Annotated in this window: 133 protein-coding genes and 1 tRNA gene (1 of these 134 only partly in view); 24 read left to right on the forward strand and 110 right to left on the reverse strand. The window is 45.8% G+C overall.

The features are described 5' to 3' along the window. Window positions 1–274 precede the first annotated feature (274 nt). Entirely contained in the window at window positions 275–1,489 is a 1,215-nt protein-coding gene (locus tag CHI14_RS08980) for a hypothetical protein (protein WP_095288102.1), read from the forward strand. A 634-nt stretch (window positions 1,490–2,123) separates the two neighbouring features. On the opposite strand, the gene CHI14_RS08985 is transcribed toward CHI14_RS08980, so the two are convergent. After that, a complete protein-coding gene (locus tag CHI14_RS08985) occupies window positions 2,124–2,594 on the reverse strand; it encodes an NUDIX domain-containing protein (protein ID WP_170948064.1) in 471 nt (156 codons plus the stop codon). A 13-nt stretch (window positions 2,595–2,607) separates the two neighbouring features. Then, entirely contained in the window at window positions 2,608–3,453 is an 846-nt protein-coding gene (locus CHI14_RS08990) for an AraC family transcriptional regulator (protein ID WP_095288104.1), read from the reverse strand. A 241-nt stretch (window positions 3,454–3,694) separates the two neighbouring features. On the opposite strand from CHI14_RS08990, the gene CHI14_RS29920 reads away from it, so the two are divergent. Continuing rightward, the gene (locus tag CHI14_RS29920; protein ID WP_170948065.1) at window positions 3,695–5,863 is read left to right on the forward strand and encodes a sigma-70 family RNA polymerase sigma factor; all 2,169 of its coding nucleotides are present in this window, start codon (window positions 3,695–3,697) and stop codon (window positions 5,861–5,863) included. 184 nt (window positions 5,864–6,047) lie between these two features. On the opposite strand, the gene CHI14_RS09000 is transcribed toward CHI14_RS29920, so the two are convergent. From CHI14_RS09000 to nrdR, 5 genes are all read right to left on the reverse strand, one after another. Beyond that, entirely contained in the window at window positions 6,048–7,406 is a 1,359-nt protein-coding gene (locus CHI14_RS09000; RefSeq protein ID WP_095288425.1) for an FAD-binding oxidoreductase, read from the reverse strand. Window positions 7,407–7,688: 282 nt separating this feature from the next. Further along, on the reverse strand, window positions 7,689–8,210 hold the full coding sequence (locus CHI14_RS09005) for a MarR family winged helix-turn-helix transcriptional regulator (protein WP_095288105.1): 522 nt from the start codon (window positions 8,208–8,210) through the stop codon (window positions 7,689–7,691). A gap of 48 nt (window positions 8,211–8,258) precedes the next feature. Beyond that, window positions 8,259–9,068, reverse strand: coding sequence for an alpha/beta hydrolase (locus CHI14_RS09010; RefSeq protein WP_095288106.1), 810 nt, complete (start codon window positions 9,066–9,068; stop codon window positions 8,259–8,261). A 392-nt stretch (window positions 9,069–9,460) separates the two neighbouring features. Next, a tRNA-Ala gene (locus CHI14_RS09015) sits at window positions 9,461–9,533 on the reverse strand. 187 nt (window positions 9,534–9,720) lie between these two features. Continuing rightward, a complete protein-coding gene (gene nrdR, locus CHI14_RS09020) occupies window positions 9,721–10,188 on the reverse strand; it encodes a transcriptional regulator NrdR (RefSeq protein WP_095288107.1) in 468 nt (155 codons plus the stop codon). 113 nt (window positions 10,189–10,301) lie between these two features. Between nrdR and CHI14_RS09025 the strand changes: the two genes are divergently transcribed. Then, the gene (locus CHI14_RS09025; RefSeq protein ID WP_095288108.1) at window positions 10,302–10,526 is read left to right on the forward strand and encodes an alpha/beta-type small acid-soluble spore protein; all 225 of its coding nucleotides are present in this window, start codon (window positions 10,302–10,304) and stop codon (window positions 10,524–10,526) included. Window positions 10,527–10,677: 151 nt separating this feature from the next. On the opposite strand, the gene CHI14_RS09030 is transcribed toward CHI14_RS09025, so the two are convergent. The 12 genes from CHI14_RS09030 to CHI14_RS09085 all read right to left on the reverse strand — a co-directional run bounded on the left by CHI14_RS09030 (window position 10,678) and on the right by CHI14_RS09085 (window position 23,864). Further along, entirely contained in the window at window positions 10,678–11,241 is a 564-nt protein-coding gene (locus CHI14_RS09030) for a lytic transglycosylase domain-containing protein (protein WP_095288109.1), read from the reverse strand. Then, on the reverse strand, window positions 11,238–11,834 hold the full coding sequence (gene coaE / locus CHI14_RS09035) for a dephospho-CoA kinase (RefSeq protein WP_095288110.1): 597 nt from the start codon (window positions 11,832–11,834) through the stop codon (window positions 11,238–11,240). Before coaE ends, CHI14_RS09030 begins: the two co-directional genes overlap by 4 nt. Before the next feature lie 9 nt (window positions 11,835–11,843). After that, entirely contained in the window at window positions 11,844–12,599 is a 756-nt protein-coding gene (locus tag CHI14_RS09040; protein WP_095288111.1) for a manganese efflux pump, read from the reverse strand. A gap of 192 nt (window positions 12,600–12,791) precedes the next feature. Next, window positions 12,792–13,622, reverse strand: a complete 831-nt coding sequence (mutM, locus tag CHI14_RS09045; RefSeq protein WP_095288112.1) for a DNA-formamidopyrimidine glycosylase — start codon at window positions 13,620–13,622, stop codon at window positions 12,792–12,794. A 113-nt stretch (window positions 13,623–13,735) separates the two neighbouring features. Continuing rightward, window positions 13,736–16,390 (reverse strand): DNA polymerase I, encoded by a 2,655-nt coding sequence (polA, locus tag CHI14_RS09050; protein WP_095288113.1) that lies wholly within the window; start codon window positions 16,388–16,390, stop codon window positions 13,736–13,738. A 222-nt stretch (window positions 16,391–16,612) separates the two neighbouring features. Then, window positions 16,613–17,272 carry a phosphate signaling complex protein PhoU gene (gene phoU / locus CHI14_RS09055; RefSeq protein WP_095288114.1) on the reverse strand — a complete coding sequence of 220 codons (660 nt, stop codon included), beginning with the start codon at window positions 17,270–17,272 and terminating at the stop codon, window positions 16,613–16,615. A gap of 64 nt (window positions 17,273–17,336) precedes the next feature. Beyond that, a complete protein-coding gene (gene pstB, locus CHI14_RS09060) occupies window positions 17,337–18,092 on the reverse strand; it encodes a phosphate ABC transporter ATP-binding protein PstB (protein ID WP_095288115.1) in 756 nt (251 codons plus the stop codon). A gap of 222 nt (window positions 18,093–18,314) precedes the next feature. Next, complete coding sequence (locus tag CHI14_RS09065; protein WP_095288116.1) at window positions 18,315–19,499, reverse strand: methyl-accepting chemotaxis protein; 1,185 nt, start codon at window positions 19,497–19,499, stop codon at window positions 18,315–18,317. A 149-nt stretch (window positions 19,500–19,648) separates the two neighbouring features. Beyond that, window positions 19,649–20,380 carry a response regulator transcription factor gene (locus tag CHI14_RS09070; RefSeq protein ID WP_095288117.1) on the reverse strand — a complete coding sequence of 244 codons (732 nt, stop codon included), beginning with the start codon at window positions 20,378–20,380 and terminating at the stop codon, window positions 19,649–19,651. 117 nt (window positions 20,381–20,497) lie between these two features. Next, window positions 20,498–22,327 (reverse strand): two-component system histidine kinase PnpS, encoded by a 1,830-nt coding sequence (pnpS, locus tag CHI14_RS09075; protein ID WP_095288118.1) that lies wholly within the window; start codon window positions 22,325–22,327, stop codon window positions 20,498–20,500. Between the two features lie 40 nt (window positions 22,328–22,367). Continuing rightward, window positions 22,368–22,703 carry a cupin domain-containing protein gene (locus tag CHI14_RS09080; RefSeq protein ID WP_095288119.1) on the reverse strand — a complete coding sequence of 112 codons (336 nt, stop codon included), beginning with the start codon at window positions 22,701–22,703 and terminating at the stop codon, window positions 22,368–22,370. Between the two features lie 291 nt (window positions 22,704–22,994). Then, window positions 22,995–23,864, reverse strand: a complete 870-nt coding sequence (locus CHI14_RS09085) for an SDR family oxidoreductase (RefSeq protein WP_170948066.1) — start codon at window positions 23,862–23,864, stop codon at window positions 22,995–22,997. A 363-nt stretch (window positions 23,865–24,227) separates the two neighbouring features. Here CHI14_RS09085 and CHI14_RS09090 point away from each other — a divergent pair, with 363 nt between their 5' ends. Continuing rightward, the gene (locus CHI14_RS09090; RefSeq protein ID WP_095288120.1) at window positions 24,228–25,787 is read left to right on the forward strand and encodes a histidine kinase N-terminal 7TM domain-containing protein; all 1,560 of its coding nucleotides are present in this window, start codon (window positions 24,228–24,230) and stop codon (window positions 25,785–25,787) included. Between the two features lie 158 nt (window positions 25,788–25,945). On the opposite strand, the gene CHI14_RS09095 is transcribed toward CHI14_RS09090, so the two are convergent. The 4 genes from CHI14_RS09095 to citZ all read right to left on the reverse strand — a co-directional run bounded on the left by CHI14_RS09095 (window position 25,946) and on the right by citZ (window position 30,017). Then, complete coding sequence (locus CHI14_RS09095; RefSeq protein WP_095288121.1) at window positions 25,946–26,371, reverse strand: hypothetical protein; 426 nt, start codon at window positions 26,369–26,371, stop codon at window positions 25,946–25,948. 133 nt (window positions 26,372–26,504) lie between these two features. After that, a complete protein-coding gene (mdh, locus tag CHI14_RS09100) occupies window positions 26,505–27,446 on the reverse strand; it encodes a malate dehydrogenase (protein WP_095288122.1) in 942 nt (313 codons plus the stop codon). A gap of 15 nt (window positions 27,447–27,461) precedes the next feature. Further along, window positions 27,462–28,754, reverse strand: coding sequence for an NADP-dependent isocitrate dehydrogenase (icd, locus tag CHI14_RS09105; RefSeq protein ID WP_095288123.1), 1,293 nt, complete (start codon window positions 28,752–28,754; stop codon window positions 27,462–27,464). A 150-nt stretch (window positions 28,755–28,904) separates the two neighbouring features. Further along, complete coding sequence (citZ, locus tag CHI14_RS09110; protein WP_095288124.1) at window positions 28,905–30,017, reverse strand: citrate synthase; 1,113 nt, start codon at window positions 30,015–30,017, stop codon at window positions 28,905–28,907. 468 nt (window positions 30,018–30,485) lie between these two features. Between citZ and ytvI the strand changes: the two genes are divergently transcribed. Beyond that, window positions 30,486–31,604 carry a sporulation integral membrane protein YtvI gene (ytvI, locus tag CHI14_RS09115; RefSeq protein WP_095288125.1) on the forward strand — a complete coding sequence of 373 codons (1,119 nt, stop codon included), beginning with the start codon at window positions 30,486–30,488 and terminating at the stop codon, window positions 31,602–31,604. 89 nt (window positions 31,605–31,693) lie between these two features. On the opposite strand, the gene CHI14_RS09120 is transcribed toward ytvI, so the two are convergent. The 7 genes from CHI14_RS09120 to CHI14_RS09150 form a co-directional block, all read right to left on the reverse strand. Next, on the reverse strand, window positions 31,694–32,089 hold the full coding sequence (locus CHI14_RS09120) for an FxsA family protein (RefSeq protein ID WP_095288126.1): 396 nt from the start codon (window positions 32,087–32,089) through the stop codon (window positions 31,694–31,696). 6 nt (window positions 32,090–32,095) lie between these two features. Then, entirely contained in the window at window positions 32,096–32,602 is a 507-nt protein-coding gene (locus tag CHI14_RS09125; RefSeq protein WP_095288127.1) for an acyl-CoA thioesterase, read from the reverse strand. 135 nt (window positions 32,603–32,737) lie between these two features. Further along, entirely contained in the window at window positions 32,738–34,165 is a 1,428-nt protein-coding gene (pyk, locus tag CHI14_RS09130) for a pyruvate kinase (protein ID WP_095288128.1), read from the reverse strand. Between the two features lie 107 nt (window positions 34,166–34,272). Continuing rightward, on the reverse strand, window positions 34,273–35,313 hold the full coding sequence (locus tag CHI14_RS09135; RefSeq protein ID WP_095288129.1) for an acetyl-CoA carboxylase carboxyltransferase subunit alpha: 1,041 nt from the start codon (window positions 35,311–35,313) through the stop codon (window positions 34,273–34,275). Next, on the reverse strand, window positions 35,314–36,207 hold the full coding sequence (gene accD, locus CHI14_RS09140) for an acetyl-CoA carboxylase, carboxyltransferase subunit beta (RefSeq protein WP_095288130.1): 894 nt from the start codon (window positions 36,205–36,207) through the stop codon (window positions 35,314–35,316). Between the two features lie 409 nt (window positions 36,208–36,616). Next, window positions 36,617–36,805, reverse strand: coding sequence for a hypothetical protein (locus CHI14_RS09145; protein WP_017689496.1), 189 nt, complete (start codon window positions 36,803–36,805; stop codon window positions 36,617–36,619). Window positions 36,806–37,056: 251 nt separating this feature from the next. Then, window positions 37,057–37,545, reverse strand: coding sequence for a phosphatidylglycerophosphatase A family protein (locus tag CHI14_RS09150; RefSeq protein ID WP_095288131.1), 489 nt, complete (start codon window positions 37,543–37,545; stop codon window positions 37,057–37,059). On the opposite strand from CHI14_RS09150, the gene CHI14_RS29925 reads away from it, so the two are divergent. Continuing rightward, window positions 37,539–37,778 carry a hypothetical protein gene (locus CHI14_RS29925; RefSeq protein WP_170948067.1) on the forward strand — a complete coding sequence of 80 codons (240 nt, stop codon included), beginning with the start codon at window positions 37,539–37,541 and terminating at the stop codon, window positions 37,776–37,778. The genes CHI14_RS09150 and CHI14_RS29925 overlap by 7 nt on opposite strands. Here the strand turns inward: CHI14_RS29925 and CHI14_RS09155 are convergent. After that, window positions 37,771–41,760 carry a DNA polymerase III subunit alpha gene (locus tag CHI14_RS09155; RefSeq protein ID WP_095288132.1) on the reverse strand — a complete coding sequence of 1,330 codons (3,990 nt, stop codon included), beginning with the start codon at window positions 41,758–41,760 and terminating at the stop codon, window positions 37,771–37,773. The two genes, CHI14_RS29925 and CHI14_RS09155, sit on opposite strands and share 8 nt — an antisense overlap. A gap of 243 nt (window positions 41,761–42,003) precedes the next feature. Here CHI14_RS09155 and CHI14_RS09160 point away from each other — a divergent pair, with 243 nt between their 5' ends. The 3 genes from CHI14_RS09160 (at window position 42,004) to CHI14_RS09170 (ending at window position 43,280) form a co-directional block, all read left to right on the forward strand. Next, a complete protein-coding gene (locus CHI14_RS09160; RefSeq protein WP_095288133.1) occupies window positions 42,004–42,333 on the forward strand; it encodes a YtrH family sporulation protein in 330 nt (109 codons plus the stop codon). A gap of 21 nt (window positions 42,334–42,354) precedes the next feature. Further along, a complete protein-coding gene (locus tag CHI14_RS09165; protein WP_095288134.1) occupies window positions 42,355–42,843 on the forward strand; it encodes a sporulation membrane protein YtrI in 489 nt (162 codons plus the stop codon). Between the two features lie 95 nt (window positions 42,844–42,938). Next, the gene (locus CHI14_RS09170) at window positions 42,939–43,280 is read left to right on the forward strand and encodes a YtpI family protein (protein ID WP_095288135.1); all 342 of its coding nucleotides are present in this window, start codon (window positions 42,939–42,941) and stop codon (window positions 43,278–43,280) included. A 154-nt stretch (window positions 43,281–43,434) separates the two neighbouring features. Here CHI14_RS09170 and CHI14_RS09175 read toward each other — a convergent pair whose 3' ends face one another. The 3 genes from CHI14_RS09175 to CHI14_RS09185 all read right to left on the reverse strand — a co-directional run bounded on the left by CHI14_RS09175 (window position 43,435) and on the right by CHI14_RS09185 (window position 45,672). Then, the gene (locus CHI14_RS09175; RefSeq protein WP_095288136.1) at window positions 43,435–44,769 is read right to left on the reverse strand and encodes a DRTGG domain-containing protein; all 1,335 of its coding nucleotides are present in this window, start codon (window positions 44,767–44,769) and stop codon (window positions 43,435–43,437) included. Window positions 44,770–44,940: 171 nt separating this feature from the next. Beyond that, a complete protein-coding gene (locus tag CHI14_RS09180) occupies window positions 44,941–45,228 on the reverse strand; it encodes a hypothetical protein (protein WP_076289792.1) in 288 nt (95 codons plus the stop codon). Between the two features lie 96 nt (window positions 45,229–45,324). After that, a complete protein-coding gene (locus CHI14_RS09185) occupies window positions 45,325–45,672 on the reverse strand; it encodes a YlbF/YmcA family competence regulator (protein WP_095288137.1) in 348 nt (115 codons plus the stop codon). A gap of 279 nt (window positions 45,673–45,951) precedes the next feature. Between CHI14_RS09185 and CHI14_RS09195 the strand changes: the two genes are divergently transcribed. The 5 genes from CHI14_RS09195 to CHI14_RS09215 are packed head-to-tail and all read left to right on the forward strand — an operon-like array spanning window position 45,952 to window position 52,300. Beyond that, the gene (locus tag CHI14_RS09195; protein ID WP_095288139.1) at window positions 45,952–47,319 is read left to right on the forward strand and encodes a YheC/YheD family endospore coat-associated protein; all 1,368 of its coding nucleotides are present in this window, start codon (window positions 45,952–45,954) and stop codon (window positions 47,317–47,319) included. A 30-nt stretch (window positions 47,320–47,349) separates the two neighbouring features. After that, complete coding sequence (locus CHI14_RS09200) at window positions 47,350–48,540, forward strand: YheC/YheD family endospore coat-associated protein (protein ID WP_095288140.1); 1,191 nt, start codon at window positions 47,350–47,352, stop codon at window positions 48,538–48,540. A gap of 60 nt (window positions 48,541–48,600) precedes the next feature. Further along, window positions 48,601–49,974 carry a YheC/YheD family endospore coat-associated protein gene (locus tag CHI14_RS09205; protein WP_095288141.1) on the forward strand — a complete coding sequence of 458 codons (1,374 nt, stop codon included), beginning with the start codon at window positions 48,601–48,603 and terminating at the stop codon, window positions 49,972–49,974. After that, on the forward strand, window positions 49,974–51,080 hold the full coding sequence (locus CHI14_RS09210; RefSeq protein ID WP_095288142.1) for a YheC/YheD family endospore coat-associated protein: 1,107 nt from the start codon (window positions 49,974–49,976) through the stop codon (window positions 51,078–51,080). Before CHI14_RS09205 ends, CHI14_RS09210 begins: the two co-directional genes overlap by 1 nt. A 35-nt stretch (window positions 51,081–51,115) precedes the next feature. Further along, complete coding sequence (locus CHI14_RS09215; RefSeq protein ID WP_095288143.1) at window positions 51,116–52,300, forward strand: YheC/YheD family endospore coat-associated protein; 1,185 nt, start codon at window positions 51,116–51,118, stop codon at window positions 52,298–52,300. 157 nt (window positions 52,301–52,457) lie between these two features. Here the strand turns inward: CHI14_RS09215 and CHI14_RS09220 are convergent, their stop codons facing one another. Next, window positions 52,458–53,144: an HAD hydrolase-like protein gene (locus CHI14_RS09220; RefSeq protein WP_095288144.1), complete on the reverse strand. Its 687-nt coding sequence runs from the start codon at window positions 53,142–53,144 to the stop codon at window positions 52,458–52,460. 293 nt (window positions 53,145–53,437) lie between these two features. On the opposite strand from CHI14_RS09220, the gene CHI14_RS09225 reads away from it, so the two are divergent. Then, window positions 53,438–55,156 (forward strand): methyl-accepting chemotaxis protein, encoded by a 1,719-nt coding sequence (locus tag CHI14_RS09225; RefSeq protein ID WP_095288145.1) that lies wholly within the window; start codon window positions 53,438–53,440, stop codon window positions 55,154–55,156. 144 nt (window positions 55,157–55,300) lie between these two features. Here the strand turns inward: CHI14_RS09225 and CHI14_RS09230 are convergent, their stop codons facing one another. Then, on the reverse strand, window positions 55,301–56,290 hold the full coding sequence (locus CHI14_RS09230) for a Gfo/Idh/MocA family protein (RefSeq protein WP_095288146.1): 990 nt from the start codon (window positions 56,288–56,290) through the stop codon (window positions 55,301–55,303). 414 nt (window positions 56,291–56,704) lie between these two features. Here CHI14_RS09230 and CHI14_RS09235 point away from each other — a divergent pair, with 414 nt between their 5' ends. From CHI14_RS09235 to CHI14_RS09250, 4 genes are all read left to right on the forward strand, one after another. Continuing rightward, window positions 56,705–58,336 (forward strand): thiamine pyrophosphate-binding protein, encoded by a 1,632-nt coding sequence (locus CHI14_RS09235; protein ID WP_095288147.1) that lies wholly within the window; start codon window positions 56,705–56,707, stop codon window positions 58,334–58,336. Between the two features lie 11 nt (window positions 58,337–58,347). Next, window positions 58,348–58,716, forward strand: coding sequence for a carboxymuconolactone decarboxylase family protein (locus tag CHI14_RS09240; protein ID WP_095288148.1), 369 nt, complete (start codon window positions 58,348–58,350; stop codon window positions 58,714–58,716). A gap of 184 nt (window positions 58,717–58,900) precedes the next feature. After that, window positions 58,901–59,251 (forward strand): hypothetical protein, encoded by a 351-nt coding sequence (locus CHI14_RS09245; protein WP_095288149.1) that lies wholly within the window; start codon window positions 58,901–58,903, stop codon window positions 59,249–59,251. A gap of 54 nt (window positions 59,252–59,305) precedes the next feature. After that, complete coding sequence (locus tag CHI14_RS09250) at window positions 59,306–60,298, forward strand: 3-oxoacyl-[acyl-carrier-protein] synthase III C-terminal domain-containing protein (protein ID WP_095288150.1); 993 nt, start codon at window positions 59,306–59,308, stop codon at window positions 60,296–60,298. 84 nt (window positions 60,299–60,382) lie between these two features. Here CHI14_RS09250 and CHI14_RS09255 read toward each other — a convergent pair whose 3' ends face one another. The 7 genes from CHI14_RS09255 to CHI14_RS09285 form a co-directional block, all read right to left on the reverse strand. Further along, window positions 60,383–60,952, reverse strand: coding sequence for a manganese catalase family protein (locus CHI14_RS09255; protein ID WP_095288151.1), 570 nt, complete (start codon window positions 60,950–60,952; stop codon window positions 60,383–60,385). A 141-nt stretch (window positions 60,953–61,093) separates the two neighbouring features. After that, window positions 61,094–61,369: a spore coat protein CotJB gene (locus CHI14_RS09260; protein ID WP_095288152.1), complete on the reverse strand. Its 276-nt coding sequence runs from the start codon at window positions 61,367–61,369 to the stop codon at window positions 61,094–61,096. Continuing rightward, window positions 61,359–61,598, reverse strand: a complete 240-nt coding sequence (locus CHI14_RS09265) for a spore coat associated protein CotJA (protein WP_095288153.1) — start codon at window positions 61,596–61,598, stop codon at window positions 61,359–61,361. The genes CHI14_RS09260 and CHI14_RS09265 overlap by 11 nt, the downstream gene beginning before the upstream one ends. A 231-nt stretch (window positions 61,599–61,829) precedes the next feature. Next, window positions 61,830–63,206, reverse strand: coding sequence for a hemolysin family protein (locus tag CHI14_RS09270; RefSeq protein WP_095288154.1), 1,377 nt, complete (start codon window positions 63,204–63,206; stop codon window positions 61,830–61,832). A gap of 58 nt (window positions 63,207–63,264) precedes the next feature. Then, on the reverse strand, window positions 63,265–64,401 hold the full coding sequence (gene yfkAB, locus CHI14_RS09275) for a radical SAM/CxCxxxxC motif protein YfkAB (protein ID WP_095288155.1): 1,137 nt from the start codon (window positions 64,399–64,401) through the stop codon (window positions 63,265–63,267). 222 nt (window positions 64,402–64,623) lie between these two features. Then, entirely contained in the window at window positions 64,624–65,706 is a 1,083-nt protein-coding gene (locus tag CHI14_RS09280; RefSeq protein WP_095288428.1) for an HD-GYP domain-containing protein, read from the reverse strand. 105 nt (window positions 65,707–65,811) lie between these two features. Further along, window positions 65,812–67,245 (reverse strand): bifunctional metallophosphatase/5'-nucleotidase, encoded by a 1,434-nt coding sequence (locus tag CHI14_RS09285; protein WP_095288156.1) that lies wholly within the window; start codon window positions 67,243–67,245, stop codon window positions 65,812–65,814. Between the two features lie 120 nt (window positions 67,246–67,365). Here CHI14_RS09285 and CHI14_RS09290 point away from each other — a divergent pair, with 120 nt between their 5' ends. Both CHI14_RS09290 and CHI14_RS09295 read left to right on the forward strand, forming a co-directional pair. After that, the gene (locus CHI14_RS09290; RefSeq protein ID WP_095288157.1) at window positions 67,366–68,115 is read left to right on the forward strand and encodes a molybdenum cofactor biosynthesis protein; all 750 of its coding nucleotides are present in this window, start codon (window positions 67,366–67,368) and stop codon (window positions 68,113–68,115) included. A 120-nt stretch (window positions 68,116–68,235) separates the two neighbouring features. Next, on the forward strand, window positions 68,236–69,285 hold the full coding sequence (locus tag CHI14_RS09295) for an HD-GYP domain-containing protein (protein ID WP_095288158.1): 1,050 nt from the start codon (window positions 68,236–68,238) through the stop codon (window positions 69,283–69,285). A 136-nt stretch (window positions 69,286–69,421) separates the two neighbouring features. Here CHI14_RS09295 and CHI14_RS30295 read toward each other — a convergent pair whose 3' ends face one another. From CHI14_RS30295 to CHI14_RS09305, 3 genes are all read right to left on the reverse strand, one after another. Beyond that, window positions 69,422–69,553, reverse strand: a complete 132-nt coding sequence (locus CHI14_RS30295) for a YjcZ family sporulation protein (RefSeq protein WP_212676985.1) — start codon at window positions 69,551–69,553, stop codon at window positions 69,422–69,424. Window positions 69,554–69,688: 135 nt separating this feature from the next. Then, window positions 69,689–70,411: a M23 family metallopeptidase gene (locus CHI14_RS09300; RefSeq protein WP_095288159.1), complete on the reverse strand. Its 723-nt coding sequence runs from the start codon at window positions 70,409–70,411 to the stop codon at window positions 69,689–69,691. Window positions 70,412–70,790: 379 nt separating this feature from the next. After that, window positions 70,791–70,970, reverse strand: coding sequence for a helix-turn-helix domain-containing protein (locus CHI14_RS09305; protein WP_170948068.1), 180 nt, complete (start codon window positions 70,968–70,970; stop codon window positions 70,791–70,793). Between the two features lie 86 nt (window positions 70,971–71,056). On the opposite strand from CHI14_RS09305, the gene CHI14_RS30805 reads away from it, so the two are divergent. Next, window positions 71,057–71,263 carry a helix-turn-helix domain-containing protein gene (locus CHI14_RS30805; RefSeq protein WP_481856396.1) on the forward strand — a complete coding sequence of 69 codons (207 nt, stop codon included), beginning with the start codon at window positions 71,057–71,059 and terminating at the stop codon, window positions 71,261–71,263. A gap of 231 nt (window positions 71,264–71,494) precedes the next feature. On the opposite strand, the gene CHI14_RS30810 is transcribed toward CHI14_RS30805, so the two are convergent. The 64 genes from CHI14_RS30810 to CHI14_RS30745 all read right to left on the reverse strand — a co-directional run bounded on the left by CHI14_RS30810 (window position 71,495) and on the right by CHI14_RS30745 (window position 111,370). Beyond that, window positions 71,495–71,869 (reverse strand): LytTR family transcriptional regulator DNA-binding domain-containing protein, encoded by a 375-nt coding sequence (locus tag CHI14_RS30810; protein ID WP_095288162.1) that lies wholly within the window; start codon window positions 71,867–71,869, stop codon window positions 71,495–71,497. Between the two features lie 142 nt (window positions 71,870–72,011). Beyond that, window positions 72,012–72,545 (reverse strand): accessory gene regulator B family protein, encoded by a 534-nt coding sequence (locus CHI14_RS09325; protein ID WP_170948070.1) that lies wholly within the window; start codon window positions 72,543–72,545, stop codon window positions 72,012–72,014. After that, entirely contained in the window at window positions 72,542–73,165 is a 624-nt protein-coding gene (locus tag CHI14_RS09330) for a hypothetical protein (RefSeq protein WP_095288165.1), read from the reverse strand. Before CHI14_RS09330 ends, CHI14_RS09325 begins: the two co-directional genes overlap by 4 nt. Before the next feature lie 86 nt (window positions 73,166–73,251). Continuing rightward, window positions 73,252–73,584, reverse strand: a complete 333-nt coding sequence (locus CHI14_RS09335) for a YolD-like family protein (protein WP_095288166.1) — start codon at window positions 73,582–73,584, stop codon at window positions 73,252–73,254. Window positions 73,585–73,597: 13 nt separating this feature from the next. Beyond that, on the reverse strand, window positions 73,598–73,792 hold the full coding sequence (locus CHI14_RS09340) for a hypothetical protein (RefSeq protein WP_095288167.1): 195 nt from the start codon (window positions 73,790–73,792) through the stop codon (window positions 73,598–73,600). Window positions 73,793–73,929: 137 nt separating this feature from the next. After that, window positions 73,930–74,553, reverse strand: coding sequence for a lysozyme (locus CHI14_RS09345; protein WP_095288168.1), 624 nt, complete (start codon window positions 74,551–74,553; stop codon window positions 73,930–73,932). Then, window positions 74,540–74,818 carry a phage holin family protein gene (locus tag CHI14_RS09350; protein ID WP_095288169.1) on the reverse strand — a complete coding sequence of 93 codons (279 nt, stop codon included), beginning with the start codon at window positions 74,816–74,818 and terminating at the stop codon, window positions 74,540–74,542. Before CHI14_RS09350 ends, CHI14_RS09345 begins: the two co-directional genes overlap by 14 nt. Beyond that, the gene (locus tag CHI14_RS09355; protein WP_095288170.1) at window positions 74,818–75,219 is read right to left on the reverse strand and encodes a hypothetical protein; all 402 of its coding nucleotides are present in this window, start codon (window positions 75,217–75,219) and stop codon (window positions 74,818–74,820) included. Before CHI14_RS09355 ends, CHI14_RS09350 begins: the two co-directional genes overlap by 1 nt. Before the next feature lie 127 nt (window positions 75,220–75,346). Further along, window positions 75,347–75,520, reverse strand: coding sequence for a hypothetical protein (locus CHI14_RS29935; RefSeq protein ID WP_170948071.1), 174 nt, complete (start codon window positions 75,518–75,520; stop codon window positions 75,347–75,349). Between the two features lie 44 nt (window positions 75,521–75,564). Continuing rightward, on the reverse strand, window positions 75,565–76,125 hold the full coding sequence (locus CHI14_RS09360) for a 2,' 3'-cyclic nucleotide 2'-phosphodiesterase (protein WP_095288171.1): 561 nt from the start codon (window positions 76,123–76,125) through the stop codon (window positions 75,565–75,567). Window positions 76,126–76,193: 68 nt separating this feature from the next. Continuing rightward, entirely contained in the window at window positions 76,194–77,663 is a 1,470-nt protein-coding gene (locus tag CHI14_RS09365) for a prophage endopeptidase tail family protein (RefSeq protein WP_249281063.1), read from the reverse strand. A gap of 109 nt (window positions 77,664–77,772) precedes the next feature. Further along, on the reverse strand, window positions 77,773–78,780 hold the full coding sequence (locus CHI14_RS09370; RefSeq protein ID WP_170948072.1) for an acyltransferase family protein: 1,008 nt from the start codon (window positions 78,778–78,780) through the stop codon (window positions 77,773–77,775). A gap of 90 nt (window positions 78,781–78,870) precedes the next feature. Beyond that, on the reverse strand, window positions 78,871–80,667 hold the full coding sequence (locus CHI14_RS09375; RefSeq protein WP_095288174.1) for a right-handed parallel beta-helix repeat-containing protein: 1,797 nt from the start codon (window positions 80,665–80,667) through the stop codon (window positions 78,871–78,873). 13 nt (window positions 80,668–80,680) lie between these two features. After that, entirely contained in the window at window positions 80,681–81,493 is an 813-nt protein-coding gene (locus CHI14_RS09380) for a distal tail protein Dit (RefSeq protein ID WP_095288175.1), read from the reverse strand. Then, window positions 81,494–85,927, reverse strand: a complete 4,434-nt coding sequence (locus CHI14_RS09385) for a phage tail tape measure protein (protein ID WP_095288176.1) — start codon at window positions 85,925–85,927, stop codon at window positions 81,494–81,496. Window positions 85,928–85,967: 40 nt separating this feature from the next. After that, window positions 85,968–86,111: a Com family DNA-binding transcriptional regulator gene (locus CHI14_RS30815; protein ID WP_095288177.1), complete on the reverse strand. Its 144-nt coding sequence runs from the start codon at window positions 86,109–86,111 to the stop codon at window positions 85,968–85,970. Window positions 86,112–86,139: 28 nt separating this feature from the next. Next, a complete protein-coding gene (locus tag CHI14_RS09395; RefSeq protein WP_095288178.1) occupies window positions 86,140–86,460 on the reverse strand; it encodes a hypothetical protein in 321 nt (106 codons plus the stop codon). 199 nt (window positions 86,461–86,659) lie between these two features. Then, window positions 86,660–87,130 (reverse strand): hypothetical protein, encoded by a 471-nt coding sequence (locus CHI14_RS09405; protein ID WP_170948073.1) that lies wholly within the window; start codon window positions 87,128–87,130, stop codon window positions 86,660–86,662. Between the two features lie 60 nt (window positions 87,131–87,190). Beyond that, window positions 87,191–87,775, reverse strand: coding sequence for a major tail protein (locus CHI14_RS09410; protein ID WP_095288181.1), 585 nt, complete (start codon window positions 87,773–87,775; stop codon window positions 87,191–87,193). A gap of 5 nt (window positions 87,776–87,780) precedes the next feature. After that, window positions 87,781–88,101, reverse strand: a complete 321-nt coding sequence (locus tag CHI14_RS09415; RefSeq protein ID WP_095288429.1) for a hypothetical protein — start codon at window positions 88,099–88,101, stop codon at window positions 87,781–87,783. Window positions 88,102–88,106: 5 nt separating this feature from the next. Continuing rightward, window positions 88,107–88,484, reverse strand: coding sequence for an HK97 gp10 family phage protein (locus CHI14_RS09420; RefSeq protein WP_249281053.1), 378 nt, complete (start codon window positions 88,482–88,484; stop codon window positions 88,107–88,109). A gap of 1 nt (window position 88,485) precedes the next feature. After that, window positions 88,486–88,866 (reverse strand): phage head closure protein, encoded by a 381-nt coding sequence (locus tag CHI14_RS09425; protein WP_095288183.1) that lies wholly within the window; start codon window positions 88,864–88,866, stop codon window positions 88,486–88,488. Further along, complete coding sequence (locus CHI14_RS09430; protein ID WP_095288184.1) at window positions 88,859–89,146, reverse strand: hypothetical protein; 288 nt, start codon at window positions 89,144–89,146, stop codon at window positions 88,859–88,861. The genes CHI14_RS09425 and CHI14_RS09430 overlap by 8 nt, the downstream gene beginning before the upstream one ends. Window positions 89,147–89,151: 5 nt before the next feature. Beyond that, window positions 89,152–89,514: a hypothetical protein gene (locus CHI14_RS09435; protein ID WP_095288185.1), complete on the reverse strand. Its 363-nt coding sequence runs from the start codon at window positions 89,512–89,514 to the stop codon at window positions 89,152–89,154. 37 nt (window positions 89,515–89,551) lie between these two features. Next, entirely contained in the window at window positions 89,552–90,712 is a 1,161-nt protein-coding gene (locus CHI14_RS09440; RefSeq protein ID WP_095288186.1) for a phage major capsid family protein, read from the reverse strand. A gap of 18 nt (window positions 90,713–90,730) precedes the next feature. Next, window positions 90,731–91,483 carry a head maturation protease, ClpP-related gene (locus CHI14_RS09445; RefSeq protein ID WP_095288187.1) on the reverse strand — a complete coding sequence of 251 codons (753 nt, stop codon included), beginning with the start codon at window positions 91,481–91,483 and terminating at the stop codon, window positions 90,731–90,733. After that, window positions 91,476–92,621, reverse strand: coding sequence for a phage portal protein (locus CHI14_RS09450; RefSeq protein ID WP_095288188.1), 1,146 nt, complete (start codon window positions 92,619–92,621; stop codon window positions 91,476–91,478). The genes CHI14_RS09445 and CHI14_RS09450 overlap by 8 nt, the downstream gene beginning before the upstream one ends. 15 nt (window positions 92,622–92,636) lie before the next feature. Then, window positions 92,637–94,313, reverse strand: a complete 1,677-nt coding sequence (locus tag CHI14_RS09455; protein WP_095288189.1) for a terminase TerL endonuclease subunit — start codon at window positions 94,311–94,313, stop codon at window positions 92,637–92,639. Further along, window positions 94,310–94,594 (reverse strand): hypothetical protein, encoded by a 285-nt coding sequence (locus tag CHI14_RS09460; protein ID WP_095288430.1) that lies wholly within the window; start codon window positions 94,592–94,594, stop codon window positions 94,310–94,312. Before CHI14_RS09460 ends, CHI14_RS09455 begins: the two co-directional genes overlap by 4 nt. Before the next feature lie 186 nt (window positions 94,595–94,780). Further along, window positions 94,781–95,044 (reverse strand): hypothetical protein, encoded by a 264-nt coding sequence (locus CHI14_RS09465; RefSeq protein ID WP_095288190.1) that lies wholly within the window; start codon window positions 95,042–95,044, stop codon window positions 94,781–94,783. A 16-nt stretch (window positions 95,045–95,060) separates the two neighbouring features. After that, window positions 95,061–95,321, reverse strand: coding sequence for a hypothetical protein (locus CHI14_RS09470; protein ID WP_095288191.1), 261 nt, complete (start codon window positions 95,319–95,321; stop codon window positions 95,061–95,063). Continuing rightward, window positions 95,318–95,653 carry an HNH endonuclease gene (locus CHI14_RS09475; RefSeq protein WP_095288192.1) on the reverse strand — a complete coding sequence of 112 codons (336 nt, stop codon included), beginning with the start codon at window positions 95,651–95,653 and terminating at the stop codon, window positions 95,318–95,320. Before CHI14_RS09475 ends, CHI14_RS09470 begins: the two co-directional genes overlap by 4 nt. 16 nt (window positions 95,654–95,669) lie before the next feature. Further along, window positions 95,670–95,939: a hypothetical protein gene (locus tag CHI14_RS09480; protein WP_095288193.1), complete on the reverse strand. Its 270-nt coding sequence runs from the start codon at window positions 95,937–95,939 to the stop codon at window positions 95,670–95,672. 253 nt (window positions 95,940–96,192) lie between these two features. After that, window positions 96,193–96,735 carry a site-specific integrase gene (locus tag CHI14_RS09485; RefSeq protein ID WP_095288194.1) on the reverse strand — a complete coding sequence of 181 codons (543 nt, stop codon included), beginning with the start codon at window positions 96,733–96,735 and terminating at the stop codon, window positions 96,193–96,195. A gap of 70 nt (window positions 96,736–96,805) precedes the next feature. Further along, window positions 96,806–97,981 (reverse strand): SGNH/GDSL hydrolase family protein, encoded by a 1,176-nt coding sequence (locus CHI14_RS09490; RefSeq protein ID WP_095288195.1) that lies wholly within the window; start codon window positions 97,979–97,981, stop codon window positions 96,806–96,808. A gap of 117 nt (window positions 97,982–98,098) precedes the next feature. Continuing rightward, window positions 98,099–99,412, reverse strand: a complete 1,314-nt coding sequence (locus CHI14_RS09495) for a PIN domain-containing protein (RefSeq protein ID WP_095288196.1) — start codon at window positions 99,410–99,412, stop codon at window positions 98,099–98,101. A gap of 439 nt (window positions 99,413–99,851) precedes the next feature. Beyond that, entirely contained in the window at window positions 99,852–100,136 is a 285-nt protein-coding gene (locus tag CHI14_RS09500) for a hypothetical protein (protein WP_170948075.1), read from the reverse strand. A 107-nt stretch (window positions 100,137–100,243) separates the two neighbouring features. Beyond that, window positions 100,244–100,447: a hypothetical protein gene (locus tag CHI14_RS09505; protein WP_095288198.1), complete on the reverse strand. Its 204-nt coding sequence runs from the start codon at window positions 100,445–100,447 to the stop codon at window positions 100,244–100,246. Then, window positions 100,444–100,677, reverse strand: coding sequence for a hypothetical protein (locus CHI14_RS09510; protein ID WP_095288199.1), 234 nt, complete (start codon window positions 100,675–100,677; stop codon window positions 100,444–100,446). The genes CHI14_RS09505 and CHI14_RS09510 overlap by 4 nt, the downstream gene beginning before the upstream one ends. Next, window positions 100,674–100,913 carry a hypothetical protein gene (locus CHI14_RS09515; RefSeq protein WP_095288200.1) on the reverse strand — a complete coding sequence of 80 codons (240 nt, stop codon included), beginning with the start codon at window positions 100,911–100,913 and terminating at the stop codon, window positions 100,674–100,676. The genes CHI14_RS09510 and CHI14_RS09515 overlap by 4 nt, the downstream gene beginning before the upstream one ends. A 15-nt stretch (window positions 100,914–100,928) precedes the next feature. Continuing rightward, entirely contained in the window at window positions 100,929–101,315 is a 387-nt protein-coding gene (locus tag CHI14_RS09520; protein ID WP_095288201.1) for a beta-sandwich lipoprotein, read from the reverse strand. Continuing rightward, window positions 101,302–101,598 (reverse strand): hypothetical protein, encoded by a 297-nt coding sequence (locus CHI14_RS09525; RefSeq protein WP_095288202.1) that lies wholly within the window; start codon window positions 101,596–101,598, stop codon window positions 101,302–101,304. Before CHI14_RS09525 ends, CHI14_RS09520 begins: the two co-directional genes overlap by 14 nt. Continuing rightward, window positions 101,588–101,791, reverse strand: a complete 204-nt coding sequence (locus tag CHI14_RS29940; RefSeq protein ID WP_095288203.1) for a hypothetical protein — start codon at window positions 101,789–101,791, stop codon at window positions 101,588–101,590. Before CHI14_RS29940 ends, CHI14_RS09525 begins: the two co-directional genes overlap by 11 nt. Then, the gene (locus tag CHI14_RS09535) at window positions 101,788–102,042 is read right to left on the reverse strand and encodes a hypothetical protein (protein WP_095288204.1); all 255 of its coding nucleotides are present in this window, start codon (window positions 102,040–102,042) and stop codon (window positions 101,788–101,790) included. Before CHI14_RS09535 ends, CHI14_RS29940 begins: the two co-directional genes overlap by 4 nt. Next, complete coding sequence (locus CHI14_RS09540) at window positions 102,035–102,442, reverse strand: YopX family protein (RefSeq protein ID WP_095288205.1); 408 nt, start codon at window positions 102,440–102,442, stop codon at window positions 102,035–102,037. Before CHI14_RS09540 ends, CHI14_RS09535 begins: the two co-directional genes overlap by 8 nt. Window positions 102,443–102,500: 58 nt before the next feature. Next, window positions 102,501–102,764 carry a hypothetical protein gene (locus CHI14_RS09545; RefSeq protein ID WP_095288206.1) on the reverse strand — a complete coding sequence of 88 codons (264 nt, stop codon included), beginning with the start codon at window positions 102,762–102,764 and terminating at the stop codon, window positions 102,501–102,503. A 12-nt stretch (window positions 102,765–102,776) separates the two neighbouring features. Further along, window positions 102,777–103,154: a BC1872 family protein gene (locus tag CHI14_RS09550; RefSeq protein ID WP_095288207.1), complete on the reverse strand. Its 378-nt coding sequence runs from the start codon at window positions 103,152–103,154 to the stop codon at window positions 102,777–102,779. Between the two features lie 39 nt (window positions 103,155–103,193). Continuing rightward, window positions 103,194–103,352: a hypothetical protein gene (locus CHI14_RS29945; protein WP_170948076.1), complete on the reverse strand. Its 159-nt coding sequence runs from the start codon at window positions 103,350–103,352 to the stop codon at window positions 103,194–103,196. Beyond that, a complete protein-coding gene (locus tag CHI14_RS09555) occupies window positions 103,349–103,792 on the reverse strand; it encodes a hypothetical protein (protein ID WP_095288208.1) in 444 nt (147 codons plus the stop codon). The genes CHI14_RS29945 and CHI14_RS09555 overlap by 4 nt, the downstream gene beginning before the upstream one ends. A 290-nt stretch (window positions 103,793–104,082) precedes the next feature. Next, the gene (locus CHI14_RS09565) at window positions 104,083–104,505 is read right to left on the reverse strand and encodes a hypothetical protein (protein ID WP_095288210.1); all 423 of its coding nucleotides are present in this window, start codon (window positions 104,503–104,505) and stop codon (window positions 104,083–104,085) included. 42 nt (window positions 104,506–104,547) lie between these two features. Next, window positions 104,548–105,303 (reverse strand): DNA cytosine methyltransferase, encoded by a 756-nt coding sequence (locus CHI14_RS09570; RefSeq protein ID WP_095288211.1) that lies wholly within the window; start codon window positions 105,301–105,303, stop codon window positions 104,548–104,550. Window positions 105,304–105,336: 33 nt separating this feature from the next. After that, on the reverse strand, window positions 105,337–106,251 hold the full coding sequence (locus CHI14_RS09575; protein WP_095288212.1) for a hypothetical protein: 915 nt from the start codon (window positions 106,249–106,251) through the stop codon (window positions 105,337–105,339). Between the two features lie 23 nt (window positions 106,252–106,274). After that, a complete protein-coding gene (locus tag CHI14_RS09580) occupies window positions 106,275–106,601 on the reverse strand; it encodes a hypothetical protein (RefSeq protein WP_095288213.1) in 327 nt (108 codons plus the stop codon). Beyond that, the gene (locus CHI14_RS09585) at window positions 106,594–106,992 is read right to left on the reverse strand and encodes a zinc-finger domain-containing protein (protein ID WP_170948077.1); all 399 of its coding nucleotides are present in this window, start codon (window positions 106,990–106,992) and stop codon (window positions 106,594–106,596) included. Before CHI14_RS09585 ends, CHI14_RS09580 begins: the two co-directional genes overlap by 8 nt. Window positions 106,993–107,002: 10 nt before the next feature. Next, window positions 107,003–107,380 (reverse strand): hypothetical protein, encoded by a 378-nt coding sequence (locus CHI14_RS09590; protein ID WP_212676986.1) that lies wholly within the window; start codon window positions 107,378–107,380, stop codon window positions 107,003–107,005. 29 nt (window positions 107,381–107,409) lie between these two features. After that, entirely contained in the window at window positions 107,410–107,937 is a 528-nt protein-coding gene (locus CHI14_RS09595; protein ID WP_095288215.1) for a Holliday junction resolvase RecU, read from the reverse strand. Then, the gene (locus CHI14_RS09600; protein ID WP_249281054.1) at window positions 107,934–108,866 is read right to left on the reverse strand and encodes a DnaD domain protein; all 933 of its coding nucleotides are present in this window, start codon (window positions 108,864–108,866) and stop codon (window positions 107,934–107,936) included. Before CHI14_RS09600 ends, CHI14_RS09595 begins: the two co-directional genes overlap by 4 nt. A 95-nt stretch (window positions 108,867–108,961) precedes the next feature. Then, window positions 108,962–109,282, reverse strand: coding sequence for a hypothetical protein (locus CHI14_RS09605; RefSeq protein ID WP_095288216.1), 321 nt, complete (start codon window positions 109,280–109,282; stop codon window positions 108,962–108,964). A 4-nt stretch (window positions 109,283–109,286) separates the two neighbouring features. Next, the gene (locus tag CHI14_RS09610) at window positions 109,287–109,715 is read right to left on the reverse strand and encodes a hypothetical protein (RefSeq protein WP_095288217.1); all 429 of its coding nucleotides are present in this window, start codon (window positions 109,713–109,715) and stop codon (window positions 109,287–109,289) included. Next, window positions 109,712–109,867, reverse strand: coding sequence for a hypothetical protein (locus CHI14_RS29950; RefSeq protein ID WP_212676987.1), 156 nt, complete (start codon window positions 109,865–109,867; stop codon window positions 109,712–109,714). Before CHI14_RS29950 ends, CHI14_RS09610 begins: the two co-directional genes overlap by 4 nt. Further along, window positions 109,864–110,121 carry a hypothetical protein gene (locus tag CHI14_RS09615; RefSeq protein ID WP_095288218.1) on the reverse strand — a complete coding sequence of 86 codons (258 nt, stop codon included), beginning with the start codon at window positions 110,119–110,121 and terminating at the stop codon, window positions 109,864–109,866. The genes CHI14_RS29950 and CHI14_RS09615 overlap by 4 nt, the downstream gene beginning before the upstream one ends. Window positions 110,122–110,135: 14 nt before the next feature. Further along, complete coding sequence (locus tag CHI14_RS09620) at window positions 110,136–110,849, reverse strand: ORF6C domain-containing protein (protein WP_095288219.1); 714 nt, start codon at window positions 110,847–110,849, stop codon at window positions 110,136–110,138. A 13-nt stretch (window positions 110,850–110,862) separates the two neighbouring features. After that, a complete protein-coding gene (locus CHI14_RS09625) occupies window positions 110,863–111,135 on the reverse strand; it encodes a group-specific protein (protein WP_349290360.1) in 273 nt (90 codons plus the stop codon). Continuing rightward, window positions 111,113–111,370, reverse strand: coding sequence for a helix-turn-helix transcriptional regulator (locus CHI14_RS30745; protein WP_349290361.1), 258 nt, complete (start codon window positions 111,368–111,370; stop codon window positions 111,113–111,115). Before CHI14_RS30745 ends, CHI14_RS09625 begins: the two co-directional genes overlap by 23 nt. 159 nt (window positions 111,371–111,529) lie before the next feature. Here CHI14_RS30745 and CHI14_RS09635 point away from each other — a divergent pair, with 159 nt between their 5' ends. Then, window positions 111,530–112,171: a LexA family protein gene (locus tag CHI14_RS09635; RefSeq protein WP_095288221.1), complete on the forward strand. Its 642-nt coding sequence runs from the start codon at window positions 111,530–111,532 to the stop codon at window positions 112,169–112,171. A 9-nt stretch (window positions 112,172–112,180) separates the two neighbouring features. Next, a protein-coding gene (locus tag CHI14_RS09640; RefSeq protein ID WP_095288222.1) for a site-specific integrase crosses the window boundary here: on the forward strand, window positions 112,181–113,103 show its 5' portion. It continues 229 nt past the right edge of the window; 923 of the gene's 1,152 nt are visible here — the first part of the coding sequence; the start codon lies at window positions 112,181–112,183; its stop codon lies beyond the right edge, outside the window.

Genomic DNA, 113,103 nt, shown 5'->3' on the forward strand with positions numbered 1-113,103 from the left:
GGTGTTCCCAATTAAATAGACGGATGCTATAATCTATTTATAGTAAATGGAAAGCTAATAAAAAGCTCTGTTAAAATAAAAAAAGAACCCAACGATATCGTTCTAATAAGTGGATAGTTTGGCGACTGGCACTTATTAAAACCACGAAAAGTCGGGGTCTTGGTCTTGCTTCTTTTTTGATGTGTTCATTATAGCATGTCTTCTAAAAAAACAAAAGCCAAAACCCTTATTTTCCATACCCATTTTTACAGTTGGGAGTTAAGGAGAGGCGCAGATGAAACACCATCCTGATCTATTCGATGCACAGACCCTACATCATGATACTCGTTTGCTTTTCAAACTTAAACTCCTGCTGGGTACCGTTTGCGCATATGGCGGAGAAGTTCCTCTTTCTCAGACCGAACTCGCTAAACGAATGGGTACCTCCACTTATCGAATCCGAATTCTTCTCCACAAGTTAGAACTCGAGGGTATTATTCATTACAATAACGCTGGTACATTGTTTTTTGACCGTTATATCTTTGTACGTGATCAGGCGGAAGTTTCACAGGAAACGCTCTATGCCAAAAATTTTGCCTTCTTTACATGCGATGAGTTTCTGTCTGAGGACCGAAATGTTCAACGCTTTGTGCTTCATTATGTTGGCAAAGAGCTTATCTATATTCCAGGCAATTTCCGCTGGGGTTATATCAATGATCTTTATGGACCAACTGGACTGCTTAACATACGTACGCCAAAAGAAGCGATCACGATTCTTAAGAAGGCATCCAAGTATCTGAAGATCAAAATACATACTGAAAACTTCCAGGTACTAAACGTTCACTCCAAATGGATTAACATGGGTGAAATCTATTCTGAAGGTGCTGAGCTGTGGGTGACCAAACAGCTGATGAAGCATCGTTTTTGTTGTGACTTTATATCCCGGAAAGCAGTTTGGCAAATAGCAAAAGTCATGGAAGATTACTATGCGAAATTTGGATATGAGTATGCTACTGAGATTTTCGACCATGCTCTCTTTAGCATCCAAAATTATAAAAGACGGTCACAGACCTTCTTTAACATGATCTACAGAGAAGATTCATCCTATATTGTGAATGAAGAAAAGAATGAACTGAATGAGATCAGTGCTTATTTTCGGTCCGTTATGGAATCAGCCGAGTTAAATTATGCGGTACAACTATCTGTGGAGCTTGAACAGATCAAGCAGAAGAAACACATGGCGGAGACCAACCTCTCTGCTAATGATGAGATCTCCATAATGAATCAAGAACTAATCGAAGCAGCGCATAGCCAACAAGTTAAAGTGTGGGACAAACTTCGTTTCATCCATTCGTGCTGGCTTAATCGTTTCAGACAACATCCGGAATGGTTCATCCAGCATTATTACCGGATCAGAACTCTTCCAGCTCCTATTCTGGAGATCAAGATGGAAATTGAGAAGTATATGAATAGACAAAAAAATACTCGATCTCAAGCGTACATCGTCTAATTTCTATAGGGTTAGATTTATTTGTGCATCTTATCATTCATTTCAGTCTAACTTGTGCTGCAGTGGTTCTACGAATAGTAGAATGACTGCTATTTGTTTTTTCTACTCCACCGTTATTATGAGCTTTTAGTTGGATTTAGTTAGATTTGCACTTTCAATAGCGGAATAGAAGTGATCTCATAACTTCCTGTGAATTCCAATTCCGCCACTAAAACTGTGGATAACGTTTTATCACATGTGTTTTTTAATAAAGGTAATGTTTATATTGATTTTGTTCATTTGGATGTATTGATCGTTAATGGGTATTTCAATACATCTAGTGTTGGTTTGGCGTTTCCTGATGTGTACCTTAGCGTTATCATTTTGCATAAAAATAAGGGCTTTCTATATCTAAATTTATCCAGATACAGAAGCCCTTATGGATCAAGCCTTTTGAGACACTTTTGTTGCTTGTAAAAAGGTATTAATTAAAGGTGTTAATCTATGGTTTTAAAAAATGGTGTTGAACAAAGATGTTGAACTAAGGTGTTGATGAAGGGTATTGAAAGGCTTTTGAACACCTCCATCTTCAAAAAATATAGAAAATAACATTAAACGGAGTGAAGTCCTTACTCTCCCCTAACTAGAGTAGAACCTATTCGATATTGTCCTCTGTTAAGCCATCCTTCAACGTACTTTCCCACCATATCGATGTATCTCCTCTGACAAGCTGTGGAATTAACTTACGGAATGGATAGGGCTGCAAATGATGTCCAGATAGCTCATACACAGACGCCCAATAGAATTCAATATGAGACTCAAGGGATACAGGAGATTGTAACACATCCAGTTCAGGGACTTTCACTCTGAAAACCTGGTTCATTTCGCAGTGTAGCTCTTTATTTTTCTCCCACCGATGCTCTACGGAGCCTAAATATCCATCGATGTAACATGACAACCCCAGTTCCTCTTCAATTTCTCTTTTTAGGGCATCCGGTGCGCTTTCACCAAATTCAATGTGACCTCCTGGCAAGAACGTATTTTGATGACCAATGGCATGGGCGAGCAGAACCTGATCCTGACTGATTATAATTCCCCTTGCCAAGTGATGAAATTTCGAAGTCATAACGTTCACTCCCTTATTTAATTGGTATCCAGATTTGTGGCGCATGATGAGGGCCCGCATAAACCTCTAATTCGGGTGTCCCGGCATGCTCATAAGGATTAGATGGAAACCATTCGGAAACAATCTGTTTCCATAGATTCTGCAAGCTCTCAGGCAGAGGCCCCTTTACTTCAAATATACTCCATTTGGAAGCAGGAATGGTGATGGATGACAGTCCTTCAGGTGTTTCACCATCAAACGCCGTACCAATCCAGTATTCCATTTGCTTCTCCTCGATCTCGGTCTGATCGACACAGACTCCAAGTAATCCTTGAATAGCTCCATTATTCAAAGCCAATAAACGATCCTCTGTTCCGTTCGCATAGGCTTCTTCCCACATTTTAGGGATTCCCCTTAAATTCTCTCCATCTGCATAAGAGTAAGCTTGCTTAATTCCAACTAACGTAAATTCCGCCTGTTCAACAATTTTATAATCCATCGGTTCCGCTCCTTTTAAACTTACTTGAATAGCCAAGCGATTATACGATTTAACGGAGGTGCTGCTTTTTCGTACCTCACTTGGTGCAACCCCATGCTGTCTGCGAAAAGCTTTGGAGAAAGATTCAGGAGTGTCATACCCGTATTTGTACGCCAGATCAATAATTTTCTGTTCACTCTGTACAAGTTCATGTGCTGCCAGTGTTAATCGTCTCCGCCGTATATATTCGAACACGGTAACATCTGTTAACAGCGTAAACGTACGTTGAAAATAAAAAGGCGAGATATGCGCCTGTGCTGCGATCTGCTCTATCGTTACATTTTCGAGTAGATGCTCTTCGATGTACTGTATAGCCTTCTGCAACGATTCAATCCAGTTCATACGGTTGACCACTCCTTTGATTTCTATAATAGAGGAATACTTGTTTTGCGGCCTGTCATGATTTGCTGTGATCTGTCCGGTCCGAGTCTTTATGGTAACTGTTAATCTGTTCAACTCATGAGGAATCAACCATAATGGATTATCTTAGCATGTTCTTCCTCAAGAGACAGGATAAAAAAAGTGAATCATTTTCGGCGCTCACTTGTCTATTATATATCCCAACAAGAAAGGAGCAGCGGAAGTGACCGAGCACGAACTCTTCTATTCTTACAACAAAGATGTATATCGTACCTGCTTGTATATGCTCAAAAATATCCAGGATGCCGAGGATGTATGCCATGATGTGTTTGTAACTGTGTTTCGACAGGACTGGAGAAATGTTACACATCTCAAGGCCTGGATTATGCGAATCGCCATGAATCATTGCCTCAACGTCATTCGTAAGAACAAAGTCAAAAATGACAAACAAGACCATCTACAGAAGCAGCATGAACACGAGGCTCTTACTAGAGATTCGGTCGATGGGATGGTTATGGCTAAGTTATCCTTCGCTGAATTGGAACAGCAATTGCGCCAATTGCCTGACAAGCTGCGAAGTGTTGTAACCCTACGGTACATTGGTGATCTATCTGTTGCTGAAATCTCGGAAATCCTCAATATACGTCAGGGTACCGTTCGATCCAGATTGCACAAGGCTCTCAAACTGATGAGAAAGAAACTGGAGTACTACGAGAAGGTTAACATGAAAGGGAGAACTGTTTTGAATACAGTAGAATCCAAGGTTAAGAATCACATGAAACATTCAGACCACATTGACTATCCGGATTTTGATAAGATGTTTAACAGCATACAGAAGGACGAGCTTCGGGTAGCAGATCAGCTCAAGGAAAGATCGCAACGGGGTAAGACGAAGGTTGCTATTGTCCTCGGTGTATCTGTAGCGGTAATGGCCACTCCGGTATATGCAGCCTTTCAATATGATTGGAGTGATGTCGTCTCCCATAAGTCCGGAATTGAGTCAGCTCTCCAAGCGGGATATGGTCAGTCTATTGAACAAAGCGTCACAGCTCACGGAGTGACCTTAACGGTGCATAACGCTTTTGTGGATGATAACCGAACAGTCCTTCTCTATACGATTAAACCTGGCATGGAAACAGACGGAGCAGAAATCAGATATGATCAGATGGTCTTGAAAGACAGTGAGGGTACACCTATTGAAGGACACTATTATCAACAATGGAACGAAGAGCAAGGTGTGTATCAGGGATACTTCGAAACGGACTGGGTGATGTCAGAGAACCAATCCGATCTACAATTCGCCATTACAGGTGTTCGTTATTTACAAGACATTCAGGAGGACATTACACTCGATCCCAAGGACAATAATACTCAGAAATTTAATATACAAAAGGACGGAATCGAAGCGGTAGAAGTACAATCCTTCCAGCACACGGAAGATCAAATCATGATTCGTTCCAACGTGACTTTCACAGATACGGCATTGAAGGAACAGACTTGGGCCAGAATCACAGCTTATGATCCAAACGGGAACATGTTTAAAGAAACCGAAAGCCCAGTCTACGGCACAGAAGGTGCAACGGGAGCATACTCCAGCACGCAAATCTTTAACGAGCAGCAGTTCAAAGAGAGAGCAGATCATTTCACCTTCACATATACACATGAGAAAGAGCGAACAGATGGAACCTGGAATGTCGATCTCTCCTTGTCTAGACAGCAGATGGAAACAGGTTCTGTTAAGAAAGAAATGGATATTCCACTGCAGTCATTGGATGGAGAGGCTAAAATCAGTAGCCTAGTGGTGACGCCAACCCAGATTCGTTTAACTATTGATCATCAAGAAGACTACTACAGACTGCCATATCGGACTTATCAGTTGGAAGTGGGCGGCAGAGTGTTGGAAGGCTACGTTTCTCTCGAAGGCACGTTGAATCCTAACCAGACCGAATTGCGATTTGAGCAGTTCGACTCATCTCTCATAGATGTAAGTTCTGTGGCCAACAAACCCGTAACCTTGATTGCGAAGGACAGAGTTGATGAGCACGCTGGTGACCAGACGTCTATTCGACTAACGAATATTTCGACTCAGCCACAAACGGTAACAAGGGAGTACGCAGGGTTCCTTATCAACTGGACTTATTATCTCAAGGATGGGAACCTGTACGTTGGGTCGTCCAGCCCTGAGTCTACATTTGGCGGGATCAACCAGACTTATTTCCTTGATCAGGGAGAAAAGCAATATTTAACGCCGCTGTATTTCAACGATTTAGATAATAAACATACAGAAGTTTTCCAAGATTTTAAGGGTGAAGATATTGATCTTTATGTATCGAACTATACGACGAAGAAGCCAGATGGAGATTTGCGAATTCCACTTAATAGCAATAAATAGTAACCAAACCTTATCCAAGTTGAAAAAACGATTGCGCAGAAAAATGCCCTTGTTCAAGGGCATTTTTCTTATTCCTATACTAAGCTTAGTTTAATTATCGATTCCAGATCTGAGATGGCTGCGTCTGATATGTCGCTTCACAACCGTTCTGTCCTTCTGCTAAGCTGATGCATCTGTAACCTTGCTATTTTACCTTTGCATTCTTCGCTGGAATGATGCTTTGCGGATTATTGAACACATTTTTTGGATCATACTTAGCTTTGACTCTCCGCAATCTGGCATAGTTGGCTCCATAATAAACCGGCCCTGAGTTCTTAATTCCCTGATCTGGAACGTTAATATAGGATCCGACAATGAATGGCTGCAGTTTCTTGCGGGTTGTACGAACGATAGCGATGTTTTTGGCGGCTTCGGATGCTTTAGTCCATGAGCTGTTCCATTCCACATAAAACTTCGCTTTGCGCCAGTAAAATGCAGTTGATTTGGGCGACTTACGGCTCACGGCACCGCCCCAGTTAAGGAAGAAGAAGCCGGCATCTTCTCCTTCCACGTTCTCCAAAAATTCCCGCATGGGCTTCATAGCTTTATCAGGAAACGGACATTTGGCAAAGCCAGAAGAGAATTGGTTGCTGTACCTTTGTGTGAGCACTGGATCAGGAGGCAATAGGAACTTTACTGCTTCCGGGTAAGGCACCAGTCGGATAATTGAATTTGTGGGTGTTCCCACACTCGTAATCGGTTTTAGCAAACGAAGTGCCTCTGTTTTGGAACCCAGAAACAAGCCCTCCATGCTAACATTACCACCTTTTTTGGGTCCAATGGATAACTCGCTGCCCAATTTGAAGTTAACGGAGGGAGCCCAATTTTGCCATGCTTTAAATACCTTTTCGAATTGATTCCATGGCCAAGTGATGCGAAATACGGTCGCCTTGGCTGGAGCTCGGTGAACTTTGAATTTATATTTGGTGTACACACCAAAGTTACCTCCTCCACCACCGCGTGAAGCCCAGAACAGGTCTGGATTACGGCTTTTGCTTGCACGGATGACTTTGCCATTGGCATCGACCATCTCGACTTCAAGCAGGTTATCACTGATGAGACCAATGGATCGCTGAAGAGGTCCAATTCCCCCGCCTAATGTAATACCGCCGATTCCTACTGTAGGGCTGTCACCGAAGGGAGCGATAAACCCTTGTCGTGCCAACATATTGGCGATTCTTCCCACACGGTTGCCGGTCCCCACAACGACTGTACCCTTCTTTTTGTCCAGCTTCACTGTATTTAAATCACTCACATCGATGACAATTCCACCGTTTACCTGTGAAAGATTCACCTCCAGAGAGTGTCTTCCACTCCTTGGCCGAATGGGCACCTTATTTTCCCGAGCCCACTTGATGGCATTAGAAACATCTTTCGTTTTCTTGGCAAAGACAAACACTTTAGGATATCTGTCGGTATGAGGATCCCAATTCTTCCGCGCGGCTTCATACCCCGGATCTCCTTTGAAAATAACTCTCCCCGTAAGCTCCGTTTTCAATTTCAACTTTCCCCACTCCCTCTTGAGCCAATGTTCTTCCGTCATGCGATATAGGCACCTTATACTGTATGAAGGACATTCGCGGAGGGAATGGGCTGGAGCCTGAGTTTCGTGCTTTTGATTTGAATTGGAGCATATATCAACTCGTTTCATGCTAAAATGTAAATTAATATAAACAAAAAGGAATTTCCCTTCAAGTTAAATACCTTGAAAGAAAATTCCCTTTTGTTAGAGCACAATCCATACAAGCTGACCTGAACGATGAATTTACATCGACAACTATAGAATTTAATCGCTGCCCGGATCAATTTTAATGAGTTTGCGCGGTTCCTGTTCCTTCTCACCATACCAAACCAGCACATCTGCGAACAGATCCATAATGCGAATAAAACTCTCCTTGTCGGCTGTTGAAATTTGGTCAGCATGCTTAAAGATATCGTCAAAGCAAAGCTCACGGACAAATTCAGTGTACTTTGCATATACTTCGCGCCCTTTCGCCGAAGGTTTGACATAAATATCTTTGCGATTACCGCTTAAATGGTATTTTTCGAGCAATCCTTTTTCCGTCAGATTCTTCACATTCTTGGAAAATGTACTGCGGCTAACGCCCAAACGTGCGGCCATCTCTGACATTTTCTCCTCCTTATCCTCTGCTTCCAGAATATATTCCAGGGTCTGGATCTGAGAGGCGGAGAACATCATGTCCGTACCATAGCTTCGCTGCAGCTTATAGGTGTTCGAATATGCATTACCGTATTTGATAATTTTCTCAATCAGGGTCCGATGGTCGCCCATCCAATCTAATTTCATGAGTAATCCCTTTCATATTTAGATTCTCTTTCCTTTACTCTACTGAAATTAGATATGTTTTTCAATCCATGTAATGGCTTCTTCTATGACTTCATGTCTAGTCGGTTCATTAAATATTTCATGCATGAGATGTGCATAGATCTTCAGCGTTTTGTCAGTCGAGGCGATGTCCCCGTAGAATTCACGTGAATCCTGCTCGCTCACCAGCCCATCGTTTGCTCCATGCAGAACGAGCACCGGGTCCACAAACTGCTTGGCATGTTCTTTTAACCAAGCCACGCCGTTCCCCAGGCTATTAAAAAGATCCACAGAAATTTGTTTCTCTACCAGTGGGTCACTTGCGTAAGCGGATACAACCTCAGGGTCACTGCATACTCCACTGCCAAGCTCATTCGGGAAATACGTCCCAGTAGGAAGATCTAGCGGCAGTTCACCAGCAACCTTCGTATTATAACGGGTAAGTGCTCCTGATAAAACAATACCTTTGACCTTGCCTGGATATTTCGTGCCAAATGATGAGGTTGCAAATCCGCCCATGCTATGCCCAATGACGAATACTGGGAGGTCACTGCTCTCTTGCAAGGCCCTATCAACTACGACATTCACATCCTCGATGATTTGGTGAAAATCACTGTAGAATGTACGCTTTCCTTCAGATCTCGCATGACCACGATGGTCGAATCGATATACGTTACACCCTCGTTTGTTTAAGTGCATCGTCAACTCGTCATAACGCCCGGCATGCTCGCACAACCCATGAACAATGACTACAGCTGCCTTCGCCTCTTCGACTGTATCCTTGCTGAAATATAGCTGTGTTCCGTCAAATGATTTAATCGTTGTCTCACTGTGGTTCATACTCATCCCATCCTTTTCATGGTGCTAAAGCATCAGAAGATTACATCATTGAGCCTTGAGCACATTTAGTTAGCATTGTCATATCCACTCATCCAATAAAATTTAGTTTCCTATGAAGATTATATTGTTTCTTACAGAAACAATATAACATCAGTCTTGCGCTATTGTCCATCAAATTTTTAAGCGTTTACATAAAAATTAAAAAGGGATTTATGCACTGAGCGGAGCCTTATCAATGTAGACTCCGCCCCGTTTTTTTAATGCCTTTCGTCTCAAGTTTAAAATGCGATCATATTTGAAATAAAACAATATGAGCATTTTGGCTACAGACACGGGTAAAAGAAATCCATAAAAAGCAAAAAACCTCTTGGATACCAAGAGGTTTTCGAGTATGGAGCCTAGGGGGATCGAACCCCTGACCTCATCGCTGCCAGCGATGCGCTCTCCCAGCTGAGCTAAGGCCCCACATTATATATATGTACTTGTCCGCTTCAGCGAAGTTCCACAGGCGACTCCTATATCATATAAAATGCAGCTTTAGCTGTCAATAACTTTTTCAGAACGCAAAGTGTTTGGAGAAGAACAACCTCTGTACAGACAAGAACACTCATAATTACAAGCCCAGACTGCTCTTCTCCCTTAATCCACTTCTTTAATCGTCGAGATCCTCTTTGGACAACAACGATTTCAGTTCTTTCATGAACATATTGATGTCTTTGAATTGGCGATACACCGATGCGAACCGCACATAGGCCACTTCATCAACGGGGAACAATTGCTCCATCAACAGCTCACCAATTTGGCGGCTTTCCACTTCAGCTTCAGCAGTGTTGCGCAGTGACTTCTCCACCTCGGAAACCATCATCTCCAGCGTTTCTACAGAGACAGGACGTTTCTCACAAGCCCGGATAAGGCCACGGAGAATTTTGTCGCGACTAAACTCTTCACGGCTGCCATCTTTCTTGATGACGATCAACGGGGTTTCTTCGACCATTTCAAACGTTGTAAAACGGCGACTGCACTGCTCGCACTCACGACGACGGCGGATGGATTTTGATTCATTAGCAGGCCTAGAATCCAGAACTTTTGTACCCAGATAGGCGCAATAAGGACATTTCAACTCAGATCACTTCCCATGTTTTTCTTTTACCATAAATTCCCTGTCACTTCTAGTTATGAAAATCGCATTGAAGACACATAATACTTTTACCAACCGCGAGGAGGTGAACAGCAATGGCCCAAAACAGCAACGGTAACTCCAACAACTTGGTAGTAACTCGCGCTTCCGCAGCACTGGAGCAATTGAAATATGAAGTTGCTCAAGAACTCGGAATCAGCATCCCACAAGACGGATACCAAGGTAACATGACTTCTTACGAGAACGGTTCGATCGGTGGATACATCACGAAACGTCTGGTAACAATTGCAGAACAGCAATTGGCAGGTCAATACCAATAATATCTGCATTGTAATACGTTTAGACAGAGGAGCATGGAGCGGCCGGTGAATAACCGGCCTGCTCTGTGCTTCTACTATTAAATAAGACATACGATATCAAAATTCAAACCGATTGTACTCTAGACTACCGCATAATCCAAGCAATCAGCTATTAGAACGTATGATAGATCTTTACATACTGATTATAATAATAAATGACTCGTTGTACATAGTGCCGGGTTTCTCCAAAAGGAATATCCTTGACTGTCTCGAATGAGCCGTCCCAGACACCATCTCTGATCCATCCACTTACTTTGCCTGGTCCGGCATTGTAAGCAGCAATCATGGCCGTCTCATTCCCGTCAAACTGTTCTGAGAGGTTACGCAGGTACCATGTCCCAAGCTGAATGTTCCTGCCCGGTTCATGCTTCAGCTCCTCTAACGAGGTCCCGGGAATTTTAGCCTGCTCCATGATCCAGTTGGCCGTATCCGGCATCAGCTGCATCAGCCCGATGGCACCTCTTCTGGATTCTTTGCTTGTCTTGAAATTGGTTTCCACCTTGATGATGGAAGCGATCAGGAAAGGGTCCACCTCATAGCTCTGAGACTGCGCACGAATCTCTTCCTTGTAATGAATTGGATAAAACCACGCCATCCAGTTTGTATTCAGGAACAGCACCAATACAAATGAAACAAACATCAACAGCAGTATCCGTTTCTTGCGCAGTAACCTCATATCAGACCCTTATGCTGCAAAAATGAAATAACCTGCTGCTCCGTCTCCGACCATAAGCCGCTGTTGTCAATGACCACGTCAGCACGCTGCTTCTTATGTTCAATATCCATCTGTGCATTAATACGGGCGTCAGCCTGTTCCTCTGTCATGCCATCCCGACTCATCAGCCGCTCCCGCTGAACGGATCTTGGGACGTAAACAACGACAACCTCATCAAATCCTTTTTCCAGACCGGATTCAAACAATAAAGGAATATCCGATACCACCAGCTTGTCCGGATAGGCTTCTTCATATGCAGCAGCACGTTCCCGCATCTCCTGGCGAATAGCCGGATGTGTAATAGCCTCGAGGGCTTTACGCTCATCGGGATTTTGAAACACAATGCTGCCCAGCTTTTTCCGGTCCAGTGTCCCGTCTTCATTTAATATGGCTTGTCCAAACCGCTGAACAGCGGCAGCCAAAACAGGATGCCCGGGCATCATGACCTCCCGGGCAATCATGTCTGCATCAATCAGCAGCGCTCCCTTACTGGCAAGAAGGGCGGAAACACTGCTCTTTCCCGTTGCGATCCCGCCGGTTAAGCCAATATTCATCGTTTCACCTCATAACAGCTTCATTATTCCCATAATCATCAGTAACAACGCAGGAAGTACGGACAGTCTTCTCATCCAGCGCAGCGCTGAAAAGCGCAATCCGACTTTCATGCCGATTAACAGAAATGCGCCACTGAACAGCGCGATGACAAGTGCAGTCCACAATGTGGGGAAACCGAGCAAAGCAGCTCCGAGCCCTGCACCGAAGGCATCCAGTGACAGAGCGATTCCAAGCCACATTGCCTCCTGGGCAGAAATGCTACCCGAATTGTCCATATCCGCTTTGGAAGGACTGCGTAATATTTGAATGACGACACCTAATTTCCGCAGTTCCAGTGTAAATACCATGCGTTCCAGCGATCCACCGGATGCAGATGGTTCAAGATCAAGTGCCAGCACTTGATTTCTGCCTTTGACCGGCGCTGAATTGATTGCTTGCTCTTTATCTCCGACTGCTTCCGTTCCCTCTTCCGATTCGAGGCGATCCTTCCCCTGCTTACGGATCAACTGAATTAATGACCACGCACCGATGGCAATCAGAATAACCGCACCAACGAACGAAGCCACATCAGGAGATACCACATGGGATAACAGTACTCCCACCTGCATGGACAACGCAATGACCAACCCCGAACAAATGGAGATAACAGCAATGGATAACAGCGGGATCTTCGTCCTGCGCAGCCCGTATGTAATCCCGACACCAAAACCATCTAAACTAAGCGCCAAAGCAAGCGCCAGCAATGAAATAAAATGATGCAGCACCCCGGATTCCTCCCCTGTGCGGGAACTCGTTTCCACCTACCGTTACAGGTAGGTATTCGCCCGCTTATTTCTGCCATATCAGTATATGGAGGGAGTAATCCATGGGTGCTACGTTTTAATCATTTCGTTCATTCCGGTACAAATTCAAACCGTAAACGTGTAAACGACAATTTCAATTTGTATCTTCTTTGGTTACTTTAGTGGTTGGCACTTCGGACAATAATGCGTCCCGCGACCACCAACAACGCTTTTCTCAATCAATGTACCACACGTTGTACAAGGCTCGGATTTGCGACCATAGATTTTCAGTTGATGCTGAAACATGCCCATCTCACCTTGTCCATTAACATACGATTTGATGGAGGATCCGCCTGCATTCACGGCATCCTGCAGGGTGGCTACAATAGCCTCGTGCAGCACCGTCAATTGGGCTTCTGTCAGCGTCTTGGCAATGGTTTCGGGATGAATGCCTGCGCGAAAAAGGGCTTCGTCCACATAAATATTCCCGATGCCAACGACGTATGCCTGATTTAACAATACAGCCTTGATTTTGGTTGTCCGTTTACCAACAGCTTCACGAAATGCAGCCACGGTAAATGCCGGATCCAGCGGCTCAAGGCCGAGCTTCAACAAAGGTTTGGATACGAGCTCTTCGCCCGCTGCAAACAAATGCATGGTTCCAAACTGACGTACGTCCTTGTATCTCAATTCCGTGCCATCTGTGAAGTGAAAGATAACATGGGTATGCTTCTCCACTTCTTCGTGCTGCTCATATACGCCGTATCGACCTTCCATCCGCAGATGGGAGACCAATACCAGCCCGTCCAACAAAATCCGTAAAAACTTCCCTCTGCGCTCCACTCCGATGATGGTGTGTCCTGCGAGTTCCAGTGCAAATGCATCTATATCGTCCGGCCGCTGAATAATGCGCGGCAAGTTAACAGTTACGCGTTCAATAGTCTTACCTACAACAAGCTGATTCAATGTTCTTCTGACTGTTTCGACTTCCGGTAATTCCGGCATGATGTTCTCACCTCCCCTATATTATAACGGAAGTTGAGCTTCAGCGGGACCCCTTCTTATGTCGAATCCTTGTGAGGAAATGTTTGTAAAATAACGGAAATCCACACCAGTTGTTATTTGGCTTCGTACCAGTTTTCCCCGAAACTGACTTCTGCCTTAAGCGGTACCGAGAGCTCCAATGCTTTTTCCATAACGGATGGGACCAGCTCCTTCATTAGCTCCAGCTCATCCGCAGGTACTTCGAATACAAGTTCGTCATGTACCTGAAGCAGCATGCGGCTCTTCAATTGGCGTTCACGCAGCGCTTCATCCATCTGCACCATGGCAAGCTTGATAATATCTGCGGCTGTCCCCTGGATCGGGGTATTCATCGCTGTACGCTCAGCGAAGGAACGCAGATTAAAATTGCTTGCATTGATCTCCGGCAGGTAGCGGCGGCGTTCCAGCAGCGTTTTGACAAAGCCATCCTGGCGTGCTTCCTTCACAATATCGTCCATATATCGACGAACGCCCTGGAACACTTCAAAGTATTGATCGATAAACTGGGCTGCCTCTTTACGGGTAATGTTCAGATTCTGGGATAACCCGTAGTCGCTAATGCCATACACGATTCCAAAGTTAACAGCCTTGGCCGAACGACGCATGTCGCTGTCCACCTCTTCGGCTTTCACTCCGAATACGTCAGAAGCTGTCTTAGTATGAATATCCATATCATGAACAAAAGCTTCCTTGAGCCGTTCGTCATCCGAAATATGGGCGAGTACACGCAATTCAATCTGCGAATAGTCGGCCGCCAAAATGGACCAGCCTGGCTCGGAAGGAACAAACACCTTCCGGATTTTGCGTCCTTCTTCCATACGGATCGGAATGTTTTGCAAGTTCGGGAACTGACTGCTGAGACGCCCTGTCGCAGCAATCGTTTGCCGGTAATACGTATGGACTTTGCCGTCCCGTTCCGAAATTTCCTTGAGGAGACCCTCTACATAGGTGGATTGCAGCTTCGCAAGCTGACGGTATTGAAGGATCAGCTGTACCACATCATGATACGGAGCCAGCTTCTCCAGTACTTCTGCATCGGTAGAATAACCTGTTTTGGTTTTCTTCACCACAGGAAGGCCGAGCTTATCGAATAAAATCTCACCAAGTTGTTTGGGGGAATTTAGATTGAATTCCGTACCGGAAAGTCGGTAAATCTCCGCCATCAGCCTGCTGATCTGTTCCTCGAACTCACGGCCCAAGGCCTGGAGATCTGCTGTATTCGCTTTAATCCCCTGTTTCTCCATGTCTGCCAGAATGCGTGATAACGGCATCTCCAATTCGTGAAAGAGCGCGTTCATCTCATCATTCTCAAGTGCCTGCTCCTGAAGAGGAATAATGGCAGCCACGGCAGCAGCCTTACGGCACAGGAAATCGCCAAGGATTTCTACATCAGGCACCTTGTATCTTGCACCTTTGCCCATAACCGTGTCGTCTTCAGCCAAGGAAGGCAAGCCATACTTCGAAGTCAAGCCGCTAATGGTCTGATTGGATTCCGTCGGGTCAAGCAAGTAGGCAGCAAGCTGCACATCGAAGGATGCTCCGGCGAATTCAAGACCATGCGCGTGCAGAGCCAGATCGACGCGGTGCAGATCATAACCACGTTTGGGCTTGTCCGGGTTACCAAGCCATTCTCGCACCCGGGCTGCAGCTTCAGCGTTTAATACTTCGGGGGACAGGAAGACATACGTCTTACCCGATCCAATCGCTACCCCAATCAATTTCGCTTGATGCGGATTATCACCATGGGTCTCCACGTGGAGTACATCGATGGATTCAAGGGAGTCAAACAGCTCGCCAATCGTGTCTTCTGTAGCAATCGTAGATTCAACTTCTGCAGCCGGTACCGCTTCAGCTGCAGAGCCTGCACTCCCACTGAATGACAAGCGTTCAAGCAAGGATTTGAATTCAAGCTTGGCCAGTGCTGGCCCCGCCTGTTCTTCTTTTAACCCGGCGAACTGCATGTCATCCCAGGTTTGCTCCAGTGGTACTTCGCGGTGAATGGTCGCCAGCTGTTTGCTCATCCGGGCATCTTCGGCATGTGCCTCAATCTTCTCTTTCATTTTACCTTTCAATTCACCTGTGCCGTTCAATACTTCCTCGACAGAACCGAATTGATGCAGAAGTTTCAAAGCCGTCTTCTCTCCAACTCCCGGAATACCCGGAATATTATCCGACGCATCGCCCATCAGGCCTTTGAGATCGATGATTTGAAGTGGCGTCAGACCATACCGTTCCTTAATTTGAGCAGGGTCATACAGTTCGATTTCCGTTACCCCTTTGCGCGTGAGACCGATATGTACATGTTCGGAGGCAAGCTGCAGCATATCCTTGTCACCCGATACAACCAATACCTGTCTTCCAGCCTCGTCTGCGCGTTTGGTTAACGTTCCGATGATATCGTCCGCTTCAAACCCGGCCAGCTCAAACTGGGCAATACCCAGTCCTTGCAGCAATTCTTTGAGTAATGGAAACTGTTCCGACAGCTCGGGTGGTGTTTTTTCACGGCCACCCTTATACTCCTGATATCCTTCGTGACGGAAAGTGACCTTGCCGGCATCAAATGCCACCATAACATGGGTCGGCTTATGCTCTTCCAGCAATCGGAGCAGCATGGTGGTGAAGCCATACACCGCATTGGTATGCAGTCCTTTTGAATTCGTCAGAGGGGGCATTGCAAAAAACGCCCGGTAAATAATGCTATTTCCATCTATGAGAATAAACTTTTCCATTCCAGCACCTCACGTATCGTATGGTCAAACCCTCAAGTACATCTACTCTCATGATAACATACACACCTGTTACAACAAAAAAGATTGGGCATCTTTTTACACTTTCCATCCAGCAAAAAAAGAACTCTCTCCACAGACAGCCTGTCGCTTGCAGGCCGCCGGGAGAAAGTCCCTTGTTTTTGCAGCAAATCGTCCCCAATTCCAATGATTTGCCGTTACTGATTATTGGTTCAAATCCGGGCGCTTACCTGTTACCAGATAAACCGTGCTCTCCCCAATGTTGGTTGCATGATCGCCTATGCGTTCAATATACCGTCCTACCAACATGAGCAGCATGGCTTGAGAAGCCTGAGTTGGATGAGAGGTCATGAAACTGTATAGATCGCCAATCATATGACTGTACAACTGGTCAACCTGGTCATCCGTTTGTGCCATTTTGTAAGCCAGATCCGTATTTTCCTTCAGGAATGACTCGATGGATTCATCAATCATCTCTTTGACGATTTCCGCCATACGCGGGATATCCACAAGTGGCTTAATCAGCTCCTGGCCTTCCATACGAAGCGTAACTTTGGCAACGTCCAAGGCGAGATCGCCCATACGCTCAAGATCACTTGAGATTTTGAACGCCACAATAATGCGGCGCAAATCCTTCGCGACTGGCTGCTGGGTAATAATCAGCTTGGAGCCCAGTTCCATGATTTTGTCTTCCAGCGCATTCAGATTCGCATCATTCTTGATGATGACCTGAGCTTTCTCGGCATCCAATGTCCGTAAACTCTCAATGGCACCATCCAATGCCGTTCCTACATGCTCACCCATTTGCCGAAGCAAAATGCGAAGCTCTTCAAGCTCCTGATCAAATTCTTTCCTGCGAATCATAGGTTTCCATGTCCCCCTTGTCCATCATCTCCGGATACGCCGGGTTCGTTCGAATTCAGCTTGCTTAACCGAACCGTCCGGATATATAATCCTCGGTTCGGGAATCCTGGGGCGTGGAGAACAGCGTTTCTGTATCAGCGGCCTCCACAACTTCACCATTCAGGAAAAATACAGTCTTACCCGATACGCGGGCAGCCTGATGCATGTTATGGGTTACCATGACGATGGTGTACTTGTTGTGCAGTTCCTTGACCAGTTCCTCGATCTTTAATGTCGAGATGGGGTCCAGGGCCGAAGTGGCTTCATCCATCAGCAATACATCAGGCTGTACCGCGAGGGCTCGTGCAATACAGAGACGCTGCTGCTGACCGCCGGACAGACTAAGTGCCGATTTCTTGAGTACATCCTTGACTTCATCCCACAATGCAGCGTGTACCAGACTTTGTTCAACCAACTGGTCCAGCTCCGCCTTCTGGGTAACACCGTGCAAACGGGGGCCGTATGCGACATTATCGTAGATTGATTTTGGAAATGGGTTAGGCTGCTGAAACACCATGCCTACTCGTTTGCGCAGCGTTTCAACTTCGATTTCATTACTGTAGATATCCGATCCATCGAGCAGAACTTGTCCCTCGACACGTACTCCCGGAATCATGTCATTCATCCGGTTTAATGTACGGAGCAGCGTGGATTTACCACAACCTGACGGTCCGATGAATGCAGTTACAGTTCGTTCCGGCAGGTCCATCGATATATTTTTAAGCGCATGATGCGTATCATAGTACAAATTAAGTCCTTCAATGTGAATGAGTTCCTTCATGGATGTTCACTTCTCCTTCGCTGGAGGGACAAACCAAGCTCCCTTTACGTTGAGGCCGAGGCCAGATCAATAATCTTCAGCTTCTCGGTCATCCTTAATATCCTACCTTCTTATTGTAAAAAGAGTATCACTTTCATGTTAACGGAATGTAAAAAAGACATCCTTCACAAGCCATGACCTTCCCGTTACGATCATAGATGGTAAATGATGTCTATCTTTGTTTTACAATTCTCCCCCGGAAATCATAGACTCCAGTTTTTTTCGGATATAATCCGCCACTTCTCCAGTCTGCTTGCCTTCCTCTGAGATGTTGGAAGCAATATGCAGCATACCTTCCACGGCGGAGTTTAAACGATTGAAAGCTGCACTTCCTTCGGTAACATGTGCAGAGCTGTCGTCAATTTCAGCAGCACTGGCGCGAACCAGTTCAACGGTTTGTCTGGTTAATTCACCGATCCCTTCGAGCAAGGAGGACATATCTCCTGCAACCTCACGAGTTTGTTTAGCTAAGGCCCGTATCTCACCAGCCACCACTTGGAAGCCTCGCCCATACTCGCCAGCATGAGCTGCTTCTATGGAAGCATTCATCGCAAGCAACGCACTCTGATCGGCCAGAGAACGAATGGAACGTGCCATGCCCGCTCCGGTTTCTATTGAGGTCAGCATATCATTCGCATGCTGGCGCTGTCCTCCCATGTGCTGATGTACGCGGTTATACGAAGCCTCAACCTGTATAAGACTGCTTGCGCCCTGTTCAGACAATTGAATAATCTGTTTCGCATCTTCTCCTGTCTTTCCAGCGGATTGAACCAGTTTCGTAATCGACTCATGAATCCGGGATATCTCTTTCTGGCTCTCAGTAATGGTGTGAACACGCTCTTCTCCAGCCTCGTGCTGCATCCTTCTGGAAAGGGACATGAGATCCCGCATGGTTAATACGCCAAGCAGCCTGTTCTCCTCCGTTACAATGATGCAATCATAGAAATGCTCCTCACTTCGTGACAAGGCTACATCAATCACTTCTGGCGCATCAGCTAGTACATCCACGACTACCGGAGATGAATCAGCAACATGTGATATGGACTTGCGATAAAACAAATCCGCGGCGAAACGCCCATTCAGTATTCGATACAAGGTTTCCCGCATCAATAACCCCAGCGGGCGATTCTGATCATCACCCAATACTACACATGGATATTTCTGTTCCTGACTCAATATGCTAGCAGCCTCTCCACAGGTGGTATGCACCCCCACCATGGGAACCTGTCGGCAGTATTCTCGGATGGATACTTGGTTGTTAAGGGTTAATTCTGTAAGATCATCCTGAGTTAAACGAATCGAGTCCTCCTCATGCTTATATGTATCTTCTACGGATAGATCAGGCTTCTCTTCGAGCAACATGGGCATAAATGCGCAATCTCCTTTACGTATGAGCTCTGTCCTGAGATGGGTTATGTAGGTCCTAAGAATCACTCGGACAAGTTCATGCTACTCCCTCTATGTAAAGGAAAATAAAGGTTTATGTAAATTGGACGTAAAATAAAACTCCCCGATCATTACGAACTTGAATGATGGGGAGTTTTTCTTTTTACAACCAGTTTATAACCTACACCTCGAATGGAATCAATGTGTACGGATTCCGGGTCCAGCTCCAGCTTTTTACGTAATGAACTTACATGAACGTCAACGGTGCGCTGGCCTCCAATATAATCGAACCCCCAGACCGCATTCATCAGGTCATCACGTGTAAGTACAACGCCTGGCTTCTTGGCCAAGTAGAGCAGAACTTCGAATTCTTTGGGACGCAGACTTATGGATTGGCCACCCAGCGTCACTTCGTACTTCAGTGGATAGATCTCAAGTTCGCCCAGTACAATTCGTGAACCATCCTTGTCCTCTGGCTGCGGCAGGTCATCTCCATTGGAATATCTTCTTAATACGGCGTCCACTCTGGCAAGCAGTTCCGACACGCCAAAGGGCTTTGTAATATAGTCGTCAGCTCCGGATTTCAGACCCTGTACCACCTCGGCTTCACCGTTCTTCGCCGTAAGGATGATGACGGGTGTAGTTACACCCTGAACTCTTAATTTGTTCAGAATATCCAGACCGTTCATTCCGGGCAGCATCAGATCCAGAAGGATCAAATCAAAGTCCTGTGAAACTGCACGGTCATATCCTGAAGATCCATGATCCTCAGCGGTAACGTCATAGCCTTCCTGTGTCAGGTTGTACGTAAGTAATCTCGATAATGTAGGTTCATCTTCAATAACTAGCAAACGCTGTGCCATGATACCCCTTCTCTCCTTATAGGTTGTCTGTTGCCACAACACTTTTTATATCATAGCACTTATTTGTTAACGCTGTGTAAAGCAATTTATTCGATTTTACAATTCACTTCTTCAGGCCTAGATTTCTTCATCCTGTATCAGGGGAAGGATTACCTTGAACGTTGTACCCATGCCAAGTTCACTCTCAACCGATAACTTGCCGTGGTGCAGCTCAACCAGATGTTTCACAATGGATAACCCAAGCCCCGTACCACCAGAGTTGCGTGATCTTCCTTTGTCTACCCTGTAGAAACGTTCAAAAATTCTCGGCAGGTCCTTCTTCGGAATACCAATCCCGGTGTCCGATACTGCAAATACCACCTGTTCCTCGGTTTCACCATGTTCGACCGTCACCTGTAATTTGACACGTCCCCCTTCAGGAGTGTAGTTAATCCCGTTCGAGAGCAGGTTAATGAAAATCTGTTTCATTTTATCCTCGTCGGCCTCGATATACAGCTCCTCCGGCACAAACATCTGCAGTCGAATCTGCTTCTTCTCTGCCACTTTGGATAGTGTACCCAGAACCATCTCGAAGAACGAATGCACATGTACAGGAGAACATTGCAGCGGCGCCCGTTTGGATTCGATCTTGGATAACTCCAGAATATCCCCGATTAATCGGTTTAATCGATCCCCTTCGTCATAGATGATCTGCAAGAATGACCGTTCCGTCTCTTTGTCCTGCACTCCCCCGCTAAGCAGCGTCTCAGCAAACCCTTTGACCGCGGCCACAGGAGTCTTCAGTTCATGGGAAACATTCGCAACGAACTCACTGCGCATCGATTCCAGTCTGCGTATCGCCGTAACATCCTGCAAAAGGAACAGCATCCCGCGGTATCCGCCATCATCTTCGGTCATCGGAACACCGTCAATACGAATTAGACGTTCCTCCGGGTTAAAAATACTTACCTCCTCATGCATCCGTTCCTGAACAGCTACACTTTCTTCAATCGTCCGTGTCAATTCATAATGTTTCTTCAATTCAATATAGGGTTTACCTGTCACGCGTTCGGATTGAATACCCAGCATACGCTCTGCTTCCCGGTTTACCAGTGCAATGGATTGGGACGCATCAATCATGACAATGCCGCCTGCCATGTTGGCCAGGACACTCTGGAGTAATGCCTCATTATCGCGAATCGTTTTGAGCTGAGTCTGTAGACTGTCAGCCATTCCGTTAATCGCCAGCCCAAGCTGTCCAATTTCGTCTCTGCGTGTGACCTCTACCCTGGCATCATACTCCAGTTTGGTTATCCGGTGAGCTACCTTCGTTATGTGTTCAATCGGTGAGGTTAACCCCCGAGCAACCCGGTAACTGACCAGAGCCACAATCAGGAACAACAGTCCCAAGGCTACAAACATGATTAACCAGCCGCGCTGTAACCCCTGATCCACAGCAGCCAAACTCATGGATAATCGGATGTAACCATCGAATTCTCCGCCTGGCACTTCTACCATGTCACTTTGATCCGAGTTCACGGGCAGCGCGACATATAACATATCTACTCCCAGCGTCTCACTGAAACGGATGGACTGGCCATAACCATCACCAACTGCACCCTTGATTTCTTCCCGGTCCAGATGATTATCCATTGTAGCAGGATCACTCTCTGAATCTCCAATGACCGTTCCATCCCGATTAATAAACGTTACCCTGGAATCGGTGAGCTTTTCCAGCTCGCCTGCCCGATCCGAATAGTACTTTCTTGTTTCTGCCGAGGTTGGATCGGTTGCATCGTGGAAAGGAAACGTTGCCTTGAGCAAATTGATTTCACGCACCATCGTTTGCTCCAGTGCTGTGGTGTGTGTTGTTTTAAATACTCTGCCCATCGTATATCCAGCCACAATGACGGATACACCAATCAATATCATCATGATGATGGAAAGGCGAACTCGAAACGGTCTCATTAATCTCTTCCTTTTTAGTTAATCTCAATTATAGGTTAGTTCACTCTATCCGATCGCCACGTGTACCTGGCAGTGAAACAACCAGAAACTCTACTTCATTTGCACTTGTATTTTGCATCTGATGAGGCACTCCCGGTGGAATCTCCAGTCCTTCATGCGGCTCAAGCGTATACTCCACGCCATCAAGCTCCATACACGCCACTCCGTGCAGGACAAAAAAGAATTGGCGGCTTACGTTATGGTAATGACGTATTTCAGCTGTTCCTGCAGGCATGCGCTCATGAATAATGCTTAAACCCTCGTTCTGCACGAGATGCCATCCATCACATTGAGCACCCCATATGTAATGCGCTGCGTTTTGTTTGCTAATCTTCATGTTGTATCCTCCCGATCGGTATGTTCCGTCTATCATATCACAGTTGCCTTTGGGACAGATTCGTTTCTAATTGAAACAGATACGACATGAAGTACTTTTACTGTACGAGGTCCAAGAGAACATGTATCAAGAATATCATGTAACTATCATTTCTGATCCTGACTTTTGTAAACATAGCACAGAAATTCGGGATCATTGTCAAAAAACATAAAGACGTACCGCCAGCATTAGCTGAACCGATACGTCTTTAGATATGTGAGTTGAAAGTATTAACTCGAACTGAGCTTCATATTATCCGTTAACGACTTCGCCACCGTTGATGTGAATGACTTGTCCACTCACATAGGATGAATCATCCGAAGCCAGATATACGTACGCAGGAGCCAGCTCATCCGGTTGACCAGGACGTTTCATCGGCTGCGTAGCGCCGAACTCGCTCACTTTTTTCTCATCAAATGTCGATGGAATCAGTGGTGTCCAGATTGGGCCTGGAGCTACCGCATTTACACGAATGCCTTTCTCAACAACGTTCATGGACAGAGAACGTGTGAACGACGTAATCGCTCCTTTGGTGGACGAATAGTCGAGCAGAGTTGGACTACCTCGATAGGCTGTGATGGACGTCGTGTTGATAATTGTGCTGCCCTGCTTCAGATGTGGCAGGGCGGCCTGCGTGATATAAAACATCCCGAAGATGTTGGTGCGGAACGTCCGCTCCAGCTGTTCAGGCGTAATATCCTCCAGCTGCTGCTGTGGGTGCTGCTCGGCTGCATTGTTAACCACAATATCCAGCTTGCCCAGCTGCTCCACTGTCTGTTGAACAGCTTTCTTGGCAAATGAATCATCACCAATGTCTCCGGCAATCAGGATACACTTGCGTCCTTCCTGTTCCACTTGACGTTTCGTTTCTTCTGCATCCTGGTGCTCGCTGAGGTAAACAATGGCTACATCTGCGCCTTCTTTTGCATACGTAACGGCAACGGCACGTCCGATTCCACTGTCACCTCCGGTAATAAGGGCAACTTTGTCCAATAATTTGTCAGCCGCCTTATACTGCGGTTTTTCGAACTCCGGCTTCGGGTGCATCTCCGATTCAATTCCGGGACGCTGGTCCTGATGTTGTGCTGGCATCGTTTTTTGCGTTTGTGTATTGGTTGACATTTCACATTCTCCTCTCAAAATGAATGGCTGTATACTTCTCATTCTGTAGGATGGCATGAACAGTGCAGATTATTCCTGCTGCAGCTGACATCATCCAAAACTCACTACGGCTGTCTCGATACTTACTTACCACTCTCTTTTGGAGGTCAAACAGAAAATAGAATGAATTATAAATTACACCAAATTTCGATTAATTTTCGATAATGACCTGTTTCATGACACAAATTGTATTCCTATGCCGCTTGGGCTGATGTACAATGTACAGTATACAAATGTGATTTTAGTACCTTATACCCGGTATATATCCTGCGTTCGATCAAGCATCTCAAATAACAGATTCTCAATCTGACATGGAGCCAAACAATGGAATCGCACATTAACGCTTATATATCCCTTGTAACCACCTCAGCCGTCCTGAATGTTTTTTTGTGTGTATACACCTATTTTAGAAGAGCAGAAATTTCAAGAGCTAACGTATTTATGCTCTATACGGCTGCCTTATCCGTTTATACTTTTGGTTATGCAATCGAACTCGCCAGCAATACACTCGAACAAATGAAATTCTGGACGGTAGTGGAGTACATGGGCATGCCTTTCTCCGCCTCCCTCGGCTTGATCCTGATGATCCAGTACACGGGCAAGTCACTATCGAAAAAGGCTACTGCAGCGCTGTTCGTCATTCCGACGATTACGTTCTTTATGGTTGCAACCAATGACTATCACCATTTGTTCTACAAAAAAGTATGGCTTCGAACGGATAGTTCTGTTCCTCTGATGGATATTGCCGCTGGTCAATGGTATGTTGTTCACGGTGCATTTACGTTTTCATGTCTGTTATGTGCGTGTCTGATCCTGATTGCGCAATGGAAACACACCAAGAAAATGTATCGCCGTCAGCTGCTTACATTGATTACTTCTCAATTGATACCGATGACAGGTGCCTTTCTTTACTTAATGGGACTGACTCCAGGAGGAATGGATCCCGTCCCGGTACTCATGTGTGTCACTTCATCCATGTACATCTGGGCAATCCTGTCTTCTCGTCTGTTGACCATCGTTCCTATTGCCAAAGACAGTATCTTTGAGAGCATGCGCGAGGGCGTTATTGTTCTGGATGGTTCGAATCGTCTGGTCGATTACAACAAAGCGCTGCGCGGTATGCTGCCTGAACTGGAGACAAGCATGGTTGGACAGCCGCTGAATGATATCTGGCTTTCACTGGCCGGCGAGACTTTTCCCGTGGAATACGGAAGAGAAGGCCTACAGACGGATCTCTATTGGCAGTTGCATGGGCAGACGGTCTGTTATCAGGTCAGAACATCTTATGTGTATAACAAAAACGGAGAGGCCGTTGGAAGCTTGATCATGCTTATCGATATTACAGAGCAGCGGTTTCTGCAAGAACAATTGAAGCAGCTCGCATATTTCGACGGTTTGACCAAAATATACAATCGAACGCAGTTTCTGCATAAAGGCCGTGAAATACTGAACGAGGCACAGCTTAGTCATCAGCCTGCATCTTTTATTCTATTTGATATCGATCATTTCAAACGGATCAACGACACCTATGGACACGAAGTTGGGGATCAGGCCCTTGTTCACGTCGTCTCGGTATGTAATCGTTATTTGAACTCTGAAATGGTGTTCGCCCGGTATGGCGGAGAAGAATTTGTCATTGCCCTGCCAAATGCAGCTCTTCAGGATGGAAAGCGGCTAGCCGAGCAGTTACGTGTGGCTTTGCTGAATGACCCTCTTCATGTGGAGGGGAATCTTGTACCCATTACTTCAAGCTTTGGCGTTGCCCAGTATAGCAGTGAAACGGATTCACTTGAATCCTTGCTTCGGGATGCCGATAGTGCATTATACGAGTCCAAACGAAATGGACGGAACGCTGTATTTGCTCATTCAGTCAGCCTTGCCTAATCCAATATGTTTAACAAATAAAAATAGACAGCCCCATGGGTTGTCTATTTTTGATACTAACACTATTACCCTACCAGGCTTGTCTACCCGCATTTTATGCAAGCGTTTTAGATTTACGTTAACAGACTGTATCGAACAACAATCTTGCAGATAACTAGTTAGATTATCGTGCGATCAACCATAAGATAAACCATAATGAGCAAGAGGACAGCCAGTATTGTACTGAACGTACGAATCTTGCCCTGCTCCGGGCTCACATCACGGTTGCTTTTTACACCTTCTGCTGCCAAACGCAGCGGTTTACCCATAATACCGCCAATGGCAGCAATGGCGAGCAATAAAACAACAACGACACCCATCCACAGGTGGGAATATTCACCCTTCGTCATCAGGTATCCCCCTGTGAGAAGCTGGATAACCAACCCATACTGGGCGATGCGGTTCAATGAACGAACGGATGTAAATGCGCCTTCCTGTGCCGCAGCATTCAGCGTGCGGATCTTACCAACGACGAACGGCAAGATCAGATAGAACCCCATAGATAGCGCTCCGATGATATGGAGCAAATACATAATCATTGTCAAAATTTCCATCCTCCTCAAATTTTCAGTGTGCGATACATCACATCCCATTATACTGGGGAACTTATCCAAAGAAAAGAAAACCTCCGAGTTTCCGGAGGTTTTCTCACTTTTCATGTTCAAGAAGTTTTCAAACTTATATGGTCACGACTGAAATGACGTTTCGAACAGAATCCGCAGATTTGTCGAGTCCCGCCTTTTCTTCAGGTGTGAGCTCGAGTTCAAATACTTTTTCAATCCCGTTACCACCCAGAATGGTTGGCACACCGAGGAATAAGTCGTTATAACCATACTCGCCTTCCAAGTAAGCAATCACTGGGATGATCCGTTTTTTGTCCTTCAAAATGGCTTCGGTCATCTGAACCAGTGAAGCTGCTGGGGCATAATAGGCACTTCCGTTACCCAGCAGATTGACAATTTCGCCGCCGCCAACACGTGTGCGTTGTACAATGGATTCAATGCGATCTGCCGGGATCAATGTATCGATTGGAATACCACCAACGCTTGAATAACGAACAAGTGGTACCATATCGTCTCCGTGGCCACCAAGAACGAAACCACGAACATCCTCAACGGACACATTTAGCTCTTGCGCAATGAATGTGCAATAACGCGCTGTATCCAGGACACCGGATTGGCCGATAACTCGGTTTTTAGGAAATCCTAGTGTTTTATATGCAGCATAAGTCATCGCATCTACCGGGTTACTCAGAATAATGACGATGGAATCAGGGCAATATTTTTTCACATTTTCACACACGGACTTCACGATTCCAGCGTTGGTATTGACCAGATCATCACGGCTCATTCCCGGCTTGCGGGCGATGCCTGCAGTGATAATCACAATGTCTGAACCTGCCGCATCTTCGTAGTTTGAAGTTCCGACGATATTGCTGTCAAAGCCTTGAACAGGGCTCGCCTCAAGCATATCGAGTGCTTTTCCTTTAGTCGGGTTTTCTAATTGAGGAATATCAACCAGCACAACATCTCCAAGCTCCTTTTGGGCAAGCATTAGAGCGGTTGTTGCTCCGGTAAATCCGGCACCGACTACTGTGATTTTTTTGCGCTGAATAGTCATGCCTCTCAACTCCCCTTACAGGTTTTTAATGATTTGATCAGCGAATTCAGAGCATTTAACTTCAGTAGCACCATCCATCAGACGTGCGAAGTCATACGTTACGGTTTTGTTGTTGATGGAAGTTTCCATACCTTTGTAGATCAGGTTTGCTGCTTCTTGCCATCCCAGGTGCTCAAGCAACATAACACCAGACAAGATAACGGAACCAGGGTTCACCACGTCTTTGTCAGCATACTTAGGTGCAGTACCGTGTGTAGCTTCGAAGATCGCATGGCCTGTTACATAGTTGATGTTCGCTCCTGGAGCGATACCGATACCACCAACTTGTGCAGCAAGGGCGTCGGACAGGTAGTCACCGTTCAGGTTCAATGTAGCAATAACATCGAATTCACCTGGACGAGTCAATACTTGTTGCAGAGCAATGTCGGCAATCGCATCTTTAACGATGATTTTACCTGCATCTTCAGCTGCTTTTTGAGCCGCATTCGCTGCATCTGTACCTTCTTTTTCCTTGATGATATCGTATTGTGCCCAAGTGAACACTTTATCGCCGAACTCTTCCTCAGCGACTTCATAACCCCAGTTTTTGAAGGCACCTTCAGTAAATTTCATGATGTTGCCTTTGTGTACCAATGTCACACTCTTACGGTTGTGATCGATGGCGTATTGAACTGCTGCACGTACCAGACGTTTGGAACCTTCGGAGGAAACTGGCTTGATACCGATACCTGAAGTTTCAGGGAAACGGATTTTGTTAACGCCCATTTCCTGTTGCAGGAACTGAATCACTTTTTTCACTTCATCGGAACCTTCAGCATACTCGATACCTGCATAGATATCTTCTGTATTCTCACGGAAAATGACCATGTCTACCAGTTCAGGACGTTTAACCGGGGAAGGCACTCCGTCGAAATAGCGTACAGGACGCAGGCAAGTGTACAGGTCAAGCTCTTGGCGCAAAGCTACGTTCAGGGAACGAATTCCGCCACCGATTGGCGTCGTCAGAGGTCCTTTGATGGCTACGATGTACTCACGAATGGCTTCAAGCGTATCATTTGGCAACCACTCACCGTATGTATTGAATGCTTTCTCACCAGCAAACACTTCATACCATGCGATTTTTTTGCTGCCATCATATGCTTTTTCAACAGCTGCATCCAATACACGCTTGGAAGCTTTCCAGATGTCGCGGCCTGTACCGTCACCTTCGATAAAAGGAATGATCGGGTTATTAGGCACTTGCAGTGTTCCGTTATCAATCTGAATTTTTTCCCCTTCAGTTGGATGAGCGAATTTTTCTAATTTCATAATCATAATTCCTCCTTGAGTGTTGGTATAATTCCGGTATCATGATACCGCTTGTCTTATCGAAGGAAGGGTCTTGATGTCTGACCAGGCTTGCTGCCAGTTTTCGGGACCCTTCACCCCATCCAGTTTATTATACTGGTTTTCCGTCTATTAGCGAAGCTCAACTGAAATGTAACGCTGATCCGTTGGACCTGTATATTCTGCACGCGGACGAATAATGCGGTTATCCGCAAGCTGCTCTAGAATATGAGCTGTCCATCCGGATACCCGGCTGATGGCAAAGATCGGCGTGAACAGTTCCTGTTCGATACCCAGCTGGGTATACACGGAAGCGGAATAGAAATCCACGTTCGGCTTCAACCCTTTTTGTCCGGTAACCAGTTCTTCAATCTTCACAGACATCTCATAAAGGCGGGTATCATTGTTCATGCTGCCCAGCTCTTTGGACATCTTCTGCAGGTGTTTGGCACGTGGGTCACCATTTTTGTATACACGGTGTCCGAAGCCCATGATTTTCTCACGATTGTTCAGTTTCTCCTGAATCGCTTCTTCCAGACGATCCGGCGTGCCGATCTCATTCAACATTTTCATGACGGCTTCGTTCGCACCACCATGCAGGGGTCCCTTCAGTGCGCCAATAGCGGAAGTTACGCCTGAATAAATGTCGGAGAGCGTAGCTACGGTTACCCGTGCTGCAAACGTCGAAGCATTCAGTTCATGATCCGCGTGCAGAACCAGAGCCTGATCCAGCGCTTTAACTGCCGTATCGGAAGGTTCTTCACCAGTCATCATGTACAGGAAATTCTCAGCGATGGAAGCGCCTTCTTTAGGAGCCACAGGCTCTTTTCCCTGACGGATGCGGGCGATGGCCGCCACAATGGTTGGCAATTGAGCTTGCAACTTGACCGCTTTATTTTCATTAGCTTCAGCTGTCATCTCGTCAGCCTGCTCATCATACAGCCCCAGAGCGGATACTGCAGAACGCAGTGCTGCCATGGTACTCATGTTTTTCGGATACAATCGGATTTGTGCAATCAACTCGCTCGGAATCGGCGCGTAATCGCTCAGGCTTTTACGAAGGGATTTCAATTCATCCGTATTGGGCAATTTGCCGAACCACAGCAAATAAGCAACTTCTTCAAAGCTTGCGTGTTCAGCCAAATCGTCAATATTGTAGCCACGGTATGTAAGTACACCGTCTACAATGGAACTGATCGAAGAGGTTGTTGCAACGATGCCTTCCAGACCTTTGGTAGCTGTCATATTACATCTCTCCTTTAATAAACGAAATCAAGAAACCACAAAGCATGATGAAGCTCTTAGAAAAGCATAATAATTGGTGTTGAAAACATTTACAATTCATTAAATAGTAAAACCGTCAAAATTCGGGTTTCTTATCTGTCAATCGGTATTTCCTTATAACATCATACTGGATTTTGTCGGTTATGTGAACATCACCAAAGGCCATTCGCACATCAAACTTCTTTATCACGCCTATAAATCATTTTTGAAAGCCTTTACAAAAACAAGGTTGACATTTTATCCTATTTATATAATTCTGTGCGCTGCTCCATGAATATTGCTATATATCCGTGTGTTCTGGCATACTCTAGGCAAAAGAAAATAAATGCTCCTTGGCAGGCCAAACAAACGTTTCAAAACGCTGCAATTGCTCTATATTAACTAGATAGCTTCTATGCTGATCGAAATTATTAGAAGGAGACGTGACGTTTGGATAGAATTATTGTGAAACGCCTGCTGCGCGGCTTGTGGGTCATTATTGCGACCGTTCTGATCGCCTTTGCCATATACTTGCTGTTCCCGCTTCTATACCCCTTTGTCATCGCATGGATTATCGCTTATGCGATGAATCCACTGGTGAAGCTGCTTCAGGACAAAGCCCGCTTTCCACGCTGGCTAGCTGTGACCCTTTCATTGATCGTCTATTTTGGTGCTATTGTTGTGATACTTTCCGCAGCAGTAACCCGGATGGTAAAAGAAGTCATATCACTCACCACGAGTTTTGACCTGCATGTGGACGAGATCAAGGAAACCTTTATCCGCTGGACCCAAAACGATGCAATTCAGAACTTGATCGAACAGATTAACGAATTTTATAAGGAGAACCCTAACTACCAGGAAACGATCAACAGCAATATCAGCAAAACAACCGAAACGGTAGGTACGGCTGTCAGCGATCTGGTTACTGGTTTTTTCAATATGATTTTGGGTCTGCTGACCTCCCTTCCCAACATGGGAGCGGTATTAATTGTCGTTCTGCTCTCCACGTTCTTTATTAGCAAAAGCTGGACCCGCCACGGCATTACAGTCTCCGGATGGGTGCCTTCTTCAATCCGCAAACCGATTACGGACATATGGAACGACTTAAAGAAAGCATTGTTCGGTTATGCCCGTGCTCAGCTGATCATGATTTCCATAACTGCGGTATTTGTCATGATTGGATTGCTCATCTTACAGGTGAAGTCTGCTTTCACCATTGGATTGCTAATCGGGCTGGTTGACCTTCTGCCTTATCTTGGCGTTGGGCTGGTCATGGTTCCATGGGCAGCATACCTGTTTATGAACGGAGACCTTTATCTTGGGATTGGTATTTCGGTCGTTTATCTCATCGTACTGATTGCGAGACAGATCATTGAGCCAAAGGTGCTGGCAAGCAGTGTAGGTCTGGATCCACTTGCGACACTGGTGGGCATGTTTGTTGGATTGAAGCTCTTTGGCGTACTCGGCCTGATCATCGGTCCAGTCAGCTTGGTCATCCTCGATGCATTCAATCGTGCGAATGTGCTGCGCGACCTGAGAACGTACATCATCAATGGCCGGGTCCGGTAGCATTTGTACATCTTTTAATACATCAAAAAGGCTCCTTCCGCAGAAAAAGATCTGCAAGAAGGAGCCTTTAATAATAAACCAACACCATATTACGGACGGCGGTAGAACGTGATGCTGCCGTTTTTCATTTTTTTCTCAAGCCAACCCAGGAAAAATAAGCGGTACACAGCACGTGTTAACGGAAATACCAGAGTAAATCCGATGATATCCGTAACAAACCCAGGAATCAACAGCAAGAAACCACCCACAAAAATAAAAAGTCCGTCTACCATTTTCCGTCCAGGCACTTTACCGCGTTCCATCTCGGTTTTGGCATCGACGAGTACTTTTCGCCCTTCAAACTGCAGCATCGCTATACCAATCAAGGACGTGAGAATCATGAGAAGCAAGGTCTTCCCGGCTCCGATCCAGTCACTCATCAGAATGAATCCAAACAATTCAATAACCGGAACGAATAATAATATAGCCCACATCCATTTTCGCATTACAAATTACTCCTTTCCTGAGAGCCACACTTTCTCCAGTGCGCTATAGAGCTCAGGGGCGGCTTTATCCAGTCTTACCGGCTTCCAATCTCCATTCACCCACACATGCTGGGTAGAGCCTGTAACCAGTCGTTCTCCCGGAAGCGATTCATCAGAAGCCCATATCTGCTCTCCAATGCCGAATTGTACAGCAAGGTCTTCGGTCATGCGTCTTACGTCGTACTCATAATTTAATCGCAGACCACTAAATGCAACAATTCGGGTGAATATCATAATCTCATCATCATACTTTGCAGGCTTATGATACTTCACATCCAGTCCAGTTACGGGAAGCAGTAGCCCCTGTTCCTCCATTTTACGATATGTATACCCCATTTGGCGAATCATCTCGGTTCGACCGATTTCAAACCAATTCAAATAGTTGGCGTGATAGACCACACCCATCTGATCACTCTCTTGATAGCGCACACGCAGACGTGCAGCATACCAGTTTCCATGGAGCTGTTCTTGCATGTTACCCGCCTCCTTCGGTCTACCCTTTATACGTATTTATTCAGTGAAAAGTCTCATAAAGATGGAAAAAAGCAACGGGACAATTGCCCCATTGCTTCATTCCTGTTTTGATCCGTCTCAAACTTAATCGTTCAATTAAGCGTTGTTTGGAATTTGGCTTACTTTGATCAGGTTGGTGGAACCGGAGCGACCCAGAGGTACACCCGCAGTGATGACAACCAGATCACCTTCTTTGACGATTCCGGATTTCAAACCGCCTTCGATTGCATTCTCAAACAAGGAATCCGTTGAGTCACAACGTCTGCCTTTCACCGGTGTAACACCCCAAGCCAGTGCAAGACGACGAGAAGTTCTATCTTCCGTAGTCACAGCAATGATAGGAGCTTCCGGACGGTATTTGGAAACCATACGAGCCGTATGGCCAGATTCAGTCGAAGTGATGATCGCTTTTGCGTTCAGATCTTGTGCGGACAGCGCAACGGATTGGCTGATTGCCTCTGTAACGGTGGTTTGTTGTGCAACACGTTGTTTCAGATACAGCTCTTGATAAGGCAGAGCGGACTCTGCTTTTTCAGCGATACGGGACATGGTCAGAACGGATTCAACCGGGTATTTACCCGCAGCTGTCTCACCAGACAACATGATTGCATCGGTTCCGTCGAAGATCGCATTCGCAACGTCACTTGCTTCCGCACGAGTTGGACGCGGGTTGCGCTGCATGGAATCCAGCATTTGTGTAGCTGTAATAACCGGTTTGCCTGCAACATTACATTTTTCGATCATGCGTTTTTGTACCAATGGTACTTCTTCCGCAGGAATTTCCACACCAAGGTCACCACGAGCTACCATCAAGCCATCAGACACTTCAAGGATCTCATCCAGGTTGTCTACGCCTTGTTGGTTCTCAATTTTGGAGATGATTTGGATATGTCCAGCATTGTGCTTCTCAAGCAGTTCACGAATCTCAAGCACGTCACTTGCTTTACGAACAAAAGAAGCCGCGATGAAATCGATACCTTGCTCGATACCAAATACGATATCGTTCGCATCTTTTTCAGTGATACCCGGCAGAGAAATGGCAACGCCCGGAACGTTAACACCTTTTTTGCTTTTGATCGTTCCGCCGTTCACGATACGGCATTTGATCTCGGTGCCTTGCACTTCCACCACAGTCAGTCCGATCAGACCGTCGTCGATCAGAATTGTAGATCCCGGCTCAACATCATTTGGAAGATCTGCATACGTAATGGAAAGACGTTCTTTGGTTCCCAGAATTTCTTCTGTTGTCAAAGTGATGTACTCGTCCTGAACCAGTTCAATCGGTTCAACTTCGAGTTTACCTGTCCGAATTTCCGGTCCTTTGGTGTCCAGCAGGATTGCTACGGTTTTGTTCAACTCTTCGCATGCTTGGCGAATCGCTTTGATCCGTCCGCCGTGCTCATCGAAATCACCGTGGGAGAAGTTCAGACGGGCCACGTTCATACCGGCCATAATTAGTTTTTTGGTGTTCTCCAGTGATTCACTGGATGGACCAATCGTACATACAATTTTCGTTTTGCGCATTTTGGGTTTCCTCCGATTTTAAAAGGTCTCTCTGTATATGTCTTTTTTCTTTTTCCAACTATTAAATTTACTATACTTTCGTTCTTTTGTATAGGAAATTCGTCACATCATTCTGCATTTCCCGACAAATTATTCACTGCATCCACTCGAACGGGCTCTTCCGGAGCTTCAACTGGGGCCGGTGGCGTTGGAGATTCGAACGTAACAGATCCGATTTTGCGGAATTTCTCGTACCGATCCTGCTTCAGCTGATCCCCGCTCCAGCCTTTCATCTCTTCCAGATGACGAACCAGAGCTTCGCTGATCGCTGCTGCAGCACCTTCATAATCCCGATGCGCACCACCACGTGGTTCAGGGACAATTTCCTCGATAACTTCCATCTCCAGCAGATCCTTGGCTGTTATCTTCATCGCTTCCGCTGCCTGATCTGCCTTAGACGCATCCTTCCACAGGATGGACGCTGCACCATTTGGAGAGATCGCTGAATAAATGGCATGCTCCAGCATGAGTACACGATTGCCTACAGCCAAGGCGAGTGCGCCGCCGCTTCCACCCTCGCCGATAACCACAACAATTACAGGCACCGTGAGCTTCGCCATTTCAATCAGGTTACGGGCGATGGCTTCCGATTGACCTCTCTCTTCTGCAGTATTACCCGGATAGGCTCCTTTAGTATCAACAAATGTAATAATTGGACGACCAAATTTGTTCGCCTGTTTCATCAGCCGCAGTCCTTTGCGGAAACCTTCCGGATGCGCGCTCCCGAAAAAGCGGGCGATATTATCCTTCGTATCTTTCCCCCGCTGTTGTCCGATCACGGTTACCGTTCTTCCATTCAGTTTCGCAAGGCCGCCCACGACGGCCAAATCGTCGCCAAACATCCGATCACCATGAAGTTCGATAAAATCGGTAAAAATCAGCTGGATCAGGTCAAGTGCAGTTGGACGCTGTTGATGACGCGCCAGATGCATTTTCTGAGCTGCCGTTATGCCGGAATAAATCTCTTCTTCAAGTCTATGATAACGTTCTTCCAGGCGGGCGATTTCATCGGTGAAATCAATGCCCTTCTCCTGTCCAAACTGTACAAGCTCCTCAATCTTTTTGCGCATCTCAACCAGAGGCGCTTCATATGGCAACTCACCCGCCATTTAGACCCCTCCTTTTTCGCTGTGCATATCCAGAAGCTTGGCAAGGGTCGTACGAAGTTCCTTCCGGTGAATCACCAAGTCCAACTGACCATGCTGCATGTTAAATTCTGCCGTCTGGAAATCCTCAGGCAGCTTCTGACGAATGGTTTGCTCAATGACAATTCGCCCGGCAAAGCCGAATACGGCACCTGGTTCAGCGATGTTGATATCACCCAGACTGGCGAAACTCGCTGATACCCCACCTGTGGTCGGGTCCGTAATAACCGAAATATAAAGTCCTCCCTGTTCATCCAAACGAGCCAGTGCCGCACTTGTTTTGGCCATCTGCATCAAGCTGAGGATACTCTCCTGCATCCGCGCTCCACCAGAGGTCGAGAAAATAATCAGGGGTAAGTTTTTCTCCGTTGCGTGCTCTACAGCCCGAGTAATTTTCTCCCCTACAACAGAACCCATGCTGCCTGTGAAGAAATCAAAACTCATAACAGCAACAACTACAGGTAAACCTTCAATGGTTCCTTCTCCTGTAATTACAGCTTCCTTCAAGCCTGATTTCAGACGCTGCTGCTCCAGCTTGCTGCTGTATCCAGGGAAACCAAGCGGATCCACGGAAACCATGTCGGCATCCAGCTCAACAAAGCCTTGCTCGTCCAAAACCATGGCAATACGCTCCATGGCATTCAAGCGCATGTGATAGCCGCAAGCAGGACAAACTTTCAGATTTTTCTCCAATTCCTTGCTATATTGAATCGTGCCGCATTTGCTGCACTTGTTCATAAGTCCTTCAGGGATTTCACGCTTTGGACGTTCTACGACTTCCTGGCCTTCGCCACGAACCGCACGCTCGGAAGGTATGGTAGCGTACTTCCGTTTTTTCTGGAATATATCTTTGAACACAACTACACCTCTCCAGCCGTTGATTTGATAGCCGCACCCTGCAGTACATCGCGATAAGCGACTTCTACACAGGTACTGCGGTGAACCGCTTACGACCCACACGCTGCAATGGGCCTTGTCCAGGCATTCACAACAAAAAAATCCGCCGGCATAAGGCAAGAATCAGTGGCTTCTGTCAGCACGATTGATATTACCTGTATTACCGAAAGATTGTTGCGCGAAATACTTGAACTTGTCTCGGTAGGGTCTCCGGGAGCAGCCTGGTCAGTCCATAGCCTAACAAAAAAAGAAGGAAGGACAGCAGCATACAATACATGCAAGTCGATTCCTCTCTCCGCTTGCGCGGTCAGCCCCTTATGTACCGATGGTACTTTCTTCTTCGCCAAGGCACCTCTGATGTTGAATCAAATCAGGAATGCAGAATTGAATTCAGCACTTCCTGGACTTCTTCCAATTCCCCAGAAGGAACGCGAATCTCAAATTGCTGCTTGGATAAACTGATGGGACGGGTCTGTACCAGAAAACCTTCTTCCGAAAGCTTGGTCTTAATCTTGTCCGCAACCTTTGCTGTCGGTGCAATGTAAATCACCGTCCACATGCCATGTCCGCCCCCTAAGCTAATGTTCAGAGCCCGTATATTGGACTAATGATACCATACCTCCGTTTTTTTCTGCAAGGAAGGGTTCAGGACTTTAGGGGAGAAAACGGGATCTTGAGGGACATTTGTCCCACTGGGATAACCGATACGCTTAACACTTCGTCCGATATTTTGGTAAGGGAGATAAGACGTTCAGGTACTCCAGGGCAGCACCTGCCGCCCTGAATGTGCTGCAGCTAGGGAGGAAATTATTAATCGGTAGGGTATTTTTTGGCATTAAGATTTTTGTGGGCAATACGTGCGGAAGCCGCAGCGGCCAGACCGGCGACCAGATCATCCAGGAAGACATGAATGCCTGATCCATCTTCATTCAGATCGTGAATGACGCCTATTTTTTCTTTATCCAGGTAACCAAAACTGGTTAAACCAATCATGCCATACACATGGGTAATGCCAAGGGCCAGAGTCTCGTCCACTCCATACAGGGATTCATCCGCTTCCATAATGGCCTGCAACGGCTGAGGCAAGAGACGTTTTTCAGCCAGTTCATCCAGAGCAATGCCAGTATACAGCGTATACTGAACCTCTCTTTTTTGTAGTACCGACTTCACACTTGTTACACAATCATCCATAGTCAGTTCCGGGTGGTACCCTTTTTGCAGACGATATACAATTTCAGCGATTGCATCAATCTGTACACCCCGCCGGGCCAGCATAGCTTCTACGATTTCATATGACATATCTCGACCTCCCGCATCGCTCCCCCGAGGACCGCGAGGTCCTTCGGTGTTCTCAAGTGTATGCGGCAACCCTGCAAAACGTTCATAAAAAAACAATAATGGACTTCTGTCCGGGGTTAAACGGGGCTCCCCAGGCAGCAGTCTCACTTCGTTTGGCCAAACAAAAGAACCCGTCCGGCATTACCGGACAGGTTCCTCCTTTGGCGATGGGCGCTGCCAAGGCCATTACTTGATTTTAACTGTACCCTCGCCCAGCATCTGTTCCATCTCGGAGAACAGTGTAGGAGACGGTTTAATCCGGTAAGCATCGCTTAACGCGAGCAGCTTCTGCTGCTGCTCATAGAAAAGCACTGTTGCAACCGGACCCGGATGCTGCTGGAGCAGCTGCTTCAAACGTGTCAGCAGTTCCGGTTTCTCAGACTGTGGAGTGATCTTCACGAACACCCGCTGCTGTGCGGCCTGAGACCGGCGAATCTGCTCGGATCCACTGGCAGAAACGGTGCTGCCTGGCGACGATGCAGGCGTCGCCTCACCCTCGCCTACGCCTTCCCCGCGGTGCGCTGCAGCCGGCCTTCCGGCTGCGCTGCTGCGCACAGCTCCGGCTGCAGCTGGAGTTTTCGCACCGGCTGGCTGCCGTGCCGGGGCCGCCGGGCGGGAAGAACTACCGCTGCCAGGCTTCCCGCGCCGTTCGCGGCTGCGCAGCTGCTGTTCCAGTGCCGCCTGTGTGAGCGGCACCACTTCCTCAGCCAGCAGCTTAAACCCTTCGTCCTGCTGCTGCACTTTGGCACGCACGACGAGCAGTTCGCCTTTCCCGACATGCTGCTGGCTACGCCGCCATACTTCGGGAAAGAGAACCACTTCGCATCGTTCAATCTGGTCTTCCAGCTCCATGAACGCCATGGCCTTGCCCTGTTTCGTCGTGATCGACTTCACGGACACCACCATCCCGGCAGCAACGGCCATCGTATCGTCGGATGCTTCTGTCAGCTCCATAATCCGGTCCGCTCCGCTCGATTCGAGCACAGCTTCATAATCATCAAGCGGATGACCGGAGAGATAGAGACCCAACAATTCCCGCTCAAGCTCCAGCTGCTGAGTAGCTGAATATGCAGGGATCTGTGGATATTCAATCTCCCAGTTGGGCGTCTCAACAAAATCGAACAGCTGAATCTGCAGATCCTCGCGCTCCTTGCGCCACTTCAGAGCAGCTTCCACCGTCTCGTCCAGCATCGCGAGCAGCTGCGCCCGGTGTCCGGGCAAAGTGTCAAAAGCGCCCGCCTGAATCAGCGATTCAATGACACGTTTGTTGCAGACACGCAGATCAACACGGCGACAAAAATCGAGCAAACTGTCGAATGGGCGCTCCTTGCGGACGAGCATGATACTCTCCATGGCTTGGGTGCCGACATTCTTCACAGCAGCCAGTCCAAAACGGATGGAACCGGATGCAAATACCTCAGCTTGATTCTGGTCCACTCCGCCGGATAAACCTGTTTCTTCCTGATCTACATGTTTTATCGCCGACGCTTCACTACCGTTTCCAGATAACCCCTCTTGTTTCAGGTCTTCAGGCATCACGGTCGAAGCTTGCCAGCCATATGAATCATCACCTTCTTCAGGCATTGGGCCTGGGTCATCCGGCAATGGTGCATCGCCATATTCTTCCTGACCGGAATGATCATACAAATGATTTTCGGTGTTGTTCCCATTGTCCATGTCGGACCTGTGAGTCAGATTGTTCTCCGGTTTGCCGGGTACTGCAAAGACTGGAGTAAACAGAATGCCACTTTCGTTGACGTCAGGCGGTAATACCTCAATCCCCATACGACGACATTCCACGACGTATTCCGCAACCTTGCGGTGACTGCCCATAACGGCAGTCAGCATGGAAGCCATAAAATGAACCGGGTAATGAGCCTTCAGATATGCGGTCTGGAACGCCAGTACACCATATGCCGCGGCGTGAGCACGCGGGAAACCGTAGTTGGCAAACTTCACTATCATGTCATAGACCAGGTCCGCTTCTTCCTCGCTATAGCCTTGTTTGAGACTGCCCTGAACGAAATGTCCGCGTTCCAGATCGAGCACTTCCCGTTTTTTCTTGGAAACAGCTCGGCGAAGCAAGTCCGCTTCTCCCAGCGAGAAACCCGCCATGCGTGAAGCAATCTGCATGATCTGTTCCTGATAGACGATGATGCCATACGTATCCTTAAGAATGGATTCCAGATCGGCATGGGGATAATCGACTTCAATCTGTCCATGCTTGCCCTGAATATACTTGGAGATGAACTCCATTGGACCCGGACGATACAAAGCGAGAACGGAAATGATGTCTTCAAATACCGTCGGCTTCAGATCCTTCAGCACACGACGCATGCCCGCCGATTCCAGCTGGAATATGCCCATCGTGTCGCCACGGCCAAGCATCTCATACGTTGCTTCATCATCATCCGCGATATAGCGAAAATCCGGAACTTGGCCTTCTTCCCCGATCCAACGCAGGCAGCGTTCAATAATGGAAAGGGTTCGCAGTCCGAGAAAGTCCATCTTGAGCAGCCCGATTGACTCCAGATTTTCCATCGAGTATTGGGTTAGCGCAGTGCCCTCGCTTCCTTCCTGAAGCGGAACAGCATCGGTCAGAGGATCGCGTGATATAACGACCCCGGCAGCATGCGTGGACGCATGGCGCGGCATGCCTTCCACCTTCATGGCCATGTCTAGGAGTTCACGGGTTTTTGGCTTCGTTTCATATAAAGCCTTCAGTTCAGGCGTTGCGTCCATGGCACGCCGGATGTTAATCCCGAGCTGGGCAGGAATGAGCTTCGCCGCCTTATCCACCTCGCCATAAGGTACATTTAACGCCCGTCCAACGTCTCTGACTGCTGCACGTGCAGCCATTGTACCAAAGGTAATAATCTGCGCCACATGTGCTTTTCCGTATTTGTCTGCGACATAATCAATAACCTCATCCCGCCGCTCATCGCTGAAATCGATATCGATATCGGGCATGGAAATACGTTCAGGATTCAGAAAACGTTCAAAGAGCAGGTTATATTTCATCGGATCAACATCAGTAATATGCAGTGTATAGGCAACAAGGCTTCCCGCCGAGGAACCCCGGCCTGGGCCGGTGACGATCCCTTGTCTGTGGGCATAAGCGATAAAATCCCATACGATCAGGAAGTAATCTGAGAAGCCCATACTGTCGATGACCTGAAGTTCATAGTTCAATCGCTGCTCCAGCTCGGAACGGAGGGTTGAATCCGTCCAGCGTTCTGACTCGGCATATCGTTCCTCCATGCCTCTTTCACAGAGCTCTCTCAGGTACTGAGAAGGGCTCTGTCCCTCAGGCAGCGGTCTGTATTCAGGCAGGATGGATTTGCCAAATTCCAACTGCAGTTCACAGGATTCGGCAATACGAATCGTATTCTTCAGTGCTTCTTCCACATGAGGGAACAAGCGTGCCATCTCCTGCTCACTTTTCAAATACAGCTGATTGGTCCCAATCCGAAGACGACTCTCATCATCAACGGTTTTCCCGGTTCCGATACAAATGAGTACATCCTGAAGTTCAGCGTCCGCTTCCGACAGGTAATGCACATCATTGGTCGCCACAAGCGGAATATCCAGTTCCTCGGCTAGACGAATCAATTGGGGATTAACTCTTTTCTGCTCCGCTAAGCCGTGATCCTGAAGCTCCAGATAGAAATCAGGACCAAAAATATGTTTATAACGAAGCGCTGCCCGCCGAGCCTCTTCTTCCCGTCCATGAAGCAAATGCTGAGGCACTTCTCCTCCCAGACAAGCACTCAGACAGATAATGCCCTCGTGATGGGCAGCCAAACTCTCCATATCAATACGTGGCTTGTAGTGGAAACCTTCCAAATGCCCAATAGAGCATAATTTCATCAGGTTGCGGTAACCCGTCATGTTCTTCGCCAGCAAGATCAAGTGGTGAATGGGCTGATCCTTGCGACTACCCCGTTCCTTGCGGGACCCTGCGGTCATGTATGCCTCACAACCGATAATCGGCTTGATGCCTCGTTCGATACAGGCTTTATAAAAGGGAACAGCGCCGTACATGACGCCGTGATCGGTCAATGCGAGTGTGGTCATTCCAAGATCTGCGGCCTGGTTCACGAGATCCGGAATACGCGCAGCGCCGTCCAGCAAACTATATTCACTATGAACGTGCAAATGCACAAAAGAACTCATGTTCGTTACTTCCTTTCGCCGCGGATAGCTGCAGCATCTGTCTTCAGAGCCCAGCTTCTGCCTATCTTTCTTCTATATGAATACAATAACTGAATACAATTTCAGCACGTACAACCGTACTTTATTATTCTATTTTATCATATCGTCCGGGGGCACGCCCATACAATAAGAGTACAAGCCGCTCCCCCTGTTTCGGGCCACTGACAGGAGGTGCGCTGCTGTGTCTGAAAGGGGTGTTAGCGGGTGAGCACATTTTTATCCAAAGCCATTCTTGATTTCTTTATTGCGTTTGGCATTGTGCTGGGCGGCGCGATGATCGGAGGAATTGGTGCTGTTATCTCTCTCCAGCCTCCGACTCAGACGATGCTTGATATTTCCGGCAAAATCAAGATATGGGCGCTTGCAGCCGCAGTTGGGGGCACCATCGATCCGATGCGTGTTATTGAGAGCAACGTTCTCGACGGCAATCTGTCGCCTGCGGTCAAGCAAATTTTGTACTTGATCTCGGCCTTTATGGGCGCTCATATGGGAACCGAACTCGTAAAATGGGTATGCGGCGGAGGGCGGGGTTAATATGGCATCGGGACTGAGCCCATGAGGATTCCGCCTTTTTCACGCTACCGTCCGCTTATGCGCATGACAGCCGTGTTTGTCCTGGGAATGATCGCGGGAAGCGTTGTATACAACGGTGTATTTCACCTGAGCTATAACAAACTCTGGCTAACCAATCAGGAGTTGCAGCTCCAGCTGCATCAGAATGAGGAGGATATCAAAACGCTGAAAAAATACAGTAAACGGCAAACCGTCATTAAGGAAATTAAAGTACGCGCTGAAGAGTCTGACAAAGGTCCGGACGAGGCTTCTCTCAAAATCATGCTGCAGAAGCTGGGGGACGAGCTTGAGGTTCTTCGCGGTCGTGATGTATTTAATATCGATGAGTACAGCAAAATGACCCGCATCATGTTGAACCAGAAAGTATACACAGTAAGAGAAAAACAATACACCGTTCAGGTCAAAACGATGCTTGTTATGGAAGGCGTGCTTCAGGTTTGGGTACAAATTCGGATGCACGTTCCGGCTTAACCACTGGGAAGCAGCTAGAAAAAACTGCCCTTGTCCCTGGCTTGCGTGGTACAATAAGGGCAGTAAATGCTTTCCAGAAAAGGAGCTGCTCATTCGTGTTGATTGATGTTCTCAAGTATGTCCTGATCGCCATTTTCGCTCTAGCCATGGTCTGCTCGGCGCTGAACAGCATTCGTTCGTACCGGGCCGTGAACGCCGCTGACGCTGGGCTTTACCGCTCATGGACCAATATCTGGATGGGTGGCATGCTGATTGTACTGTCTATAATCCTCATGTTTGTCTTCACCGGATCGAGTCTCTCTATTGTTGTGGAAGCGCTCTTTCTGATTATCGGTGCCTACAATCTGTTCGCCGGTTTGCGCAACCGCAGCTACTTTGCCCGTCTACGGGAGCACAGCGGAAATCAGTCAGGCAGCGCATCCAGGCAGTCTGTTTAAGTGTACGCCGTTATAACTTATCTGCAGCGAAAAGAGGATATTCCACTCATCAACACATGTCTGAATGCCAGCTGTGAAACAGCAGTTCGACATGACAATAGTGGGGATATCCTCTTTGTTATATATGGGAGCAGTGATTCACTAATCACGCGATCTAGCCGTGATCAATGGATTGCAGCGTCATGACCGCTTTGCATACGACATTTCCTTCACGGGTAATGACAATGTCCATTTTGCAGGTTCGGCGGCTCGTCTCCAGAATGACGGGTCGAACCAAAATCTGATCCTCAATCTGCACCGGATGGACAAAATACGTCGTCACATTATCCACAACATAATCGTTGCCCGTAACATCCCAGGCAGCCCGCCGTCCTGCCTGCGTCATGACGTTCAGCAGCACCCCTTCAGAGATCGTGCCCAGGTCTGTCGCCATCTGCGGAATGATGAAACCATGAAACATCAATTCATTCTGTTCTCCGCGTTCCTCGGCAAACCCGTTCCAGATCAGATGATCGAAGGTCTCGCCGAGCTGCGGCTGCTTCTGCGCGTCGCGCATGGCCTGCAGTACTTCCTTCCGCGTAATTGAGGCAATCAGCTTCCGATTGCGATCCACAATGGGCAGAAAGTCAATGCCTTCCCAAGTCATGATCTGCGCGGCAGAAGCCAGTGAGGTTTGCAGCGAGGCTGTAACCGGGCGGCGCACGACGCATTTCTCAATGCTCTGGTCTTCCAGAAGTTCGCTCACATCCTTCAGGCTGACAATGCCGATAACACGATTCCATTCGTCAACTACCGGGAAGCGATGATCTCCTGTTTCGGCAACCAGCTTGTGAAAAACAGCGGCAGAGCTGGTGACCTTGAGCACTTGAAGACGGGGCTTCTGACCGATAATATCCTCCACAAGCATGATTTTTTTCTTGATCAATCGGTCAAAGATTGCTCGGTTAATCATGGAAGCCACGGTGAATGTATCATGTCTGGAAGAAATTATCGGCAGTCCCAGCTCATCAGCCAGCAATCTGACTTCACGGCTTGTGCCGAATCCACCGGTGATGAGTACACCCGCGCCCTGCTCAAGCGCAAGTGAATGGGCATTATCCCGGTTACCTACAATAAGCAGACTTCCAGCATCTATATAGCGGGCCATGGCCTGCTCTTTCATCGCACCAATCACATACTTGTGGAGCGGTTTGGCCAAGCCATCACTGCCTCCGAGCACATGACCTTCCACAATGGTGACCACATCGGCAAAGGTCAGCTGTTCTGACATGCCGCGCGGTCTCTTTTCGATCCGTACCGTTCCGATCCGTTCCTTGGTTACCACCAGCCCGAAGTTCTCTGCTTCCTTGACTGCCCGATAAGCTGTCCCTTCACTTACGCCAAGCTCTCTTGCCAGGCCACGGACCGATATTTTACTGCCGACTTTTAATTGCTCGATATGCTGCAGCAGCTGTTCGTGCTTCGTCACGTTCTCTTCCTGTCCGTCCATCTGTACCACCCCCGAAGATGCATCTGTACTATTCTGTATCTATTATAACACGCTCCGAGGAAAATAACCCCATCCTCCCGCTCTTCGTTTATCAACGCAAAAAGACCGATTCCCCTTCGGATTGAAGGATCATCGGTCCTCGGATTCTGTCCTGACGCCGTGATGCAAGGCTTATACAGACTTGCTCTGCTCCTGCTTGTCCACCAGCTTCATCTCCCACTGCCGCAGCTTGGCCCGGCGAACAGCTTCCAGTGCACGCTTCTTCTCTTCATCTACACCGAGAATGAAATGAAGGTGCGCACCAATGATTAATAGGGAGAACAGCACCCATACGATGCCAAAAATATTAACCCAGTCCATTCCACCGGCGAAGGAAATTCGCGGCAGCGCGATAACCAGCATTGACAGAGCAATAAGCAGATAGATCACATGTTTTGCCTTTTTCAACCTTTTCACCATACACAGCTCCTTCGTTCTTGATCGACTCTATATGTCTAGTCTATGAACGGGAACTGTGCAATATGAAAGATTCAGACAAATAACCTGTTAAACGTCTTACGCCTCAGCACCGCCATACAGATGGCCCAGGCTGTCAGCAATAATTTTGTTCACATCTTCAATGATCACGCTCAGACGGCGCTCCGCATCAAATAGGCGACGGATGTTGAGATTCAGGCTCAGTACCTCAAACAGCTTCTCCATTTTCTCCATCTCGTCCGGTGCCGGCATGTCGCCGCTCATCATGCGCTGCTGCAATTCCATTTGTTGATCACGGAAGCTGTCCAGCATGCGTTTCGCCTCCGGATCAGCTTCGATCAGCTTCATCGCGGAAGTAATTTCTTCCACCTCGCTGCTTTCTCTCAGTGCTTTGGCCAGATCATTGGCTTTGTCATAAATATTCACTATTATTCCTCCTCAATTTGGATTGTTCTGCTGCTATTCATTCATTCCCTCATTATTCTCGTCGCAACGTTCACCCGTGTTTATACACGCATTTCTCTTCTCTCAAACAATGGCTGACCCAGACAGGTCATCGATTCCGATGTCAAATCAATTGCATTTAATCCAAATGGGTCAATCACCAAGGGGTATATGTCCTCATATGATGAAGCACATGCCATGTTCAGATGCCGTTCAACTTCGAGATCAGACATCAAGTTGCCGCCCGGAAGGAGATCCGTGATGTCCACTAAAAAAGTAACGATTCAGGTTACCGGCTCGGGCATCCTGCAGGACGACGTCATCATGCTGGGCGAAGGGGTGCTCAAGGCCCTTAAAATCCCTTCGGGAAGGCCGCTTCAGCTTCAATTCGGCTCTTACCGCCGTGAAGTCACCGTTATTCCGGTTCCCAGATATGACGGCCTTCGCATCAATCAGACGGTAGCCAGCAAGACCGGCCTGGTTCCCCGTTCGGTCCTGAGTGTATCCTATCGTTCAGCCAGCCGTACGCTGCGCCTTGGACCCTTCATCAGTGTGCTGGTAAGCCAGGATTATCCCGATCAGCCCGATCGGCCCTTTGGCTCCATCACGATGTTCTGCCATGAGCTGGTGAACGCCTGCCGTAAGCAGGGCGCCTATGTATCCTTTTTCACACCAGAGGATATCGGAGCGGTAACGGGTCATATTCAGGGCTGGGTGTATGATGACGGCTGGAAAAAGACGGTTCTGCCCATTGCAGACGTCGTCAATAACAGGCTGACATCCCGTAAGCTTGAGAACAAACCTAGCGTACAGCATTTCATGAAAGAAGTAAAATCTCTCTACGGCACACAAACCTTCAATGAAAAGTTCCTGGACAAAAATGAAGTGTTTGATGCCTTGAAGTCCATTACAACGCTCAAAAGGGTCCTGCCGGAGTCTCATCTGCTGAAGTCCTCTGCGACGCTCAAAACGATGTGTACCCGGTATCCGGTTGTATTTCTCAAGCCTGTGCGAGGTTCGCTTGGCAAAGGAATCATCCGGGTCTCCCGTCAAATTGACGGCAGTTTCCTTACACTCGCAACCAGTGTTGGGGGCACCCGCAAACAAACGTATACTTCCCTGGATAAACTCTATGCCAGTCTGTCCGGAAAAATGAAAACGACGCGATACCAGATCCAGCAAGGCCTATCTCTCATTGATAACAGCGGCAGGCCCGTTGACTTCCGTGCCCTCGTACAAAAAAACAGATCAGGCAAATGGAGTGTTACATCCATCGTAGCCCGCATTGCCGGAGGCAGCCATTATGTATCGAATCTAGCCCGAGGCGGAAGCCTCAGTACCGTTAAGGAAGCCGTGGCCAAAACCCAGCTTCCCGGATCAGCCAAAGCCTCAGCTTATGCCAATCTGCATACGGCAGCACTCGACATTGCCAAAGGAATTGAGCATGCGATTCCGGCCCATTTCGGTGAACTTGGTATTGATCTCGCAATGGATACCACGGGTCGTGTCTGGCTGCTCGAGGTTAATTCGAAACCGTCCAAGAATGACAATACGCCACTGAGCGAGAGTAAAATCCGGCCCTCTGTCAAAGCCATGCTGGAATACTCCACGTATCTGGCCGGATTCTGAAGAGTGATCCATTACAGGAGGTGCATTCCGATGCCATCATCGCCGCAAACATCAACCATAGCCATCCTGGTCCGTGGTGCAGAAGGATCACCGCCGTTCTCGGATGAACTCTTTTGCCGTCGTCTCAGTTTGGAGAGTCATCGCTATAACCTAAATATCATCGTGCTGCCCATATCCGGTGATAGAGATAACCCTCTACCAGAAAAAGGATACATTTACCGTAACGGACAATGGAAAACAGCTCCTGTTCACGGGGTGCAGATGCTGATGGATCGGTGCCTGCTGCCACTTCCAAGGCGATGGAGACAGCAGCTACATGAACTTGCTTTATCGGGCAGCGGGCACATCAGACCGTACTGGTCTGTTTCCCTCCCTGGTAAATGGAAGGTCCACCGGGCACTGTCTCGGGAAAAACAGCTGAGAAGACTTCTCGTCCCCACCGTACTCCTTCAACCTCATCTTCCATGGGAGCAGTGGCTGAAACGGTGGCCCAAGGGACTTTTCTTCAAGCCTGTTTCAGGAACCCATGGCAAGGAAACATTTCGCCTCACCCAAGTAAATGATACCCCCATATGGGTTATTGAAGGCAGAGATCAGGACAATGAACGTTATCAGCGTAGATTTTATACACGTCATGCGCTCTCAACCTGGCTTGAATCTAAGATTTCCAGTCGCCGGTTGATCATGCAGCCATATCTGGACCTGAGTCATGATGGGCATCCATTCGACATCCGTGCCTTGGTGCAAAAAAACAAACACGGACGCTGGACCCTGACGGGATGCATGGTTCGCGAGGGTGCCGAGGGCTCCCTTACCTCCAATTTGCATGGCGGAGGAAAGGCCTATCCCGCTCATTCTTATCTTATGGATCGATACGGGAGTCTGCGTGCCAACAGCATTCTAGAAGGGATCCACCATGCTGCTGCTCTAATCCCTCCCTTGCTGGAGGGTCAATTCGGCAGACTTGCTGAATTGGGACTGGATTTTGGAGCAGATTCGACAGGTCGTCTCTGGCTGCTTGAGGTCAATTCGAAGCCAGGGCGCTCTTCATTCGCAGAGGCAGGCGACCGACACATGCAGACACTGACGTACACCCAGCCGCTTGCCTATGCTCGTTATTTGCTGCAACAACATGTTCTCACGGACGTCGTTCGTCCAATGAAAATGCCGAATACATCCAGCACAGCTGGCCTGAAACCCATCCCGATTCAAGGCGGCTAGGCCCGCAGCGCCCGCTTGCCATGGAGCCGAAGGATTTTTTTCAGGATAGGAGGATAAATCATGAGTTTGACCTTTTGCAATCTGCATTTTACGCAGCAACCGGATAAAGTGGTTTATGTATCCAACGCATTAATGAAAAGTCTGAATCTATCCGGCAAAAAAACGATACATCTGCGGTTCGGGCGAGACCGGGTGCCTGCAACGATCAAACCGATCAAGAAGGCAGGGAAACATCTCTATCTCGCCTCGGGCATACGCAATCTGATGAACGTTCCCAAGCGGGGCAGCATCTATCTGCGCAACCTGCAAAATGATGAAGTCCAGCTTGGTCCACTAATTGGAGTATTGTCCGATGGACCTGCAACGAGCTCGAATCCGTTTGGCTCCCGTACCGGGTTCATCAAGCAATTGCTTCGGGAAGGCAGCCGCAAATCCTATATCTATGCGTTCACTCCAAGGGATATTAACTGGCAGAATGAAACGGTATCCGGTTTTTTTCTGAACGAAAACGGAAGCTTTGTTCGTAAAACGGTCCCTTTGCCAGACGTCGTGTACAACAGGTTACCCAGCCGTCGTTCCGATTTCTCGCCTGCCATCAATCAACTGAGGGAACGGTTTGTCCGTCGTAAAATCCCATTTTTCAACTGGAGCTTTTTCAATAAATCGGACATCTACAAGCTGCTGGAGAATGATCCTGAGGCAGGTAGGTACATTCCAGAATCAATCACCAATCCTACTGTCGAACAAATGAGAGAAATGCTGGAGCGACACCAGTTTGTATATTATAAGCCCACAGCTGGAAGTCTCGGTAACGGAATCTACCGCTTGACCTATTCGCCCAAACGCGGATATTTCGCGCGTTATCGCAAAAAAGGCGGCAATGCCCTGCTGCGCTTCGGCTCCTTCAATGGCTTAATGCGCATGCTTCAGGGCAGACATGGAAAACAGCTGCGAGGCTACGTCGTACAGCAGGGGATCCGGCTCATTGAAATCGATGAGTGTCCGATTGATTTTCGCTTCCACATGCACAAAAACGGGAGCAATCAATGGGTCGTCGTCGGTATCGGTGCCAAGAAAGCTGGTCGGGGCAGCGTGACTACCCACATCAAAAATGGCGGCTCCCTGATGACCCCTGAACAGGCGCTCAGCCGTAACTTCGGCGAACGTGCGGGAGAAGTGCTGCAGCAGGCCAAATCCGTCGCTATTACACTGGCCCAGGCGATTGAAACCCAGCACCAGCATCTGATTGGTGAGATTGGCTTTGATCTGGGCATTGATCAGGAGGAACATGTATGGATGTTCGAAGCGAACGCCAAACCCGGGCGCTCCATCTTCCGTCACCCTTCACTCCGGGTGGAGGGAAAATCATCGGTGGAGCACATTTTGGAACACTGCCTGTATTTGAGCAAATTCCGGAAGAGGGACGGCATTTGATGAGCCTTCATGATGATTTCAAACCTGTCATTGCCGTGTTGACCATGCACGACGACCAACGGGGATTCAGGGGAAACCATCAAAATTTTCTGGACATTATACAGACAGGCGAAAACATGGGTTATCAGGTGTATATCGTAACAGTAAGAGATCTGAACGTGAGTGGTCCTACGGTTAAGGGCTATACGTATAACAAAGGGAGCGGAAAGTGGACTTCACAGTCCTTCCCTCTCCCCCATGTGCTGTACAATCGCATTCCCTATCGGGAAGATGAGCGAAAGCCCTCCGTTCAGCGGAAAATTGAGGAATGCATGCAAGCGGGGATCGAGCTGTATAATCCGTTTTTCTTCAATAAATGGGATCTGTTCGAATGGCTGAAGAAGTCCAAATCCACCCAGCATCTGATCCCTCATACACGCCGGATGCGAAGTGCTACTACGCTGGGTACGGTGCTGCGGGCATTTCCCTATCTATATCTGAAGCCGGAGAGCGGGAAAGCGGGAAAAGGCATTATGATGCTGAAGTTTCAGGAAAAGGAACGTCTGCCGTTCCGGCTCAGAATACAAAGTTCCCGGAAGAGTACCACGTATAAGGCAGCAACACTTGCGAAGCTATGGTCTCGCATTCGCCGGGAAACCGGGCATACACCTTATATCATGCAGCAAGGAATCGAACTTGCCTCATCCCGCAAACGCCCCTTCGATCTGCGTGTTCTGGTACAGAAAAATGGCAAAGGACAGTGGAGTGTAACAGGGATTGGTGCCAGACTGGCGGGTTCGCGAAGCATTACAACCCACGTTCCACGCGGAGGCAGCGTCGAGGATCCCGAGAAGCTTCTTACCGACCTGTTCGGGGAAGAAACAACCACTGCACTGATGAAAAAGGTCAGATCGACATCACTAACCATTGCACGGCAGGTTGAACGAGGCTCTGGCCATACGCTTGGGGAGATGTCTATGGATTTGGGTATCGATGATCTCGGAGAAATCTGGTTTTTCGAAGCCAATGCGAAACCAATGAAATTCGACGAACCCCAGATTCGTAAAAAGTCATTGGAGCGCATTTTCCAATATAGCGCCTATCTGGCCCGCCAGTCCAAACGATAATGGAAAGGAATAACAGCTAAAGAAGGTGATTGTTTGTGTCCTCACCTGTTCTAGGCATTATGACGTTGTACTTAAACGAACATCGCGCCTTGGAAGAACGGAGCATCTACCGCAGAATGATCCTTGAAGGACGCAAGCGGGGACTCGACATTTACGTGTTCACACCTGCGGATGTACATCCCGGTGGCAAACAGATCGAGGCGATGGTCTTCCATTCGGAAAAGGGATGGTCCAGGGAATGGCGCCCATTTCCGGACATGATCTTCGACCGCTGCCGCATACAGCGAAATCGCAGATTCCAGCAGCTGCTCGCCTTTCGTGAGAAATACGGGCACATGCTTTTCCTAAACCGGCCGCTTCGCAATAAATGGACCATACATCAGACCCTCTCGGCAAGATCCGCCTTTCGTGAACATTTGCCGGAGACCGTTCTGTTCCAGGATATGTCTGATGTCAATCGAATGCTTAAAGCTTCTTCGCTGATCTATTTGAAGCCCATAAACGGAACAGGCGGACGTGGAATCCTGCGGATCGAACGCAACAGTAGCGACGCCAACATGGTCCTGGTCCAGGGACGGGATCAGAAACGGCGTATCATTACCCCGCGCAAGGTCCATTTATCAAGGCTCGGTTCTCTGCTCCAGCATTGGAACATGAAAGATAAATATCTGGTTCAGGAAGGTATTCAGCTCCAGCTCCCAAACGGTCGTGTACACGATTATCGCATGCTCGTACAAAAGAATGGCGAGGGAGAATGGGAGCTGACCGGCTGTGCTGGACGCATGGGAGCTGAGAAAAGTGTAACATCGAATCTGCATGGCGGCGGTCAGGCCGTTCCCATGCACCGATTGATGAAACAATGGATCACCGATGAGGAAATGAGAAACGAGATTAATGGCACAGCCGAGAAACTCGGCATTTCAGTGGCCTCATTCCTGGAAGATACGTACGGTGATCTGTGCGAGCTTGCTCTGGACTTGGCGATTGACAAGGATGGCCGCATTTTCCTGCTTGAAGTGAATCCCAAACCGGCACGTGAAGTATTTGCACGGATTGGTGAGCGGGGTATCTATTACAAAGCAATTACTCAGCCGCTGGAGTATGCTCTATGGGTGTACCGCAACCGGACAGCTAGTACGCCGAACAAGGTGAAAGTAACCAAACCTGTAACCGGTAAGTCCACCGCAGCCCGAAGATCCCGGAAATCAAGATTAAAGTAGCCGTTTCACTTTGGATTCGGCCTCCAAGCATCTTAATATCAATATTCATCGCATCTTAAAGAGCCTTTATCTCCGCCTCGCCCGTTAAACAGGCTTCGGAGATAAAGGCTCTTCCGGTTTTGAACGCTGATATGATCAGATCAAGATGTAGTGCTTGCTATTCAGCTTCTCTGTATAGACGAGTAAGCTCGGTAAAATCAGAGATTAATACATCTGATCCTGCAAGTTCCTCATCACGACCGAAGCCGGCATATGCACAGCCAATGACGGTCTGCCCATTCATTTTTCCTGCTTCAACGTCGGATGAGCGGTCTCCTACCATCCAGGCATCCTGAATCCGGTGTTTTTCGAGGAGTATTTGCACCAGGTTTACCTTGGAAGGTGTTTTGTATTGTCCTGCACTGTATACGCCTTCGAACAAAGGCATAATCTCGTGTGCAAACGCAACCCCTTTGACATAGTCCTCCAGCCCATTACTCGCTACAAACAAACGAACACCTTGTTCCTTGAGGGCTTGAAGCGTCTCTTTTACATGCGGGTAAAGTTGGGAACTTCCCTGATCAAGTCCCTCGATTTCCAATTGAAGCAGCAATTCATCTGCACGACGATGTGCCGCTTCAGAAGCTTCCGGCATGACCACTTTCCATATATCTTCGAGCAGCATCCCCAAACTTCCCAGCATCCGTTCCTCAGGAGGGGTATCCCCTTCGAAATGTCCTTCGGCACGCAGTGTATCAAAAAGCTTTTGATAAGCAGGCAACAGCAAGGTCTCTGTCTGGAACAACGTTCCGTCCATATCAAAAATCATTGCTTCCGGTTTTCGCAATACGGTCTCTTTACTCATTTCCAGGATTCGTTCCTTTCGGATTGAAATATGTAATCAGCATCATACCCTTTCCATGATAAACAAAAACGTTTGGCAGTGTAAACCGAACACTGTAAAAGGTTTATTCGGTCATGTCTCATGCAGCGATACAAACCATATACAAAATATAAACGAACTATGTACAATCTTACTTTCATAACGTATAATACTGAAAAATAGTTCTCAAGACTCCCGATTCATAAGTCCTGCAATTTGCCTTTTTTCAAGTTTTTTCGACAAATACATATAACCAAAAGAGAGGAAAAGGAATCATGAAGAAACAGAGAATATTCAAAATTTTTTATAAAATCGGGCTGGGTTACCTGCTTGTATTGGCGGTACTGGCTGGAAGCATTCTACTGATTCAGAACAGTATTGGTCAGCTGCAGGAAGAGCTGGATTATCTCGTCGATCACGACATGAAAGTACATGCCTTGACCTATGAATTGGAGAAAAACATGGTGGATATGGAGACAGGACAGCGTGGTTACGTGATCACTGGACAGGAAAATTACCTGGAGCCCTATACAGCGGGAAAAGAGCAGCTAATCGAGCTCAAGGAGCAGCTAGCGGGCCTTATCTCCAATAACCCGGCTCAATTGACATTATTGCAAGATATACATAGCTCCATGAATGACTGGATTCAAGTGGCCGGAGAGCCGGTTATCTCCCTGCGTCAGGCTAATGATCTGGATGCCATCCGTCAGTTTTTTGCAACAGATCCAGGCAAAGCAGATATGGACGAGATCCGCAGTTCCCTAATTACTTTCCGGAACAACGAACTGGCTCTGACAGAATCACGTACAGAAGCCTTAAAACAGAAAAACATGATCCTGAATTGGGAACTCTACGGAGCTCTAATTCTTGTTGCCCTTATTTCCATCTTTGCGGCATTGATTTTGTCCCGTGCCATTGTCAAAAACATTCGTACTGTTACCCATGCGCTGAATGATATCGGTTCCTCCAATGGTGACCTGACCCTGCGCATCGCTACCCCGATGAGGGATGAGACAAGGGAACTCGCCGAGTCTGCGAATACGATGCTGTTTGGTTTGCAGCAAATGATGCTGGACATCCAGCGCAATGCCACTGTTCTCAGCACCGCATCGGATCGTATGGATAAAGGCGTAGCGGACAGCCACCTGGCCAGTAAAGAAGTAGCCACGGCAATGGAACGAGTAGCTGAAGGGGCAGATGAGCAGGTTGCTCTTACCCAAACGATGGTCGCTGCAATTCAACAATCCCAAACCGGACTCAGCCGGGTGGCCGCATCTGCTGCGGATGTAGCTAAACGGGCTGTACGCACCGAATCCATAGCCATCGATGGGCAGCAGCGTATTGACAATGCGGTTGGCAAAATGGGAGTTATTGAGCAATCCTTCCTCTCTGTACAGGAAGCCATTAATGATATTTCCCAGATGTCCGATCAAGTCATTAACATTGCGGAAGCCATGTCAGGGATCGCGAGACAAACCAATCTGCTAGCATTGAATGCCGGAATTGAGGCAGCACGTGCAGGAGAAAACGGACGCGGCTTCGCAGTTGTCGCAGCAGAGATTCGCAACCTTGCAGACCAAAGCGCCACATCAGCCAAGGAAATTACGAGCATATTGGAAACCGTGGTCGCAGGTGTTCATAGCACCGTGGATGTTGTGGATGAGAGCACGGTTCATGTTAACGAGGGACTGCGAACCATCGAGGACGCAGGTCATGCCTTTGCAAATATTACACAGCATATACATGACCTCAGCGGTCAAATGATGGACGTATCCGCGGTGGTTGAAGAGATCACTTCGGGAAGTGAGGCTGTCATGAATTCCATTAATGAAGTATCGATCGTTGTGGAAGATACTGCATCCGCTACGGAGGAAGTATCCGCCATGACCGAAGAACAGCTTGCCTCCCTGCAGGAAATGAGCGAGACTTCCAAACAGCTGAATCAAATGTCCGATGCACTCGACGAACTGGTGAAACGATTCAAGCTGGCTTAACCGTGTGATTACAGCAGCTAAAACAAAAAGAGCAGCTTCCACTTAGGGGAGCTGCTTCTTTTTTGCGTATTATTTCTGCAAAATTATAAATTAGTTACACTTATTGTTGCTTTCAGCGTTTGACCAAGGCGGCAACGCTACCGACTAGCTGCTGATCTGAATCGTATTCCCCTCTGGATTACGAAGAGCTTCCAACACCAATTGGGCACGGTATCCGTCGTTAAAATCATAGATTTTCGCCGGCTGTCCCTGAATACGAGCAATGACATGCTTGAGAACAGGCAGCTCTCCCATCGTTTCATCTACCTCTACGGGTGCATGCGGCTGTCCAACGGGCCCCATCATCAGTTCTTCCCAGTTTTCCAGAGCGATCGTGCCTTCAGTTCCGTATACGACCATGGAAACTCGTTCCTTACCTGCAAAATGAGCAATTCCGTTAAGCTGAATACGAGTTCCGTCTTCCAGCTTCATCACAGCCTGTACCTCATGTTCACATTCTTCCGCATTATCGGGGTATTGAACCTCACTGATTACCTCCGTAATTGGACCAAACACATGCTGTATCATATGGATCCAGTGGATGCCCACTTCAAGGATAAAGCCCCCCTGCTCACGGCTTGAAATCCATGAATTCTGCTGCCATGCACGCGGCCACTGAGGGAATTGCAGAATCAGCTCTATTTTGCGAATCGCACCTATGCTGCGCTGCTCCACCAGTTCCTGCAGTTTCAATACAGAAGGTTCATGAGGCATGGAGAAATGAATGGCATGGACTACTCCTGCCTGCTCCGCGGCCTCAAGCATCTCTCTCGCCTCTTCTGTACTGTTCGCCAGCGGCTTCTCGCAAAACACATGGATCTTCCGCTTTAAGGCCTCCATGACGACAGGATAATGAAATTTAGGCGGTACAGCAATGTATAATAGATCAATCTCATGTTCATCCAGCAGCTGCATGTAATCGCTATATGCGCTAATTTCTGCATGGGATTCAGCAAAGTTCCTAAGTGATTCTTCGTGTGCCTCACATACGGCTACAAGCTTAATACTTCCATTTAGTTCGGCTTGCTCCGCCTGTTGAATCATATGTAAACCCATTTTTCCTAACCCGATCACAGCCATTTTTAATATTGTCATTAAGTCTCACTCCAATCTGATTCTCATTATAACAGAAGTTAAATAGGGTCCGTTTTCTTGCGTTAACATGCAAAGAAAAGCATATACTATCGTGCTTATCATCAAGTAACGGGAAATCTATATCTCGAGTATCCAATTTACATATAATGTAAATCTCTTGATTAGGACATTTGTTGCAGGAATATATAACCACCTCATTTTCCTACAGCCTTTAAGTAGTTAAGCGTTACCAACTTGGGAATCAGGTACTTTTGCTTATAAAAATAAGTTGACAAAAAACCACATAAAAAGATAACCTTCGTATTAACAAGGATATATTTCCTTTTACAACCTTAGACAACCACTTGCATTCGAAAAAAATCGGATTATACCCTATGGGTCTTAAAACCTATTTTATGAAGCGAGGTGTCCCGCATGAAAACCGTTGCGGACTATTTGGCAGAAACGCTGCACAAGCTTGGTGTTACTCACGTCTTTGGTATTATTGGAAAATCGATATGCCCTGCTGTTCTGAAGATGGTGGACCACGGCCTTGAGTTCATTCCAGGTCGCCACGAATCTAGCTCGGGATTTGCAGCAGCTGGTTACGCTCTCCGAACCGGAAGGCTGGGTGTTGCATTCGCCACTTCAGGTCCGGGTGGAACCAATCTTCTAACCGCTGCAGCTCATGCCAAAGCGAATAATCTTCCGGTGTTGTTTATTACCGGGCATCAATCCATTCAGGAATTAGGCATTCCACAATGCCAGGATTCTTCCTCCTATCTGGCCGATCTCGCAGAGATGTTCAGACCAGCTACGTTATTCAGCAAACTGGTGGAGCGTGGCGACCACTTCGGCACATTGCTCAATCATGCCCTCTCCATTGCACTTGGCCCGAACAAAGGTCCGGTTCATCTCTGTCTACCCTTTGACGTTCAGACCGAGCTGCTTGCTGAATGCCGAATTGTCATGCCTGAACCTGAGCCTCTAATTAGCATCTCTAACCTTAATCGAATTCTCCCCCTCCTTCACAAGTCCAGTCACCCATTAATTATCGCAGGCAAAGGCGTCAATCGAGCCAGAGCTCATGACGAGCTATTACATCTTGCAGAACAATTCCAAATTCCAGTCATCACGACGCCTGGTGGTAAAGGTGCTATCGCTTGGAACCATCCGTTATATCATGGACCTTGTGGTGTTGGGGGCTTCCCCCATGCAGACGAGTTGCTCAACCGCAGTGACCTCTATATCGTGCTTGGGTCGCGGCTGAGCGACATGACGATCTGCAATCTCAAACCGGAGAATCATCCTGCACATCTTATTCAGTTCGATTCGGATCCTGCTTTTGTCGGTAAAATACTCCACTCACAAACCTTACATATTACTGGCGATCTAAAAGACAATCTGCAGTTTCTACTGGGTAACTTGACGGAATATGAAGCTCCCGAGAGAGAGTCCACAGCAGTGGACTATACGGTCCCCCTGCCAACGCTGCCTAACCTCTCCCTCGCATCAATCTTGGATGAACTGAGCGATATGCTGCCGTATGATCATACCTTATTTGTTGATGACGGAAGTCACGGCTTCCATGCTGTTCAGCGTTATAAAGTGAAGAAACCTGGCAGTTTTGTATTTGACGCATACTTCGCCTGTATGGGGAATGCCATTGGTATGGCGATCGGAGCCAAGGCAGCAGCACCAGACGAGACGATCGTCTGTATTACAGGCGACGGATGCTTCATGATGCTCGGAGCCGAGATCAATACCGCTGTATGCCACAATCTGCCGGTCATCTTCATCGTAGTGAATAATAAACAGCTGGATATGGCGCTCAAAGGCATGCAAAAAACAACAGGCCGGATCGATGGGACCTTGTTTGAAGTGCCTATGGATGCGGCGAAGTTTGCTGAAGCTCTCGGTGCAGCTGCTTTTCGGGCAGAAACACATGGCGAGTTCACCGCTGCACTCAAGACAGCACAAGAACTGAAACAAGTGGCTGTAATCGAGCTATTGACGGATCGCGATGAGATTCCGCCTACGGCCCATCGTACCGTGAATTTGAACTAGGAGGAGCAAAAATGAGTGAGCAGGTTGTTCAGGGGCTGGAACGTTTCGCGAATCTTTCTGGAGAGTACGGAGCCAAAGCCTTGGCCCCCATCAAGGAACACTTTCCCGAGCTGGCAGAATTCATTATGGGTACAGCTTACGGAGACATTTTCCAACGTACCAGCATTTCGGATCATTGGAAAGAAGTTGCCGTTATCTCCTCACTAATTACACAAGGGCAGTTTGAACAACTGGGTGTTCATTATGTTATGGCACTTCGTGTTGGAGTAACTGTGGAGGAGCTTAAAGGAATTCTGCTGCATTTGGCACCTTGTGTAGGGGCGCCGCGTATTATTAGTGCATTTAACGTCCTACTTGCGACGCTAAATGAAATCCAATAATTAACTATTCTACATTTTTATACACGATTCGACTTTATTCTTGATCTCATTACATCTACGCCTTTATAATATGGGTAAATTATCCTCGATCTCAGCTTACATCTCAGAAGCCAGTAACGGTGGCGATAACACCTTGTCCCTGGTAGCAGGATAGCCTTAACTCATTTAAAGGAGAGAGACAATTATGGGAAGCTTTATACTCAAGACTGATGTTCCAAACAAGGTGCTTAACATTGAACTGGAGGGATCTTTCTCTCAAGAAGATGGATTGCGTTCCATCTCGGCTTATCAGGATACGATTGCTCCTATTGACCCAACGGAATATGAACTGCGTATCGACTGTAAAAAGCTGAATGTCACCGCTCCGGAAATTGTACCTCTGCTCGAAGGCTGCCTGGCTCTATTTAAAAAGGACGGCTTCAAAAAGGTTGTACTCACACTCGAAAATAATGCCATTTTGAAAATGCAGTTGTCCAGGCTTGGACGTGCTGTCGGACTGGACAACCTCGAAATTATATCTACCGTTACCACCTAATAAATCAGGCGGACAAGTTGTGGATCCACCCATCCGCTCAAGAGGAGAATGAAGATGGCCGGAATTCGTATTGTGGATATGGATATTTATCATCCAGCGCACCAGGTGGACAATGACTTTTACATTGAACATTTTGATGCGAGAGGTGTAGATATTCGGGGATTGTTAAAAGCGCTTGGGCGTGATAAACGTTACAAGATTAACAACGATGACGAGAACTCACTAAGCATGGCTTATGAGGCAGCCAGTAACCTTTTGGAAAAGACCGGATTGACCGGGGCGGATATCGACCTGATTGCCTATGCAAGTCAAACGCCGGAATACATTTTCCCTACGAATTCCTTAATGATTCATCGTTTAATTAATGGAGCATCCCATACCATCTGTATCGACAGCAACGCCAACTGTGCCGGCATGACGGCAGCCTTTGAACAGGTGAGCCGGCAGATGCTGGGGAATCCCCGAATTCGAAGAGCACTGATTATCGGTTCAGATTATGTAGCCCCGCACGCGAGTCCAGATGATCCTGTCTACTATGCCAATTTTGGCGATGCAGCAGCGGCTGTCATCATAGAGCGCGACGAACAGGCCACCGGATTCATTGATTCCATCTATCAAACGGATACCTGTGTGTACGGTAATTCCCTCTTTCCTACAGAAGGTCTGGCGAAACTGGGTCAGACCGGGGTGGATGCAGGAGCTTTTCATGTCAAATTCACACCGTTCGATGATTCGATCTGCGTCGATGCCGCTTCTGAATCTATTCGTACACTATTAGGACGCAACGAGATTGCAGCAGATCAGATCAAGGCAGCCTGCTTCTCCCAGTTATCCATCGGTAATATTCGTGCGGTATCGGAGAACATTGGTATCGCTAATGATGTTGCCGTCTACATTGGAGACGAATTCGGCTATACATCAACCAGCAGTCCCTTTATCGCTCTGCATCGGGCCATAACCTCAGGTCAGGTCGAGCGTGGTGATAAAGTGTTGTTCTGGACGGTCGGAGCCGGGTGGCAAAATGTTGCCATGGTGGTCGAATACTAAGCTGGTCCTCAAACAAAAAGAAGGATGTCCTTTTTTACTTCAAGGGACATCCTTCTTTTAATATGTGCAAGGTAGGTTGCATGATTAGAAGATCTTCTTGGTTTCCCGATCATCCTTCAGGATCTCGACCGCCTCACGGAAACGAAGCGAATGCACAATCTCCCGTTCCCGCAGGAACTTCAGGCTATCCTGGAGGTCCACATCATCCGTCAGATCAATTAACCATTGATATGTAGCCCTAGCCTTCTCTTCCGCAGCAATATCTTCGTACAGATCTGCAATAGGGTCACCCTTTGCTTGAATGTAGGTTGCAGTGAAAGGTACACCTGCGGCATTACTGTAAAAGAGTGCCTTGTCATGGTTCACATAGTGAGCATCCAGGCCTGCCTTCTCCAGCTGTTCAATAGTTGCATCCTTGGTAAGTTTGTAGATCATTGTGGCGATCATCTCAAGATGGGCAAATTCTTCAGTAGCGATGTCATTCAACAGACCGATAATTTTGTCAGGAATGGTATAGCGCTGGTTCAGATACCGAAGGGCTGCAGCCAGTTCCCCGTCTGCTCCACCATACTGTTCCATCAGCAATTTGGCCATATGAGGATCACATTTACTTACCCTAACAGGATATTGCAGCTTTTTCTCGTATACCCACATGTTGCACGATTCCCCCTTCTAAAATACGAAATAAATGTAATCGGATTCGGACCGTTCATACTTCCACTTCCCGGGTATCCCGATTCTGCGTTTCCGGAAAACCCGGGTACAGTATACTTTTGCAATCAACTCAAACGTTCATTACACCTGCCAAGGCCAGGGTGCCTCTGACCACTGCCAAGGATACTTGGAGAAAGCATGCCCAAAGTTCATGAGCGGTCCATACAGCTGCTGAAATTCATGGGCTACCCTCATCCGCTCCTGGCTAAACTTGTTATACTGTTCAATACTCTGATAGTCCCCCGGGTGAGTATCCAGATACAGATTCAGCTCCACCAGCACAAAATCCAAGGCTTGCAGTTCCTCCAGCAACTCATAATATCTGGCGTCACACGCTTTTGCTGCTTCAGGCTCCATCTGCTCCTACCTCCCTCCCCTTTGTTTTTTTGGATGTATAAGGACTGTATAGCGCAGGCCACAATGTTCCAAGTCTCAATGCTTCTGCCGGACTGTATTGGGGCCAGCCCATCGGCTGGAAAGGAATAAATAACTGCGGAGGAACAAGGTAGGTTTTGATTTCAATCGGTTTACATGGATCAAACGGCCCCACGAAAGGGGCATATGCGCGAAGCTGTGGATCAGTCATTTTCAAACGCCTCCCTTCACTGAAATTTGGTCACTCGTCGGTAGGCGACCAAAATCCTTGCGATTCCCGTCTATTATTCATATGTCATCGTTCCTAAGTTCATCCCAATTCAGCTGAAACAACTCACGGAATTTCTCACGCCTTCTTCTTCACAAAAAAAAGACCCTTGGTTACTCCCGCGGGAAGTGTTCCAAAGGTCACATTCATTTCAATATGGTAAGTCCACATACATCACTGCTTGTCCGATTCGGGATCGTCCGGAGCCTCATCCAAAGCAACAGCCTTATCTTCAGAGACCGGGCTCTTATACACCTTGACTCGGGTAATTCGTAACCGGGTGGATTCCTCCACTTCAAAAACATAGCCGTTCAGCTCCCGTGTTTTACCTTTGGCAGGGCTGCCTTCAAGCTCTTTGAACAACCAACCGCCAATGGTATCCACTTCTTCGTCATCAATGATGGCCCCGGTCCATTCATGAACCTCTTCAATGAGGGATCGTCCATCAATGGAGAAGGAATCACCGCTGCGTTCCATATGAGGTCGCTCATCCTCAAACTCATCGTATAGATCCCCTACGATCTCCTCCAGAATTTCCTCCGCCGTCAATAATCCGGCGGTGCCACCGTATTCGTCAACAACAAGGGTCATCTGGGAATGCTTTTTCTGCATCAGTTGAAGGACATGACTGATTTCCATGGATTCCGGAACGTTCAAGATGGGCCGCACAAGTGAAGCCAGGTCCTGCTGCTGTTCCGGGGCTGCCAAAAGCAGATCCGTAATATGGATAAATCCGATAATTTCGTCTTTATCCTCAACAGCAACAGGATAACGGGAGTGCTTCGTTGCGTTAATGATCTTGAGATTCTCTTCCAGAGACAGATGGGTATACAGACAATCCATATCTGTACGTGGCAGCATGACTTCACGAGCAAGCATATCGGAGAAATCAAAGATGTTATCCATCAGTTTAATTTCGTCCTTGTCAATGACGCCACTCTTCGCACTCTGCTTCATCAAGATTCGAAGTTCATCTTCAGAATGGGCTTCTCCTTCACTCGCAGGCTCTATCCCTGCCAGTCGCAGCAGCGCATTGGCCGATGCATTGAGAATCCAGATGAATGGAAAAAAGATTTTGTAGAACAGCAGAAGTGGTGCGGACAATAGCAGAGCCACGCCATCTGTTTTTTGAATAGCAAGCGACTTCGGCGCAAGTTCTCCAAGTACAATATGCAGAAACGTAATAATACAGAAACCGATGATAACGGAAACGGTAGAGATCAGTCCTGTATCCGCCACGCCCAGTTTGAACATCAGCGGCTCTACCAGTAATTCGGAGATGGCGGGTTCACCGAGCCAGCCAAGCCCCAGGGATGTCAGGGTAATGCCGAACTGGGTTGCCGACAAGTAAGCATCCAGTTTTCCATTCACCTTCAATGCATACCCAGCCAGCCGATTTCCCTCGCTCTGCAATTGAGTCAACCGGGTCTGTCTGACTTTAACCAGAGAAAATTCCGCTGCAACAAATACGCCATTCAAGAATACGAGCAGAAAAACGCAAACCAAATTGAACACCAACTGCCCGAGATGAAATTCGGTATGAATATCCAAGTCGACACTCCCCTTTTTCTATCTATTTCAGGAATATACCTGGAATATCAGCGCCTAATCAGCGCGTAATTGCTTTTCTGGATTTGAAATCAACACCTTTATAATACATGTCCGCTACCAGCAGGTTAGGCCCGCAGCAGGACGCAGCATCACAGTGACAGTTAACGGTCTGATTAAGCGGATGCTCCGCTGACCATTCATGGAACACATCATCCAGCTTCCGATCCCGAATGTTGCCAAAGGCAGGGATGTCGGCAAAATCCGTAACGTACACATTGCCTGTAAACATGTTGACGTTAACGCGATTTCGACCATCCGGATCATTGCGTACGGTCACATTAGGCTCACTGTACAGGCGATTGATCAATTCCCGATCCTGGTCGGCCGCACTGCAAGCAAAGAATGGAAGTGTTCCGAACAACATCCACATGTCTTTGTCACGCACATCCAGCAAGCGATGAATGGCTGCACGCATATGGTCCAGAGACAGGACAGGCAATGTGGAAGCAAAATTCGAGTTATACATCGGATGTACTTCATGACGTACACAGCCCATCTCCCGAATCAGTTGATGGATCCCCTCCAACTTATCATGAGTACGGAAATTAATCATGGATTCAGCAGAGATAAACATGCCTGCTTCACTCAGTTTGCGCGAATTTTCTATCATTTTCTCATACATTTTCACCGCTACTTCACGCTTGACAGATCTACCGCTGTTGGCAAAACCGACTTGATGGAAATCATCGGCATTCAGGTAGTTGAATGAGATGTGCATCACATCAAGGTACGGCAGCAGTTTCTCGTAACGACTGAGATCCAGCGTCAGGTTGGAGTTGATCTGTGATCTTATGCCGCGCTCCTTGGCATATTTCAGCAGCGGGATGATCATTTCATCTACTGTCTTTTGACTGAAACTTGGCTCACCACCTGTCAAACTGATGGTCTGCAGATGCTCCACTTCGTCCAGCCGCTTCAGCATTAGAGGCAGTGGCAGTGCGGGAGCTTCACGCATCGTGAGCATATCCCCTACAGCACAGTGCTCGCATCGCATATTGCACAGATGAGTCACGGTCATTTCAACACTGGTTAACACGTGGCGTCCATATGTACGCAAAGAGCCGATCGGATCCCATGGATCATTAGTCGGCGATAAAGGCATCGGTTCAACCGATCCTGAGTTTAGCATGGTCATTGTTCTTCACCTTATTCCTTTTATTAACCTAAAAAGTTTTATTTACATCATACTTCGGCATGATCTTTTTGGAGCTATCTTTTATCATAGCACAATTTTGAACGATTCGGCATGAAGTGCTCTGTCCATCACATGACAAAAACGCCCATACAACTCCAGGGCCAACCCGGCCCGGATATTGCTATGAGCGCAGGCTCCCTGCTGGCAATAACTTAACAGCGATCAAGAAAATTCATCACAGGAAGGAGTCGGAGGCACGCCCTCATCGCCTTCAACACCAGTAATCATAACCGATAAGGCTGTGGACAGATCTATTTCGTAAGGAGCCTGTAACGTCTGTCCATCAGCATTCTTCAACACCCGAATCCGCGGCCGCTGTGGGATACGTGAATCGATGGATGCAACGACGCCGACTTCTCCCGTACTCAGCGTTACAGATAGACCTACGGGATAAATTGCCACACAGTCACGGAATTTCTCCAGCATACGCTGTTCATACAACGAGCCAGATCCAGTATATAACACCTCCACCGCCTGATGAGGGAGCAAAGCCTTACGGTATACCCGATTGCTTGTCATGGCGTCATACGAGTCAGCCAGTGCAATCCACTTGGCATACTCATGAATTTGAGGCCCTTTGAGGCCAAATGGATAGCCACTACCATCGATTCGCTCATGGTGCTGCAGGGCACAATGTGCTGCCAGAAGCGGTATGCCAGGTTCATCTTTTAAAATACGATGTCCATATGTAGTATGCTGCTGTATGATTTTAAATTCTTCATCCGTCAATTTCCCCGGTTTATGCAAAACATCTGGATCAATCTGTGTCTTTCCTATATCATGCAGCAAGGCACCCAGTCCAATTTCCATCAGCTGCTGTCTGGAATACCCTGAGGCGACGCCCAAAACCAGTGTGTACACACATACGTTCAAGGAGTGGTTGTAGAGATCAAGATCACTGGAGTTCATATCCATCAGCATGATCATTGCTTCCTTTTGACCGCCGATGTCCTCCAAAATGGTATTCATCAGACCACTCAGCGCTTTACCAAAATGCGGAATTCGGCTTTTGGTCTTCAAACCTGACATACTCTGAAACTGCTGCTTGATTTCTACCAGCGCCCTGCGTCTGGTTTCCTCCTGGAGCATATCGGGAACGATGATATCCTCTGTCGCTGCTTCCTTAATATATACGTAACCTACGCCGAGGTCTTTTAGACGTCTAATCAACCGCTCGGTCAGTTCCACATCTTCACTAAGCAGAACCAAACCCTCTTCGCTATAAATTCGTTTCCCCAGCTTCATGCCAGGCTGCAATAGGTTTATATGTACTAAACGCACAGCCTATCCTCTCCCGCTCCGTAGATGTAATTTCCACTAGCCGCCGCTTCAGCAGAAGGCAAGTACTCGTTAATTTCTTTCATGCCAGCGGGATCGCAGGCTATCATCCAACGCCCCTGGTCTTTTTAATTCGATCTCCAGCAGATCCCGTATAAATTCAGGAAGTCGATATGCGATCTCGGTTCCCCGGGCTAACGAAGGGTATCCCACATTGAATGTAAACATGTCTAGTGTTCCGACCACGTATTCCTGTTCATCACCCATAGGCTCACCGTCGACATATAATGCACAGATCTTTTGATATGAGGAACCCTCAGGATCATACTCCACCTCAATGCCATCCACACACAGCGTACCAAGTATCTTCCCGCGAAATCCAAATCCGATGATGGGCTTGTCGGCATACTCCTGAAGCAAAGACTGCTCCAGCGCTTCACGAATCTCTCTGCCTTTCAGCCTTATTGTACAAGCATTGATCGGAGAAGGACATAGGGAATGCAGCATTCCCTTGCTGATGTCCCCTTGCGGAAGCTCACCAAGGAGTTGACCAGCGTTAACCAGTGACAGCTCCGCTCCCGTGAAATGCCTTACTGCCTGCGCGAGCAGCGATGCGAATGGTGATTCCCTCTCATATTTTATCGGAAGAGTTCGGTCAATCATTACAGCTGTCTGTCCAAGAGCTCGCTCTGCCTCCACACGATGTGAGGCGATGGCCAGTGCAACCTTCTCATCCAGCATCTGTTCCTTCAATGGAAAACAGCCACTACTAACCAGTCTAGGCTTATCCGCACCGCTATCCCGTTCAAGAACAACTTTACCAAGCCACTGACCGAATTTTCCGGCTGCTCCCAACACCGCATTCCCAATGACCAGAGGTTCCTCGAGTACATGGTGTGTGTGTCCGCCAAGAATAACGTCAATGCCCTCAATCTGCTCTGCGAGTTTCCGGTCCGTTGATAGACCCAGATGGGAGAGTATGATGACAATATCCACATTAGGGCGCAGCGCTTCAATTTGCTCACGCAGTGTTTCCACCGGGTCAAGCAGCTTCCATCCCAGCAAGTCGTAAAAAGCAGTAAACGGTGCAGTAGCTCCGAGCAAACCTATCCGAAAAGGACCTTTGTCCACAATAAGGGATGAGTTCATCCATACTGGAGGCAGACCACTGGCCTCTTCCACAACATTTCCGCACACGACAGGACACAATAGTCCCGAATAGGACTGTGCCAGCTGCTCCGGTGTAAATGTCAGTCCCTCGTTATTGCCAATCGTTATGGCGTCATACCCCGTCAAATTAATCACATCGACGTTGGCTCCCCCAAGTGTGCCCTCTGTCTCTACGGCCATACGATCCATATGATCTCCGATATCCAGAACTAGAACGTTTTCGCTCCGTTCTCTCTCTTGTTCAATCATGGCGGCGATAGAGCTCATGGAACCAAAATGACTATGGATGTCATTGGTGTGCAGAATGGTTAACGTTTGTTTTTCCTTGGTGCTCATCACACCGCCTCCTCTTAGTCCTTGCCTAACGTACATTCCTCTAATAGATAAGCATAACATTTTCCGCGTCGTTATGATATATTGAAAGGGTTTAGAGATAAAAAAGAGGTGACGCATAGCATGATACTAACCATACAACTGTTTGCAGGCATTGCTGAACGTCTGGGCACGTCCCTGCTTGAATATGAATATACGGAAAGTCCTTTGACCGCAGCTCTTCTCAAAGAAAGCCTGGCACTCGCCTATCCCGAGGCTGCTTCACAGATTCGAACGTCCTTTCTGGCGGTAAACCAGCAGTATGCTCCTGCCGATACAATGATTAAGCCCGAAGATGAACTTGCCTTAATTCCCCCCGTTTCAGGAGGTGACGGTACCGAAGGGTCCGAGCATGATCATAGGTCTTCACTCTCCGAACATCGTACTCCGGACGGTATGTTTATGATTACGAAGTCCCCCCTGTCTGTGGAAGCAACAACAGCTCTGGTCATTACCGCAAACCACGGGGCAGCACTGACTTTTGTAGGTACTACTCGTGAAATGACCGGGGAACAACGAACGGTCCATCTGGAATATGAAGCTTATGTACCTATGGCCCTTTCTCAGATGGCTAACATCGGAAGTGAAATCACCGAGCGCTGGCCAGGTGTCAGATGTGCGATCAGCCACCGGATTGGTCAGGTCGACGTTGCAGAGATTAGTGTTATTATCGCCGTCTCCTCGCCTCACCGCAGCGATTGTTATGATGCCAGTCGATACGCTATCGAGAGGTTGAAACAAACGGTCCCGATCTGGAAAAAGGAAATATGGGAAGATGGTTCCGAGTGGAAGGGACATCAATTGGGACCATGGAACCCCTTGGACAATTTATAAATAGTCATTCCACCTCTTGCAAGGCTAATTAAATTAGTAAATAAGTCGTTGTCAACCCATTTTTTTCTTGTTATTATAAGCATATATGTCGATATAAGTCGAGGAAAAGGTGGTTTATACGTGAGAGTGCATGTTACTGATCTTAAACCTGGTGATCTGTTAAAAAATGATGTATACAACAGTTCAGGTCTCCACATGCTGATGAAAGGTTCCTTACTCAGCGAAGACGATATTACCAAATTGCTGCAACATGGAATCGATTACGCAGATGTAGAACATACAACATCCGACCTACACTCTGATACGCAAACCATGCCTTCCGATCAGACCCGTCTGTTAACTACCCTGTTTGACGATACGATCAAAGGTACCGAATCTCTGTTTCAGCAAGCGATGGAGAAAGGGTTTATTGACGAAGCTCAGGTCGATGAAATTCTGGTTAACCTGACAACTCAACTGGAGAAACAGAAGGATGTCGTTTCCCTTCTACTTATGCTTGACGGCGATAATGATTATACCTACAACCATTCATTGCAAGTGGGAATGCTCGCATTTTATATTGCAGGCTGGATGGGCTACAATCCTGAAGAATGCCTGACAGTAGCAAAAGCAGGTTATCTGCACGATATTGGAAAATCCAAAATTTCTCCTGAAATGCTACATAAACCGGGAAAACTAACCCCGGAAGAATTCGAAGAAATGAAGAAACATACGTTATATGGATATGAGATTGTTAAAGAGTCCACGCAGGATGAAATTCTGGCTACGGTCGCCCTTCAGCATCATGAACGGGAAGACGGAAGCGGCTATCCTCATGGACTGAAAGGGAATGATATTCATCCGTATGCCCGTATTACGGCCGTAGCTGACGTATACAGCGCCATGACGACCAACCGGGTATATCAGACCAAGCAGGAGCTCATCTCCGTGCTGTGCGAGCTGTACAGCCTGAGCTTTGGCCAACTCAATGGAGAAGCTACCCAAGAGCTCATCAAACATATGCTGCCCAATTTTATAGGCAAAAGGGTACTGCTCACCTCGGGGGAAACGGGCATTATCGTCATGAATAACCCTGCAGACTATTTCCGTCCACTTGTTCAGACATCCACGGCCTTTATTGATTTAGCGAAAGAAAGAGATATCGCCATCGTCGAAATTTATATTCAATAGCTCCATGGTTTCGTAGCACAACGTAGAAAAATGAATGATTACGAAGAATTACATTACAGGAACTTATCTTATGAAAGTAAAAAGGGAAACCGAATTTTCGGCTTCCCTTTTGCTTTATTCAGGTTTGATACGCGTATTACACGCAGAATGCTTTAGTGATGATAACCAACAGAATGAACAATACCAAGATTGCGCCTACCGATGTGAATGGGTTGTATCCACCTACGCCGCCAACATTGCCACCACAACCATATCCTACCTCGCTCATGTGATTGCCTCCTCTTCATCAGGTATACCCTAACATATGATCTTGCAGGGGAAGCGAACCGGGCGAAATGGCAATATTCGATAAATGGTTTTTCGCCTGCTTCAATACGAATCATCGTAATCAGCACGCTGACTCTTATTGTTTTCCCGAATCGGACGTGACCTGAATTTCTTTTTCCTTGCGATACATAATAACCAGCAGCCTCCAGAAGTCATAACTGCCTGTATCCGTCTGGATATAAGGACGATAGTAATGATAAGCTTCAGCTGCCCAAGGCGGACAGGGCATATTGGATAGATTCTTCTGCTGCGCGATCCAGGAAGCCTGAGCTTCCAGTGTCTTTTCCATCGCTTCAAAAGCTTTCTTCTCTTCACTTGTCATCGGCAGAGCCTCCTGCTCCTCAGATGTGGAACTGAATTCCGATTGCAAATATGCTTCCGGCTCAACCACTCCATCCACACCGGCTGTATACCCGTAAGAAGGGGTACTCGTTTTACGAATCTCATAATGGACATGGGGTCCTGTACTCTGACCCGTACTCCCTTGGTTGCCCAAGAGTTGACCACGCTTCACCCGCTGACCTACACTAACCGCAATTCGCGACAGATGGGCGTAACAATGCAGATACCCACGATGATCCTGTACAGCAACTGTAAGCCCATAACCACCGAATCCGGAGCCCGTAGCTCCTTCAGCGGCAAATCGTACGGTCCCTTCCATAAAGGCGTATACAGGGCCATTCCAAGGTTCTGTGACGAGGTCAATTCCCCGATGGAATGTCTGTCCACCATGAATTGGATGAATGCGATAACCAAACGAACTTGTAATGCGATATCCTGTAAAAGGATTAAAGCTCATAGATTCACCATCCTTTTCTATCAATAGATGCAGCAATCTATGAAATCGCTTGTGCTGTTGAACCTATTTTATGCGAAAAACAGCGATTCAACCATCCAGTTTTCTGCCATACAAGTCCGTTTTTTCATATAAATCGGATTATTTTCGTGCACAAAAAAACAAGGACCGGAGGAGATCCCCCGGTCCTTGTGTATGCAGCAATTAACCAATGCTGCCTTCCATTTCGAATTTAATTAGTTTTGTATTACGTATCTTTCTATACCGCGAGTTTTTGCCTATATAATAGGTAGGAACTCGTTTTTGTTTTCCGTATCTTTCCGTAACTTTATGTGTCGTTCAGGACTCATTCAGGACAAATTTAGAACACAAAGCCACATCCTTATTTACTGGATGTGGCGCACTTACTTCGTGTAATCAAACCATAAATATGTAAAGGCATCTTCCCTGGGTTCTCTTCGTACTTGTTTAAGGCGGCTGCGGAAATCCCTAAAACCTTCGCAGCTTCCTTCCTTGAATATTTTTTTTCTTCAATCCATTTTCCGATCATAGAATCATTCATCAGATTTCCTCCGTTTCTTCTCGTTGTTATGGTTTTGAAATTGGCATATAATAACATAGATAACTATAGGCATGAGGTGTAAATGGATGTATCCCGTACCCGGGAGGAGCCGTTTGCCATACCTCTTGGCTAAAAACAAAATTAAAGCTGTCGACTTGGCGAGAGATGTAGGCATTTCACAAGCTTTCCTCTCAGAAGTCACATCAGGGAAAAAGTACTTTTCTTACCCCCTCGCAGCTAAAGTCGCCCACCGACTTGGCTGCACTATGGAAGATCTGCACGAATGGGATTAGGCAAACGGCGGAGGCGCAAGCCCCTCCTCCGGGCGAAACTTCGCTGTAGGCGAATTTTATCCATGCATCTCTCTGTTCCCCCAAATATTTCATACCTCACATCTCTATTAAATCCCATTATTAGCCTCATGTAAACATAAATTGGGCGATCCGAACCTCTTCCAAAGTTCTACACTATTCGACATTATTCAAGCTCATTGTTATAAAAAAAGAGCCGTTAGAAACGGCCCGTTATGTCAATATAACACTTGGATTCATGATTTGTAATTCTTTAACAAACTTCCTGTATCTATGATGGGCAATTTCGCATTTTACTGAATCACGCGAAACGTTATGTTCGAAAAAAGCTTCCTTATATATCTGATCCACCTTGACGATGTTGTCTGAATTAATTATCGTGGAACGATCCACCTTCAGAAACTTGAACCCCATGCTATTCATCGCATTCTGCCAATAAACCAGGGGCCCCGGTAAGTAAAAGAGTCCTTCAATCGTGTGTAGAACAACTCGATCAAGTCTGCTGTCCCATTTCATGTATAAAATAGAACTCATGTGTACATCTCTTATACCCTTGTCGCCATCAGGCGTATTCGTGACAGATAACATAGAAACAACTCCTATTTTCTAAGCAAATGTTTTGGCGGCTTAGGGTTAGATACCCATGCCAAGCTTGCTGGCATCACGGAAACAACAGCTAACGCAGACAATGCTGTTGCAACAACGGAGTATACCTTTGATTTCATCATGATTATTTTTCACCTCCTTTAAAAAGTACATATGCAACAAGCATAATGCCTTGGGCGAAGAATGCCATGGCTAAGTATGGAGAAGATAATAAAAAGTTAGAGCTAATAATAATCATGCCAGCTACTTTTAATATCGGATAAAACCGCGGTGGAATTATGGTCTGATCTTCGATACCAGCTGGAGCAAATATCACTATGCACAACAATCCGACTGCGCTTAGCAAAATAGTTGTTAAATGATTTAACGTAACAAGCGATAATAAAGTTGCCGTACCCGCTGTGGCGACAGCGCACCATGTGCTTGACTCAAGATGCAGACCCCCGGTGAGCTGCCGCAATATTGCAAAGGCAATGAGGAGTATTGCTGCTTCTTTGCCATGTCCAGTTAATAACGATCCAATAGCCGACAAACCAACCACAGAAAAAAAGTTTAACGATATAATAAGTGAATGATTAAGATCTTCAATTGGAGCTGGGTGGTTTGGCACAACAGATTTTATATGCTTGGCGATCCGCCAGGCGGCAGCCTCAATCAATCTTCCCTCTCCTTCCAAATTGCATAGTAGAGAAACAAACCGGCTGCTAGTGCCATATGTAGAATGACGAGCATTTGGTTATTCAAGTAAAACATAAACGTTGACGCCAGAAGCGAAAATATGATGAAAACAAGTACTCCAATGTGTTCCCACTTAAAACGGAATTTTTCAAAATCCGCTGTAAATCCAATCTTGAATTTCAAAAGGAAATAGGTTAATCCAAGAGCGACAATACTTGAAACAGCTTGTAGAGCTGATCCCTCAATAGAGTTTGCGAGAGAAGCAGTGTCCACGCCCCTGAAAAACACCAGCAGAATAGCTGTTTGAATTACTGTGTAGCTAAATGTGCCTAAGATTGATATAATTGCCGACCACATAACAGGAACCTTGACCACTGTTGTTATGAGTAATATGAAAAGTAAAGTGTTAATCGCTGGTGCCAAAGAAGCCATCGACGCTTCTTCTCTCAACAAATAACTTTGTAGGTTCATAATTAAGCTCAAAAACAGACCGGGCCATATATAATCCTTGACCTTCAATCTAAAAATCGCAAGCATTAAAGCGAAAGCTGACATTGATTCGAGTGTTGAAAAAAGCAGAAACCGAATTGGCTCCCACATCCTACATTTCTCCTTCGCGGCAGTATAATTTGATATTGTAATTATACTTTAAGACGCGAAAATACCATAGCCAAATTCATACAAATTCAGAGGTTTGCTGAGATTATTTTTGCGATCTCTATCGATCTTTCATCTTCTTCTAACAACAGGTTGACTTTATTTTGAGAGCGATTTATTCCAATCACTATCCCACTTACCGATTCATACTTAAACGGATCGAAAAGGATAAGATCAACCATCATTTTTTCTGCATATGAAACGGCCAATGCTCTGACAATTTCCTCTATCGCTTGTTCGTCAAGAACAGGCTTTTCCCTCCGTTGCTGTTCTCTTTTATGTTCCAACAAACGCTCCCTATGTTCAGGTAAAATTATCCTAGAGCTTTCAAACAATCCGTTTGCCACGAGCTTGCCCGCCATAATTAACCGCCTCCTATGCTGATGTTTGGATTGGGTTACATGCCAGGATATTGTCTGCCCTAAAAGTGCGAGGCTTGCCGGATAGCAAATCATCTGCCCGGATCGGACCAGAACGAACGCTTTTGACTTGGATACGACGTTTGGTTATCTGTCCTGTTTTGTCCTGGTAAATGATTTCGACCAACCTGCCTATGTATTTCACTGGCATGTTCAACCCTCCAATTTGTAAGAACGTATGTTTGTATGTATTATATGCGAACTTACGTTCCGATATCAACAAGAAAAAATAGGAGAATAGTTCACAAAAAAAGGCTCTGCCAGAAATAAGCCAGCAGAGCCTAATCATTATTTTAGACTGGTAATCAATCGTTTTAATACAATTGCCATTTCTTCCCGAGTAATAGGAGCGCCAGGACGTTTACCATCAAAGTAACCGGCATTCGTCATTTGATCCCATACATCCTTAGCCCACGGGCTTACTACATTGATATCACGTTCATTTGACACTGTATTTCCCTCCTTCGTTTCCTTCGCATTAAATAAATCCAACTCAGCTTCTCTACGCCGTACCAGACCATTCAGGACCTTGCCACCGGCTTTGTTATACTTCGGGATACTGTCAGCGATCTGATCAATCGTACGTCCCTTACAAAGCGTCTGAAGATTTCCAGGGCCTGTGTTGTAACAAAAGCTTGTGAGCGCATCGAATTGGTTTTGATTTAGTTTGTCCGTCACAGGGACATACGAAGGATTGTTAACATACGCTTCATATTTGTCCAGGTCTTTAACCAGCATTGCATCAGCCTGTTCCTGTGTGATCGTCATGCCTTCTGTAACATCTGGACCATAATGTCCCCAACCAATCGTCCAATACTTTTCAGTGGACACAGGCTTGTACGCTTTGAGCCTGCATCCCTCGAAGGTTTTGATAAGCTTGATGCCTGCATTAGAAATTTCACGCGTCTGCATCTGTGTCGGCTCCTTTCTTAGCTTGTTTAATGACCTGGTTGCCAAACACAGCAAAAGCCCCCACCAGAACACCTTGTATGAATGCTTCTGCCGATAAACCCATCATCCATATTGTTACCAGCAACGAAAATGCTGTAATGATAAATACTATAGACCAATCAGGAATCCCTGGAACACTCTTTATAATGAACCCCAAAGCCCAACAAAAGGCCAACACCACTAACAACCTCGGCTCTATTAATACGTAAATACTATTCCAATCCATTATTGAATACCTCCCTTTATGAATACCGCCGTTACAATAGCAATTATTGTACCGCCTAAAACAAATGTGAGGAACTGAAACCACTGCTTATTGTTCGTTGTCCGTTCTTTAACACTGTCTTGTTGTGTTTGCTGAAGCCAGCTAAACAATTTCATTTCCAATGTGTCAATCTTGGTCATGACCTGATCAAACTGTAATTGCATCATGCGTGTGGAGTCTTTAAGTTGCCGAATCTCGTCATCATGCCTGCCGGCTGTCTGTTCGATTAGCTTGAAGCGAGCCTCATCGGCTACCGTCTGAGCAGACAAGCGTGTGAATTCCGAACTTAAATTCTGCATCTGACTTGTTAACTCTTCTGTTTTTGTGCGCAATCCTTCAATTGTCAGCACCTCCTCTTTCATGCCCCTCTCCCCCTTCTCTATCTAATGATTGAAAACAAAAACAGCCCCCGACCACTCCGGGAGCAAACAGACATTATTATGTTATACAAGCATAGGGACCACCACCTTATTTTGATATTAGGTGAGCTTATTCTTTTCCGTCGTCCTGAAGTGCCACCTCAATATTCTTCTGGACAGCTTTTAGGATTTCGATTTGCTGATCCTTTCTGAACGCTCCTATAACAACATTGATGGCTGCCCCAATTTCACCAACGGGATCATTAAGGTCAATCGTGCACTCTACAAGTTTTCTTGCTATCATGGTTTCCTCCCAAAAGAAAAAGCCGCCCGTGTGGACGACTTAGTTCATTTATATTTATCTAATGCTGCTATTGCTTCGTTTACCAATACCAACTTCGCTTCGTATTCAACGCGCTGCTCTTCAAGTTCGGCTATGGTTTTTCTTGTATTGTCGATGTCCAACCATGAAGGTGGATTGGAGAGCAGATCCTCATACTCTTTTAATTTATTATCAATTCTTTGTAATTGAGAAACCTCAAACATTTCTTTTGTAGACAGTAGTTTTGCTTTAGTAAGACCTACATATGGATTCGATTCTTCTAGGACTGGAGTTGTGTCACTAGGCAGATCAGATTCTACCGTAATATCAATTGTTTTCTCAGTATTATCCACGATAATCTCTCCTGTCCCAACTGCCCCCACTAAAGATCTGACAGGCGCATATGATTTACCATCAGCGACGATAGCCGGGTCTGCGAGTTGTTTTCCGTTGACTTTAACAGTGTATTGCCCTGTAATCTTAGTGCCTACGACACTTTTTATTTGATCAGCAAATGCGCTTCCTAACGGGAGTGCAAGCGCAATCCCCAATACCATACCAGATGCAATGTAAAGCAGTTTTTTCATCCTTAGAACCTCCGTGTGTAATTTTCTGTTAATTATACAACGTTTATCGGTCACTAAGGTTGCAATTTTTATGGTATCTTACGATAAATATCGTCAAGGACTGCATCTAGATCATTGTACTTTCTTGTATTTATTACTCCTGCGAAATTGGCTGCTCCCTGAAATCTTATAGGACTTGCTGAATTGTTACTCCCCAAAAACAAGTTTTCAGAGAAAATCGACAAACCTGAGTTTGAATATGAGTTTATCTCTCCGGCATATCCGCCAGACGAAGTATAATAGACGATGGCAGCAACATCATTGTTTGATGACGTGGTAATTCTGATTCTGTTTACACTGTTACCGTCATATGTTCGAAAACCAAGAACGCTGCTTTGCTCGATCCGCGGACCGGCTGCCGATGTTCTAATCAACGAACCGGTTATCGTACCACCAACAATCTCAGAACCAGTTATCTTCCCTGTGAATTCGGCATCGATGGCCTTCATTTTTCCGTCTTCCCCGACTTCAAAGAATGTCGATCCTTCATTACCTATCTTTATGCTGCCACCAATAAACTGCCCTGCCCGAACGATCCCGGTGAACGTGTACTCCTGGTTAATAGCATCGAAATAGAGTGAATCCGTATATCCTCCGTTGCCATCTCCTTTTTGCATCCGGAATTCATCGGCGTTCCACTTCGATTTGGCCAATTTGTCATATCGTTCAATGACAATGCCTTCATCAGGACCGATTTTGACTCCATACATCCATTTATCCTTGCCGACCGTTGTCGTCTGGATCCGGTAGATAGTATCCTGTATTCCTTCGATGTAATTCGCAATGACCACTTTGGAATTAATCCGTTGCCGTGGTGAATAAGCATACTCGATAATCCGCTGCTGTTCATCAATCTGTAATTCCTCGTCAATGATGTCAACGGTATCTCCCAGTTCGAAATATTCCAACCCTTCAAATTCGGGTAACGTGTTCAGCTCCACGACATCGATTTCATAGGATGTCAGAACCTCTCCAGATTGCCCGTTAACGTCTTTTACGATGCCTTGCACGTTTTTACCCAGACGGAACTGAACGCCCCTGTCTCGGCCTCTCCTTCCAAGCAGGGATACGGTAAATTGATCAAACCTTAATTCCCCGCCCGCAGCCGCAGCGATTTCGAATAGAATCGATCGTGCCGTTGCATTCTCTTTTAATTCCACACTAACTACATTTGAAATTTCAACAGTCCCGATCGTAAATGCTGTTCCTTCCAGGGCCATGGACATCAGCTGCACAGGTGATCCAGAATGAATGAAACTATCCTCAAAAACGTGAAAGAGCAGGTCATAAGAGACCTGCTCACATTCTACTACTATTTGAACATCTCCATTACTGGATCGGGTCCGGCGATGTTTGACGATGTTAAAGTATTGGCCCTCAACTTCTACTAGGTTGGCAGTGTCGATGTATTGGCTTTTTTCATCGTCCATATAGACTGCGAATTTAAATGTATAAGAACCGTTTATTTGTTCGGTTATCTCGTCGTTCAAATAATCCACTAATATAGCTAGAGGCTGGAATGATTTATTTAGGATGGCTATCAATTTATCACCTCCAAATGTAAGAAAAAACCTTTACTAAAAAATCTAGTTGCAAAATTATATCGTATTATTTAGTAACACTGCTTGCATACAGGATTACCTTGTTAGATATTTTATGCAGGTAAAGTGAGAACAAAACAATTATTAATATTGTTATTAGCAGTAAACTTAATGTCTCAACAGTGGTTAAATTCATACCCTTGAATTGCTTTGCAAGCTGCATCATTATTACATGATGAACCAAGAAGACAGCAAATGAGTATTTACTTACTACCTGAATAGATCCCATGATTTTATTTGATCTTATAAATTGTGCAATATAAGCTAAAACGAAAAACACTGATATCCCAACTATTGTCACTTTATACATCTGATTAATATCAATTTTCACGAATAGCATTAACGCAGTTATAATTGACGCAATTAAGAAATGATACCATTTCACTTTTCTGATGAATTGTGTGAAATACATACCTATTAATAGCTCAGGTATTCTTGTAAGGAAGTTCCTGTTAATGCCCAATTTGAAAACGTAATTCTCTACAAATACTAAGTAGAGTACCAAGATGGCAATGAACGTAATTATCGGGTATCTTAAAACAAAAAATCTTAGAACAGGAAAACAGAGATAAAGCAAAATTATGCATCCCAAAAACCACTCCCCTAGAATGTAGTAGTTAGGTATGCTATAAAGCATATATCCATCCATGCCGAAGATTGTTAAAAAGAAACTGATGTTTGGAACGTGTGCTGTCGTTTTGTTTACGTAAAATAAATACAGGAAAGCGACAATATATGCTATCCAAAAAATCGGGTATATAGATAAAAATCGTTTAGCAAAGTATTGCCTAAGCGAGAATTTATCATTGTAGGAATACATTAGAGCCGCACCTGATATTGAAAAGAACAGCGATACCCCTATTGTACTTAAATTTCCGTTGGCGTAGTTCCATGGGATGGATAGAAAACTTTCGATTCTAAGTCCAGATAAGGTTGTACTAAAATGGTAAACAACAATAGCCAGTACCGATAAAGCTCGAATAAAATCTAGATAAAATAGTCTCTCTTTCCTCAAAAAAAGCACCTCCGCTTTTTTGAGTATATGTGGGAGTAATTACATGCGCAATAACCAAATGCTAATTTACTGCTTCACCATAACATTCTTCTATGCTTTAGCGTCCCAGTACAACACTACATTATTTGTTCCGGAAACAGGTGCAGTCCCATAAGTTACAGTGATATTTGTAGCATCAGCAGATACGAAATAGTCACCTCTTGCCGCTGTAGAACCCGCAGTAACGTTAAGGAATGTTGGTGTTCCACTCAACCCATGAGGAATCGTGAATGTGGTAGCCGAACCATTTCCTGATCCGGTAAACCTTCCTTTTTGACTTCGAAGCAAGTTGAAATCAGAAATATTGTTAGAACCTACTAAACTATAGGATGCTATGGTGTAATTGATTACTATATTACCAATAATTACATTGAAGTCAGACGAGTTTTGAAAGAATATACCACGTGCGGATCCACCGTCTAAGATATTAAAACTTATTGTGTTGTGCTTAGAAGCGGTTATCCCGTCATCAGATAGCTGTATACCGTTTGTAGTGCCTGTAATATTGTTTGATGTTATGGTAACAAAAGAAGACTTTTCTAATCGTATTCCATCGGATGTAGTTCCTTTTACTCTATTGTTTGCGACCACACCTCGTTTTACAGCGCTTAACGTTATACTCCTTCCGACAAGTACCCTAAAAATGCTGTTGCCTACTATACTTATATTGTCGCACTGTAGAATTTCAATTCCGTGGAGATTAGTTACTGTATCTATCGAGTTTCCACTAATGGTTACATTTTCCCCTGTAGTTAAAGGGGAGTTAGCAAAATATATACCTCTATTCCCACAGTTAGAAATAACATTATCAGAAATAAAAACCCCATTTCCACCGATGTGGATTCCATTATTACTTACGTTTCTGATGATATTTCCGTCAATAAGTAAATCTTTTTGAAGGTTTCCATATCCTGTTATTCCGTCATCACCTGCCCCATCAACAATGTTTCCAATTATTGATACGCCATCCCCTGTACCGATAACATTGATTCCAGAGTTAAATGAGCCAGAGCAGAAATTACCAGACACAAATATATTTTTGCTGTTACCGTTCATTGCTATTCCGATACGACCAGCATCAAAACATGAGTTGTTTATAATTTTCACATTGAAGTTTCCATCTTCAGTGTGAATACAATCTATTGTGGCATTTCGCACTATGTTATTAGAAATAATAACCTCGCTAACATTTGCAGAAAACCCTATTCCATGTCCAGTTGATCCATTAGATTTATTTGCATCTAACTCCAAACCATCTACTTTGATATTTTTCGCGCCTGTTGCAATCTGTACGAGATTACCAAGATCGGGGTCGTTAATTTGTTTAATTCTCGACCCCTTTGAACCCTGTAAGTTAATATCGGATGGAATTAATATAGAAGAAACTATATAGTGTTCATCTGTTCCGAGAGGCGGGAAATACACCGTGCCTCCTCCAGCTGTACTGGCTGCGTCTATTGCAGCTTGAATCGATATTGTATCATCAGTTACCCCATCACCAATTGCCCCAAAATTCTTCACGTTGTAAGCCAGATCTGACAACTGTTCATCAATGTAATTAATCCGATCCCCTAGTACAGTATATCCCCCGCGAGCATCCACAATCTCTGTATTATCATCACCGGATTGTGCCACAATTTCACTTATACGTTTGTGTGTATTATCAATAGCTTCTTTAGCGTTTGTTCCCGTTGCTTGACCGATATAGGATATATTTCCAGCTGAGTGGGCATCTGTCGATTCTAGATGACTCGTAAGTTGGTCATTAATATTTTGAAAGTTTTGATTTATTTTAGGATTACTGACCCTTAGCTTCTCATTTAAAAGAATATTCTGAATTTCAGCCAATTTGATTACCTCCTTATGCTGCGTATTTAGCGTTAAAGATTACGTCAACTGAAATGTTGAGATTCGTACCATTAACGATTAAATCTGAGGTGCCAGGCGGTAACTTACCAAACTTGGCATTTGTATTTCGTAACAAGTTTTGATTTCCTGACTTGACTGTTTTGCGTTTGTGGTTAATTTCTAACGTTCCATTGAATGATGTGTTGTATTTGAATTCAACGCCGCCAATTGTTAATGATAGGGTACTGAAACTGCCCGTCACTACAATCAACGGTTCAATATTCAACGTTCCGAAATTATTAATCTGGACTGTTTCAGGACCGCGGAAAGCGAATTCGTAAATATCATCCCATGCAAAATCATCTTGCCATGTGAGGTCCGTATCCCATGTGAGCAGTTCATTTGTATTCTGCTTGCTGTAGGCAAATGGATCAAATGCTGTGAAAGGTAATGTAAATGTCCCTAATCCGGATATACGGTCAATGTTTAAGCTCCCTACATATCTGACCGAGTATTTACGATCCGATGAGTTGGCAAAGACGATATCCATAGTTCTTGGTCTACCGTCTCCATCCAATAAAAAAGCAGCTAGCGCTGATACGCGCTGCTGCAGTTCAATATGATTGCGTGTTATGAAAGCACATTCCAATTCAAATTGCTTTGGTCCCATCGTAGCCCCAAAATCATAGGCCCCATGCATGCCTGGTAAAGTTACCGTATTATTCACTGTCGAGGACAGGATCGGACGTTGAGAGTTTCGAAAGACACCCAAACCTAATTCTCTTGGTGGGATCCCGTCTATAGTTAATACAGAATTGAATATCATTTAAACACCTCCCCGCCCTCTCGATGTTTGAGTGGATACATTTCCGATTTCTTGAGCCAGTTTTCTGATATCGTCATCGCTACGAATAATGATGTTCGCCCCGGCGAAAACGCCTTCCATGCTGATTTGATACACAACGCTTTCCTGTCCTGATGCAGCAGCTACACTCGGTTGACCAAAGGTTGGTTGCACCGCTTCAGCCATTGCCCGGGCCTGGTTTTGTACATTGGACAGCATGTTGGCCATACCTTGGACTAGTCCTTGACCAGCCATTTCCCCGATCCATGCCATTTCACGGGATGGAGAGTGAATATCCAATGCCTTTTGCATCGTGGTCCGTACGGAATCCGCAATTGACTTCGCTTTTGCCTGAACCGCACCTTGCATCGAAGCCAAACCATCAAGCAGTCCCTGCATAGCTTGTTTACCGATGTTCGGTAGATCCGACTTCATAGCGTTAAACTGATTCGTTGTACCATAACGGATTTCTTTTACCTTGGCATCAAAGTCAGCCTTCAATCCATCCAGCTGTGTAGCCGCATCTTCTCGTAGCTGAGTAATTTGTTTGTCGGTATCCTCACGAAGTCCAGTCAATTCACGCGCTGCAATGGCTCTAGACTCAGCGGTTTTGGTTTTCCATAAGCCGGAATACTCAGCAAGCTGCTCATCCGTAAGCGAGTTCAACGCCGCCAGCTCAGGTGCCGCCTTCGGCCCCATCTCGCGCAACTCTTCAAGCAACCCCTGGTCAATGCCTCGTGCTGCTAATGTTTCAATGTTGTGTGCCCAGGTTGCCATGTATTCCACTTGGCCGCGAAGGTTGTCCAACAGTTGCTGCCCGGATGTTTCGGATTTAGATACAACCTCGTCAAACAGTCCTGCAAAGTCATTGATAGCCTTTGCCCGCTGTTCTACCGCTTGTTCGTACACGCCATTAAGCCGCAACTCTTCAGCTGCGACATTTGCATTTACTTCTTTGGTTTTCGCAAGGAAATCTTCACTGGCTTGGGTAAGTTGGTTGTAGATCTCCAGTTTGACCTTACCCGCTGCCTCTTCGGCCGCCTTCGCCTGTTCTGACCCTGCTTTGTACCTGGCCTGAACTCGTTCCCAAGCTGACAATTGTTGAGAAAGCGATAACTCGTTAGCAGCTGCACCTTTTTCGATGTATTCCTTAGATGACTCGAAACTAGCTTTAGCCAGTTCCTGTTTGATCTTGTAGGCGTTCTTCTCAGCTGCGATATGCTGCGCAGTTCCGGCCTTATATTCGGCCTGTACCTTCTCCCACATAGCCAACTCTTGCTGAAGGCTTACTTTTCCTGTAGAAGCCTTGGAATCAATGTATGCTTTGGATGCTGCAAAGGAATCTTTGGCCGCTTTCTCCGCCGATTTTACTTGCTGATCGTGTGCCTTTTTGATCTCAAGCGTTACCTTCTGAATCTGGGCCGAAGTTTTAGCATACGATGACTTCACTTTTTCCAACGAAGATATATAACCGGCAGTGTCTACATTGCCCATTTTGTAGTTGTACTGCGCTGTGGAAAACGCGCTTTTAAAAGCATTGTTTACTTTAGTGGCAGTTTCTTTAGCTGCCTTGGCTGCTTCTTTGGACTTGTTACTGATACCGTTGGCTAAACCTTGACCAATGTTCTCCCCGTATCCGGTTGTTAGCTTTGAAGGAGAGTGAATGTCAAAGAATTTCTTGAAGAAACCACCGATCGCCTCCGAAATCTCCTTAGCCTTTCGAACCACGACATCTTTCATCGATGCGATACCGTTAACCAGACCTTCAATGATATTCTTACCGACATCCTTCATTGTGTTGAATGCCGAACTGAATATGCCCTTGATACCTTCCCAAATTGTCTTGGTTACACCTTTAGCGGCTTCCCATGCTCCGGCCCAATCTCCCTTGAAGATTGCGAGCCATCCCTTGATAATCCCGGATATTACACCGACTGCTGTTTCAACAATTATTTTGAGCGCGTCCCAAACACCCTTGAAAATGGTTTTAATCACATTCAAATAGGTTTTAAAACTATTTGTGATCACGCCGCCCCAGTCATCCCAGAATGCTTTAATCCCATTGAATACTGTTTTAATGACAGTGAATACGACATTAAAAGCTGCTCCGAATACCGTTTTGAGTATTTCTAAGGAACCTTTGAATGCAGTAGTGATCGTGGTCCCCCATTTATCCCAAAACGACTTGATCTCGTTAAAGACGAACTTGATAGCTTCAAGAATAGCTTTGAACACAGTATTAAAGAGTGTGGTTAAAACGCTCCACGTGGTTTTAAAGAAATTTGTGATATCTGATCCCCATGTGGACCAAAATGATTTAATGCCGCTGAAAATGGTTTTAATCACTTCTGAAATAGACTTCATAACAATATGGAAAACCGCTTTTAACCCATTCCAAAAGGTAGTAAATATGCCCGTGATTTCGCCGCCCCATGTGGCCCAGAACGTCTTCAACCCATTGAATATAGTTTCGGCTGCTGTTTTAATACCTTCCCAGGCGGAATTGAGTGCATTCCGTACTGATTCATTGGTGTTATACAAATACGTAAGACCGGCAACAAGCGCGGCGACCGAAGCAATAACAATACCTATCGGACCGGTTAATGCTGCGAAGATAGGCGCTAATGCAGTTAATCCAGCTGCTATTTGAGGTATGAACCCGACCAGTAGTAATAATGGCCCTGCTATGAGCGCCAGTGCCGCTGTTATCGCCCCTGCGATAGCAATGAACGTTTTTACACCTTCAGGGAACCGGTTGAAAACATCCACAACGGATTGCATAACACTCGCTGCCACTCGCAGGGCTGGAATCAAGGCAGCACCAATAGTGATTTGTGCCGTTTCCATCGCGCCGCTCAGTTCTTCCAGAGCGCCTTTGAGAGTGTCCAGCTTTTGCGCAGCGACCTGTTGAGCATCAATTTTGCCCATAGCCTCAGCCATGGCGTTAATTCCTTCGGCTCCCTCTTTGTACAAGATGTTACCGGCACGTATCGCATCGGAACCAAAGATCGTATTCAAAGCCGCTTGGCGTTGCATGTCATTGAGTCCGGAAAGCTTGTCATTCAGTAATCCGGCGATTTCGGACATGTCTTTTAAGGATCCGTTAGCGTCATAAAATGAGGAATACACCCAGCCATTGGCATCAGCCATATTCTGAGCTTCTTTGAAGTACTTCGCTGTAACCGTCTTTGCTCCATCAGCCTGGGCAAGATATGTCGCTAACGCTTTTGTGATGCCCTCGACGCTCGTTTCCGCTGGTTTGATACCCTTTTTACTCAGGTAGTCCATCGCCTTGGTTGTATCCAAGGTGAGCAAGTCCAAGTCTTTGAAGGCGTTATAAGCAGCGGCTGTCGTCGGCTGTAAGCGCATGAGCATTGTTTTGAGTGAAGTACCTGCATCCGATCCTTTTAAGCCATTCTGAGCGAATGCAGCCAGTGCAGTGGCCGTATCTTGGAATGACAGCCCCACCGAAGCAGCAACCGAAGCAGATTGAGCTAATCCATACTGTAGTTCGCTAACGCTTGTCGCAGATGCGTTGGCTGCCCCTGCCAGTATATCTGCAGCATCTTGGACTGATAATGAATCTGCCTTAAAAGCATTAAGTGCTGTGGAAGCAATCTCTGCAGCGTCTGCCAGTTCCAACTCTCCTGCTGTTGCCAGGGAAAGAGCACCGGACAAACCGCCAGACATGACGTCTTTCACGCTCACTCCGGCCTTGATCAGTTCCTCTATCCCTTGTGCTGCTTCCGTGGCGCTGTACTTGGTGTCAGCACCCATAGTAATTGCCAGCTGTTCAAGCTCGGTTTTAAACTTGTTGACCTCAGCCGGATCCATAACTGAATATGCATTTGCCATGCCTTGCTCAAAATCAGCTGCGCTTTTAACAGCAACCCCAAGTCCGCCAGCAAGAATACCACCAAAGGCCGTAACTCCCGCGCCGAGCTTCTTCATTTGCTCAAAGGAATTACCCATAGATTCCTGCGCTTGGTCGAACGATTCTTTGTAATCCTGGCCAAGCTTGCTTACCTGTTTGCTTTGCTCCCCTAATACGTCCGTAGTTTGATCGATACGGTTATTCAGGGTTTGTAATTCCTGCTCCGTTTTGACCACTTCGCGCTGGAATGCCCGGTACTGTCCTTCTGTGATATCCCCCCGGGCAAACTGTTGATTGACTTGCTCCTGTACTAATTTCAGCCGGTTCAATTTCTCTTGTGTATTGCTTACAGAGTCAGCGAGTAACTTCTGTTTTTGAGCTAACAATTCAGTGCTACCTGGATCGAACTTCAAAAGTTTTTCAACTTGCCTCAACTCTGTTTGGATATCTCTTGATTTCTTATTGACATCAGTAAGCGCCTTGGATAATCCGGACGTCTCCGCACCGATGACAACGTTAATCCCTTTAATCGTTTCTGCCACACAGCCCACCTACCTTATGTTCCAGGCAGGCATTGGCTCGCTACTTAATGTGCGGCTCGCTCTGTTCCTTAATTTTCACAACTACAATTCGTTTGCAGCGCAAACATTTAATTTCAACGTCTGCTATCCGCGCATTAAAAAGAAGATGCCTGCAATGAGGGCACCTAACTTGTTGTAAATCCATATGATCACCACACAGTCACTTCAAATCGCTACGCTTTGTTTTTGGATTCGACCATGGTCTTAAGCCGTTTCATCTCAGCGTCCAGCTTCTTTTTGGTATTGGAGATCCGGACGTCAATTCCCTGAACCTGTCTCTTAGTTAAGCCGCCTTTTCCTGGCCGCTGCATAAGAACCGTTAACAAAGCATTAAATGTCCGAACCTTCTCATTCTCGTAATACGCAGTGTACACATGGCCACAATGAGGACAAGAAAAGCCCACCCGATTTACTTTGGGCAGGACTTCTTCTTTGCCATAACTGATTAATACGAACTCTTCGCCGCAACCTTCATTACATTCCATTTTCATCATCGGGACGTCCTCCTATTTGCCATAAAAGGCGTCGATATCTGCTTGAGTAGCTTCTCTTGAACCTTTCTTTTTATCTTCTTGGCCTGTATAGCTCCTTGCTAGATCAATCAAATCGGAACATGTTAGTTCACACATTTCCTCCATACTCAGCCCGATTCGCTTCCCGATTGCCAGGAGATCAATTTCTAAACGCGATTCCTTATTTCCGACCCGCGAAGGCTCCTCGGATTCCCGCACTTTTACGAAAAAACCCTTTTGTCGCTTCCTCCACAACATCAAGAACGAGATCCTCATCCGAAAAATCGATGTCCTCTCCATATTCATGCAACCAAGACGCGAATTTAGGGAATGGTTTCCCAAACTTATCTGCTTTAGCCATTGCCCAAGCCATCTGCAAGATGGACAGGAAATTGATATTCCCCAGAGCCTGAAAGTCTGCTTGGGAAACCCCTTGTACTTCCTCGTCCCCTTCTTCTTTCTGTTCTTTCGCTTCGTAACCATTAATTATCTTTGTCATATCTCCGACCAGGTCCGATCCAAACTCCTGCTTATAGAACAGTAGAGCAGGCGCTACCGCTCTGATCTGAACCGTTTTTTCTCCGAATTTAATTTCTCGCACTTTCATCGTCTCCAATCTCAGTTTGGTTTTGAATATCATTGAGGTTTTCATCCTCCGTTGCACCCGCCTGCACCTCATCGTCAGACGGGCTTAACATGGCATTAGAGGCGTTTACTCCCCCGCAGTGAATGTTGGTGTGTAAACTGTCGTAAAGAAGGAATTAAACTGTGTAGCGTTCGTTGCGTTCAATTCTAAATCGCCTTTAACAATGACATTGTCATTAATTTCAATTGGTGAAGATGTCATGGACAGGGTTTCGCCCACGATTTCCGTCGATTCCCCTTTAGTGGTATTCTCTTTCGCTGTACGAGCTGCTTGGCAATCGTAGTACACAAATCGTCTATCCCGTTTGTCGCCTTTCACTTGACCCAGCAAAGCAAATTTCTCAGGCATGCCGTCCGCAATTTCGACCAACATACCGTTGTTATCAATTTTCCAACCAAACATGCGTGCCTTGATCTCATCTGGAATGTTTGCCATCTCCAGTTCTCCGGTATAACCGTTATTACTTGTGACAAGGAAATACGCCATGTTATCAGCATAGAAAGTGCTCGTTTCCCCTTGTGCTTCAGGTGTCCATCTCACTGCGCCCGGAATAGGGATTGGCGTTTCCCAAGCCGGCTGTTCAGTAGCGGCAGCAGAGAAAAACGCAATGTGTACCTTGTCCAATCCGAATGTTACTTTATTTTCTGACATATATGTCACCCTCCGATTAATTGAATTGTGAATACCATTTGGAACATATTTTCACTTTCCAGATATGTTTCGGTTCTGTTATAAGGCAATTGCATTTCTTTTAGCTTCGCCTTAACTTTTTCCTCCGCTACCGGATCTTTTTTTTCGGTATATAGTTCCACCTGAAAATTGGGTATCTCGGCATAGTTGACGTTATCCGCCATGAAATCATTATCATAAGCAAACAGATACACCAGATACGGTGCCTTTGGCTCAGACTTGAAATGCGAATAAGCGACTGGATATCCAATCGCTTCGAGACCGTTATAAAGTTCAGTTTGTGTCAAATGAATCATCCTCCATTACTGATGATCGATTTTATTCGATTCACCATATCTGGAAGTTCCCGATCACATACGGGTCTGATATGTGGCTTTCCCGCAACCCGTCCGCCGCTTCTTTTGGCATACCCGTTTTCTTGCAAATGAGTAATACTTGGTTTGTTTTTGTTGTATACGACGTTCCTGGCAATACCATTTTTTGATTCCTTTTTTAATGTCCACCCCTTAGCGTAGACGCCACTTTTTTTAGGAGATAATTGCGATATGCCTTTGACTACACGTCTTGAAGTCGCATTCACTTCATTTTCTACCCCGGCAGAAACATCCTCGGTGTACGTCTTCACGGCAGAGGTAATTGCATTGGCTAGTTTGTCGAGCGAGACCGTCATGCTATAGCCTCCCCTCAGCGATAATAGTGAACGTGGCATTTAGCTCGTCGTCATTGATGATGCTTTTCACATCATAGGCCACGTTTTTGTACAGAATCTCAATCCGTGTTTTATTTTCCGAAAACAGTTTATCCAGTGTTTTTGAGTATCGGACCACGAATCTGGTAACATGCTCCGTGTTGGTTTGAGCTGCCGCCGCGTATTCCGATCCCTTGGTTGTTTTAACCATGGACCACAGCTGACAGAGCTCCCCGAATGTTTCCGTTTCGTTCCCGATATCATCTTTGGTCACTGTTGGTCCATGAACGGATATCCGCTTGTTGAAACGACCGCTGTGACTACTGCCATTGTATCGATTTACATTGTATCGTTTCTCATTCATACGCTTCGCCTTCCAATGCTTTTGCTAGATTCAGATTGTTAATCTGAGTTAAAAAGTTGGTGTAAAAATACTCCAGCGCATCATTGTAAGCATAGCGTGAACGTTCGAAAACGAGTTCCTTGAAAACTTCGTCTGTAAGAATGTCGTATTCCCCGCATACGCGTACCAGATCCGCATGCGAGGCTTTGAGCATCCTCAGTAGATTTCCATTCTCATCATCATCCAGGTGCATCCGGTCTTTAAACTCTTGAAGGATCTCTGGCGTAATTACTTCTGCCATTTAGATCACTCCTTTAAAGCTTTTTCTGCCTCGAGCGCCTCATCCTTACCCTTTACTTTCTCTCCATTGGAGAGTTCGTAAGTGCCGCCGCCAACGTGTTTTGGGAATTCAGACTTTTCCTCGGCAACTTCTTTAACCACCTCGGATTCATCTTCTTTCTGAACGTCACCGCTATCCTGGGCACTTTCAATTTCTTCAACATCAGCCAAATAGATCTTGTTGTACTCCGGATGTATTTCGGATAGATAACGAACACGCTCCTCATCTGCAGAGTATCCTTCAGCCGGGTAGGTATCACCTGGTTGATAGATCCGATTGTCATGGTCTTTATCTCGAAACTGATTAACAACCTTTGCTTTTAAACTCATCGATATCCCCTCCTATTTAAGTCTGTAGAAGCCCCTTTTAAGGAGCATCTACAGTTTCAGCGCCAAATTGAATATCCAGGTCATACACCAATGCAGCCTTGTTGTCTTTCGGTCTACCGTTAGCAAATTGCTTAATTGTGTAGAGCATTGCATCTTCAATGGCAAGGGTTTGATCGAACTTGTTCGCCTTATAACCACCAGCAATCACAGCAAGGTATTGTCCTTTTACAAAGAACAGAGCTTTTTTCGCTGGAATTTCTTCCGACTCAACAAGTTGAATGTTGTACGGAAGCGATGTAACCCATTGACCATTTGCAGTTTGGATCGTGTTACGGAACTGGACGCTAATCAAGTCGATTGGGTTTACAACCATTACGATTTTGTTAGATACCTTTCGGGGTTTACCCTTTTCATTTGTGGTCAGGTTTTGGATAACGTCATGCAGTTCTCCGGCAACAACTTCACCCATAAGAGAAGGAGCAAACGTCAACACCCCGGAAGAGGTTTTGGGAGTCACAGCTCCAGTTGAACTGTCGCGATTCATCATCAACCCGATTGGTTCGCTCTGAGCCGGACCACGACCGTTAACCAATCCAAATTCAAGACCAACGGCATAGCTTTCCACCAGCACGGTACGAACATAACGTTCCACCCAAGTTGGTCCCAGTTCGAGCATATCCTTCGGAATTACAGCAAACGCTGTGAGCTTCAGTTGACCGATTTTTTCTTCCCGGAAAGCAGCGCTAATTTGTCCCTTAATCTCCCCAAACAGATCTCCCCACGCGTATGCTTTGTTCGCGTCAGAGTAGATAAACCGAGTTACCGCTCCGAGATCCTGCAGACCAATTGCGTCTAAAAGCGGGTGCTCTGATACCAGATCCTCGAAAACCCGTTCTTGAACCGTCTCAGGCAAGATCATATTTTCAGTGAAACCACCGCTGATAATTACCTCGTTGAAAAACTTCTTCTCTTCCGAAGTCAAAACATTATGCCCTCTTGCGGTAAGTACTTGGGCATCTGTATTTTCATTACGAACTTGTGTCGTGATTTTTTCCGTTAGGTCTTCCGCAAGAGCGTCCTGCATTTCATTCCAAGCGACTGCTTGTTTCTCAGCATCCGCCCCGTTTTTGACCAAATCCATGTATGCTGCCTTTTTTGTTTCGAAGTTTTCCATTTTGCCATTCAATTTCATAGTCATATTCAATGACCTCCCTTTTTAATTAAAAAAGAACCGCGGTCCAGTTGTAGCATCTGGCTTCGGTTCTTCTTTGTGAGATTGGTTTTTAAATTGTCTCAGTTCATTTTGTAAGTTAACGACTTGTGCCCTGAGTTCAGTGATAACTTCTTCCTCTTTATTTGAACCCGCAGCTGTGGAAGTAGCAAATCCGAGATCGACGGCTTTTTGAGCACTGAACCATGTCTCAGCATCAACCATGTTACGAATTTCCTCACGGGTGATATTGGCCTTTGTCATGTAAATATCGATTATCCCTTCTTCCAGTTCGTCCAGGACATCCGCTTCTTTTCTCATATCCGTTTTGGTTCCCCAAACAAACGAACTGGCTTCATGAATCATGAACATTGAACCGAGTCCCATAATCAATTCATCCGCAGCCATAGCGATAACCGAAGCAGCTGAACACGCCCATCCATCAATATTGATGGTAACCTTGCCGTCATGCTTCTTCAGACGGTTGTAGATGGCTATCCCGTCAAAAGCATCCCCGCCAGGGCTGTTCATGTTAATGACGATATCGCCAGTAATGTTTTTTAGGGCATTGTCGATGTCTGATGCCGAAACTGAGTCCTCCCACCACGAATCACCAATAATTCCGTAAATCGTAAGTTCTGTAGAATTGGTATCATCGTTTCTGACCGTTTCAAACTTCCGTGAAACTTTTTGTAGCTGATCGACATAAGCCTGATTCTTAAAGGTTTTGAAGTAATCTTGCTTCGTGAATTTACGCATTTGTATCACCCCCTTCCGGAACAGCAGAAGCGGACTGATAGTTTTTCGTTAATACATACTCATCAAGTGCCGGATTGTCCACAGGTTCATCTCCCAACATAATTCGAATGTCATTTCCACTGTAAGTACCGCTGGCACGCAATTTATCAACCGCATTTGCCAGTTCTAGAGGGTTCATTTCAGCAATTCCGCGAACCTTAATCCTTTTCCCGGCGATGTAGTCCTTCTTGGATATCAGCTTCGCGTTCAACTCATCTTCAATTTTTTTAATTAAAGGTTGAATGCAGAATTTGATATATGCTTTGATAGCTGTTTCATATTCTGACATGTCACCATGAATCAAAGAGGTTGGTATGCCGATGATGTTTGCGACATCATCTGTTAAGTCTCGCTTAACCTTTGCCAGTTCATCAACGGATTTACCGTTATTTGCTCCATCATTGACCTCGTTGTACTGGAACCCTTTTACCAATGGCACCAAAGCAATAGATCTATTTTTAAAAGCATCGAACAATCTATTGATGAAATTTTGCAATTTGGTTGTATTCTCTTCGCTCATGGTTTGGGTTGAATCCATTCCAACCGTTCCTCTTATCTGGTTACTCAGTTTCTGAGTCTCAAGCATCCTGCCAAATAAATCCGAATAGTCGTCAAATGCGCCTTCCATGAACTTTGATAACTTTTCATTGTTGTATGACCAGTAAAGCACCTCATCCATTCGAAACGAGCGCCTGAAAGTGTAGTCTTTCACAACAATATCCCGGAACACATCAGGGAACACGGCATATTCGTCCCTAGTGAAGCTATCGGCAACCAACAAATCATTACTATCTGACAAAACGATAAGAACCTCATTTTCGTCAATCAGCTTGTGTGTTACTCGCTGCCAGAACTCTGCTGCAGATTGATCGGTGTTTGGCCTTACATTCAACAGGTAGTCCCAATCATCATGCTGACGCCTATCGTCTTTCATAATCCTGAATTCACTTTGGCTTATCGTTCGTCCGATGAAGTTTATGCACGTTTCAAGCGCCATTTTTTTGAGGTAGGCCCGACTTGACGAATCAATACCAAAATCCAGATCAAACAACGATTCCAACTCTTTATTGCGCCTCAGTATACTGTCTAGAAAACCCATGGTTTACCTCCTTTCTTAGAATTCCAGAGCTTCCAGCACATCCAGTGCATCCTCCATACTGTCTTCGCTCAGTTCCTCGAAACGATACAGGCCGCAAATAAGCGCTTGGAATCCGTCTGTTTTCCTCCGGATCGGTTCCTTCTTACCGTATATCTTGTTACCGTCTTTTTTGATCGTCACAAGCACGTTATTGGTGTACCAGCGCATCAACGGATTGTCACCCCAGATAAACATACCTTTGGCGAAATACATCTCCACACGCGGAGCTAAGAGGCCGTGAATAGCTTCCGGCCTGCGAATGACTTCAACCTCAAATCCCACCGCCTCAAGCAGCGGTTTCAGCATTTCCATTCGATAGTTGTCCCCGATTATTTTTTTGATGCTGTATTTCATCCTCATCGTGACAAACCAATTGACGATATGCTCCAGGTTGATCATTTCTTCATCCAGCACCGTCAGCAGCTTCCGCGCTTCCCACTCTTTGATTGGAGCAAACTTCTCTTTGGTGTCCACCTGGCGCATGGAGTAGCCGTAATATTTATCGACAAACTCTTTTCTCGTCCAGGAGTGCGTGATAAACGGCACTTTTCCGTCATGTTTGAAAACTAAGCCAACGGAAGCAAAGTCCCGAATCTGTGCAAAGTCAATGCAACCAATTGCTTCCTTGCCCTCTAGCTCTGGTAATGGTTGATTCGTAGCGGCAATCTCTTCCCATTTCGCTACGGATCGCTCCAAATCGGTAACCGGTAGATTCATACGTTTTGTCATGAATTCTTCTCGGTTTGAAGGATCGTCAGCCAGGTCTTCATATTCCTCGTAGATTGTGTCGTACAGACCCTGAGAATACTCATTTCGCGGCTCACTGAGCATCGGGTTTGCCAGCTCCCACAGTTCTGGGCTATCAACTTCTTTTTCATCGTTCAGCTTGCACAGAAACGGAAATACGGAGTTGACTCTTGCTTGGCCCTGCAGCACCTTCTTGGCTTTGTCTTTGAACTTGTCCAGGAATCCATCCCGAACATAACCGTCTGTGCCGATGTAGAACTCACGAGGATTCTTCTTCTTACCTAAACCAGAAATGTGAACCCTCACGTCCGAGTTATCTTCAAAGTAATGGATCTCATCAAAAACCACTGCACCGTCTCGAAGACCGTCTTTCGTGTTTCCGTTAGACGTTCTGAATTTGAAAATACTATCCGTCTGTTTGGAAAGAACCTGCATAGCCGTTGGCTTGAAGTGTTTTGATAGCGTCGATTCCCTTTTTATCGTCTTAGCAGCTTCTTCAACAGATGTCTTTGCTTGTTCCTCAGAATTGGCAATAACGGATATGTTGTATTCACGAATACCATGAAGCTCACTAATCAGGAAATGACATATTACAGTTATAAGTCCGTTCTTGCCGCCGCCTCTGCCCATCATCCAAAGAAACTTCCGGTAGAACACCCTGTCCGTATCTTTGAAAAACAAAAAGACGAAAGCAACCAAGAACTTCTGAAATGGCTGCAACGGGAAATACCACTTCGCTGCGAACCGGATACAGTTCTCAATCATTTCGTCATCGAAATACAAATCGTCACGGGAAAGAACATCCCGCTCCAGGTATTCAATTAATTGCTCACGTTCCTTGTTAAACTTAACTTCCCCCGTATGGTAAAGCTGGATATAAGCATCAACGTATTTCTGGCGAATCATATCAATTCACTTTTCGTTCCGCCCTTGGTTGATGAGCCCGTTTGTTCGGACTTCGGCACGTTCAAATTCAGAGCATCCAGGATCTTTATCATACGGTCGTTTGTTTTGTGCAAGTCAGCAATGGATGGGTTTGATTTCGGACCATGCATCCCGTTGATCTGGATTCCAGTTGATTCGATATCAAGAATCAATTCATTCTTCAGATCCCATAATGACAAATAGTCCTTTACCAGATCTTTGTGATAAGAAGGAGGAGGACCATTCGCTTTTAATTGTTTCATCAGATCGCGCTCAATTTGTTTTCTTAACTTTTCGGCTGCATCAGTCAACAAAATCACCCCCTTTATTAATTTTCCATATATGACCAATATGTACGCTTTATATATTTGCCCTAAAAAACCCGACAGAACACTCCCCCCACCGGTGCCCGAGGCTGAGAAAATCGCAAAACTTTTTGACCGGGGGGCCTACACCCATCTTTTTTCATTCAATTTTCGTATCACAAATTTCTTTTCTATGTCTTGCTCGATCACATGCTCGATCGTGTACTCGTGTTGCCCGGCCACTTCGGTATTAGTGCCACATGAATACTCGATTGCAATTATTCCGGTTATTACCTTTCCGTTGTGTTTCACGATTGGCAAACTGTTCAAATCACGAACTTCTATTACCAATAAGGGCTGCTCATCGGTTTCAAGAATTGGTTTATCGCTGATCCCTCTGCCTTTCACCAACAACCATCCCTTTCTAAAATGAAATTCCGTCTGCTAAATACTTGATAGCTCTTCTTGCAGTCGCTTCATAATCAGGTACGCCATGTGTAGTCACCACCACCACAGGATCTACTCCTAGGTCAACGGTTGCTTCCAAGTCTTCACTCATAAGAGTCACGTTAATGTTGACCTTCTCCAGAATCCTAGCAGCAGAGTTTAACATTCCGGCGCTGTAAAACTTTGAATAACTCTTGCTCACGCTGTTCACACAGAGCGAAACTTTTTCCTCACTCACCACCGCTCATCTCCTTCCCATTTGTTCACGTTACGTTCAAACACCCGGTCGTGCTCCCTGTTATGGCAGTCAACACAGACTGTCTCCAGGTTATCGATATCAAGCGCCAGGTCTGGATGATCCTCAAGTTCTTTGATGTGATGGACAACCAACTGAATCTTCTTGCGCCTCGCCGACTCGCTGTATTCGTTCGTATCGATACTGACCAATCCATTTCGTTTACATGGCTGGCACTCATAGTTGTCACGCTGTTTAACCTTTGCCCTCAGCTGCTTCCACTCTCCACTGTCGTAGAACTTCCGCTTCTGCTCAATAGTCTTGTATACGTTCATCCCTTAACCCTCTTGCCTACTCAAGCTGCGCGAACACCTTCTGAATCTCAGCGCCGATAGCAGCTCCCATTACTTCACCGGCTGCTTCAAAACTGGCACGAACCATAGTCAGGTTCACCCGAACTTCATTCTCCAAGATGTCACATGCATCCAACGTCACACTTAACTGATACTCAGCTTCCTTGGTTTTGGATTTGGACGCTACCATTGTAGATCCACCACTCTTTGCGTTCACCAATTCCTCTTTCGATACATACACCGTTAACGATAATCCTGTCTTAATCATGCTCATTCCTCCACATATCTTATTTTGTATAAATATTCACGCCATTTAACGCACAAATAACCCTTTTAAAATAAGGGTTTATCACGTCTGTTTCGTTATCATTCCTGTCGTTTCACCTTGATTTCTGCATAAATATTGAGTTATTCATATCTTATTAGAGAGCATAACTCCGCTCGCTAGAATTTTTCCTTGTCCTATAAGGCTTTAGAGCTGTTATTAATTTTGAGTTATACACTCGCTAAACGAGAATAACTTATAATCCGAAACTGCTCATGGCTGCATCCATCATGTCTTGGTCCATTCCGATGTAACGCATGGTGATGGATTTATCAGAATGGTTGAGCAACGTCTGGACAAGTGTTATGTCCTTGGTCTTTTGGTACATGTGGTATCCAAATGTCTTGCGCATGGTATGGGTTCCGATATCAGCTAATCCGAAACGCTTGGCTGCTTTGCGCATAATCTTGTATGCCATGTCTCTCTTGATCGGTTTATTCTCTCCTTGTCTGGATTGGAACAAGTATTCATCTCTTCCCATGCCTTCCGTGAATCGCTTCAGCTCCCGGCGTAACGCAGCGTTTATCTTGATCCACTTCTTCTTGTTGGTTTTCATTTCAATTAAGATGAGGTGTTCGCCTTGGACGTCCCTCACACGTAGCTTGAGCATGTCTTGTATCCGCAATCCCGTGTTGATGCCAAACGTAAACATCATGTAATTGCGTTCGCTTTCCGACTTCAGGAACTCTTTTATATCATCAATGATAGCCGGGTCCCTGATCGGCTGAACAAAGTTCACCGGCCATCACCTCCTAATAAAAATAGAGCCGTTCAGTATTAAATGAACGACTCCAATATTTTATTTCTATTCACGTATTGATTAGAGCGTTAAACAAAGCATCCGCTAAATCTTGATGACCATAATCGTTTAAATGTATGTCGTCGGATGCGATAAACTGTAATGAATTCTTAGCGAAATTAAAATCCGACTTCCACCTTGCATGTGTATTTAGAAACGCAATGCCATTAGCCTCGGCAAGTTCTTTGTACACATTGATATATGATTCAAGTGGTATGGCTAAGGATGTGCCTCTCAGACCGGCAGGAAACAGTAATACGTCACCGAACTGCTTTGCTCTATCAATTAGTGTTTGAGTCTGCGTCCGGAACGTACTTAGTGCCGTTTGGGAGTTATAATCGTTTGATGAATATGAGATAACTGTTAGCGCCGGCTTCCACATATCAATCTCAGCAAACAAGAAATTCTCTCCAAGTGCTGCCGATGTTTTCGAACCAGTCACTCCAATAGCATTTACACGCACGCCAGCAGTTGCGGCTTTCCCTTCGTATGCACCAACAATTGTCAAGCCATGCGAAGCTGATGCAACAGTAGTAATCGTAATCGTTGCAGTATGGGCTCCGTTACTAAGTCCGGTTGCTACTACAAACTCTTTAGCTGCAGATGCTGAACCCACACTCGTAAATGTCTTAACCTCACCTCCGTCTATTGAGACTGAGAAACCAGCTCCGTACGTGCCAGTTACCAAGACTAGCGTTAGTGATGTTCCATTGAATGCGAATGTAGCTGAATCGCCTAATGTAATTGACTTCTTGGCTTGAGCGCCTATGATTCCATAATTCGCGAGTCCTGTCCAGGCTCCGGTAAAAGTCCAAAATTTATCGTAATGAGTTGGAACAAATCCTCTTCCCACATCTCCAAACACAGCAGCTAACTTGCTCCTTAGTCTACCGGAGAAGCTTTTAGAAAGTGAATTCTGTGTAATAGCAAGATTTCCAGCCACTCCACCACCACCGGACCCGACACCTACCACCGAGCTGCTTCCGATGACATTGATGTTTGTAATTTGATCACCGTTAGCTGCCTTAGCCAAAGCAGACCTCAGTTTCATAAGCCCTGTTACTCCGTTCAGTAACAAACCTTGACCTTGTCCTTTCTTTGCTTCTTCTGCATCAACTAATGCCTTCTCAAGCGCTTCACTTGCTCCTCGATCAATAATCCGAAGATTGCGAAATCGTTTAGCCATGCTTCTCACTCTCCCACATCTCTATAAAATTAAAAAACATCCAATCATGTGTCATAGACTGGATGTTAACCGTTTGGATGCTTTTACAGTTTTATAGTTTTGGTCGGCTCAATAAAACTAAAATCCCTGATTGTACAGCGTGTCCTCTATGTTTACTACAAATATATTTTCATCAGGGACAATCAATCTAATTCGTGAGTTTATCTTTTCAATAAATCCACTCATGCGGGATAAGTACAACGGAGTGCGCACAACGAAAGTCAACGGCTGCTCAGAAGGTAAATGCATAAAGACTCTCAAGCCTGCATCCCCTGTTATATCCTTAAATACTTCCTCCAAAAGAAGCCTCAGTATTTCTAGATCTAGATTCTGTAAACTCCCCTTGACAGTAATCTTGAAATGCAAAAGCCCAAGTTGTTCATGTTCTCCAAGCTTTATGCTGTAGCTAATAGGCATATCATTGTTATTCCAATCTTTCCATTGTTCGAACCAGTTTTCTAAATCTCCGTTAGCAAGAAGTGAAGAATTATCGTACTCTAACTGGTGAATACTCTCCAATTCTTTAATGAGTTCGTCAGCGCTTGTATCATCAATATTCAATAGGCTTTTTGACTTGTCAAAAAACTGGTACGAGTTGTACGAATAGAACGATTTACCGTTAGTTTCTCGCATAAATTCATGTATTAGTTCAGGATGCGTTCCTTTTTTTTCGCCTCTCACAACGTGTACCCAATCAGGTTTATTGTCCTCACTAACAAGGATCATCGATGTGACAGACTCTTGTTTAGCATAATTTAATATTTGATTCCAAAAAATTAAATCCCCATACTTCGCCTGGTACTCATGTCCATTATGAGAGTACGTCACTTCTTTTTTTTCTTTCTCATCTGCAAAACCAGGTGGAGTTTTAAGCCGGTATCTTTTCTCACCTTCTGTATATATCTTATCTAGTTCTACTTGAGAAAACTCTTCTCCAAAGTTTTGTCCTATCAATTCAATTGTCCTATCTCTTATTGCAAATAAATCTGACTTTTGTAGTGAGAGTTCATTTGTTATAGCTTCAAGATTTTCTTTTAGTAATTCGATAACTCTACTGGTGTTCTGATTTGTATGGCCTAGAGCATCTATCCTACTGCTCAGATTTTCAATCGCTTTTAAAAAATCTGATTCGATGGCCTTATATTCTTTTTCCAGATCAAAAATGATTCCTTCTAGGTTACGGTGGTACTCTAAAGCCACTTGATGAGGAATCCATATCCTGTCCTTTAACTTTTCCATGATACTAAACATTAAATCCCTGTACTCTTTTTTTGGGTACTTAATAAGTTTAAGCAGAATATTTGTATCAAATACAAAATGAGATTTGTCCCACAATTCTTTCAATCCTTCTCCAGTAGGAGTATAGTATCCCGCAAACGCCTTCCTCATCATTAATCAATCCCTCTAATTGAACTTGTTTTAATAATCTTTCGACATCACTTCCTTTCTTTCCTTTTAGATTTCTTTAAACAAAGAAAGAAGCCACCCGGCAACCCTCCGAATGGCCCAAAAGAATATGAAGAAAACCCCGTCGTTGGCCTTGCCAGGAATTGAACCCAGCTGCTCCAGTAGGCCATAAAATAATCCGTATTTCTATACCGCCCGGATGGAGCGGGTTTAGGGAATCTAACCCTATCCCCACACTGCACCCTTGACGATCCACGTCTAAGGACATCAAGTCCCACAGCACAGTTGAGTCCGGGTGGAATAACGGTACACCAGGCACACCGGAAGGAGTAATTCCCTTCTTATGTGCCTAGTGTATAACTGAAATACAGACGCAAAGCGGACATGGAACAGACGTGCTACAGACAGTTTACAGACAGGATTTTCATGTTATGGGTCCCATGAGTTTCAATGTGCTTGCTATGGACTCAACACCCTCATCAATCCATCTATCAACCGATCTGTCAGTAACGAGACGAAACTTTACTACAGCCGCTTTTCGCGGATGTCCTTTAATGAAACGATATTCTATGAGTTCCCTTACTTCTTTATCCATAATCAAATTTACAGCCATTTCGATTAGTTCAACTTTCGACTTCCAATCTATATATAAAGCCTGCTGACGCTCGTTTCTTTCCTTTTCACTCAACATATCCACCGTGAGTTTCATTTTCGGATACCTACGCAGCATGGACCTAACCATCAATTTTTCCGTCTCTGTTACACTCTCGTAAAATTCCATTTGATACACCGCAGCCCCCATATATGGCCCCTTTCCTAATAATCAAATGTAGCTTGTCCTGCCGGCACCTCTTCTGTTTCAGCTTCACGAATCAACCCTTCATCCAGCCAACGTTTTGGTGCCTTCTTCTTGTAATTATCCCAAACTGGTGTTCCCGCCACAATATGTTGGAACTTATTTTCCTGAACCGCTTTTTCCGTCCATTCCCAGTGAGTTTTCGCTTCGAGTTGTTGGGTCATTTAGTTTCACCACCTGCCCGCTTCCGCCGCATCTCATCAACCTGAAATTTAAGACATCTTGCTTTATAATGATCGGCTTCACGCCGGAATAAGTCCCGCTCACAAGATAACTGGAGGTTAACATCAGTGATTTCCTGTAACGCCTGGTCTTTCTCCTTCAGTAATTCAATTAAATCCTCTGGAGATACGCCTGCCCACTCATTTATCAGACCTGCTACACGGTTGTTCATTCCACCACCAACTTCCCTAATTCCCGAATCTCTGTTTTACTCTTTGCCTTCGTGAACCCGTTTAGATAAGCTATTTTCTTCATAGTGCGCTTAGACTCCGTTTTAGCACTTTTCCTTTCCGCAGAAGACATATCATGACTTACAAAATCATACCATTGCCTCTGTACTCGCAGGCCTGCAATCAGGCTTGCTTGGATATCTACCGCGTCATCGTAAGTTAGACCGAATTTTCTCATGCTTCTACCTCCGTTTTATTTGAAATCGATGTCTGGTATAATCGCCTGCGGCTTGAATGTAACCCGGTAGTGGTAAGTACTCACGTCTGCCGGCTCTAGCTGCTCCGCGAAGTATGTTACGTTGTCAGACAATCCAAGAAAATGTTTCTTATACTGATCGTCACCAACTTTACATGTGACCGTTAGCTGCTGATCCCGGTTATCTGCGTTACCCAATGAACAACGACCCTCTACAGTAAGCATGTATTCGTCTGTGATGCCGTTGTAAAAGATAATCCTGCGGTTAATCTCGAAGTTGTCTGCCGCCTTGGAAAGATTAGACGATGCGATATCCGCATCTGTGCATGCTGACAGTATTAACACGATACTTAGCAGGAGCGTAATGAGTTTAGTTTTTTTCATGTTGGCTTATAGCCTCCTTATATTTTTTAATGTCCTCTTTAACTTGTTCTACTGTGATCCATCCATATCTCAATTGATCATAACGGTTACAATAGGATTGGAATGTTCTCACGGATTTAGCTTCTTTTCCATCAAGTTCTTCTAAAATGGCCATCTCCTCATGGCTTAAACCTTTTTCCGTCAGAAACAGTTCTCTCTTCACTATATAATCACCAACAAGTTTCTGCGATCGTTCTATCTCTTCTGGAGTGGGTTTAAATGCTTTCCTGAAGCTACTGAACATTTGTCTCCTCCTCACATGGATAAGATCGCCACTCACCCTTACGTTCTTCATCCGTCATTTCACAATTATTCAATGAAGCGTAGTGAGTACCAACCCACTTAACTCCAAGCATTTTAGGGCTGTACACTTTGCCGATGCAGGACATTACTCTGAACCCTGCGTAACTCATTTGTGCCGCATGCAGTAGTTTCACGGTGTATCCTCCCCAGAACCAATTGAGCTGTACGCCTCGTGTAAGCTTCCTCCAATGTCTTCGCCAGCTTTTCCTTCTTCGTCTAATGGCCTAACTTCATATGGAGGCATTCCACCACTGTATCCGTCCAAGAGGTTCAATATGCTGAATGCAACACCATCACACTTTTCATAATCCGTTTGTCCTTTCTGCTGAGACCAATATTCCACAATGACTTTCACATGTTCTACAAATTCTGTTTGATCACTCACGCTTATCCGCTCCTTCCTTGGGAGCCAACACCGATTGGTCCTCAACTATTTCAATATCCCAGTCATCGATATCGAATAGAATGTGTCTTCCTTTATCGTGTAGCTGGTATGTGCAAATGTGTGTGTTATAAGTAACTGTTCCAGTTGTGTATCCGTCTGGCCATTGTTCTGGACCTGTCCAAAATCTCAAATCCATTCCGCTGTAAATTTCTTTTCCGTTCTTGTCCTTTCTTCCGACATATTGGCCAACTGTATCAGGATCAACACTGCACCAAAACTCCGTATGAAAGTATTCATCTTCCCATACCACGATTTCTCCAACAATTACGTCTGTGCCGATCAAGTAACCGTACACCCACTCGCCTGTTTCAATGAGCTTGCCGCGATATTTGTTATTCATCTTGTATATCCTCCTATTTGGGGAGACCAGACCTTATCCGGCCTCCACTTCGTTAAGTTTATTCAGTCGATTGGTCGCCTTCGGCCAATGATTTAAGTCTCGCCATTTCCAACTTGTACTGCTGTTTAACAAACTGATCATGACGCAAATTCTTAACATTAGGATGCCTGTTCGGGATGTATTCCCGGCCTACGTGATCGATAGATGATGGTGGTGAACTCCACCATGATTCCGTCCATACTCCTTTTCCATCCGTGAAGATGGAAATGTACCCTCCGTAACGCGGTTCAGCCTTCTGCATTTCGAATTTGAGACGTCCCATCGTCTATCCCTCCTATATGTCCAGTACAGCCAATAGAGCTGCCCTGCAAATCGCGTGAGATACATTAGATAATCGTGTGTATTCTTTACTCTTATCTCCACTAAACCTAACGTCATAGTTCAGATGTGCATTGTCTATTAAGGTGATGAATTGTTTATACTCTGTTCGCATGCGCTCTACTACTGACCAAGCTGCGGAAATATCTGTAGAATAAAGAGGAACCGCTCTGTGGTAAGTTTTGTCGTACTCAGGTAACCAATACCTTGGGTATGCAGCCAGCATTTCTTCTACAAGCTCCAGACCCATTATCTTTTCGGCAACAAGAGAATCTAGTTCTCGTCCAGCACTCATCATGAACACTTGCTCCCGGGTCAACGCTGTTTGTGTCATGCTTTATATCCTCCTTGGTAGGGAGAGGCCCAAAGGACCTCATACCCAATCTGCTAAATCCCATTTGTTTTCATTCTGCTTCCGTTCAAGTTCCGCGTAATATTTGTATGCTTTCTCGATCTCTTCAAGGGTGACACCTTTTGCTTTTAGCAAACGAATTGCAGCCTTTACCTTTGGATCTTCTATGTTCCTGTTCATTGGTTCCCCTCTCCTTCCTGACCCGCCGCCAAGTTTTCAATCGCTAAAAGCACAGCTTCTATTTGTTCAAAACTCGATACATCATGTGCAAACGCATGTTCAACTTCTTGCTGTATCTGCTCGATAAAGTTGTAATCAATCTTCCACCCGCCTCGACCTTCCATCTGTCGAGGGAATTCGATCTTCCTTGCCTCTTCTAGCTCCATGGCCTGCTGTGAAATAAAAGTCGCTAATTCATCGTTGGCATCTTTCAGCTGAGTTAAGGCGTTTTCTTTCACTTTGATTACATCTGCTGTCCCATCAAGCTGCTTGCGAAGCCGCTCGTTCTCTTCCAGTAGATAAGCGATATATTCATGGGCATTGGCATCGAAATCAGCTTTGTACATAGGACCCAGCTTCGATGCCAACAAAGCTAGTTTGATTTCATCTATCTTGTTCATGACTGTTCTTCCTCCCCTAGAAAATTGTTTACATATAACTTTCCGAATTCAGCGGCTTTTTCAACCGTTTCAAACTCAGCCTTGTTCCAGAGCGAGTTGTATCTCTTGTCATCCGATTTTCGTTGTATTAAACAATAGTGGAGTCCTGTGTGATTTCGCATGATTGTGATAACGCATTTTTTATATCTGCCATAATAAGTTCCATGCAGATCCCACTTGTTAGGTCTTCTGTAGATTAGTTTCATCTATCTGTATATCCCTCCTGGGAAAGAGGCCCTAAGACCTCAAAATTATCCGATTTTGAATCCGCCTGATTTCTCTGCCCAATCCGCAAACTTTTCATATTCATCTACCCAGTCATCACGCAGCTTCTGAGGCCATTTCTTTTCCCATTCCGCCGCGTCAAAAGCAACTTCCGTGTTGTAATGAGAGTCATCCAGAGTACGTTGAATTGAGACAAGATTCCGGGCCATACGCGCCATCAGTTTCGCTTCAGTTGCTGTCACTCGCATTCTGCTGTTGGAAATGAGGATCGGGTACTCATGCTCCTTTTTGAATCTTTTATCTGTTTCCCAACCATAGATATAACGTCCGCCCTTAGTTAAGCATGGGAACAGACAACCAAAAGCCGTTTCGATGAGCGTAGTCCAAGCGAATGAGCCAAGCCTAAAATCGCCAGCTTCTTTTTTCTTTGGCAAAAAGTCATATGCCATGTGTTATCTCTCCTTTGGTGGGCCTAGCCCAGATATGTGGTGCTATAGCCGGTCGTTTATCGCTTTTATGGCTGCCATGATCGGGTATATCTGATGTGGACTTACTGCGTTTCCGGTTGTGTAACATCTGTCCACCCTATTGGGAATCCCATCAGACTCTCCATGAACTCGGGGTCCAGATAAGTGCCAATCAGCTCTGGGAATCGGTCGCCAACTACGCCGACGAGCATCTTTCCATGTGTCCCATTCTTTTCCGATGGCGCTAACGGCCTGACGCGCTTGTAATCCTGACTCTTGGTTGGCGTGGGCCACAATGAATATCCGATATCGTTCATGATCTCCGTCGACGGCGAGAGCTGGTATATGAAACGGCCTTGCGGTGTAGTTGAGATGTTCCAGGTCAGTAAGCACCGTATCGAGCCCCATTGTGATGTGCCCACTAACGTTCTCACCAACAAACCAAGTGGGCTGGAGTTCATCCAGGATTCGAGCAGTTTCTGGCCAGAGCCATCGGTCATCCATCTCGCCTTTTCGCTGCCCGGCGTAACTTTCACCTTGGCAAGGATATCCGGCTGAAACAATTCCAATTGTTCTGCCATCTCCAATGATTCCATCCTCCTTCAATCGTTCAGCAGTAAGTGTGCATACATCGTCGTATATGGGTACTCCCGGAAAATTCTTCTGCAGTACCTTCTGCGGAAACGGTTCCCGTTCGCAAAATGCCACCGTCTCCATGCCTGCCCAGTGAGCTGCTAAATCAATTCCTCCGATGCCTGAGAACAGGCTTAGCTTCCTCATGCGTGTACACTTCCCTGTCTACGAATTGTTGCGTTATATGAGTACCTCTTGAGTGTCAAACGCAAAGCAACCGCATCCGCCAATATCACTCAGATCTATTTGGTTGCCTAATCCTTGTTCCCATTCTTTTCGAAGTTGCTGAAGAGTTAAGGTTTCTTCTTGGCCATTTTTGGTTCGTGTCAGAATCGACACATCTTCTCTCTCCAGGAAACGTTGCATTTCAATCTCTTTTTGTTCGTGGTAGAGATATAACTCTCTATTCTCTTTTAGCAAATTTATAAAGTGGCCTTGGCCCGCTCTCACGCAGAAACCTCCGCAATTGTTGTGTACGAATCCCATGTCATATAATCTTGGTTTTCGTATGCCATCAAGTTTCAACGCATGGAGCATTTCTTGCTTATCCCAATAAGGTGTTTCGGTCATTGGAGCGGCAACCTGATAAGGCGCCCAGCCTCGCTCTATACCTTTCATCCGGTGTATCTCCGTCCAGTCAATTCCTACGTAAATGATGGCTTCGCTGGGATTGTATCGCGATTCCACCCACTGCCGGGATATCTTCTGTTTTAATTCCGATGAACACTGGGCCACTCGACTGTTGCCGATCCATCGTTCATCGCGGAATACTTCCCACGGTTCCCTGCCTTCACTGATCCAGACCAGATTCGGATTGTGTTCCATTGCTAATTTACTAATTCTTGATAGATGCGACCTACGTAGATCCATGTCTTGTACTCCCGGAATGTCAGCACACATTCTTAGCAACCTTACGGGATTGGGTAATCCGAATATCTTAGCTGCCGATTCAATCAAGAACCGATACAGATCTTGATCCTCAATGAGAGTGTCCGTGAACAAAAGATACATATCTTTTATTCCATGCTGTTCAGCATCTCTCTTGGCCGCTGTCATACTTCCGATCCCACCAGAGTAGCTGTGGATACGAATCATGTTGCCTATCCCCTCCCTATCCCCTAATCATTTATTCCCGATACTTTCATTCCTGTAATTTCCAAGACTGAATATATAGTTTCTCGAACAACACTGTGTTCGCGGTCTGTCCTTGAAGCGGTTCGGAATTTGTACATGTCCAGAAGCTTTTCTTCCGGCGTTTCTTCTACTTCATATCCAATCAACAGCGCCCGAGCTAAATCCAAGGCGTTAAGCTTATTCAGCGGCTCTAGAAATGGCTTTTTCCATCCGTCCGTATGGTCGGCCATAATCTGTTCGTCAGAGTGACGTTCCCGCAATATTTCGATGGCCTTCGCCTGTTCCTTTTTGACCTTCAGTTTTTCAATCATTTTGATATACCTCCAAAACTGATTTTCTCGGACCCACTGTCAGGTGCTTGCTCAATTCCTGAATCCTCTTACCTACCGGACACTGACTGTTGCAAATCTTCTCCAAGCGTGATGAATTGTTTCCGTTCCGCTTATTCATTGCAATTCTAGTGCCGCATGGATCGCATTCAGTCCGAATGATATCGTCTATCTGCTGCAAGGCTTCAAATCTATCTTTAGGATCCTGTTCATTGTGTTTGTATTCCTCTCGAACATTTGGTACAGGAATGTCCCTTTTCTTTTTAGGAGCCGGTGATTGAGCTGATGCAGCCTCTTCTGGCGTTTGGCCATTATAGATCCGGTAAATGTACATGTTGTAATTCACCTTGTTAGCTGCTGCGATTCCCTTCATCTTTTCCCACTTAGAGTTGAACACCATCTGGAATACCCCTCTTCCGATACATTTTAGGTGTCTTAGATCGATCAACCGGTTCCGTTGCGGCCCGTTCATAACTCCATCCGCTCTTAACCCGGGCGTAGTAAGTCTTTCTTGGGATTTTGTTGCCCTCTGCCAAGTCCGGCCATCTCCCGTGGAAATCATGGAAGCGTACCGGCACTGTAGTTGCTCTTTCAATATCCCATCCGTATTTCTGAACACGTTCAATCAGTATCGCTTTGCTGATATCGTTCTTCGCTGCTGTCTCAATATCTCTTTGAGTAATTTCCCGCGAAATGGACATCTGCTCTGCCTGGTATCCGCAGAACGGACATTGGAAAACATCAGTTCTTAATTCCTTCATATCCGACGAACATACATAACAGGTGATAATCATGACCCAGACGCCTGCCAGTGCTTGTCTACTGCCGCCAGATAGTCTACGGGTACCCTACCGCTTAAAACCTCGTAGGCGTGAACGTCGAAGTCCGAGATATGAATACTAGACCCCTGTTTCCGTTTATAAGCGTCCCAAAAGTATCTGAGTACTGTATAAGGCAGTAAATATGTCTTGTCTTGCTTCCGAAACTCTACCAGCAGAAAAGAGATACCGTTCATTTTGTGAGCCTTGAGCAGATATTCGACTTGATGGTCTTTCAAGTTCTTGAGCTGGAACCGATCCAGGCTCGTTATCGACTTGGCTTCAAAGGCAATCCCTCGGCCCGTTTTGATTATTCCGTCATAATCAACCGTTGAAGGTTCTTCGTAATAGCCTTCGAGTACATGAGTGCCGGCTGCCTTTGTTACCTTGACCGGAGTAGGTCGCTTGTTTACCACAGCCAGACCTAATTTGTCATAACGTTCATTGGAGAAAGTAATGATTGCCTCAAATCCCATTCCTCTATTGCCTCGATATGTCATGAGACACCTCCTGCTGCTTTCTTAGCCATTTGTTCAGCCGCAAATTTCATCATCGCTGCATGCTCTTCTTCCGAAATATCCGACTCATTTGGATCGGTAACAGGTTGTACTACTTGAATGTTTGGTTTCCCGCCTCGTCCATAAGATTTGCCTCCGTTGTTGCTTGGTGGTGGTTCTTTTGTCCAAGGTTCATCTATTCCGTCAGCTTTCCAATTCTTCAAAATGCCTTCAACGTAGTTCACTCGGCGTTTTCCAGAAACGACAGCCTTTTTCATGGCTTCGCATACCCATCTCGATCCATATGTGACGATCATGTCTTCCATTTGATCTTTAATGACTGGGCTTATAGTTCCGAATCCTTCTTGTTCAAAAACTCTATAAGGATTCAATTCAATAATCTCACTAATACTACCAGACATGTTTTCGTTCTCAGGTTGTGTTGGTTGTGGTTCGGTTAGGTTAGGTTGGTTAGGTTCGGTTTGGTTGTGTTGGTTGTGTTGGTTAGGTAGCCCTGTGTCCGGCGCGTCAGTCACACCACCGTCACGCGTGACAGGTGCGTGACCTTCATTTTCCTTTTGTTTTAGGCGAGATTTACGTTTCCGTTCATTGTTTTTCTCGCGTTTTTCAACCAGCCTTCCAGCATAGTCGAACCAATCGTGTATACAAATCATTCCGTCTATTTCGTCAATAAAACCCACATCTAACAATGATTTAAGCAGCAAATCTGCTTCCCCTTGCCACTCTACTGCATCTGCGATATCCTCCGGATCAAACCGCGTTATATCTCCTTCAGGCGCGTAGTCCATCGCCCACCACCAAAGCAAGTGCAAGTGTCCGATTACTGTCGGAACAGAAACGCCAAGCTTCCTTGCACACTTTTTGGTCTTAGGGTGCCTGGCTAATCCCTGATGGCTCTCTATCCATGCCAATGCGGCCAGCCTCCTTAAAATTACACTTTCATATAACATGTTGTGACGTCACGCATCTGTCACGCGTGACGGGTGTGTGACGTCACAACAATGGATTAATTATTCAATTCGTATTCAATGATGTTGGCAGCCAAGCGGCGAAATCTTCGCCCTGATTCTGTTCCGTCCAACATCCCATGGCATTCCAAGCATAGATGTGCGAGATCGTAAGATTTCGTTTTATGGTCAATCTGTGTTCTACCAGTCAAATGAGCGCGTTGGGCAGCTCCAGCTCGTCCGCATGCTTCGCAAATACCTTGGGACCGATCCTTAACTCGTTCATCTACAGCATTTGAGATATCACCCATTTGTTTTTGAGTCGGTTTAATACGTTTGCCGCGCAACTGCACAGATTTTGGATATGGTCTGTGTTCCATGGGATCACCCTAACTTGCCTTGCGGCTCATTATTTGATAAAATGACGTTAAGTGATTTTTCAAATGTTGTTGAAAGACGGTTGCGTTCGCGAGACGCAGCCGCTTTTTTATGTCCGCAGAACTCGTCATAGTGAACACGGCAACCATCACAGCAGAACATTGAGCCGTTATCTTCGACTTTTAAAATGTTGTATCTCGATATCGGCACCTCGCAGTTCATACAGTGCCCCACCAGACTGCCTCTCGTGACATACTCACGACTGTCGACCGGATTATCCACTCTCTTGAGTTGTTTCTGAATCCGGAATGTTTTCAAACGATAGTCAGCAAGTTTTTCCACGTCATTCTCAGGCGTTTCGGCCATTTGAGTATAAGTTTGAAGCAGTAATGCGCGCAGTGCGCGGCGTTGACGATCCTTTGTTTGCTGGTTCATGCTTGTCCCTCTTTCTGGCGAAGTCCCGCCTCTAATTCTTCGATTTGTAAATCAAACCAACTTGCAGTAGCTGGCTCTGCATTTCTCATCCGAACCAACTTGTCCAACCGACGTTTCATTTCAATGCGTTCTTCCAATCGAGCTGCTGTCATAAGCGTCCCGACTTATCCATATAATTTTTGAATACATCGTCAAGTACTTGAAGGTATTGAAACTTGTTTTCGTTAGGCCAATCGGTGCACATGATCGTATGGGCTTGCGCTCCGTAAAACCCAAAACAATCTCCTTCGGCATCGACGTAAATAAAGCTTGCTTCTAATCCTTCGCGGAATTTTTGAAGTTGTTGGAGCGAGACAGCTCCCGGGAATACCCATGAAAGTGCGTTTTGTTCGATCACTTCATTCATCCTGTTCGCCCTCCTTAAAACGCCATCTGGCGATTCGTATTTTCAATTTCTCGAAGCAACCCACCAGTAGGATTCCAAGCTTTGATGTGACTCAGCGCCTTATCAAAATCCTTTTTCAGCGTGTTGTGGTAAGAGTTGATGTTGAAATAATCTTTATAATCGCGCCATAGTTCTTGGTACGCCCTACTTCTAAGACCTTTGTCGTGGAAAGACTCTGAATCCCTTCCGCCCAGTGCAGCAGTAACCGCTCTGCTTGCAGCGTTTTTGATAGTTAACATTTGACCGTGTTCAACGGTGGTGTTGTTTTCGATCTTCTCAAGACGGCTTTCGAATTGTGGTAACTTCTCCATCACATCTGCTGTCTTCCGAAGGGCAATCGCTATGGCCGCATCCTTGTCTAATGCTTGAATCGAATAGTGACCCGTCTTGCGTATTTCAGGAAGTATCTCGTCAGCCACTTTAATTTGAAATTCTTTAGCAGCGGCATTCTTAGCCCTCATCGCCAATCGATAAAAGATGTTTTCTGGAATGAAGCCATGCCCACTTGTGGGCACGAAACCAAATTCGGTTAAGTAGCCGTTAACTCGGTCCCATCTCACAACTTCATTTCCGCTATCCGCTTTACGGACAAACCCAAGGCCTCTAGCTACATCATTCAAATGTAGTTGAGCTGTTCCTGTTTCATCAATGAAGCCTCTGACTCCATGTATAGTGATGAGTTTTGTCAATGATCTTCACTCCTTATGTGGTTGGTTGGTTTTCAAGCCAATCTTCAAGGTACTTCCTCGTTTTCCTCACCGGATAAAACCATTTTGTCCCCACTTTTCTTTTCGGGAAGTCCGGATCAAAGAAAAACGTCTTTTGAATAGTGTCCCAGCTCATATTTGTTCTTCTTTTCAACTCTGGTGTGTCCCAGAAGATATCCTCCTTATCAATTTCTCGGATCGCTTCTTCAATGCTCTCTTTATAAATTCTGCGAATTTCATCTTGATCAACTTGTACGTTTACGATCATCTTCGTGCCCCCTTTTAATGGACCGTGTCTTTTTAAGACACTGATCATCAAAAAAATTTTGGATGGGTATACCGAACAGTGTGCTAATTCTAGTTATCTCATCGAAGTAAAAGCGAGACTTACCGTTTTCTTTTCTGACGTATGCAGTAAGAGAAAGATCTAGAAAATCAGCAACTTCTTGTTGTAGGTAACCACAAGACACTCGGGCGACTTTGACAGTCATCTTCAAACTCATCACCTCCCCGCCTTTGTGTCATTTAAAGACACCCTCATGGTAACACAGACATTTTTTTCGGTCAACCACAAAAAGACACGTTTTTTGATTTTACTTGTATTAAGTGTCTTTTTGTGGTTATAATGTACACAATAATACACATTGAAAAGAGGTTATCCGATGTCGGTCAAGTCCGGTCACAAGCTATTTTATTGGGCTGTAGGAAACAACATAAATAAATATAGAACATTGAGAAACATGAGCCTTCAAATGCTCGGAGAAAAGATAGGTGTTACAAAGAAAACTATTCAGCGTTATGAAAACGGCGATATTAGAGTTGATATGGATAGAGTTGAAGCGATTGCTGAAGCTTTAGATGTTGAAGTCGCTCAATTGATTGACGGAGCACAATCTTTTTTAGGTATGGATGTTAACAACATAGGCACTACGTTAGTTCCATTGGTAGGAAGAATTTGTTGCGGAAACGGAACACTTGCTTTCGAAGACATCGAAGAATACATACCTGTTTCTAAAGAATTTGTTAAAAGTGGTGAGCATATCTTCTTAAAAGCAACAGGTGATTCCATGACCGGCAGTAGAATAATAGACGGTGATTTATTGCTCATAAGAAAACAGCCAGTTGTCGAGGATGGTGAAATAGCAGCTGTGCTTTATGGAGAGGAGGCGATGCTTAAAAAGGTATACCGAAATGGTGATCAGTTAGTTTTGCAATCGACAAACACCAATTACGCGCCCGTTTTTTGTTCGGTGGATGAAGTAGTGATTGTCGGTAAATTGAAGTGGAATATGATTGAGTACTAAGGAGGATTTATGGCTACATTCAGGAAGAGAAATGGAAAATGGGAATACAGGGTTAGTTACACGGATAGGGTATCAGGGACATACAAACAAAAATCAAAGAGTGGATTTTTAACCAAGAAAGAAGCTCAACTTGCTGCAGCAGCAGCTGAAAAGGATATAAACTATTTCGGGTTCAGCGAAGATGGTGAAGAGATTGTAGAGAAATATTTCAACGAATGGGCTGTAACGTATAAAAAACCGAATGTAAAACCAATAACGTATGATTTGATCGAAAGAACAATTCAGAAAATAATATTGCCTAGATGGGGTAATTATCGCCTAAAAGAAATCAACAGGAACGAGTATAAAAAATGGATCAATGATTTAAGGGAAAAATATAGCGAAGGCACAGTTAGAAGGATTCACAGTATAGTGAACACCGCCATAAATGATGCGATATTTGAATATCAAATCATGAAACTTAATCCAGTATCAAAAATAAAAGTTCCAAAAGAAGTTGATGAGGTTAAAACAGTTAAGTTTTTCACTGTTGAAGAACTGGAAAGATTCTTAGAAGAAGTTGCAAAGCCGGTAAAGAATGCGAAATATACTAAATCAATGCAGTATACAGCCTTGTTTACACTAATGGCACGCACAGGAATCAGGATCGGTGAAGCGTTAGCTCTTACATGGAGTGACATCGATTTGGAGAAAGGCCGCTTACAGATTAACAAAACCCTCGTATACCCCCGAAATACCACCCCTTATATCTCCACTCCTAAATCAAAACGAAGCATCAGAGAAATTCAATTAGACGCCCCGACAGTAAAGGTCCTCAAAAGACATCGAATAAATAGAAAAGAAGTTGTCCTTCTTTATGAGAACTATAAACAATCGGATACTGACTTGGTCTTCTTCCAGCATGATGGCCGTTGGCTAAGGACGAATGTTGT

It is taken from the genome of Paenibacillus sp. 7516, from assembly GCF_002272715.1.
Taxonomy (GTDB): Bacteria; Bacillota; Bacilli; order Paenibacillales; family Paenibacillaceae; genus Paenibacillus; species Paenibacillus illinoisensis_A.

What these genes read in the sequence shown, in the direction of transcription:
- CHI14_RS08980 (WP_095288102.1), top strand. Translation starts at nt 275, where the DNA reads ATGAAACACCATCCTGATCTATTCGATGCACAGACCCTACATCATGAT.
- CHI14_RS08985 (WP_170948064.1), bottom strand. Translation starts at nt 2,594, where the DNA reads ATGACTTCGAAATTTCATCACTTGGCAAGGGGAATTATAATCAGTCAG.
- CHI14_RS08990 (WP_095288104.1), bottom strand. Translation starts at nt 3,453, where the DNA reads ATGAACTGGATTGAATCGTTGCAGAAGGCTATACAGTACATCGAAGAG.
- CHI14_RS09005 (WP_095288105.1), bottom strand. Translation starts at nt 8,210, where the DNA reads ATGAAATTAGATTGGATGGGCGACCATCGGACCCTGATTGAGAAAATT.
- CHI14_RS09010 (WP_095288106.1), bottom strand. Translation starts at nt 9,068, where the DNA reads ATGAACCACAGTGAGACAACGATTAAATCATTTGACGGAACACAGCTA.
- CHI14_RS09025 (WP_095288108.1), top strand. Translation starts at nt 10,302, where the DNA reads ATGGCCCAAAACAGCAACGGTAACTCCAACAACTTGGTAGTAACTCGC.
- CHI14_RS09030 (WP_095288109.1), bottom strand. Translation starts at nt 11,241, where the DNA reads ATGAGGTTACTGCGCAAGAAACGGATACTGCTGTTGATGTTTGTTTCA.
- coaE (WP_095288110.1), bottom strand. Translation starts at nt 11,834, where the DNA reads ATGAATATTGGCTTAACCGGCGGGATCGCAACGGGAAAGAGCAGTGTT.
- mutM (WP_095288112.1), bottom strand. Translation starts at nt 13,622, where the DNA reads ATGCCGGAATTACCGGAAGTCGAAACAGTCAGAAGAACATTGAATCAG.
- polA (WP_095288113.1), bottom strand. Translation starts at nt 16,390, where the DNA reads ATGGAAAAGTTTATTCTCATAGATGGAAATAGCATTATTTACCGGGCG.
- phoU (WP_095288114.1), bottom strand. Translation starts at nt 17,272, where the DNA reads ATGATTCGCAGGAAAGAATTTGATCAGGAGCTTGAAGAGCTTCGCATT.
- pstB (WP_095288115.1), bottom strand. Translation starts at nt 18,092, where the DNA reads ATGAAGGAACTCATTCACATTGAAGGACTTAATTTGTACTATGATACG.
- CHI14_RS09065 (WP_095288116.1), bottom strand. Translation starts at nt 19,499, where the DNA reads ATGCCCATGTTGCTCGAAGAGAAGCCTGATCTATCCGTAGAAGATACA.
- CHI14_RS09070 (WP_095288117.1), bottom strand. Translation starts at nt 20,380, where the DNA reads ATGGCACAGCGTTTGCTAGTTATTGAAGATGAACCTACATTATCGAGA.
- pnpS (WP_095288118.1), bottom strand. Translation starts at nt 22,327, where the DNA reads ATGAGACCGTTTCGAGTTCGCCTTTCCATCATCATGATGATATTGATT.
- CHI14_RS09080 (WP_095288119.1), bottom strand. Translation starts at nt 22,703, where the DNA reads ATGAAGATTAGCAAACAAAACGCAGCGCATTACATATGGGGTGCTCAA.
- CHI14_RS09085 (WP_170948066.1), bottom strand. Translation starts at nt 23,864, where the DNA reads ATGTCAACCAATACACAAACGCAAAAAACGATGCCAGCACAACATCAG.
- CHI14_RS09090 (WP_095288120.1), top strand. Translation starts at nt 24,228, where the DNA reads ATGGAATCGCACATTAACGCTTATATATCCCTTGTAACCACCTCAGCC.
- mdh (WP_095288122.1), bottom strand. Translation starts at nt 27,446, where the DNA reads ATGACTATTCAGCGCAAAAAAATCACAGTAGTCGGTGCCGGATTTACC.
- icd (WP_095288123.1), bottom strand. Translation starts at nt 28,754, where the DNA reads ATGAAATTAGAAAAATTCGCTCATCCAACTGAAGGGGAAAAAATTCAG.
- citZ (WP_095288124.1), bottom strand. Translation starts at nt 30,017, where the DNA reads ATGACAGCTACCAAAGGTCTGGAAGGCATCGTTGCAACAACCTCTTCG.
- CHI14_RS09120 (WP_095288126.1), bottom strand. Translation starts at nt 32,089, where the DNA reads ATGCGAAAATGGATGTGGGCTATATTATTATTCGTTCCGGTTATTGAA.
- CHI14_RS09125 (WP_095288127.1), bottom strand. Translation starts at nt 32,602, where the DNA reads ATGCAAGAACAGCTCCATGGAAACTGGTATGCTGCACGTCTGCGTGTG.
- pyk (WP_095288128.1), bottom strand. Translation starts at nt 34,165, where the DNA reads ATGCGCAAAACGAAAATTGTATGTACGATTGGTCCATCCAGTGAATCA.
- CHI14_RS09135 (WP_095288129.1), bottom strand. Translation starts at nt 35,313, where the DNA reads ATGGCGGGTGAGTTGCCATATGAAGCGCCTCTGGTTGAGATGCGCAAA.
- CHI14_RS09145 (WP_017689496.1), bottom strand. Translation starts at nt 36,805, where the DNA reads ATGTGGACGGTGATTTACATTGCACCGACAGCAAAGGTTGCGGACAAG.
- CHI14_RS29925 (WP_170948067.1), top strand. Translation starts at nt 37,539, where the DNA reads ATGACATATCTCGACCTCCCGCATCGCTCCCCCGAGGACCGCGAGGTC.
- CHI14_RS09150 (WP_095288131.1), bottom strand. Translation starts at nt 37,545, where the DNA reads ATGTCATATGAAATCGTAGAAGCTATGCTGGCCCGGCGGGGTGTACAG.
- CHI14_RS09155 (WP_095288132.1), bottom strand. Translation starts at nt 41,760, where the DNA reads ATGAGTTCTTTTGTGCATTTGCACGTTCATAGTGAATATAGTTTGCTG.
- CHI14_RS09165 (WP_095288134.1), top strand. Translation starts at nt 42,355, where the DNA reads ATGAGGATTCCGCCTTTTTCACGCTACCGTCCGCTTATGCGCATGACA.
- CHI14_RS09175 (WP_095288136.1), bottom strand. Translation starts at nt 44,769, where the DNA reads ATGGACGGACAGGAAGAGAACGTGACGAAGCACGAACAGCTGCTGCAG.
- CHI14_RS09180 (WP_076289792.1), bottom strand. Translation starts at nt 45,228, where the DNA reads ATGGTGAAAAGGTTGAAAAAGGCAAAACATGTGATCTATCTGCTTATT.
- CHI14_RS09195 (WP_095288139.1), top strand. Translation starts at nt 45,952, where the DNA reads ATGTCCACTAAAAAAGTAACGATTCAGGTTACCGGCTCGGGCATCCTG.
- CHI14_RS09200 (WP_095288140.1), top strand. Translation starts at nt 47,350, where the DNA reads ATGCCATCATCGCCGCAAACATCAACCATAGCCATCCTGGTCCGTGGT.
- CHI14_RS09205 (WP_095288141.1), top strand. Translation starts at nt 48,601, where the DNA reads ATGAGTTTGACCTTTTGCAATCTGCATTTTACGCAGCAACCGGATAAA.
- CHI14_RS09210 (WP_095288142.1), top strand. Translation starts at nt 49,974, where the DNA reads ATGAGCCTTCATGATGATTTCAAACCTGTCATTGCCGTGTTGACCATG.
- CHI14_RS09220 (WP_095288144.1), bottom strand. Translation starts at nt 53,144, where the DNA reads ATGAGTAAAGAGACCGTATTGCGAAAACCGGAAGCAATGATTTTTGAT.
- CHI14_RS09225 (WP_095288145.1), top strand. Translation starts at nt 53,438, where the DNA reads ATGAAGAAACAGAGAATATTCAAAATTTTTTATAAAATCGGGCTGGGT.
- CHI14_RS09230 (WP_095288146.1), bottom strand. Translation starts at nt 56,290, where the DNA reads ATGACAATATTAAAAATGGCTGTGATCGGGTTAGGAAAAATGGGTTTA.
- CHI14_RS09235 (WP_095288147.1), top strand. Translation starts at nt 56,705, where the DNA reads ATGAAAACCGTTGCGGACTATTTGGCAGAAACGCTGCACAAGCTTGGT.
- CHI14_RS09240 (WP_095288148.1), top strand. Translation starts at nt 58,348, where the DNA reads ATGAGTGAGCAGGTTGTTCAGGGGCTGGAACGTTTCGCGAATCTTTCT.
- CHI14_RS09245 (WP_095288149.1), top strand. Translation starts at nt 58,901, where the DNA reads ATGGGAAGCTTTATACTCAAGACTGATGTTCCAAACAAGGTGCTTAAC.
- CHI14_RS09250 (WP_095288150.1), top strand. Translation starts at nt 59,306, where the DNA reads ATGGCCGGAATTCGTATTGTGGATATGGATATTTATCATCCAGCGCAC.
- CHI14_RS09255 (WP_095288151.1), bottom strand. Translation starts at nt 60,952, where the DNA reads ATGTGGGTATACGAGAAAAAGCTGCAATATCCTGTTAGGGTAAGTAAA.
- CHI14_RS09260 (WP_095288152.1), bottom strand. Translation starts at nt 61,369, where the DNA reads ATGGAGCCTGAAGCAGCAAAAGCGTGTGACGCCAGATATTATGAGTTG.
- CHI14_RS09265 (WP_095288153.1), bottom strand. Translation starts at nt 61,598, where the DNA reads ATGACTGATCCACAGCTTCGCGCATATGCCCCTTTCGTGGGGCCGTTT.
- yfkAB (WP_095288155.1), bottom strand. Translation starts at nt 64,401, where the DNA reads ATGACCATGCTAAACTCAGGATCGGTTGAACCGATGCCTTTATCGCCG.
- CHI14_RS09280 (WP_095288428.1), bottom strand. Translation starts at nt 65,706, where the DNA reads ATGAAGCTGGGGAAACGAATTTATAGCGAAGAGGGTTTGGTTCTGCTT.
- CHI14_RS09285 (WP_095288156.1), bottom strand. Translation starts at nt 67,245, where the DNA reads ATGAGCACCAAGGAAAAACAAACGTTAACCATTCTGCACACCAATGAC.
- CHI14_RS09290 (WP_095288157.1), top strand. Translation starts at nt 67,366, where the DNA reads ATGATACTAACCATACAACTGTTTGCAGGCATTGCTGAACGTCTGGGC.
- CHI14_RS30295 (WP_212676985.1), bottom strand. Translation starts at nt 69,553, where the DNA reads ATGAGCGAGGTAGGATATGGTTGTGGTGGCAATGTTGGCGGCGTAGGT.
- CHI14_RS09300 (WP_095288159.1), bottom strand. Translation starts at nt 70,411, where the DNA reads ATGAGCTTTAATCCTTTTACAGGATATCGCATTACAAGTTCGTTTGGT.
- CHI14_RS09305 (WP_170948068.1), bottom strand. Translation starts at nt 70,970, where the DNA reads ATGAATGATTCTATGATCGGAAAATGGATTGAAGAAAAAAAATATTCA.
- CHI14_RS30805 (WP_481856396.1), top strand. Translation starts at nt 71,057, where the DNA reads ATGTATCCCGTACCCGGGAGGAGCCGTTTGCCATACCTCTTGGCTAAA.
- CHI14_RS30810 (WP_095288162.1), bottom strand. Translation starts at nt 71,869, where the DNA reads ATGTTATCTGTCACGAATACGCCTGATGGCGACAAGGGTATAAGAGAT.
- CHI14_RS09330 (WP_095288165.1), bottom strand. Translation starts at nt 73,165, where the DNA reads ATGTGGGAGCCAATTCGGTTTCTGCTTTTTTCAACACTCGAATCAATG.
- CHI14_RS09335 (WP_095288166.1), bottom strand. Translation starts at nt 73,584, where the DNA reads ATGGCGGGCAAGCTCGTGGCAAACGGATTGTTTGAAAGCTCTAGGATA.
- CHI14_RS09340 (WP_095288167.1), bottom strand. Translation starts at nt 73,792, where the DNA reads ATGCCAGTGAAATACATAGGCAGGTTGGTCGAAATCATTTACCAGGAC.
- CHI14_RS09345 (WP_095288168.1), bottom strand. Translation starts at nt 74,553, where the DNA reads ATGCAGACGCGTGAAATTTCTAATGCAGGCATCAAGCTTATCAAAACC.
- CHI14_RS09350 (WP_095288169.1), bottom strand. Translation starts at nt 74,818, where the DNA reads ATGGATTGGAATAGTATTTACGTATTAATAGAGCCGAGGTTGTTAGTG.
- CHI14_RS09355 (WP_095288170.1), bottom strand. Translation starts at nt 75,219, where the DNA reads ATGAAAGAGGAGGTGCTGACAATTGAAGGATTGCGCACAAAAACAGAA.
- CHI14_RS29935 (WP_170948071.1), bottom strand. Translation starts at nt 75,520, where the DNA reads ATGATAGCAAGAAAACTTGTAGAGTGCACGATTGACCTTAATGATCCC.
- CHI14_RS09360 (WP_095288171.1), bottom strand. Translation starts at nt 76,125, where the DNA reads ATGAAAAAACTGCTTTACATTGCATCTGGTATGGTATTGGGGATTGCG.
- CHI14_RS09380 (WP_095288175.1), bottom strand. Translation starts at nt 81,493, where the DNA reads ATGATATTCAATTCTGTATTAACTATAGACGGGATCCCACCAAGAGAA.
- CHI14_RS30815 (WP_095288177.1), bottom strand. Translation starts at nt 86,111, where the DNA reads ATGGATTTACAACAAGTTAGGTGCCCTCATTGCAGGCATCTTCTTTTT.
- CHI14_RS09395 (WP_095288178.1), bottom strand. Translation starts at nt 86,460, where the DNA reads ATGATGAAAATGGAATGTAATGAAGGTTGCGGCGAAGAGTTCGTATTA.
- CHI14_RS09405 (WP_170948073.1), bottom strand. Translation starts at nt 87,130, where the DNA reads ATGAAAACCTCAATGATATTCAAAACCAAACTGAGATTGGAGACGATG.
- CHI14_RS09410 (WP_095288181.1), bottom strand. Translation starts at nt 87,775, where the DNA reads ATGTCAGAAAATAAAGTAACATTCGGATTGGACAAGGTACACATTGCG.
- CHI14_RS09420 (WP_249281053.1), bottom strand. Translation starts at nt 88,484, where the DNA reads ATGACGGTCTCGCTCGACAAACTAGCCAATGCAATTACCTCTGCCGTG.
- CHI14_RS09425 (WP_095288183.1), bottom strand. Translation starts at nt 88,866, where the DNA reads ATGAATGAGAAACGATACAATGTAAATCGATACAATGGCAGTAGTCAC.
- CHI14_RS09430 (WP_095288184.1), bottom strand. Translation starts at nt 89,146, where the DNA reads ATGGCAGAAGTAATTACGCCAGAGATCCTTCAAGAGTTTAAAGACCGG.
- CHI14_RS09435 (WP_095288185.1), bottom strand. Translation starts at nt 89,514, where the DNA reads ATGAGTTTAAAAGCAAAGGTTGTTAATCAGTTTCGAGATAAAGACCAT.
- CHI14_RS09440 (WP_095288186.1), bottom strand. Translation starts at nt 90,712, where the DNA reads ATGACTATGAAATTGAATGGCAAAATGGAAAACTTCGAAACAAAAAAG.
- CHI14_RS09445 (WP_095288187.1), bottom strand. Translation starts at nt 91,483, where the DNA reads ATGCGTAAATTCACGAAGCAAGATTACTTCAAAACCTTTAAGAATCAG.
- CHI14_RS09450 (WP_095288188.1), bottom strand. Translation starts at nt 92,621, where the DNA reads ATGGGTTTTCTAGACAGTATACTGAGGCGCAATAAAGAGTTGGAATCG.
- CHI14_RS09455 (WP_095288189.1), bottom strand. Translation starts at nt 94,313, where the DNA reads ATGATTCGCCAGAAATACGTTGATGCTTATATCCAGCTTTACCATACG.
- CHI14_RS09460 (WP_095288430.1), bottom strand. Translation starts at nt 94,594, where the DNA reads ATGAAACAATTAAAAGCGAATGGTCCTCCTCCTTCTTATCACAAAGAT.
- CHI14_RS09475 (WP_095288192.1), bottom strand. Translation starts at nt 95,653, where the DNA reads ATGAACGTATACAAGACTATTGAGCAGAAGCGGAAGTTCTACGACAGT.
- CHI14_RS09480 (WP_095288193.1), bottom strand. Translation starts at nt 95,939, where the DNA reads ATGATTAAGACAGGATTATCGTTAACGGTGTATGTATCGAAAGAGGAA.
- CHI14_RS09490 (WP_095288195.1), bottom strand. Translation starts at nt 97,981, where the DNA reads ATGGCTAAACGATTTCGCAATCTTCGGATTATTGATCGAGGAGCAAGT.
- CHI14_RS09495 (WP_095288196.1), bottom strand. Translation starts at nt 99,412, where the DNA reads ATGATGAGGAAGGCGTTTGCGGGATACTATACTCCTACTGGAGAAGGA.
- CHI14_RS09500 (WP_170948075.1), bottom strand. Translation starts at nt 100,136, where the DNA reads ATGAAACTCACGGTGGATATGTTGAGTGAAAAGGAAAGAAACGAGCGT.
- CHI14_RS09505 (WP_095288198.1), bottom strand. Translation starts at nt 100,447, where the DNA reads ATGACCCAACAACTCGAAGCGAAAACTCACTGGGAATGGACGGAAAAA.
- CHI14_RS09510 (WP_095288199.1), bottom strand. Translation starts at nt 100,677, where the DNA reads ATGAACAACCGTGTAGCAGGTCTGATAAATGAGTGGGCAGGCGTATCT.
- CHI14_RS09515 (WP_095288200.1), bottom strand. Translation starts at nt 100,913, where the DNA reads ATGAGAAAATTCGGTCTAACTTACGATGACGCGGTAGATATCCAAGCA.
- CHI14_RS09520 (WP_095288201.1), bottom strand. Translation starts at nt 101,315, where the DNA reads ATGAAAAAAACTAAACTCATTACGCTCCTGCTAAGTATCGTGTTAATA.
- CHI14_RS09525 (WP_095288202.1), bottom strand. Translation starts at nt 101,598, where the DNA reads ATGTTCAGTAGCTTCAGGAAAGCATTTAAACCCACTCCAGAAGAGATA.
- CHI14_RS09540 (WP_095288205.1), bottom strand. Translation starts at nt 102,442, where the DNA reads ATGAATAACAAATATCGCGGCAAGCTCATTGAAACAGGCGAGTGGGTG.
- CHI14_RS09545 (WP_095288206.1), bottom strand. Translation starts at nt 102,764, where the DNA reads ATGGGACGTCTCAAATTCGAAATGCAGAAGGCTGAACCGCGTTACGGA.
- CHI14_RS09550 (WP_095288207.1), bottom strand. Translation starts at nt 103,154, where the DNA reads ATGACACAAACAGCGTTGACCCGGGAGCAAGTGTTCATGATGAGTGCT.
- CHI14_RS29945 (WP_170948076.1), bottom strand. Translation starts at nt 103,352, where the DNA reads ATGAACAGGAACATAGAAGATCCAAAGGTAAAGGCTGCAATTCGTTTG.
- CHI14_RS09555 (WP_095288208.1), bottom strand. Translation starts at nt 103,792, where the DNA reads ATGAACAAGATAGATGAAATCAAACTAGCTTTGTTGGCATCGAAGCTG.
- CHI14_RS09565 (WP_095288210.1), bottom strand. Translation starts at nt 104,505, where the DNA reads ATGGCATATGACTTTTTGCCAAAGAAAAAAGAAGCTGGCGATTTTAGG.
- CHI14_RS09570 (WP_095288211.1), bottom strand. Translation starts at nt 105,303, where the DNA reads ATGAGGAAGCTAAGCCTGTTCTCAGGCATCGGAGGAATTGATTTAGCA.
- CHI14_RS09575 (WP_095288212.1), bottom strand. Translation starts at nt 106,251, where the DNA reads ATGATTCGTATCCACAGCTACTCTGGTGGGATCGGAAGTATGACAGCG.
- CHI14_RS09580 (WP_095288213.1), bottom strand. Translation starts at nt 106,601, where the DNA reads ATGATTGAAAAACTGAAGGTCAAAAAGGAACAGGCGAAGGCCATCGAA.
- CHI14_RS09585 (WP_170948077.1), bottom strand. Translation starts at nt 106,992, where the DNA reads ATGAAGGGAATCGCAGCAGCTAACAAGGTGAATTACAACATGTACATT.
- CHI14_RS09590 (WP_212676986.1), bottom strand. Translation starts at nt 107,380, where the DNA reads ATGAAGGAATTAAGAACTGATGTTTTCCAATGTCCGTTCTGCGGATAC.
- CHI14_RS09595 (WP_095288215.1), bottom strand. Translation starts at nt 107,937, where the DNA reads ATGACATATCGAGGCAATAGAGGAATGGGATTTGAGGCAATCATTACT.
- CHI14_RS09605 (WP_095288216.1), bottom strand. Translation starts at nt 109,282, where the DNA reads ATGGAACACAGACCATATCCAAAATCTGTGCAGTTGCGCGGCAAACGT.
- CHI14_RS09610 (WP_095288217.1), bottom strand. Translation starts at nt 109,715, where the DNA reads ATGAACCAGCAAACAAAGGATCGTCAACGCCGCGCACTGCGCGCATTA.
- CHI14_RS29950 (WP_212676987.1), bottom strand. Translation starts at nt 109,867, where the DNA reads ATGACAGCAGCTCGATTGGAAGAACGCATTGAAATGAAACGTCGGTTG.
- CHI14_RS09615 (WP_095288218.1), bottom strand. Translation starts at nt 110,121, where the DNA reads ATGAATGAAGTGATCGAACAAAACGCACTTTCATGGGTATTCCCGGGA.
- CHI14_RS09625 (WP_349290360.1), bottom strand. Translation starts at nt 111,135, where the DNA reads ATGATCGTAAACGTACAAGTTGATCAAGATGAAATTCGCAGAATTTAT.
- CHI14_RS30745 (WP_349290361.1), bottom strand. Translation starts at nt 111,370, where the DNA reads ATGAGTTTGAAGATGACTGTCAAAGTCGCCCGAGTGTCTTGTGGTTAC.
- CHI14_RS09635 (WP_095288221.1), top strand. Translation starts at nt 111,530, where the DNA reads ATGTCGGTCAAGTCCGGTCACAAGCTATTTTATTGGGCTGTAGGAAAC.